The 115,343-nt window shown below is 71.4% G+C and carries 97 protein-coding genes, 4 tRNA genes and 1 pseudogene (2 of these 102 cut by a window edge); 29 read left to right on the top strand and 73 right to left on the bottom strand.

What is annotated here, in order from left to right; translation table 11 throughout:
* The 6 genes from dnaG to cutA all read right to left on the bottom strand — a co-directional run.
* Positions 1-157 carry the beginning of a DNA primase gene (gene dnaG / locus BGP73_RS01825; RefSeq protein WP_069811541.1) on the bottom strand. The gene continues 1,751 nt to the left of window position 1, outside the view, so the window shows 157 of its 1,908 coding nt (coding positions 1-157); its start codon is at positions 155-157; its stop codon lies beyond the left edge, outside the window.
* A 46-nt stretch (positions 158-203) separates the two neighbouring features.
* The gene (locus BGP73_RS01820) at positions 204-1,475 is read right to left on the bottom strand and encodes an NAD(P)/FAD-dependent oxidoreductase (protein ID WP_069812056.1); all 1,272 of its coding nucleotides are present in this window, start codon (positions 1,473-1,475) and stop codon (positions 204-206) included.
* A gap of 232 nt (positions 1,476-1,707) precedes the next feature.
* Positions 1,708-3,168 (bottom strand): deoxyguanosinetriphosphate triphosphohydrolase, encoded by a 1,461-nt coding sequence (locus BGP73_RS01815; protein ID WP_069811539.1) that lies wholly within the window; start codon positions 3,166-3,168, stop codon positions 1,708-1,710.
* A gap of 123 nt (positions 3,169-3,291) precedes the next feature.
* Positions 3,292-4,290: an adenosine deaminase gene (locus BGP73_RS01810; RefSeq protein ID WP_069811537.1), complete on the bottom strand. Its 999-nt coding sequence runs from the start codon at positions 4,288-4,290 to the stop codon at positions 3,292-3,294.
* 126 nt (positions 4,291-4,416) lie between these two features.
* A complete protein-coding gene (locus tag BGP73_RS01805) occupies positions 4,417-4,866 on the bottom strand; it encodes a gamma-glutamylcyclotransferase family protein (RefSeq protein ID WP_069811535.1) in 450 nt (149 codons plus the stop codon).
* A complete protein-coding gene (gene cutA / locus BGP73_RS01800) occupies positions 4,863-5,165 on the bottom strand; it encodes a divalent-cation tolerance protein CutA (protein ID WP_069812055.1) in 303 nt (100 codons plus the stop codon). Before cutA ends, BGP73_RS01805 begins: the two co-directional genes overlap by 4 nt.
* 244 nt (positions 5,166-5,409) lie before the next feature.
* Between cutA and paaI the strand changes: the two genes are divergently transcribed.
* The 3 genes from paaI to BGP73_RS01785 all read left to right on the top strand — a co-directional run bounded on the left by paaI (position 5,410) and on the right by BGP73_RS01785 (position 7,599).
* Positions 5,410-5,847: a hydroxyphenylacetyl-CoA thioesterase PaaI gene (gene paaI, locus BGP73_RS01795; RefSeq protein WP_069811533.1), complete on the top strand. Its 438-nt coding sequence runs from the start codon at positions 5,410-5,412 to the stop codon at positions 5,845-5,847.
* 2 nt (positions 5,848-5,849) lie between these two features.
* On the top strand, positions 5,850-7,226 hold the full coding sequence (gene paaK, locus BGP73_RS01790) for a phenylacetate--CoA ligase PaaK (RefSeq protein ID WP_079127182.1): 1,377 nt from the start codon (positions 5,850-5,852) through the stop codon (positions 7,224-7,226).
* 157 nt (positions 7,227-7,383) lie between these two features.
* Positions 7,384-7,599, top strand: a complete 216-nt coding sequence (locus BGP73_RS01785; RefSeq protein ID WP_244501049.1) for a hypothetical protein — start codon at positions 7,384-7,386, stop codon at positions 7,597-7,599.
* Between the two features lie 115 nt (positions 7,600-7,714).
* On the opposite strand, the gene BGP73_RS01780 is transcribed toward BGP73_RS01785, so the two are convergent.
* Positions 7,715-8,182: an ATP-binding protein gene (locus BGP73_RS01780; RefSeq protein WP_069811530.1), complete on the bottom strand. Its 468-nt coding sequence runs from the start codon at positions 8,180-8,182 to the stop codon at positions 7,715-7,717.
* A 223-nt stretch (positions 8,183-8,405) separates the two neighbouring features.
* On the opposite strand from BGP73_RS01780, the gene BGP73_RS01775 reads away from it, so the two are divergent.
* Positions 8,406-9,287 carry a helix-turn-helix domain-containing protein gene (locus BGP73_RS01775; protein WP_069811528.1) on the top strand — a complete coding sequence of 294 codons (882 nt, stop codon included), beginning with the start codon at positions 8,406-8,408 and terminating at the stop codon, positions 9,285-9,287.
* A gap of 6 nt (positions 9,288-9,293) precedes the next feature.
* The gene (locus BGP73_RS01770; RefSeq protein ID WP_069811526.1) at positions 9,294-9,494 is read left to right on the top strand and encodes a DUF397 domain-containing protein; all 201 of its coding nucleotides are present in this window, start codon (positions 9,294-9,296) and stop codon (positions 9,492-9,494) included.
* 28 nt (positions 9,495-9,522) lie between these two features.
* Here BGP73_RS01770 and BGP73_RS01765 read toward each other — a convergent pair whose 3' ends face one another.
* Positions 9,523-10,302, bottom strand: a complete 780-nt coding sequence (locus tag BGP73_RS01765; RefSeq protein ID WP_069811525.1) for a sulfite exporter TauE/SafE family protein — start codon at positions 10,300-10,302, stop codon at positions 9,523-9,525.
* 233 nt (positions 10,303-10,535) lie between these two features.
* On the opposite strand from BGP73_RS01765, the gene BGP73_RS01760 reads away from it, so the two are divergent.
* The 3 genes from BGP73_RS01760 (at position 10,536) to BGP73_RS01750 (ending at position 12,608) form a co-directional block, all read left to right on the top strand.
* Positions 10,536-11,471: an oxidoreductase gene (locus tag BGP73_RS01760; RefSeq protein WP_069811523.1), complete on the top strand. Its 936-nt coding sequence runs from the start codon at positions 10,536-10,538 to the stop codon at positions 11,469-11,471.
* A 135-nt stretch (positions 11,472-11,606) separates the two neighbouring features.
* Entirely contained in the window at positions 11,607-12,014 is a 408-nt protein-coding gene (locus tag BGP73_RS01755) for a hypothetical protein (protein ID WP_069811521.1), read from the top strand.
* Between the two features lie 210 nt (positions 12,015-12,224).
* Positions 12,225-12,608: a tRNA-binding protein gene (locus BGP73_RS01750; protein ID WP_244501048.1), complete on the top strand. Its 384-nt coding sequence runs from the start codon at positions 12,225-12,227 to the stop codon at positions 12,606-12,608.
* 599 nt (positions 12,609-13,207) lie between these two features.
* Here BGP73_RS01750 and ppdK read toward each other — a convergent pair.
* The gene (gene ppdK, locus BGP73_RS01745) at positions 13,208-15,955 is read right to left on the bottom strand and encodes a pyruvate, phosphate dikinase (RefSeq protein WP_069811517.1); all 2,748 of its coding nucleotides are present in this window, start codon (positions 15,953-15,955) and stop codon (positions 13,208-13,210) included.
* Positions 15,956-16,466: 511 nt separating this feature from the next.
* A complete protein-coding gene (dusB, locus tag BGP73_RS01740) occupies positions 16,467-17,594 on the bottom strand; it encodes a tRNA dihydrouridine synthase DusB (protein WP_069811515.1) in 1,128 nt (375 codons plus the stop codon).
* Positions 17,595-17,694: 100 nt separating this feature from the next.
* Between dusB and BGP73_RS01735 the strand changes: the two genes are divergently transcribed.
* On the top strand, positions 17,695-19,200 hold the full coding sequence (locus tag BGP73_RS01735; RefSeq protein WP_079127119.1) for an MFS transporter: 1,506 nt from the start codon (positions 17,695-17,697) through the stop codon (positions 19,198-19,200).
* Positions 19,201-19,345: 145 nt separating this feature from the next.
* On the opposite strand, the gene BGP73_RS01730 is transcribed toward BGP73_RS01735, so the two are convergent.
* Positions 19,346-20,728 carry a glycine--tRNA ligase gene (locus BGP73_RS01730; protein ID WP_069811513.1) on the bottom strand — a complete coding sequence of 461 codons (1,383 nt, stop codon included), beginning with the start codon at positions 20,726-20,728 and terminating at the stop codon, positions 19,346-19,348.
* A gap of 137 nt (positions 20,729-20,865) precedes the next feature.
* Between BGP73_RS01730 and BGP73_RS01725 the strand changes: the two genes are divergently transcribed.
* From BGP73_RS01725 to BGP73_RS01710, 4 genes are all read left to right on the top strand, one after another.
* Positions 20,866-21,777 (top strand): metal ABC transporter substrate-binding protein, encoded by a 912-nt coding sequence (locus tag BGP73_RS01725; protein WP_069811511.1) that lies wholly within the window; start codon positions 20,866-20,868, stop codon positions 21,775-21,777.
* 119 nt (positions 21,778-21,896) lie between these two features.
* Positions 21,897-22,670 carry a metal ABC transporter ATP-binding protein gene (locus tag BGP73_RS01720; RefSeq protein WP_107473945.1) on the top strand — a complete coding sequence of 258 codons (774 nt, stop codon included), beginning with the start codon at positions 21,897-21,899 and terminating at the stop codon, positions 22,668-22,670.
* Positions 22,670-23,587, top strand: coding sequence for a metal ABC transporter permease (locus tag BGP73_RS01715; RefSeq protein WP_069811510.1), 918 nt, complete (start codon positions 22,670-22,672; stop codon positions 23,585-23,587). Before BGP73_RS01720 ends, BGP73_RS01715 begins: the two co-directional genes overlap by 1 nt.
* A gap of 31 nt (positions 23,588-23,618) precedes the next feature.
* Positions 23,619-24,047 carry a Fur family transcriptional regulator gene (locus tag BGP73_RS01710; protein WP_069811508.1) on the top strand — a complete coding sequence of 143 codons (429 nt, stop codon included), beginning with the start codon at positions 23,619-23,621 and terminating at the stop codon, positions 24,045-24,047.
* 107 nt (positions 24,048-24,154) lie between these two features.
* On the opposite strand, the gene BGP73_RS01705 is transcribed toward BGP73_RS01710, so the two are convergent.
* The 12 genes from BGP73_RS01705 to BGP73_RS01650 all read right to left on the bottom strand — a co-directional run bounded on the left by BGP73_RS01705 (position 24,155) and on the right by BGP73_RS01650 (position 36,232).
* Positions 24,155-24,964 carry an isoprenyl transferase gene (locus tag BGP73_RS01705; RefSeq protein WP_069812053.1) on the bottom strand — a complete coding sequence of 270 codons (810 nt, stop codon included), beginning with the start codon at positions 24,962-24,964 and terminating at the stop codon, positions 24,155-24,157.
* A 94-nt stretch (positions 24,965-25,058) separates the two neighbouring features.
* Positions 25,059-25,805: a DNA repair protein RecO gene (gene recO, locus BGP73_RS01700; protein ID WP_069811507.1), complete on the bottom strand. Its 747-nt coding sequence runs from the start codon at positions 25,803-25,805 to the stop codon at positions 25,059-25,061.
* A gap of 57 nt (positions 25,806-25,862) precedes the next feature.
* A complete protein-coding gene (locus BGP73_RS01695; protein WP_079127117.1) occupies positions 25,863-26,540 on the bottom strand; it encodes a TerB family tellurite resistance protein in 678 nt (225 codons plus the stop codon).
* Between the two features lie 227 nt (positions 26,541-26,767).
* On the bottom strand, positions 26,768-28,537 hold the full coding sequence (gene leuA, locus BGP73_RS01690; RefSeq protein WP_069811503.1) for a 2-isopropylmalate synthase: 1,770 nt from the start codon (positions 28,535-28,537) through the stop codon (positions 26,768-26,770).
* 344 nt (positions 28,538-28,881) lie between these two features.
* Positions 28,882-29,838 carry a GTPase Era gene (era, locus tag BGP73_RS01685; RefSeq protein ID WP_069812052.1) on the bottom strand — a complete coding sequence of 319 codons (957 nt, stop codon included), beginning with the start codon at positions 29,836-29,838 and terminating at the stop codon, positions 28,882-28,884.
* Positions 29,839-29,938: 100 nt separating this feature from the next.
* The gene (locus BGP73_RS01680; protein ID WP_069812051.1) at positions 29,939-30,319 is read right to left on the bottom strand and encodes a cytidine deaminase; all 381 of its coding nucleotides are present in this window, start codon (positions 30,317-30,319) and stop codon (positions 29,939-29,941) included.
* A gap of 72 nt (positions 30,320-30,391) precedes the next feature.
* Positions 30,392-31,705, bottom strand: coding sequence for a hemolysin family protein (locus tag BGP73_RS01675; RefSeq protein ID WP_069811501.1), 1,314 nt, complete (start codon positions 31,703-31,705; stop codon positions 30,392-30,394).
* Positions 31,702-32,199, bottom strand: a complete 498-nt coding sequence (gene ybeY, locus BGP73_RS01670) for an rRNA maturation RNase YbeY (protein WP_069811500.1) — start codon at positions 32,197-32,199, stop codon at positions 31,702-31,704. The genes BGP73_RS01675 and ybeY overlap by 4 nt, the downstream gene beginning before the upstream one ends.
* Positions 32,200-32,223: 24 nt before the next feature.
* Positions 32,224-33,249, bottom strand: a complete 1,026-nt coding sequence (locus BGP73_RS01665) for a PhoH family protein (RefSeq protein WP_069811498.1) — start codon at positions 33,247-33,249, stop codon at positions 32,224-32,226.
* 265 nt (positions 33,250-33,514) lie between these two features.
* Entirely contained in the window at positions 33,515-34,849 is a 1,335-nt protein-coding gene (locus BGP73_RS01660; protein WP_244501047.1) for a glucarate dehydratase family protein, read from the bottom strand.
* A 137-nt stretch (positions 34,850-34,986) separates the two neighbouring features.
* Positions 34,987-35,550 (bottom strand): GNAT family N-acetyltransferase, encoded by a 564-nt coding sequence (locus BGP73_RS01655; RefSeq protein ID WP_244501046.1) that lies wholly within the window; start codon positions 35,548-35,550, stop codon positions 34,987-34,989.
* 67 nt (positions 35,551-35,617) lie between these two features.
* Positions 35,618-36,232 carry a helix-turn-helix domain-containing protein gene (locus BGP73_RS01650; RefSeq protein WP_244501045.1) on the bottom strand — a complete coding sequence of 205 codons (615 nt, stop codon included), beginning with the start codon at positions 36,230-36,232 and terminating at the stop codon, positions 35,618-35,620.
* A gap of 110 nt (positions 36,233-36,342) precedes the next feature.
* Here BGP73_RS01650 and speB point away from each other — a divergent pair, with 110 nt between their 5' ends.
* From speB to BGP73_RS01635, 3 genes are read left to right on the top strand one after another with little or no spacing between them, the layout of a single operon-like run.
* Complete coding sequence (speB, locus tag BGP73_RS01645; RefSeq protein WP_069811491.1) at positions 36,343-37,308, top strand: agmatinase; 966 nt, start codon at positions 36,343-36,345, stop codon at positions 37,306-37,308.
* 27 nt (positions 37,309-37,335) lie between these two features.
* Positions 37,336-38,781: a purine-cytosine permease family protein gene (locus BGP73_RS01640; protein ID WP_069811490.1), complete on the top strand. Its 1,446-nt coding sequence runs from the start codon at positions 37,336-37,338 to the stop codon at positions 38,779-38,781.
* Positions 38,778-39,650, top strand: coding sequence for a nitrilase family protein (locus BGP73_RS01635; RefSeq protein WP_069811488.1), 873 nt, complete (start codon positions 38,778-38,780; stop codon positions 39,648-39,650). The genes BGP73_RS01640 and BGP73_RS01635 overlap by 4 nt, the downstream gene beginning before the upstream one ends.
* Positions 39,651-39,704: 54 nt before the next feature.
* On the opposite strand, the gene BGP73_RS01630 is transcribed toward BGP73_RS01635, so the two are convergent.
* The 7 genes from BGP73_RS01630 to hrcA all read right to left on the bottom strand — a co-directional run bounded on the left by BGP73_RS01630 (position 39,705) and on the right by hrcA (position 48,650).
* Positions 39,705-40,625 (bottom strand): ribonuclease Z, encoded by a 921-nt coding sequence (locus tag BGP73_RS01630; protein WP_069811486.1) that lies wholly within the window; start codon positions 40,623-40,625, stop codon positions 39,705-39,707.
* Between the two features lie 54 nt (positions 40,626-40,679).
* Positions 40,680-41,039 carry a histidine triad nucleotide-binding protein gene (locus tag BGP73_RS01625; RefSeq protein ID WP_069811484.1) on the bottom strand — a complete coding sequence of 120 codons (360 nt, stop codon included), beginning with the start codon at positions 41,037-41,039 and terminating at the stop codon, positions 40,680-40,682.
* Between the two features lie 195 nt (positions 41,040-41,234).
* Positions 41,235-44,438 carry a S41 family peptidase gene (locus tag BGP73_RS01620; protein WP_244501044.1) on the bottom strand — a complete coding sequence of 1,068 codons (3,204 nt, stop codon included), beginning with the start codon at positions 44,436-44,438 and terminating at the stop codon, positions 41,235-41,237.
* Positions 44,439-44,557: 119 nt separating this feature from the next.
* Positions 44,558-45,295: a 16S rRNA (uracil(1498)-N(3))-methyltransferase gene (locus BGP73_RS01615; RefSeq protein WP_069811480.1), complete on the bottom strand. Its 738-nt coding sequence runs from the start codon at positions 45,293-45,295 to the stop codon at positions 44,558-44,560.
* On the bottom strand, positions 45,292-46,395 hold the full coding sequence (locus BGP73_RS01610; RefSeq protein WP_069812050.1) for a nitronate monooxygenase: 1,104 nt from the start codon (positions 46,393-46,395) through the stop codon (positions 45,292-45,294). The genes BGP73_RS01615 and BGP73_RS01610 overlap by 4 nt, the downstream gene beginning before the upstream one ends.
* A 95-nt stretch (positions 46,396-46,490) precedes the next feature.
* Positions 46,491-47,633 (bottom strand): molecular chaperone DnaJ, encoded by a 1,143-nt coding sequence (dnaJ, locus tag BGP73_RS01605; protein WP_069811478.1) that lies wholly within the window; start codon positions 47,631-47,633, stop codon positions 46,491-46,493.
* Positions 47,634-48,650 carry a heat-inducible transcriptional repressor HrcA gene (hrcA, locus tag BGP73_RS01600; protein ID WP_069811476.1) on the bottom strand — a complete coding sequence of 339 codons (1,017 nt, stop codon included), beginning with the start codon at positions 48,648-48,650 and terminating at the stop codon, positions 47,634-47,636. It abuts the gene before it with no gap.
* Positions 48,651-48,923: 273 nt separating this feature from the next.
* On the opposite strand from hrcA, the gene BGP73_RS01595 reads away from it, so the two are divergent.
* The gene (locus BGP73_RS01595) at positions 48,924-49,652 is read left to right on the top strand and encodes an MBL fold metallo-hydrolase (RefSeq protein ID WP_069811474.1); all 729 of its coding nucleotides are present in this window, start codon (positions 48,924-48,926) and stop codon (positions 49,650-49,652) included.
* Between the two features lie 42 nt (positions 49,653-49,694).
* Complete coding sequence (locus BGP73_RS01590; protein ID WP_069811472.1) at positions 49,695-50,519, top strand: DUF3097 domain-containing protein; 825 nt, start codon at positions 49,695-49,697, stop codon at positions 50,517-50,519.
* A gap of 38 nt (positions 50,520-50,557) precedes the next feature.
* Here BGP73_RS01590 and hemW read toward each other — a convergent pair whose 3' ends face one another.
* The 3 genes from hemW to lepA form a co-directional block, all read right to left on the bottom strand.
* Complete coding sequence (gene hemW, locus BGP73_RS01585; RefSeq protein ID WP_069811470.1) at positions 50,558-51,784, bottom strand: radical SAM family heme chaperone HemW; 1,227 nt, start codon at positions 51,782-51,784, stop codon at positions 50,558-50,560.
* A gap of 81 nt (positions 51,785-51,865) precedes the next feature.
* Complete coding sequence (locus BGP73_RS01580) at positions 51,866-53,755, bottom strand: AMP-dependent synthetase/ligase (RefSeq protein WP_069811469.1); 1,890 nt, start codon at positions 53,753-53,755, stop codon at positions 51,866-51,868.
* 234 nt (positions 53,756-53,989) lie between these two features.
* Positions 53,990-55,858, bottom strand: a complete 1,869-nt coding sequence (lepA, locus tag BGP73_RS01575; protein ID WP_280138117.1) for a translation elongation factor 4 — start codon at positions 55,856-55,858, stop codon at positions 53,990-53,992.
* A gap of 300 nt (positions 55,859-56,158) precedes the next feature.
* On the opposite strand from lepA, the gene rpsT reads away from it, so the two are divergent.
* A complete protein-coding gene (gene rpsT / locus BGP73_RS01570; RefSeq protein WP_069811465.1) occupies positions 56,159-56,425 on the top strand; it encodes a 30S ribosomal protein S20 in 267 nt (88 codons plus the stop codon).
* A gap of 390 nt (positions 56,426-56,815) precedes the next feature.
* Here rpsT and holA read toward each other — a convergent pair whose 3' ends face one another.
* Positions 56,816-57,808, bottom strand: coding sequence for a DNA polymerase III subunit delta (gene holA / locus BGP73_RS01565; protein WP_069811463.1), 993 nt, complete (start codon positions 57,806-57,808; stop codon positions 56,816-56,818).
* A gap of 214 nt (positions 57,809-58,022) precedes the next feature.
* Here holA and BGP73_RS23815 point away from each other — a divergent pair, with 214 nt between their 5' ends.
* Positions 58,023-58,250 (top strand): hypothetical protein, encoded by a 228-nt coding sequence (locus BGP73_RS23815; protein WP_079127181.1) that lies wholly within the window; start codon positions 58,023-58,025, stop codon positions 58,248-58,250.
* Positions 58,251-58,341: 91 nt separating this feature from the next.
* Here BGP73_RS23815 and BGP73_RS01560 read toward each other — a convergent pair.
* From BGP73_RS01560 to BGP73_RS22940, 13 genes and pseudogenes are all read right to left on the bottom strand, one after another.
* Positions 58,342-60,945, bottom strand: a pseudogene (locus BGP73_RS01560) (ComEC/Rec2 family competence protein); the annotation flags it as partial.
* Positions 60,932-62,059, bottom strand: coding sequence for a ComEA family DNA-binding protein (locus BGP73_RS21705; RefSeq protein ID WP_244501043.1), 1,128 nt, complete (start codon positions 62,057-62,059; stop codon positions 60,932-60,934). The pseudogene BGP73_RS01560 and the gene BGP73_RS21705, both read right to left, overlap by 14 nt.
* Before the next feature lie 363 nt (positions 62,060-62,422).
* Entirely contained in the window at positions 62,423-63,271 is an 849-nt protein-coding gene (locus BGP73_RS01550; protein ID WP_069811459.1) for a DegV family protein, read from the bottom strand.
* Positions 63,272-63,347: 76 nt separating this feature from the next.
* Complete coding sequence (locus BGP73_RS01545) at positions 63,348-64,079, bottom strand: hypothetical protein (protein ID WP_069811458.1); 732 nt, start codon at positions 64,077-64,079, stop codon at positions 63,348-63,350.
* Positions 64,080-64,287: 208 nt separating this feature from the next.
* Positions 64,288-67,188: a leucine--tRNA ligase gene (gene leuS / locus BGP73_RS01540; protein WP_069811456.1), complete on the bottom strand. Its 2,901-nt coding sequence runs from the start codon at positions 67,186-67,188 to the stop codon at positions 64,288-64,290.
* Positions 67,189-67,552: 364 nt separating this feature from the next.
* Positions 67,553-67,625, bottom strand: a tRNA-Ala gene (locus BGP73_RS01535).
* A 176-nt stretch (positions 67,626-67,801) separates the two neighbouring features.
* A complete protein-coding gene (locus BGP73_RS01530; RefSeq protein ID WP_069811455.1) occupies positions 67,802-68,035 on the bottom strand; it encodes a hypothetical protein in 234 nt (77 codons plus the stop codon).
* A 657-nt stretch (positions 68,036-68,692) separates the two neighbouring features.
* Positions 68,693-68,765 (bottom strand) — tRNA-Ala (locus tag BGP73_RS01520).
* A gap of 140 nt (positions 68,766-68,905) precedes the next feature.
* On the bottom strand, positions 68,906-69,559 hold the full coding sequence (locus BGP73_RS01515; RefSeq protein ID WP_069811451.1) for a histidine phosphatase family protein: 654 nt from the start codon (positions 69,557-69,559) through the stop codon (positions 68,906-68,908).
* Positions 69,556-70,005: a ribosome silencing factor gene (rsfS, locus tag BGP73_RS01510; RefSeq protein WP_069811449.1), complete on the bottom strand. Its 450-nt coding sequence runs from the start codon at positions 70,003-70,005 to the stop codon at positions 69,556-69,558. Before rsfS ends, BGP73_RS01515 begins: the two co-directional genes overlap by 4 nt.
* A gap of 101 nt (positions 70,006-70,106) precedes the next feature.
* The gene (locus BGP73_RS01505) at positions 70,107-71,906 is read right to left on the bottom strand and encodes an LCP family protein (RefSeq protein ID WP_069811448.1); all 1,800 of its coding nucleotides are present in this window, start codon (positions 71,904-71,906) and stop codon (positions 70,107-70,109) included.
* Positions 71,907-71,939: 33 nt separating this feature from the next.
* The gene (gene nadD / locus BGP73_RS01500) at positions 71,940-72,563 is read right to left on the bottom strand and encodes a nicotinate-nucleotide adenylyltransferase (protein ID WP_079127114.1); all 624 of its coding nucleotides are present in this window, start codon (positions 72,561-72,563) and stop codon (positions 71,940-71,942) included.
* Positions 72,564-72,606: 43 nt separating this feature from the next.
* A complete protein-coding gene (locus BGP73_RS22940) occupies positions 72,607-72,771 on the bottom strand; it encodes a hypothetical protein (RefSeq protein ID WP_170837726.1) in 165 nt (54 codons plus the stop codon).
* A 241-nt stretch (positions 72,772-73,012) separates the two neighbouring features.
* On the opposite strand from BGP73_RS22940, the gene BGP73_RS01495 reads away from it, so the two are divergent.
* Positions 73,013-74,104 (top strand): M48 family metallopeptidase, encoded by a 1,092-nt coding sequence (locus BGP73_RS01495; RefSeq protein WP_069811444.1) that lies wholly within the window; start codon positions 73,013-73,015, stop codon positions 74,102-74,104.
* Positions 74,105-74,109: 5 nt separating this feature from the next.
* On the opposite strand, the gene BGP73_RS01490 is transcribed toward BGP73_RS01495, so the two are convergent.
* The 5 genes from BGP73_RS01490 to proB form a co-directional block, all read right to left on the bottom strand.
* Positions 74,110-75,189 (bottom strand): SCO2583 family membrane protein, encoded by a 1,080-nt coding sequence (locus BGP73_RS01490; protein ID WP_069811442.1) that lies wholly within the window; start codon positions 75,187-75,189, stop codon positions 74,110-74,112.
* Positions 75,190-75,336: 147 nt separating this feature from the next.
* The gene (locus BGP73_RS01485) at positions 75,337-75,951 is read right to left on the bottom strand and encodes an SCO2584 family spore wall biosynthesis protein (protein WP_069811441.1); all 615 of its coding nucleotides are present in this window, start codon (positions 75,949-75,951) and stop codon (positions 75,337-75,339) included.
* A gap of 65 nt (positions 75,952-76,016) precedes the next feature.
* Positions 76,017-77,324 (bottom strand): glutamate-5-semialdehyde dehydrogenase, encoded by a 1,308-nt coding sequence (locus BGP73_RS01480; protein ID WP_069811439.1) that lies wholly within the window; start codon positions 77,322-77,324, stop codon positions 76,017-76,019.
* A gap of 169 nt (positions 77,325-77,493) precedes the next feature.
* A complete protein-coding gene (locus tag BGP73_RS01475; RefSeq protein WP_079127113.1) occupies positions 77,494-77,967 on the bottom strand; it encodes a hypothetical protein in 474 nt (157 codons plus the stop codon).
* Positions 77,968-78,374: 407 nt separating this feature from the next.
* Positions 78,375-79,478 carry a glutamate 5-kinase gene (gene proB, locus BGP73_RS01470; protein ID WP_069812047.1) on the bottom strand — a complete coding sequence of 368 codons (1,104 nt, stop codon included), beginning with the start codon at positions 79,476-79,478 and terminating at the stop codon, positions 78,375-78,377.
* A gap of 410 nt (positions 79,479-79,888) precedes the next feature.
* On the opposite strand from proB, the gene BGP73_RS01465 reads away from it, so the two are divergent.
* On the top strand, positions 79,889-82,021 hold the full coding sequence (locus BGP73_RS01465; protein WP_069811437.1) for a hypothetical protein: 2,133 nt from the start codon (positions 79,889-79,891) through the stop codon (positions 82,019-82,021).
* A 178-nt stretch (positions 82,022-82,199) separates the two neighbouring features.
* Here the strand turns inward: BGP73_RS01465 and obgE are convergent, their stop codons facing one another.
* The 15 genes from obgE to BGP73_RS01390 all read right to left on the bottom strand — a co-directional run bounded on the left by obgE (position 82,200) and on the right by BGP73_RS01390 (position 103,808).
* A complete protein-coding gene (obgE, locus tag BGP73_RS01460; protein WP_069811435.1) occupies positions 82,200-83,615 on the bottom strand; it encodes a GTPase ObgE in 1,416 nt (471 codons plus the stop codon).
* A gap of 247 nt (positions 83,616-83,862) precedes the next feature.
* Positions 83,863-84,120, bottom strand: a complete 258-nt coding sequence (gene rpmA / locus BGP73_RS01455) for a 50S ribosomal protein L27 (protein WP_069811433.1) — start codon at positions 84,118-84,120, stop codon at positions 83,863-83,865.
* Between the two features lie 14 nt (positions 84,121-84,134).
* Positions 84,135-84,455 (bottom strand): 50S ribosomal protein L21, encoded by a 321-nt coding sequence (rplU, locus tag BGP73_RS01450; RefSeq protein WP_069812046.1) that lies wholly within the window; start codon positions 84,453-84,455, stop codon positions 84,135-84,137.
* Positions 84,456-84,668: 213 nt separating this feature from the next.
* Positions 84,669-88,670 carry an Rne/Rng family ribonuclease gene (locus BGP73_RS01445; protein ID WP_069811431.1) on the bottom strand — a complete coding sequence of 1,334 codons (4,002 nt, stop codon included), beginning with the start codon at positions 88,668-88,670 and terminating at the stop codon, positions 84,669-84,671.
* A 258-nt stretch (positions 88,671-88,928) separates the two neighbouring features.
* Complete coding sequence (locus BGP73_RS01440; protein WP_069812045.1) at positions 88,929-89,669, bottom strand: TIGR03936 family radical SAM-associated protein; 741 nt, start codon at positions 89,667-89,669, stop codon at positions 88,929-88,931.
* Between the two features lie 322 nt (positions 89,670-89,991).
* Positions 89,992-91,917 (bottom strand): TIGR03960 family B12-binding radical SAM protein, encoded by a 1,926-nt coding sequence (locus tag BGP73_RS01435; protein WP_069811430.1) that lies wholly within the window; start codon positions 91,915-91,917, stop codon positions 89,992-89,994.
* 115 nt (positions 91,918-92,032) lie between these two features.
* The gene (gene rodA / locus BGP73_RS01430) at positions 92,033-93,235 is read right to left on the bottom strand and encodes a rod shape-determining protein RodA (protein WP_069811428.1); all 1,203 of its coding nucleotides are present in this window, start codon (positions 93,233-93,235) and stop codon (positions 92,033-92,035) included.
* Positions 93,232-95,349: a penicillin-binding protein 2 gene (gene mrdA / locus BGP73_RS01425; protein ID WP_069812044.1), complete on the bottom strand. Its 2,118-nt coding sequence runs from the start codon at positions 95,347-95,349 to the stop codon at positions 93,232-93,234. Before mrdA ends, rodA begins: the two co-directional genes overlap by 4 nt.
* A 34-nt stretch (positions 95,350-95,383) precedes the next feature.
* Positions 95,384-96,079: a rod shape-determining protein MreD gene (gene mreD, locus BGP73_RS01420; protein ID WP_069811427.1), complete on the bottom strand. Its 696-nt coding sequence runs from the start codon at positions 96,077-96,079 to the stop codon at positions 95,384-95,386.
* A gap of 2 nt (positions 96,080-96,081) precedes the next feature.
* Positions 96,082-97,137 carry a rod shape-determining protein MreC gene (mreC, locus tag BGP73_RS01415; RefSeq protein WP_069811425.1) on the bottom strand — a complete coding sequence of 352 codons (1,056 nt, stop codon included), beginning with the start codon at positions 97,135-97,137 and terminating at the stop codon, positions 96,082-96,084.
* Between the two features lie 308 nt (positions 97,138-97,445).
* Positions 97,446-98,465 (bottom strand): rod shape-determining protein, encoded by a 1,020-nt coding sequence (locus BGP73_RS01410; RefSeq protein WP_069812043.1) that lies wholly within the window; start codon positions 98,463-98,465, stop codon positions 97,446-97,448.
* Between the two features lie 279 nt (positions 98,466-98,744).
* Positions 98,745-99,158 carry a nucleoside-diphosphate kinase gene (gene ndk, locus BGP73_RS01405; RefSeq protein ID WP_069811423.1) on the bottom strand — a complete coding sequence of 138 codons (414 nt, stop codon included), beginning with the start codon at positions 99,156-99,158 and terminating at the stop codon, positions 98,745-98,747.
* A gap of 83 nt (positions 99,159-99,241) precedes the next feature.
* Entirely contained in the window at positions 99,242-99,595 is a 354-nt protein-coding gene (locus BGP73_RS01400) for a DUF4233 domain-containing protein (protein WP_069811421.1), read from the bottom strand.
* Between the two features lie 5 nt (positions 99,596-99,600).
* Positions 99,601-101,124, bottom strand: a complete 1,524-nt coding sequence (folC, locus tag BGP73_RS01395; protein ID WP_069811419.1) for a bifunctional tetrahydrofolate synthase/dihydrofolate synthase — start codon at positions 101,122-101,124, stop codon at positions 99,601-99,603.
* 47 nt (positions 101,125-101,171) lie between these two features.
* On the bottom strand, positions 101,172-103,808 hold the full coding sequence (locus BGP73_RS01390; RefSeq protein ID WP_069811418.1) for a valine--tRNA ligase: 2,637 nt from the start codon (positions 103,806-103,808) through the stop codon (positions 101,172-101,174).
* Between the two features lie 116 nt (positions 103,809-103,924).
* Here BGP73_RS01390 and BGP73_RS01385 point away from each other — a divergent pair, with 116 nt between their 5' ends.
* Positions 103,925-104,860: a hypothetical protein gene (locus BGP73_RS01385; protein ID WP_069811416.1), complete on the top strand. Its 936-nt coding sequence runs from the start codon at positions 103,925-103,927 to the stop codon at positions 104,858-104,860.
* A gap of 27 nt (positions 104,861-104,887) precedes the next feature.
* A complete protein-coding gene (locus BGP73_RS01380; protein WP_069811414.1) occupies positions 104,888-105,871 on the top strand; it encodes a hypothetical protein in 984 nt (327 codons plus the stop codon).
* Positions 105,872-106,072: 201 nt separating this feature from the next.
* Here the strand turns inward: BGP73_RS01380 and clpX are convergent, their stop codons facing one another.
* The 5 genes from clpX to BGP73_RS01355 all read right to left on the bottom strand — a co-directional run bounded on the left by clpX (position 106,073) and on the right by BGP73_RS01355 (position 110,885).
* Positions 106,073-107,362, bottom strand: a complete 1,290-nt coding sequence (gene clpX, locus BGP73_RS01375; RefSeq protein ID WP_069811413.1) for an ATP-dependent Clp protease ATP-binding subunit ClpX — start codon at positions 107,360-107,362, stop codon at positions 106,073-106,075.
* A gap of 141 nt (positions 107,363-107,503) precedes the next feature.
* Entirely contained in the window at positions 107,504-108,157 is a 654-nt protein-coding gene (locus BGP73_RS01370; RefSeq protein ID WP_069811411.1) for an ATP-dependent Clp protease proteolytic subunit, read from the bottom strand.
* 70 nt (positions 108,158-108,227) lie between these two features.
* Complete coding sequence (locus tag BGP73_RS01365; protein ID WP_069811409.1) at positions 108,228-108,851, bottom strand: ATP-dependent Clp protease proteolytic subunit; 624 nt, start codon at positions 108,849-108,851, stop codon at positions 108,228-108,230.
* A 300-nt stretch (positions 108,852-109,151) separates the two neighbouring features.
* Entirely contained in the window at positions 109,152-110,552 is a 1,401-nt protein-coding gene (tig, locus tag BGP73_RS01360) for a trigger factor (RefSeq protein ID WP_069811407.1), read from the bottom strand.
* Between the two features lie 256 nt (positions 110,553-110,808).
* Positions 110,809-110,885, bottom strand: a tRNA-Pro gene (locus BGP73_RS01355).
* Between the two features lie 151 nt (positions 110,886-111,036).
* Between BGP73_RS01355 and BGP73_RS01350 the strand changes: the two genes are divergently transcribed.
* Both BGP73_RS01350 and BGP73_RS01345 read left to right on the top strand, forming a co-directional pair.
* A tRNA-Gly gene (locus tag BGP73_RS01350) sits at positions 111,037-111,110 on the top strand.
* Positions 111,111-111,238: 128 nt separating this feature from the next.
* A complete protein-coding gene (locus BGP73_RS01345; protein ID WP_069811406.1) occupies positions 111,239-111,604 on the top strand; it encodes an ArsC/Spx/MgsR family protein in 366 nt (121 codons plus the stop codon).
* Positions 111,605-111,982: 378 nt separating this feature from the next.
* Here BGP73_RS01345 and BGP73_RS01340 read toward each other — a convergent pair whose 3' ends face one another.
* Positions 111,983-112,177, bottom strand: a complete 195-nt coding sequence (locus BGP73_RS01340) for a hypothetical protein (RefSeq protein ID WP_069811404.1) — start codon at positions 112,175-112,177, stop codon at positions 111,983-111,985.
* A gap of 102 nt (positions 112,178-112,279) precedes the next feature.
* Here BGP73_RS01340 and BGP73_RS22935 point away from each other — a divergent pair, with 102 nt between their 5' ends.
* The 3 genes from BGP73_RS22935 to BGP73_RS01330 form a co-directional block, all read left to right on the top strand.
* Entirely contained in the window at positions 112,280-112,447 is a 168-nt protein-coding gene (locus BGP73_RS22935) for a hypothetical protein (protein WP_170837725.1), read from the top strand.
* A gap of 265 nt (positions 112,448-112,712) precedes the next feature.
* A complete protein-coding gene (locus BGP73_RS01335) occupies positions 112,713-113,912 on the top strand; it encodes an acyltransferase family protein (protein ID WP_069811402.1) in 1,200 nt (399 codons plus the stop codon).
* A 521-nt stretch (positions 113,913-114,433) separates the two neighbouring features.
* Positions 114,434-115,343, top strand: partial view of a cation:proton antiporter gene (locus BGP73_RS01330; RefSeq protein WP_069812042.1) — the 5' portion only. It continues 323 nt past the right edge of the window; the window shows 910 of its 1,233 coding nt (coding positions 1-910); its start codon is at positions 114,434-114,436; its stop codon lies beyond the right edge, outside the window.

Genomic DNA, 115,343 nt, shown 5'->3' with positions numbered 1-115,343 from the left:
CCTGGAAGGACGGCGACTTCTCGTCGTGGAAGGGGCACAGCCCCTTGAGGTTGCCACCGCCGGCGTTGCGCAGCTGGAGGTACTCGGACACGACGGCGTCGATCGGGACCGCGTCCCGGACCGCCTTCACGTCGTCATCGTTGATCCTGCCCGCCACGCCTGGATTCTACGGCGGACCTCGGACACCCGGTCCGGCGCTCCCCTCACCCCTGCTCGGAGGCGAGCAGCGACTCCAGCGGCACGGCCGGGTCGGCGAGCGCCTCCGGGTCGAGCCGCCGCTTGCTGCGGATCAACCGCTGGATGGGGTCGGTGACGTCCCAGACGTTGACGTTCATACCGGCCAGCAGCCTTCGGTCGGCGAGCCAGAAGGCCACGAACTCCCGTTTGCCGGTGTCGCCGCGGATGAGCACCTGGTCGTAGGAGCCGGGTGGCGCGTAGCCGGAGTACTCCAGGCCCAGGTCGTACTGGTCGGAGAAGAAGTAGGGCACACGGTCGTAGACCATCTCCTGGCCGAGCATGGCCCGGGCGGCGGCAGGGCCTCCGTTGAGCGCGTTCGCCCAGTGCTCGACCCGGACCCTGACGTCCAGCAGCGGATGCTCGTGGGCGGCCACGTCCCCGGCGGCGAAGATGTCCGGGTCGCTGGTGCGGAGTGCGGCGTCGACGGCGATCCCGCCGGGGGGCCGCCGGGCGAGGGTCAGGCCGGCGGCTTCGGCGAGCGCGATCCGCGGGGCGGCGCCGATCGCCGCGAGGACGCTGTGCGCCGGGTGCTCCTCGCCGTCGTCGGTCCGGGCGGCCAGCACCATGCCGTCCTGACCGATGATCTCGGTGAGCCGGGCGCCGAAACGGAAGCGGACGCCGTGCTCCTGGTGCAGGTCGGTGAAGAGCTGCCCCAGTTCCGGGCCGAGGACCGAGTGCAGCGGGGTGGCCCCCGGCTCCACGATGGTCACCTCGGCGCCGTGGGAGCGGGCCGCGGCGGCCACCTCCAGTCCGATCCAGCCGGCTCCGGCGATGACCAGATGGCCGTTCTCGCGGCCGAGGGAGGCGAGCACCCCCCGCAGCCGCTCGGCGTGTGCCAGGCGGCGCAGGTGGTGGACGCCGGCGAGGTCGGTGCCGGGGATGTCGAGGCGGCGAGGCTCCGCACCGGTGGCGAGCAGCAGTTTGTCGTAGTTGATCCGTGCCCCGTCGCCGAGGACGACGGCCTTGGCCGCGCGGTCGAGCTGGACCGCGGGCTGGCCGAGGTGGAGTTCGATCTCGGCCCGGGCGTACCAGGCACGGTCGTGGACGAAGACGCTGTCCCGCTCCTCGTTGCCGAGGAGGTAGCCCTTGGAGAGCGGCGGGCGCTCGTAGGGGTGGTCGCGCTCGTCGCAGATGAGGATGACCCTCCCGGTGAACCCCTCCGAACGGAAGGTCTCAGCGGCTTTCGCGCCCGCCAGCCCTCCCCCGACAATGACGAACGTCCGATCGGCGTCGACCACGTGTGCCTCCTCGCTGTCCGGCTCCGCGCCGGCCTTCCGGTGGCGGGTCCCTCCCGTGCCCGCCACACTCCCCGGCACAGTGAGCGTCCCGCACCGAGCCGGGCGCGGGAAGAGGGAGTGAGCCGCATGGGCCATGCGGCACCACCCGCACGGAGGCCGCCCGGGGGCGCCCGGTCGGGCTCCCCGACGGGTGGCCGGGGCGGTGCCGAGCCGGCCGTCCGGCTCGGGCGGCTCAGGCCCGCGTCACGAGCCTGGCGTGCAGGCCCCGCGCCGAGACGTCGGTGAGCGCCGCGATCTGGTCGACGACCACCCGCTTCCGCGCCCGGTCGTCCGCGGCTCGCGCGTACAGCGCGCGGAACTGCGGGTCGAGGCCGCCCGGTGCGCGTGCGTCGAGCGCCTCGGCCAGTTCACCGAGGACGACCCGCTGCTCGGCCCGGAGCCGCTCCTGCTCCGGGTGCTGCATCACATAGCGGTCGGCGACGGCCTTCAGCACCGCGCACTCCTGACGCACCGGGCGCGGTACGACGAGTTCGGCGGCGTAGCGGGTGAGCCGTCCCGAGCCGTAGGCCATCCGGGTGGCGCCCTCGGCGGCGAGGCAGAAGCGACCGATGAGCTGGCTGGTCGCGTCCTTCAGCCTGGCCTGCGCCACCGCTGAGCCGTCGTAGCCGTGTGGCCACCACTCCTCCGCGAGGAGCCGGTCGAGCGCTTCGGCGAGTTCGTCCGGTTCGGTGCCGGCCGGGGCGTACCGCTCCGCCGCGACGGCGAAGATCTCGCGGCGCTCGGGCTCGGCGAGCAGCAGGTTGGGGTCGAGGTGGCCGGCGTGCAGGCCGTCCTCGAGGTCGTGGACCGAATAGGCGACATCGTCGGACCAGTCCATGACCTGCGCCTCGAAGCACTGGCGGCCGGCTGGTGCGCCTCGCCGCAGCCATTCGAAGACGGGCAGGTCGTCCTCGTAGACGCCGAACTTCGCCGGATCGGCGCCCGCGGGCTGCCCGCCGCGCGGCCAGGGGTACTTGGTGGCGGCGTCGAGTGCGGCTCTGGTGAGGTTGAGCCCCACGCTGACCTGTTCCTCGGCCCCGGCCGGGGGGCTCGGCTCGCCTTCCGGGCTCGGCCCGGAAGGAGTGACGAACCGTTTCGGCTCCAGACGGGCGAGCAGCCGCAGGGACTGCGCGTTGCCCTCGAAGCCGCCGCAGTCCTGGGCGAAGTCGTTGAGCACCCGCTCCCCGTTGTGGCCGAAGGGCGGATGCCCAAGATCATGCGCCAGGCAGGCGGTCTCGACGAGGTCCGGGTCGCACCCGAGGGCCGCCCCGAGTTCCCGGCCGACCTGCGCGCACTCCAGCGAGTGGGTCAGCCGAGTGCGCGGGCTGGCGTCCCACGCCGGATAGGGGATCCCGGTTCCGGGTCCCCCCGGAGCGATCCCCGGGGTCACCACCTGCGTCTTCCCGGCCAGCCGGCGGAGCGCGGCGGAGTGCAGCACCCGGGCCCGGTCCCGCTGGAAGGCGGTGCGGCCGGGGCGCTTGTCCGGTTCGGGGACCCAGCGCTCGGTAGCGGCCCGGTCGTAGCCGAGGCCCGCGGTGCCGGTCTCGGAGGATCCCGCGGCGTCCGAACCCCCCGGTGCGCCGCCGCCCCGCGCGCCGCTCCCTGGTCGGGCGGTGCCGTGCGCCGGCCAGGGGCCTGATGTGCTGCCGTCCATGCCACGACCGTAACGGCAGGTCGGGGGCCACGGCCCACCGGAGCCGGGCCGGCGGCCGCGGGGGCCGGCTCCCCGGCGGGTGGCGCTGGGGAGCGGCCGGGCGGCAGGAGGGTGGGCGACCGGTCAGACGCCGCCGGGGAAGACGTACTCCTCGACGGCCCGGAGGTGGGCCTTCTTCTCCTCCTCTTCGAGGAACGAGGCGGTGAAGGAGTTCCCCGCCAGCCTGCGTACCGTCTCCTCGTCGAGCCCGAGCGCCTCCGTGACCGCGGTGAGGTTGTCGTGTACGTAACCGCCGAAGTAGGCGGGGTCGTCGGAGTTGACCGTCACCAGCAGTCCGGCGTCGAGCATCCGGCGCAGCGGGTGGTCCTGGAGGGTGTCGAAGACCCGCAGCCGGATGTTGGAGAGCGGACAGACCGTCAGCGGCATCCGCTCGGCGGCGAGCCGGGCGACGAGGGCCTCGTCCTCCATGCAGCGCACCCCGTGGTCGACGCGGTCGACCTTCAGCACGTCGAGCGCCTCGGTGATGTAGGCGGGCGGGCCCTCCTCCCCCGCGTGCGCCACGCACTTCAGGCCGGCCGCGCGGGCCTGGGCGTACACCTCGCGGAACTTGGACGGCGGGTTGCCCGCCTCGGCGGAGTCCAGCCCGACGGCGGCGATGCGGTCCAGGTGGGGACGGGCGGCCTCGAAGGTCTCCAGGGCGGACTCGGCGCTCTGGTCCCGCAGGAAGCACATGATCAGCCGGGTGGTGATGCCGTACGCGGCGGGCGCCTCGTCAAGCGCCCGGGAGAGGCCGCCTATCACGGTGCCGATGGCGACCCCGCGGGCGGTGTGGGCCTGCGGGTCGAAGAAGATCTCGGCGTGCCGGACCCCCTGCCGGCGGGCGCGTGCCAGGTAGGCGTGTGCGAGTTCGGCGAAGTCGTCCTCGGTGCGCAGGACCGCCATCAGGGAGTAGTAGAGGTCGAGGAAGTCCTGCAGCCCGTCGAAGTGGTAGGCCTGCCGCAGTTCGTCCTCGGACGCGTAGGGCAGTACCACCCCGTTGCGCTCGGCGAGCGCGAAGGCGAGGTCGGGCTCCAGCGAGCCCTCGATGTGGAGGTGCAGCTCTGCTTTGGGTATCGGGGACACTCGAAATCACACCTGTTCTGGCCGGGAATCGCTCAGCTGACGACTCGGTGCACGATAGCGATCGGCGTCATGCGACTCCGCCTCTGCCTTGGACTCGGAGCCGCGTGGCACCGGGGGGCCCGCTCGTCATCGAGCGCCGAGAACGTCAGCCGACGGCGGCCACTGATCGCCGGGGACCCGGCTGCCGGTGGCCCGCAGTCGGCGGGCCACCGGTTCGGAGGCGAGATAGACCCAGGTCTCGACGGCGCTGCCGTCGGCGCGCGACGCCACCCGTGGGACCCTCTCGTAGTGGTTGTCCGACGCGCCCGGCGTGTACCCCTCCAGTTCGTCCAGGGCGGTGAGCAGCGCGGCGTGTTCGGCGGCCCGCGGCCAGAGCAGGTCGCCGCGTATCCCGCCGCCGTCCGCTCCGGGCTCCACCGGCACGGCGTAGGGGAAGCCCGGCCCTCGGTACAGCACCGCGCCCCGCAGCAGGGCTGGTTCCTCCGCGGCGGTCCGGCCGCGGACCAGGCGGGTGTGGTTGCCGCGGCCCGGCCGCAGCGTCCCGTAGACGAAGATCGGCCGTTGGCCGCAGGTCACTCGCCGGCCGTCTCGGAGGCCACCCAGGCGAGGTACTCGACGCCGCCGTGGGTGATCGGGGTGGCGATGATCTCCGGGGTGTCGTAGTCGTGGGCGCTGCGGATGTACCCCTCCAGCTCGGCGTAGCCGGTGGCGACGGTCTTGAAGAGGACCTGCCACTCCTGGGCGGTCTCGATGGCGTTCTCCCAGCGGTAGACGGAGGTCACCGGCGCACTGACTTGCGCGCATGCCGCCACCCGTGCCTCCACCGCTCCACGCGCCAGGTCTTCGGCCTTCTCGACACTGTCGGTGGTGGTCATGACGGTCAGGAAATCGGCCGGCACCTGATCACTCCCTCTCGGATACGGGCCGCGGGCCGGTCCCGCGCAGCTAACAGGCTGCCAGGAGGAACCCCCGATGGCGATGCGGCTCCCCCAGCACGTCACACCCTCTTGACACACCATCCCGAGGCTGGGTTAACTCGCGGCCACATGACCGAATGTTCGTTCGGTGCACGGTGGTGTGGCGGAAAGCCCGGTGGGTGTTCGGAGACCGTGGAGAGTGATGGCGGAGACGGCTGACACAGGACCCGGACCGGCGCAGGCGATGTTCGCCGCCGACGCGGCCTCCAAGGGCCTCGGCATCGAGCTGCTGGCGGTCGGCGACGGATCGGCGAGGCTGCGGATGACGGTCACCGCGGCCATGGTCAACGGGCACGGGATCGCGCACGGCGGCTTCGTCTTCCTCTTCGCCGACACCGCCTTCGCCTGCGCCTGCAACAGTCGGGGCCCGAAGACCGTGGCGTCCGGCGCCGACATCACCTTCGTCACCCCGGCCCACGAGGGGGACGAGCTGCTCGCGGTGGCCGAGGAGCGCACCCGGTTCGGCCGCAGTGGCCTCTACGACGTGACGGTATTGCGCGGGGAGACGGTGGTGGCGGAGTTCCGCGGGCGCAGCCGCAGCATCCGGGACGGAGCCAGCAACGCAGGAGGCGGGGAGTGAACTTGAGCGACGACCTCACGACGACAGCGCCGGACGCGCCCACCACGCCCCCTCCGGCCGCCGGCCGCCGGCTGGGGAGCGCGCCACCCGCCCGGCTGCTGGACAGCGGTGAGCGGTTGGGCCTCGGCGAACTGCGGGCGGAGCAGCTGCGGCGGCTGCGGGAGACGCTGCACCACGCCTACACCAACATCCCGCTGTACCGGCGGAAGTTCGACGAGGCCGGGGTCCGCCCCGAGGACTGCCGCTCCCTGGCCGACCTGTCGCGATTCCCGTTCACCACCAAGGCCGACCTCCGGGAGACCTACCCGTTCGGCATGTTCGCCGTCCCGATGGACCGGGTGCGCCGGGTGCACGCCTCCAGTGGCACGAGCGGCCGGCCCACCGTGGTGGGCTACTCCGAACGGGACCTGGACATGTGGGCGGACGTGGTCGCCCGCTGCATTCGGGCCGCCGGCGGTCGGCCGGGCCACAAGGTGCACGTCGCCTACGGCTACGGCCTCTTCACCGGCGGTCTCGGCGCCCACTACGGGGCCGAGCGGGCCGGCTGCACGGTCATCCCGGCCTCCGGCGGGATGACCGCCCGGCAGGTCCAGATCATCCAGGACTTCCGTCCGGAGATCATCATGGTGACCCCGTCCTACATGCTCACCCTGCTGGACGAGTTCGAGCGGCAGGGCATCGACCCGCGCACCACCTCGCTCCGGATCGGCATCTTCGGGGCCGAGCCGTGGACGGAGCGGATGCGCCAGGAGATCGAGGAGCGGCTGGACCTCCACGCCGTCGACATCTACGGCCTCTCGGAGGTCATCGGCCCCGGTGTGGCGCAGGAGTGCGTGGAGAGCAAGGACGGGCTGCACATCTGGGAGGACCACTTCTATCCGGAGGTCGTGGACCCTCTATCGGACGAGGTGGTCACCGACGGCGCCACCGGTGAGGCGGTCTTCACCTCGCTGGACAAGGAGGCCATGCCGGTCATCCGCTACCGCACCCGGGACCTGACCCGCCTGCTGCCGGGCACCGCCCGCCCCGCCTTCCGCCGGATGGAGAGGGTCACCGGCCGCTGCGACGACATGATCATCGTGCGCGGGGTGAACCTCTTCCCCAGCCAGATCGAGGAGATCGTGCTCGGCACACCGGGCGTCGCCCCGCACTTCCAACTCCACCTGACCCGGGAGGGCCGACTGGACCGGCTGACCGTGCGGGCCGAGGCCCGTCCCGACGCCACACCGGAGCGGCGGGCCGCCGCGGCCTCGGCGATAACGCAGGCCGTAAAGGACGGCGTCGGGCTCACCGTCGACACCGAGATAGTCGACCCCGAGACGCTGGAGCGCTCGGTGGGCAAGATCCGCCGCATCGTCGACGAGCGCGACCGCGGGTGAGGGTGCGGGCGCGGGTGCGGTGCGGGCGCGGGTGCGGTGCGGGCCGGGGCGGACCTAAGGGCCGTACGGGGTGACCATCGGTTCATAGGGCATGCCCCGGAAAACACCGGTACCGCCAATCCGATGGCGGGCTAGGTGGGTCTATATCCCCGCGGCAGTGTGCCTGGTCGTCGGTCTGCACTTCCTGCCGCTCGCGCGGTCCTTCGCGCAGCCGCAGTACTGGTGGACCGGCGGCTCGCTGATGACCCTGGCGCTGGTCGGCGCCCTGGCGCTAGCCGACGGCAGCGACCCCGCGAACGTTCGGACGCTGGTCGGCTTCGGAGCTGCCGCCGTCCTGTGGTCCACCGCGTTGCACGTCGCGCGACGAGGTTGAGTGACTGTCCGAAAGGGCGGTTGAACACCGGGCTCGTGGGCATCCGCGTGCCTGCTGGCGCAGGCGAGCGATCATGCCGCAGCCAGCCGCGCCACGAGTGAAGCCATCGTCGTGTTCAACCGCGTGGCACGCCGGGGCGGTTCACACCCGTCGAGCTCGGCCCCCGCTCCGGCAGCTCCAGTTCGCACCACACGGTCTTCCGGTCGGCCTGTTTCCCGACGTCCCAGCGCGCGGCGAGCATCCGCACGATGAGCAGACCACGCCCTGAGGTGTCCTCGGGCCCGACCGGACGCTGAACCGGGAGCGATGCACTTCGGGCATCGGAGACGGCCACGCGTACCACCGTCGCGGTGAGGGCGAGTTCCACCCGGAAGAGTCGGCCGGACACCCCGCCGTGCTGGACGGCATTGGCCGCCAACTCCGAAACCACCAGCGCCAGATCGCCCGAGAGACCCGGATACCCCCACTCGGCCACCAGTCTGGCGGCCCGTCTGCGCGCCAGGGTGACGCTCTTGGGACACGGCGTGTAGTCCAACACATCCTCCCGCAGGACCACTTCGCCGGAGGGTACGGGCTCGGCCATCGTCGGAGCACCTCCTGATCGAGGGGCGCGGCAGGAGCCCGACAGGCTCCGGTGATGCGCTTCCGCCCCCAAGTGACGCCGCTGCGGAAGCGGTTCGATACAGACTGTAACTCACATCTCGATGCCATAAAGCTCTCTCTGCATAAATATTTCTCCTAACTCGGTTGTGAGGCCGCCCGAGATCGATACAGACTGGGCGGCGGTTTCGGGGAGGCGAGGGACAATGACAGCCAATCGGACGGACCGCGGCACGTCGGTGTCAACGGTCTTGGGGCGCAGACTCGGCGGCGAGTTGCTGAAGCTCCGCGAAGAACGGGGCCTGAAACAACCTCATGCGGCCGAAGCGCTGACCTCTTCGGTGGCGAAGGTCGCGAAGATGGAGCGCGGCTGGGTGCCCGTGCGGGACCCCGACATCCGGGCCCTGTGCCATCTGTACGACGTGCAGGAGCCCGGGATCATCGATCGTCTGCTCAAGCTGGCCAAGGCAGACAGGGAGCGACGCAAGGCCCGAGGTTGGTGGAACCAGTACCCCGAGCTACCGGACATGGTCGAGTACGTCGCTCTTGAGGACATCGCCACCAGCGTTCGCACCTGGCAGTTTTCCCTCGTGCCCGGTCTCTTCCAGACGGCCGAGTACGCGCGAGCCCTCGCCGTCGGCAACGGTGTCTGGGAGGACCCGGGCCAGATCGAGCCTTTCGTGGAGTCACGCATGGCTCGTCAGGCCCGGCTGACCGGCGAGCGGCCACTGCATGTCTGGGCGGTCCTTCATGAGGCGGCCCTGCACCAACTCGTCGGCGGACGCGATGTCATGCGGGAGCAACTCGAACGCCTTCTGGAGACCACGCAGCTCCCCAACGTGCGACTGCAGGTCGTGCCGTACTCGGCAGGAGCACATCCCGGTATGAGCAGCGCCTTCACCATCGTCTCCTTCGCCGACCCCGGGGCGTTGGACGTGGTTTACATGGACACGGCCTCCAGTACGCTCTGGCTGGAGAGCGAGTCCGACGCAACGCACCACAGCGGTATCTTCGACCGCATCGCACGGCTGAGCCTGGCGCAGCGTGACGCGACCAACCTGATCGAACGGGTACGCAGGGAGATGTAGCAGGCAGTGGACGACTACATATTCGTGAAGTCCAGCTACAGCGGCGGCAACGCCGGCCAGGAATGCGTCGAGGTGGCCGTCAACCGGCCGGGGACCGTGGCGGTACGGGACTCCAAGCACCCCGAGGGACCGATACTCCGCTTCCCGGCCAGCGCCTGGACCGCCTTCCGTACCAGCCTGGCCGGCGGGCCGTCGTTCGATCGTTGACGGCCCGCCCCGCAGGCCTCCGAGAACCTCAACCGCTCCACTGGTCGTAGCCGAGCTTGCAGACCAGAGCAACGACCACCACGAGCAGCACACCCCGTACGAACCGGTTGCCGTTCTTGAGCGCCATCCTTGCCCCCAGGGTGCCGCCGGCGAGGTTGAACACGGCCATCAGCGCGGCCAGTCGCCACAGCACCGTGCCCTGGATCCCGAACGTCACCAGCGCGCCGAAGTTGGTGCAGACATTGACGACCTTGGTCATCGCCGAGGCCGCCACCAGGTTCATGTGCACGATGCCGACCAGGGCGATCACCAGGAAGGTGCCGGTCCCCGGCCCGATCAGACCGTCGTAGAAGCCGATGCCCAGCCCGGCGACCAATACGGCCGCCCAGATCCGCCGGCGGGTCACCGGGCCGGGGGCGGGCACGGAGCCGAAGGCGGGCTTGAAGAGCACGAAGGCCAGGACGGCCAGCAGGATCACCATGATGAGCGGGCGGAGCACCGCGCTGTCGATACCGGCCGCGAAGGATGCCCCCAACAGGGAGCCGCCCAGTGCGGCCAGGCCCAGCCGGACCGCCGTCGACACGTCCATCGGCGTCTTGCGGGCGTAGGTGACGGCGGCGGCAGAGGTCCCGACGATCGAGACCGCCTTGTTGGTGCCCAGCAGATAGGCGGGGGCCAGCTGGGGAAAGCCGACCAGCAGGGCCGGCAGTTGCAGCAGCCCGCCGCCGCCCACCACCGCGTCGATCCAACCCGCGGCGCCCGCGGCCAGGCAGAGCAGGACCAGCGTGGTCAGGGATATGTCGTACATCACCGTTGCTTCAATTCGATCGCTCAGGGGGTGCCGCTCCCCCTGCCACGCCACCGCAGCTGATCGTACGGGCAACTCGCATGCACGTTCCCATCAGCCCCTCGCCGCCCGTTGCCGCGAGCGGGCGGACCCGCTCGCGGCCACCAGGCCACCGCCCTAAGCTGTCCCAGGGGCGGAGGGCCGCTCACCCAGCCAGGCCGCGCGGTGCCTTCGCGAAGACCAGGGAGCCGCCGATGAAGCGCTGGACCACGAAGGACATCCCCGACCAGTCCGGTCGAACGGCCGTGGTGACCGGCGCCAACAGCGGTATCGGCTACATCACCGCCCGGGAACTCGCGCGTCGTGGGGCCAGGGTGGTGCTCGCCTGCCGCGACGAGACCCGTGGCCGGGAGGCGGAGGCGCGCCTGCGGCGCGCGGTGCCGGGCGGGCAGGCCCGCTTCGCCCGGCTCGACCTGGCGGACCTCGCCTCCGTCCGCGACTTCGCCCGCCGGTACGAGGAGACGGCCGAGGAGCGCGGTGACGGCGGCCGGCTCGATCTGCTCGTGAACAACGCGGGCGTCATGGCGCTGCCGCACCGGCTGACGGTGGACGGCTTCGAGATGCAGTTCGGGGTGAACCACCTCGGGCACTTCGCCCTCACCGGCCTGCTCATGCCCCGCCTCCTGGCCACTGCGGGGGCCAGGGTGATCAGCGTCTCCAGCGGTATGCACGCCATGGCCAACGTCGACCTCCACGACCCGAACAGTGAGCGGCGGTACCGTCGCTGGCTCGCCTACGCACGTTCCAAGAGCGCCAACCTGCTGTTCGTACACGAACTCGCCCGGAAGCTGGCCCAGCAGGGCGCCGACGTGGTGGCCGCGGCCGCCCACCCTGGCTACGCCGCGACCAACCTGCAGACCACCGGCTCGCGGATGGAGGGCCGGCGCGCAGCCGAGCGCGCCATGCTGCTGAGCAACCGCCTGCTGGCCCAGTCGGCCGAGGCGGGTGCGATGCCGACGCTGTACGCCGCCACCGCACCCGGCGTCGCCCCCGACTCCTTCACCGGGCCGCGCCTGCTGGGATGGCGGGGAAGCCCCGCGCCGTCCCGGTCAGCGCCCTGGACCAAGGACGACCGCGCGGGGATGCGACTGTGGGAGCTCTCCGAGCAGCTCACCGGGGTGCGGTACTAGGACGGCACCGATGCCCGGACAGGCGCAGACGGTCCCCGCCGCCCACGGAAAAATAGATGGCATTGCCATGCACCATGGCACCATATCCACTTATGGGTGTATGTGATGAACCACCTCATACGAGAGGGAGCGCCCATGTCTTCGTCCTTCCACCTCCGTGCGGTCGTCGCGGGAGCCATGGCCGTAGGCCTGCTGGGCGGGGGGGCCGGCGCCGCCGTCGCCGCCCCGTCCGCCGCCCCGCACTCGGCCGTCCAGGCCACGAACCAGACCACCAAGACGAACACCATCAAGGTCAATCACCGCAGTGTGAAACCCGGCGACGAGGTCACGGTCCACGGCAAGGTGACGGGCATCAAGGCCGGGACCTCCGTCAGCCTTGAGGAGAAGCAGCACGGCAAGTGGAAGACCCTGACCGAGACCTCGGCGGTCATGACCGACCACACGTACACGCTCAAGGCCGCCTGGGACAAGAAGGGCAAGAAGCAGATACGCACGGTGGTCGACGGCAAGCGCTCCGAGCCCGTGACCGTCAAGGTGCGCTGAGAGCGAAGCGAGAACGCGGGCGCTCCGAGTCTCCTCGGCACGGCCCGGGAAGCGTTGTTTCTGTCGCGGGTGTCCTGCCGCCCGCGACAGAACCGCTCCGACCTGGTGGAGCGCTTGCCGACCGGGAGGGGCAGGCGTCGGTGACGGCCGGTCCGCCGCACAGGGTCACGGAGCAGCGACGGTTGTCCGCGGGCCCGGCGAGGTTGGAGGATGGCGGCCACACGGCCACTGCGGAAGGACGGCGCCTCAATGCTCCCGGAGCCCACCACGATCGAGGACTTTCTGGGTGTCGACATCAGGGTGGGGCGAGTGGTCAACGCCGAGGAGTTCCCGCGGGCCCGCAAGCCCGCCTACAGGCTGTGGATCGACTTCGGCGAGTTGGGCGTACGCAAGTCCAGTGCGCAGATCACCGATCTCTACCGAGTCGAGGACCTGAAGGACCGCCTGGTGTTGGCGGTCGTCAACCTGCCCCCGCGCCAGGTGGCCGACTTCCTCTCCGAGGTCCTCGTGCTCGGAGTGCCGGCCGAGGACGCCGCCGGTGTCGTGCTGGTCGGTCCGGACAAAGAGGTCTCCCCCGGGCTTCGACTGCTGTGAACCGCGGTGGCCCTGGGCCCGTCCCACCACCGCGCACCAGCCGGAATCGCCACAGCAGGCGGCGCCCCCGGTCGGTGAGCGCGGCGGTGCCCCCGGGTAGGGGTGTCCGGGCGTCCCGGTCGCCGTCGGAGCGCATCACAGCGAACGGCCACCCCGATGCCGGCCGCCAGCACCGCCACCGCCACTCCGGACACCAGCAGCCGACGCGCCTTCGACCGGGCTATCCAGCCACCCTGCTCGGTGGAGCCATCCGCCGGATCGCGTCGAGCCCCTCCGTAGTCGGGTCCTCGCCGACACGCTCCTCTCCCCCATTTTTCATACGGGCAGCCTCACGACTGGGAACGGCCTTGATCATCTCCAGGCGACGACCCGTCAGTTCGCACCCTTGAAGAAGGGTGTGCCGCCTCGGCCTGGCGCTGCCCGGCATGGGTTCGGGGGCGGCACCCGCCGCACCGGGTGCCGCCCCCGAGGGTTCCGGAGCGGCTGCCGGGCGGTGAGGGTTGGTGCCCGGCGGCCACTTCCGGTGGTCGGGGCTCTCTCCGCCGAGGGATGGCGGAGAGAGCCCGGTCATCGGCCGGGGCCGGTGGCCCCGGTTCGGGTCAGCGGCTGTCGCTGCCCTTGCTCTGCACCGCGGCGCGGCCGGCCTCCAGCCGGGCGACCGGGATGCGGAACGGCGAGCAGGAGACGTAGTCGAGCCCCACCTCGTGGAAGAAGTGGACCGATTCGGGATCGCCGCCGTGCTCCCCGCAGATCCCCAGCTTGAGGTCGGGGCGGGTGGCGCGCCCGGCCTCGACCGCGTGGCGGACGAGGGAGCCGACGCCGTCCCGGTCGATGGTCTCGAAGGGGCTGACGCCGAAGATGCCCTTCTCCAGGTAGGCGGTGAAGAAGCTCGCCTCCACATCGTCCCGGGAGAAGCCCCACACCGTCTGGGTGAGGTCGTTGGTGCCGAAGGAGAAGAACTCGGCCGCCTCGGCGATCTGCCCGGCCGTCAGCGCGGCCCGGGGCAGCTCGATCATGGTGCCGAGGCTCAACCCGAGCTCGGTGCCGGTCGCCGCCTCGACCTCGGCGATCACCTGCTCCGCCTCGTCACGGATGATCTCCAGCTCCTGGACGGTGCCGACCAGCGGGATCATGATCTCCGCACGCGGGTCGCCCTTCGCCTCCACCCGGTGGGCGGCGGCTTCGGCGATCGCCCGTACCTGCATGGCGAAGAGTCCGGGGATCACCAGGCCGAGGCGCACCCCGCGCAGTCCGAGCATCGGGTTCTGCTCGTGGAGCTTGTGCACCGCCTGGAGGAGCCGGAGATCGTTCTCGTTGGCGTCCTTGCGGGACTCGGCGAGCGCCACCCGGACCGACAGTTCGGTGATGTCCGGCAGGAACTCGTGCAGCGGCGGGTCCAGCAGCCGTACGGTGACCGGCAGTCCGTCCATGGCCTCGAACAGCTCGACGAAGTCGGCCCGCTGGAGCGGGAGCAGCCCGCCGAGCGCATCCTCCCGCTCGCTGTCCGTGTCGGCGAGGATCAGCCGCTCGACCATCTCCCGGCGCTCGCCGAGGAACATGTGCTCGGTCCGGCAGAGGCCGATGCCCTGTGCGCCGAAGCGGCGGGCGCGGGCGGCGTCCTCGGCGGTGTCCGCGTTGGTCCGCACGCTCAGTCGCCGCATCCGGTCGGCGTAGGCCATGATCCGGTGCACGGCCTGGACCAGCCCGTCCGCGTCGTCGGCACCGGCGTGCATCCGGCCCTCGAAGTACTCGACGACCGGGGAGGGCACCACGGGCACCTCGCCCACGTAGATCCGGCCGGTGGAGCCGTCGATGGAGATGAGGTCGCCTTCCTCGATGACCGTCGTCTTCTTGCCGGCGCCCTCCACGGTCAGCCGGCGCCGCTTGGTGTCGACCTCCAGCTCCTCCGCGCCGCAGACACAGGTCTTGCCCATGCCCCGGGCGACCACGGCGGCGTGTGAGGTCTTCCCGCCGCGCGAGGTGAGGATGCCGTTGGCGGCGATCATGCCGTTGAGGTCGTCGGGGTTGGTCTCCCGGCGGATGAGGATGACCTTCTCCCCGGAGCGCGACCACTTGACGGCCGTGTAGGAGTCGAAGACCGCCTTGCCGACCGCCGCGCCGGGCGAGGCGGCGATGCCGCGGCCCAGTAGCTCACGCTCGGCGGTGTCGTCGAAGCGGGGGAACATCAGCTGGGCCAGCTGGACTCCGTTGACCCGCTGGAGCGCCTCCGCCTCGTCGATCAGGCCCTGGTCGACGAGTTGGGTGGCGATCCGGAAGGCGGCGCCGGCGGTCCGCTTGCCGACCCGGGTCTGGAGCATCCACAACTTGCCGCGCTCGATGGTGAACTCGATATCGCACAGGTCCTTGTAGTGCAGCTCGAGGGTTTCCATGATCTGCATCAGCTGGTCGTAGGAGGGCTTGTCGAGCCGCTCCAGTTCGGCCAGCGGCACGGTGTTGCGGATACCGGCGACGACGTCCTCGCCCTGCGCGTTCTGCAGGTAGTCGCCGTAGACGCCCTGGTGGCCGCTGGCCGGGTCGCGGGTGAAGGCCACCCCGGTGCCGGAGTCCGGTCCGAGGTTGCCGAAGACCATCGAGCAGATGTTGACCGCGGTGCCCAGGTCGCCGGGGATGCGCTCCTGGCGGCGGTAGAGCTTGGCGCGGTCGGTGTTCCAGCTGTCGAAGACGGCCCGGACGGCGAGGTCCATCTGTTCGCGCGGGTCCTGCGGGAAGCCCCCGCCGGTCTCCTGCGAGACGATCCCCTTGAACCGCTCGACCAGCTCCTTCAGGTCCGCGGCGTCGAGCTCGATGTCGACGGCGACCCCCTTGGCGCGCTTGGCCTCCTCGATCGCCTCCTCGAAGAGCTCGCCGTCGACGCCGAGCACCGTCTTGCCGAACATCTGGATCAGCCGGCGGTAGGAGTCCCAGGCGAAGCGCTCGTCACCGGCCTTCTCGGCGAGCCCGGCGACCGAGGCGTCGGAGAGGCCGATGTTCAGGACGGTGTCCATCATCCCGGGCATGGAGAACTTCGCCCCGGAGCGCACGGAGACCAGCAGCGGGTCGTCGGCCTGCCCGAGGCTCCGCCCCATGCGCTGCTCGAGGGCGGCGAGGTGCGCACTCACCTCGTCGCGGAGCGCCGGGGGCTCACTGCCGCTCTCGAGGTAGACCCGGCAGGCCTCGGTGGTGATGGTGAAGCCCGGAGGGACGGGGAGACCGAGGTTGGTCATCTCGGCGAGGTTGGCCCCCTTACCGCCGAGCAGGTCCTTCAGATCCCGGTTGCCCTCGGTGAAGTCGTAGACGAACTTCGAAGACGCGGGCTGCGGTTCGGCTGCCTGAGAGTTTTCCTGCACGGGGTCTCCGCTCCTAGCTGGGTGTCCCCCGGACGGAGTGGGGGGAGGGTGCCCTGACGGCGGGGAGCGTACCCAGAATCCGGGGGGCCTCGGTACGTCCTTCCGGCGCGCCTTCGCGTTGACCACCCGGCCGCTGACCACCCAGGCGGCCGAGTTCGGCGCGGCCGAGCACCTGCCGGCTAGGCAGCCATGGACCGCACTGTCTTCACTTTTCTAACGGAGCTTTCCCCCGAAGGACGGAGCGTCTGCGACCCAGGGTGATGACACACCGGGCCGGCCAGGGAGCTTCGGAGCACGGCGTTGACTTCTTGGAAGAAGAACGGGTGACACTCCGTGCCATTCATTTGAGAGATGTGGGCATCAAAGGAGCGCAGAAGCCACCATTTAGCAACGCTCATATGAGCGAAACATTGATCAAGCGTGGCGAGAATCACGCTCTTCTGAGCGGCCTCATCCCACGATTCGGACCGGCGTGCGCCCGCCCTCCGGCCGCCCGCCCAGGAGGCGACGCTCACCCCCCGGAGGTGTCCAACTCCGCCTCAGGACTGATATCGCTACAGGTGTAGGGGTCGTCGAGCCAGCCCTCCGGGAGGACCACCCGATCCCGTCCGGCGGTCCGGCCGCGCGGCCCGTCGGCTCCAGCCGGCCATGACTGCGCCAGATCAAGCCCGCTCATCAGAGCGTCCAGTTCGTCCAGAGATGAGACGGTTGCCAGCTGCCTACGCATCTCAGAGCCGACCGAGAAGCCCTTGGTGTACCAGGCCACATGCTTGCGGAAGTCGATGACACCACGTGCCTCGTCCGAGAACCACTCGCCGAGCAGTCGCGCATGGCGGCTCATCACCACGGCGACCTCGCCCAGGGCCGGCCGGGCCGGTTCTCCCCCGCCCTCGAAGGCGGCCACCAGATCCCCGAAGAGCCAGGGCCTGCCGAGGCAGCCACGACCGACCACCACCCCGTCGCACCCGGTCTCCTCCACCATGCGCACCGCGTCCGCGGCCGACCAGATGTCCCCGTTGCCCAGCACCGGGATCTCCGGTACCGCCTCCTTCAACCGGGCGATGGCCTCCCAGTCGGCCGTACCGCCGTAGTGCTGGGCCGCCGTCCGGCCGTGCAGGGCGATCGCCGTCACACCCTCCTCGACGGCGATCCGGCCGGCGTCCAGATAGGTCAGGTGCGTGTCGTCGATGCCCTTCCGCATCTTCATGGTGACCGGCAGTTCGCCGGCCGCCGAGACCGCCTCCCGGAGGATCGCGCGGAGCAGGTTCCGCTTGTACGGCAGGGCGGAGCCGCCGCCCTTGCGGGTCACCTTGGGCACCGGGCAGCCGAAGTTCAGGTCGATGTGGTCGGCCAGCCCCTCGTCGACGATCATGCGGACGGCCTTGCCGACGGTCGCCGGGTCGACCCCGTACAGCTGCACCGAGCGCGGCCGTTCGGTGCCGTCGAAGTGGATCAGCCGCATCGTCTTGGCGTCCCGCTCGACCAGCGCCCGGGTGGTGATCATCTCGCTGACGAAGAGGCCCTTGCCCCCGCTGAACTCGCGGCAGAGCGTCCGGAACGGGGCGTTGGTGATCCCGGCCATCGGCGCGAGCACCACGGGTGGCCATACGGTGTGCGGGCCGATCTGCAGCTGGTTCATCGCGGTGCTTCCTCGGGTGCGAACGGAACGGGACCTCTCATTGTCCCGCACCCCCGGAGCCTCGGGCAGCGAGCCGGGACAGTGGATATAACGTTCAACCATGCCCCAGCTCAGCCGCCGACGGCGCCAACTCGTGCTGGCGATCTGCTGCACCAGCCTGCTGATCGTCAGCCTGGACAACACCGTCCTCAACATCGCCCTGCCCGCCATGCGGGAGGAGTTGCGCGCCTCGGTCGCCGGAATGCAGTGGACGATCGACGCCTACACGCTCGTCCTCGCCGCCCTGCTGATGCTCGCCGGCTCCATGGCCGACCGCATCGGCCGCCGCCGGGTCTTCCAGACGGGCCTGGTGGTCTTCTCCATCGGCTCGCTGCTGTGCAGCCTGGCCCCCACGCTGGAGTGGCTGATCGTCTTCCGGATGATGCAGGCCGTCGGCGGGTCGATGCTCAACCCGGTGGCGATGTCGATCATCACCAACACCTTCACCGATCCCAGGGAACGGGCCCGGGCGATCGGCGCCTGGGGCGCCGTACAGGGGATCAGCATGGCCGCCGGCCCGCTGGTGGGCGGTGTGCTCGTCGACACCATCGGCTGGCGGTCGATCTTCTGGCTCAACCTGCCGGTCGGCCTGGCGGCGCTGCTGCTGACGGCCCTGTACATCCCCGAGTCCAGGGCCCCCAAGCCCAGGCGGCTCGACCCCGTCGGTCAGTCGCTGGTGATGGCGCTGCTGGGCACGGTGACCTACACCATCATCGAGGCGCCCTCGATCGGCTGGGCCTCCCCGCTGACCCTCACGCTGGCCGGTACCGCCGTCCTCCTCCTGCTGGGGCTCGTCGGCTACGAACGGCGACGGGACGAGCCGCTGATCGACCCGCGGTTCTTCGGCAGCGCCCCGTTCACCGGAGCCACCGTCGTCGCGGTCGCCTCGTTCGCCGCGCTCGCCGGCTTCCTCTTCCTCAACACCCTCCAGCTCCAGGAGGAGCGCGGGCTGTCCGCACTCCACGCCGGACTGTGGATGCTGCCGATGGCGGTGATGACGCTGGTGCTCTCGCCGCTCTCCGGTCGGCTGATCGGCACCGGTGGGCCCCGGTTGCCGCTGGTCGTAGCCGGTGTCGCGATAACCGGCTCGGCGGTGCTCTTCGCCGGCTTCCACGCGGCCGGCTCCGATCCGCTGCTGGTCTGCGGGTTCGTGCTGTTCGGCGTCGGCTTCGGCCTGGTGAACCCCCCGATCACCAACACCGCCGTCTCCGGGATGCCAAGGAGTCAGGCCGGTGTCGCCTCGGCCATCGCCTCCACCAGCAGGCAGGTGGGCACCACGCTGGGGGTCGCGGTGATCGGCGCGGTACTGGCCGCGGGGGTGCACGGCGCCGTCCCGGCCGGAGTCACGGCGGCGAGCCGCCCCGCCTGGTGGATCGTCGCCGGCTGCGGGGTGCTGGTGACGGTGCTGGGCCTGGTGACCACCGGCCGCTGGGCCCAGCGGACGGTCCGCCGTACCGCGGAGCGCCTGGAGAAGGAGAGCCCCCGGGTACCCGGCCCCGCCCGTACGTCCCCGCGGGAGACCTCCCCGGCGGCGGAGCAGCCAGCTCCGCCGGGCGGCGCGGCCTGAGGCCGGCACGGGCCGTGCGGGCGGCCCGCCGGGGCCGTGAGCGGCCGAGCCGTCCCGAGAAAGGTGTGAGAGGAACGGAGCGGCGGGCCCGCCCCCTCGTCTAACCGAGGGGGCGGGCCCGCCGTTCAGACCGGCTGATGCCGCGTCAGCAACCGATGAGCCGCCCGGCCAGGTAGGACTGCACCTGGTCCAGCGCGACGCGCTCCTGCTTCATCGTGTCGCGTTCCCGGACGGTCACCGCGTCGTCCTCGAGGGTGTCGAAGTCGACGGTGACGCAGAACGGCGTACCGATCTCGTCCTGGCGGCGGTAGCGGCGGCCGATGGCACCGGCGTCGTCGAACTCGATGTTCCAGGCCTTGCGCAGGTCCGCGGCGAGCCCCTTGGCCTTCGGCGAGAGCTGGGGGTTGCGGGAGAGCGGCAGCACGGCCACCTTGACCGGGGCCAGGCGCGGGTCGAGCCGCATGACGGTGCGCTTCTCCAGCACGCCCTTGGCGTTGGGTGCCTCGTCCTCGTTGTAGGCGTCGAGCATGAAGGCGAGCATGGCCCGGTTGAGGCCGGCCGCCGGCTCGATCACGTACGGGATCCAGCGCTCACCGGCCTCCTGGTCGAAGTACGACAGGTCCTGCCCGGAGGCCTTCGAGTGCGCCGTGAGGTCGAAGTCGGTGCGGTTGGCCACGCCCTCGAGCTCGGAGAACTCCGAACCGCCGAAGTTGAAGCGGTACTCGATGTCCGCGGTGCGCTTGGAGTAGTGCGAGAGCTTCTCCGCCGGGTGGTCGTACCAGCGCATGTTCTCCTCCTGGATACCGAGGTCGCGGTACCAGGCCCAGCGCTGCTCCATCCAGTACTCGTGCCACTGCTCGTCCTCGCCCGGCTTGACGAAGAACTCCATCTCCATCTGCTCGAACTCGCGGGTGCGGAAGATGAAGTTGCCCGGGGTGATCTCGTTCCGGAAGGACTTGCCGATCTGCGCGATGCCGAACGGCGGCTTCTTGCGCGAGGTCTGCTGCACCGAGGCGAAGTTGGTGAAGATGCCCTGGGCGGTCTCCGGGCGCAGGAAGGTGACCGAGCCGGAGTCCTGCGTCGGCCCCAGCTGGGTGGAGAGCAGCCCGGAGAACTGCTTGGGCTCGGTGAAGCCGCCCTTGTTCCCGCAGTGCGGGCAGTTGACGTCGGCGAGGCCGGCCGCGGGCATCCGGCCGTGCTTGGCCTCGTACGCCTCCTCCAGGTGGTCCGCGCGGAACCGCTTGTGGCAGGAGGTGCACTCGGTGAGGGGGTCGGTGAAGGTGGCGACGTGGCCGGAGGCCTCCCAGACCTCGCGGGCCAGGATCACCGAGGAGTCGATACCGACCACGTCGTCGCGCGAGGTGACCATGGAGCGCCACCACTGGCGCTTGATGTTCTCTTTGAGTTCGACGCCGAGGGGTCCGTAGTCCCAGGCGGCCCGTTGGCCTCCGTAGATCTCACTGCACGGGTAGACGAAGCCACGGCGCTTGCTCAGGCTGACGATGGTGTCGATCTTGTCGGCGGCCACGGTGCTCTCTTCATGACGATGGCGGGCGGCGAAGCCACCAGGTTACCGGCTGCCCGGTGGGGACCAAATCAGTCCGGCGCCGAGCGCGGAAACGGGCGGTGTTGACAATCATTTCCATCTTGTTGAAAATGACTGTCATGAACGTACGGCCCCGAATATCCACCACCGCCGTCGCCGCGGTCACCCTCCTCGGCCTCACGGCGCTGTCCGCCTGCTCGACATCCGACGCCGCGGACGCCGGTAAGGGCGGCCGGGTGGCCGTCGTCGCCTCCTTCTACCCGCTGGAGTTCCTCGCCGAGCAGATAGGCGGCGAGTTCGTCGACGTCACGACGTTGACCGCACCGGGCGTGGAGCCCCATGACCTCGAACTCACCCCCCGGCAGACCGGCAGCCTCCAGGAGGCGGACCTGATCGTCTACCTGGGCAAGCTGCAACCGGCCGTCGACAAGGCCGTCGAGCAGTCCGACGCCGCACACACCGTGGACGCCGGGACGCTCACCGAGCGGTCGAAGAACGGCACCGGAGCCGACAAGGACCCGCACATCTGGCTCGACCCGCGGCAGTACGCCGAGATGGCCGCCGGGGTGGGCGAGGCGCTCGGAGAGGCTGACCCGGAGCACGCGGGCAGCTACGAGAAGAACGCGGACGCCCTCGTGAGCAAGCTCCGGAAGCTGGACCAGGACTTCGAGAGCGGCCTGAAGAACCGTTCCGGCGACACCATCATCACCGCCCACGCCGCCTTCGGCCACCTCGCCGAGCGCTACGGGCTCCGGCAGGAGGCGGTCAACGGCATCGACCCCGAGTCCGAGCCGAGCCCGGCCCGGGTGAAGGAACTCCACAAGATCGCCGCGAAGGAGAAGTCCACCACCGTCTTCTTCGAGACCATCGCCAGCCAGAAGACCGCCCGGACACTGGCTGCCGACACCGGTCTGCGCACCGATGTGCTGGACCCGGTGGAGGGCGTCACCGACGCCTCCCGCGGCCAGGACTACCTTGAGATCATGCGCGCCAACCTGAGCGCCCTCCAGAAGGCGCTCGACGCCGGGTGACCCTCGCTCTGGCGCGGGCGACCCGCCGGTCCCCCACTCCCCGCACCCATCTCCCCGGAAGGCTCCCCGTGACCGGTGAACGACAGCGGCAGACCGGCCCCGCCGCGACCGGCGGGGAACTGCTCGCCCTCCGCGCGGCCACGGCGGCGCTGGGCTCGCGACCGGTGCTGCGCGGAGTCGACCTGACCGTGCGCCGCGGCGAGGTCGTCGCCCTGCTCGGCCCCAACGGCTCCGGCAAGTCCACCGCCGTCCGGGCCGCCGTCGGCCAAGTACCGCTGACGGGCGGCTCGCTGGAGCTGTTCGGCACCCCGCGGGACCGTTTCCGGGAGTGGTTCCGGATCGGCTACGTGCCCCAGCGCACCACCGCCTCCTCCGGCGTGCCGGCCACCGTGCGCGAGGTGGTCTCCTCCGGGAGGCTGGCACGATCCGGCCGGCGGCGCCGGGCGGACCGGAGCGCCGTCGACCGGGCGCTCAGCCTGGTCGGTCTGGAGGACCGGGCTCGCGACTCCGTGGACGCGCTCTCCGGCGGGCAGCACCAGCGGGTGCTGATCGCCCGGGCGCTGGCCGTCGAACCCGAACTGCTCATCATGGACGAGCCGCTGGCCGGGGTCGACCTGACCAGCCAGGACGTGCTCGCCGCCACCCTGCGCAACCAGTTGGCGGCCGGGGTCAGCGCCTTGCTCGTGCTCCACGAACTGGGCCCGCTGGCGCCGCTGATCCATCGGGTCGTGGTGCTCCGCGACGGCCGGGTGGTCCACGACGGGCCACCACCCTCGGCGAACGTCCGGACACCCGCCGAGGACGGAGCGGCGCCCGGCACCGAGGGGACGGCCAACCAGGGCTGCCATCCGGCGCCCTGCGACCCATCGCCGTGGACGGGGCAGCTGAACTGATGGAGATCCTCACCTATCCCTTCATGCAGCGGGCGCTGCTGGCCGCCCTGCTGGTCGGGATCACCGCCCCCGCCATCGGCATCTACCTCGTCCAGCGCCGGCAGGCGATCATGGGCGACGGCATCGGCCATGTGGCGATGACCGGTGTGGCGCTCGGCTTCCTGCTCAACCAGAGCCCGGTGTGGACGGCCACCGCGGTCGCCGTGATCGGCTCGGTGGGTATGGAGCTGATCCGCTCCCGCGGCCGGACCAGCGGAGACGTCGCGCTCGCCCTGCTCCTCTACGGCGGCATGGCCGGCGGAGTGCTGCTGGTCAACCTGGCGCCGAACGGCTCCACCGCCAGCCTCATCGGCTCGCTCTTCGGCTCCATCACCACCGTCGCGCCGGCGGACGTGACAGCCATCTGCCTGCTCACGGCGTTCGTGCTGGCAATCACCCTCGGACTCCGCAGGCGGCTCTTCGCCGTCTGCCAGGACGAGGAGTACGCGCGCGTGCTCGGACTGCCCGTCCGGCTGCTCAACCTGCTGCTGGCGGTCACCACGGCGGTCACCGTCACGGTCGCCATGCGCATCGTGGGGCTGCTGCTGGTCAGCGCCATGATGGTGCTCCCGGTGGCCGCCGCCCAGCGGGTCACCCGCGGCTTCGCCACCACCCTGGCCCTCGCCATGGCCATCGGCGTCGCCGTCTCGTTGACCGGCACCGCCACGACGTTCTACCTGGACGCGCCCTCGGGGGCCGCCATCGTGCTGCTGTCCATCGCCGTCTTCCTGCTGTTCGCCGCCGTCTCCGCCCCGCTCGCCCGTGCCCGAGCCGGGGGCGCGGCGGCCGCCGCGGACTGCCCCGCCGGGGTGCCGGACGACGACCCGGCGGAGGGCCAGGCCGACGCCCAGGGGCGAACTGGCACAATGGCAAGTTGAACGTCCGGACGGGGCGAGCGTAGGAGGTACGGTGACTACCGCGGGACCCCCAGTGCGCGGCCGATCCACCCGGCAGCGTGCCGCAGTGGCTGCGGCTCTCAGCGAGGTCGACGAGTTCCGTAGCGCGCAGGAACTCCACGACATGCTCAAGCATCGAGGTGACTCGGTCGGCTTGACCACCGTCTACCGCACCTTGCAGTCGCTCGCCGACGCCGGCGAGGTCGATGTACTCCGCACCAGTGAGGGCGAGGCCGTCTACCGGCGCTGCAGCACCGACGACCACCACCACCATCTGGTCTGCCGCCGTTGCGGCAAGGCCGTCGAGGTCGAGGGCCCGGCCGTGGAGCGCTGGGCCGACCAGGTGGCCGAGGAGCACGGTTTCCTGGACGTCAACCACACGGTGGAGATCTTCGGCATCTGCGGCGAGTGCGCCGCCAAGGACGAGAAGCCGAAGGGCTGACCCTCCGGCCGCGACGGCCGCCACCACGGCGCACCACCGGGACCGGTGGTGCGCCGTGGTCGTACCCGTGGACGAGTGGGCCGGTTCTCCCTTCCGGCCCGCAGCGGCTATCCCGCCGTGTTCGGCGCCGCGCCGCCGAACCGGCGGTCCCGGGAGGCGTACTCCAGGCAGGCACGCCACAGGTCCCGGCGGTCGAAGTCGGGCCAGAGCACGTCCTGGAAGACCATCTCCGCGTACGCGCTCTGCCATATCAGGTAGTTCGAGGTGCGCTGCTCCCCGGAGGGCCGCAGGAAGAGGTCCACATCCGGCATGTCCGGGTGGTACATGTACTTCGAGAGCGTCTTCTCGTTGACCTTCGAGGGCTCCAGTCGGCCCGCCTTGACGTCGGCGGCGAGCGCGGCGGCCGCGTCCGCGATCTCCGCCCGGCCACCGTAGTTGACGCAGAAGTACAGCGTCATGGCGTCGTTGCCGCGGGTCTGCTCCTCGGCGACCTGGAGCTCCTGGACGACCGACTTCCACAGCTTCGGCATCCGCCCGGTCCAGCGGATCCGGATGCCCAGCTCGTCCATCTCGTCGCGCCGGCGCCGGATGACGTCCCGGTTGAAGTTCATCAGGAAGCGCACCTCGTCGGGCGAGCGCCGCCAGTTCTCGGTGGAGAAGGCGTAGAGGGAGAGGTTCTTGACGCCCAGCTCCAGGCAGCCCTTGAGGACGTCCAGCACGACCCCCTCACCCACCTTGTGGCCCTCCGTGCGCGGCAGGCCCCGGTCCTTGGCCCAGCGGCCGTTGCCGTCCATCACGATGGCGACGTGGTTCGGCACCAGCTCGGACTGGATCTCCGGCGGACGTGCCCCCGACGGATGCGGATCCGGTACCCGGTACTCCCGTCGGGAACGGCTGAGAATGCCGCGTCGTGCCATACGGTCCACGTCTCCCATTCTGCTTCGCTCGGTGGCCGGTGCCGCCGCTCCGGCCCGCTGCCGGGCCCGCACCGTCCGGGCGGGCGCCGCACCCCTACTTTTCCACGTACCGGAGCGAGCGCAGCCCGCGCTCCAGGTGCCAGTGAAGATACGCCGACACCAGCCCGCTGCCCTCTCGGGCGTGCCGCCGGTCGCAGGCGTCCGCCGTCTCCCAGTCGCCGGTCAGCAGCGCCCCGAGCAGCTCCAGCGCCTCCGCGGAGGGCACCACGCTGCCCGGCACCCGGCAGTCGGCGCAGACCGCGCCCCCGGCGGCGACCGAGAAGAACCGGTTCGGGCCGGGCAGGCCACACTTCGCGCAGGCGTGGAAGCTGGGCGCGTAGCCGTTGATGGCGAGCGAGCGGAGCAGGAAGGCGTCGAGCACGAGGTGCGGCTGGTGCGCCCCGCCGGCCAGCGCCCGCAACCCGCCGACCAGCAGCAGGTACTGCTGCACCGAGGGCTCCCCCTCGTGGTCGGTGAACCGTTCGGCGGTCTCCAGCATCGCGGTCCCGGCGGTGTAACGGGCGTAGTCGCTGACGATCCCGCCGCCGTACGCGGTGATGGTCTCGCTCTGGGTGCAGAGCGGCAGCCCACGGCCGACGAGCTCCCCGCCTCGGGAGAAGAACTGCACGTCGACGTGGGAGAAGGGTTCGAGCCGGGCTCCGAACTTCGACTTGGTCCGGCGGACTCCGCGCGCCACCGCCCGCACCCGGCCGTGCCCGCGGGTGAGCAGGGTGATGATCCGGTCCGCCTCACCCAGCTTCTGAGTGCGCAGCACGATGCCGTCGTCGCGGAACAGGGTCATGCGGACCATTCTCCCGTACGGCGGGGCGGGTCCCGACGAGGGGGCGGCGGCCGGTCTTCAGGACGGTGTGCGGGCCGCGTCGGCCAGCAGGCGCTCGGTGTCCTCCCGGGGGATCCGCAGCGCCTCGCCGACCGTCTGCAACGTCTCCCGCTCAGCGGGCGCGTAGGGGCCGTCCGCGAGGGCGATCCGGGCGCCGCGGAGCAGGATCGCCTCCCGGCCCGCGGGCTCGAGGTGCGGGGCCAGGGGTTCGAGCGCCTCCCGGAGCTCTATGGCCAGCGCCGCGCCGCCCGGTTCGTCCTGCGGGGTCTCGGTCCAGCCCGGCAGCCGCCCGGCGTCCGCGGCGAGCGCCTGGACCAGGGTGAGCAGCTGCTCCTCGGTGCAGTCGGCGAGCCCGGCGCTGCGGACCGCGGCCACCGCCGCCTCCCTGGGCCCCTTGGCGGCGCCGCCCGCGGCCAGCACGGCGAGGGCGGTGGTGTGGACGCCGTCCCGGAGCATCGCGGAGAACCGGGTGCTCGTCGGCCGGTCGAGGGCCTCCATGTCGAAGCGGCCGGAGCAGGTGGAGCACTCGACCACCGGCCCGGTGCTACCCCGGGAGAGGACGGGCACGCCCAGCACGGTCAGCCGCCGTCGGCCGGTGCGGCGGCGGAAGTTCCGGTCGCCTCCGCAGTCCGGGCAGTAGAACTCACCGTCGCCCACGGTGCGCCAGCTGGTGCGCACTCCCCAAACGCGCAACATCGCGCACCTCCGGCGGTTCGGCCCTTCGCTTCCGGCACGGCCCGCCGCCGTGTGGCGTCGGTGCGGCGGCGGTGCCGTGTGGCGTGATGTTAGCCACATCAGCGACGCCGCGTCAGCACCCGGTACCGGCGAGAGCCGGCCCGGCCCCTGTTTCGAGGGGCCGGGCCGGCTCTTCGTTCACCGCTGGAACAGCTGTTGACCTGCGGGGACTTGCGGCAGCGGGTCGGTCAGCCGCGGCTGGCGCGGTTCACCGCGGAGACCACGGCCTTCAGTGAGGCACGGACGGTGTTGGCGTCGATGCCCACGCCCCAGAGCACCTGTCCGTCGACCGCGCACTCGACGTAGGCGGCGGCCTGCGCCGTCGCGCCCTCGCTCTGCGCGTGCTCGGCGTAGTCCAGCACCCGCACATCGGCCCCGATCGAGGCCAGCGCGTCGATGAAGGCCGCGATGGGCCCGTTGCCGGTGCCGGTCAGGACGGTGTCCTCGCCGTCCAGCACGGCTTCGACCGTCAGCGCGTCGCCGCCCTCGTCGGTGGTGGAGGTCTGCGCGGAGCGGAGCGAGATACGGCCCCAGGGGTTGGCCTCGGTGGGCAGGTACTCGTCCTGGAAGACGCTCCAGATCTCGGCCGGGGTGACCTCGCCGCCATCGGTGTCGGTCCGGGTCTGGATGATCCTGGAGAACTCGATCTGCATCCGGCGTGGCAGGTCCAGGGCGTGGTCGTTCTTCAGTACGTAGGCGATACCGCCCTTGCCGGACTGCGAGTTGACCCGGATGACGGCCTCGTAGGAGCGGCCGACGTCCTTGGGGTCGATGGGCAGGTACGGTACCGCCCACTCGATCTCGTCCACGCTCTTGCCGGCGGCCTCCGCGGCCCCCTCCATGGCCTCGAAGCCCTTCTTGATGGCGTCCTGGTGGGAGCCGGAGAAGGCGGTGTAGACGAGGTCGCCCGCGTAGGGGTGGCGGGGGTGGATCTGCATCTGGTTGCAGTACTCGGCGGTGCGGCGGACCTCGTCGATCTGCGAGAAGTCGATCATCGGGTCGACGCCCTGGGAGAAGAGGTTCATCCCCAGCGTGACCAGGTCGACGTTGCCGGTGCGCTCGCCCTGGCCGAACAGGCAGCCCTCCACCCGGTCGGCGCCGGCCATGACTGCCAGTTCGGCGGCGGCGACGGCGGTGCCCCGGTCGTTGTGCGGGTGGGCGGACAGGCAGACGTACTCGCGGCGGGAGAGGTTCCGCGACATCCACTCGAAACGGTCCGCGTGGGTGCTGGGTGTGGAGCGCTCGACGGTCGCGGGCAGGTTGAGGATGATCTCCCGGCCCTCCTCGGGCTGCCAGACGTCCATGACGCCCTCGCAGACCTCCAGGGCGAAGTCCAGCTCGGTGTCGGTGAAGATCTCCGGGGAGTACTGGTAGCCGAAGACCGTCTCGTCCCCGAGGATCTTCTCGGCGTACTCCACGACCAGCCGGGTGCCGTCCACCGCGATCTGCTTGACGTCCTCCCGGCTGCCGCGGAAGACGACCCGCCGGAAGACCGGGGCCGTGGCGTTGTAGAGGTGCACGGTGGCCCGATGGGCGCCGCGCAGCGACTCCACGGTGCGCTCGATCAGCTCCTCGCGCGCCTGGGTGAGGACGGAGATCGTGACGTCCTCGGGGATCGCGCCCTCCTCGATGATGGAGCGCACGAAGGCGTAGTCGGTGGCTCCCGAGGAGGGGAAGCCGACCTCGATCTCCTTGTAGCCCATGCTCACCAGCAGGTCGAACATGGCCCGCTTGCGTGCGGGGGACATCGGGTCGATCAGCGCCTGGTTCCCGTCCCGCAGGTCGGTGGAGAGCCAGCGGGGGGCGGTGGTGATGCGGGCGTCCGGCCAGGTGCGGTCGGGGATGTCCACCGTCTGGAAGGGCGCGTACTTGTGGATCGGCATCCGGGAGGGCTGCTGCGGGAGGCTGGCCGCGGTGATGGGCGTGGGGCGGCCTACGGAGTTCCTGGCGTTCGACATGGTGGCTGACTTCCTCGGGTCCGGCGGTGTGGCCGACGGGACGCGGATACCGCATCGCCGAAACTCCGCGGTGAGGGGGTCGGCCTATGGATTACAGGCCCTCGCCGCGGCAGCTAAGGAGAAGCAGCCCGAAACGCATGATTCCGAAGACTACTGGAGGTGTGCGGTGAACGGCGGTCCTGTATCAGTATGCGGGACAGCACATCACCATTGGGTAAAGAGAGGCGGGCCGCCGTTGTGCTCCGCGTCACCGCGGAAGCCGGGCCGGGGCAGCGACCGGGCCACCGGGGAAGCCCTCCGCCGGGCGGCGCCCCGAGCCGCCGCCCACACCGGTCGGGGCCCGCTCAGAAGCCGAGCCTGCGCAGTTGCTTCGGGTCCCGCTGCCAGTCCTTGGCGACCTTGACGTGGAGGTCGAGGTAGACGGGTGTGCCGAGCAGTGCCTCGATGTGCTTGCGGGACTTCGTCCCGACCGCCTTGAGCCGGGCGCCCTTGGGCCCGATCACGATGCCCTTCTGGCTCGGACGCTCGATGAAGACGTTGGCGTGCACATCCAGCAGCGGCCGGTCGGCCGGCCGCCCCTGCCGCGGAACCATCTCCTCCACCACCACCGCGATGGAGTGCGGCAGTTCGTCGCGGACTCCCTCCAGCGCGGCTTCCCGGATCAGCTCGGCCACCATGACCTGTTCCGGTTCGTCGGTGAGCTCCCCTTCGGGATAGAGGCGGGGGCCTTCCGGGAGCATGGGGACGAGCAGGTCCGCGAGGAGCTCGACCTGCCGCCCGGCGGTCGCCGAGACCGGCACGATCTCGGCCCATTCGATGCCCAGCTCCGCACCGAGCCGGTCGATGGCGACCAGTTGCTGGGCGAGCCGGTCGCCGTCCACCAGGTCGCTCTTGGTGATCACCGCGATCTTGGGGGTCTTCTTCACCTCCGCCAACTCGCCGGCGATGAAGCGGTCGCCCGGCCCCGGTTTCTGGTCGGCGGGCACGCAGAAGCCGATGACGTCCACCTCGGCCCAGGTGGTGCGGACCACGTCGTTGAGGCGCTCGCCGAGCAGGGTGCGCGGCTTGTGCAGACCTGGGGTATCCACCAGTACCAGCTGGGCGTCCGGACGGTGGACGATGCCCCGGACGGTGTGCCGGGTGGTCTGCGGCCGGTTGGAGGTGATCGCCACCTTCGTCCCCACCAGCGCGTTGGTCAGGGTCGACTTGCCCGCGTTGGGACGGCCGACGAAGCAGGCGAAGCCCGCGCGGTGGTGCGCGGGCGCCTGCGGCTCGGGCTGGGCTGGGGAGAGGTCGCTCATGGTCTCATTCTCCCCGATGCCGGGGAGCGCTCCGACCATCGCCGAGCCGCTCCCGCTCCGCCCCGCGGCGGGGTCCGCGGGGCGGAGCCGGGGCCTTCGGTCAGCCCGCGGTCACCGTCGAGCGCAGGGTTCCGTCGGGGCCGGCGAGCAGGACCGGCGTCCCGGGGCCGCCGAGATCGCGGACCGCCGCCCGGTCGCCGTCCGCAACCGACTCGCCCCCCGAGACCACGGCGGCGGCCTCCAGCGACCAGGCGCCGCTGGCCACCGCCATCGCCACGGCCGTCTGCAGGGCGCTGAGCCGCAGCGACTCCAGTGCCACGGTGCCGGCGACGTACGTCCGGCCCGTCTCGTCCCGCACCGCGGCCCCCTCGGCTGCTCCGTTCCGCGCACGGGTGGCGCGGGCGAGGGTGATGAGCTTGCGGTCCTCCGGGTCGAGGCCGGGGGTGTCGAGGCCGGGGGTGCTGTCCGTGCTGTCCGTCATGGTCGAGAGCATAACGACGTGGTGCGGACCGGGAGGGCGGGGCGGAGCCGCCGGGGGCCCGCCGCCCGCCGATCACGTCTCCGGCGGTTCGGGCGGGGGCTCGCGGACGGGCTCGACCAGCACGGTGACGATCCGGTTCCGCCGGCCGGCCGGGGACTCCGCGCTCAGCCGCAGCGCCCGCAGCGAGGGGTCGGAGGCGTCCTCGGACAGGTCGACCTCGGTGGTCGCCCCGGCGATCGGCACCCGGCCCAGGCACTTGGCGAGCAGGCCGCCGACCGTCTCGACGTCCTCGTCGTCCAGGTCGATGCCGTAGAGCTCGCCGAGGTCGCCGAGGTCGAGCCGGGCGATGACGCGGTAGCGGCCGTCGCCCAGCTCCTCCACCGGCGGCAGCTCCCGGTCGTACTCGTCGGTGATCTCACCGACGATCTCCTCCAGGATGTCCTCGATGGTGACGATGCCCGCCGTGCCGCCGTACTCGTCGACCGCCACCGCGACGTGGTTGCGCCGCTGCTGCATCTCGCGCAGCAGATCGCCGGCGTTCTTGGTGTCCGGCACGAAGACCGCGGGCCGCATCGCCGTGGACACCAGCTCGTTCTCGGCCTCGCGGTTGATGTGCGTCCTGCGGACCAGGTCCTTGAGGTAGACGATGCCGACGACGTCGTCCTCGCTCTCGCCGGTCACCGGGATCCGGGAGAAACCGGAGCGCAGCGCCAGTGTGAGCGCCTGCCGGATGGTCTTGGCCCGCTCGATGACGACCAGGTCGGTCCGCGGCACCATCACCTCGCGCACCAGGGTGTCCCCGAGGTCGAAGACGGAGTGCACCATCCGGCGCTCCTCGTCCTCGATCAGCGACTCCTGCTCGGCCAGGTCGACGAAGGCCCGCAGTTCGGCCTCGGAGGCGAAGGGGCCCTTGCGGAAGCCCCCGCCGGGGGTGAAGGCGTTGCCCAGCAGGATCAGCAGCTGCGGGATGGGGCCGAGCACCCGGGCGAGCGGCAGCAGCACGTAGGCGGCGGCGGTGGCGGTGTTCAGCGGGTGCTGGCGGCCGATGGTGCGGGGGGAGACGCCCACGGCGACGTAGGAGACCAGCACCATCACCGGGATGGCGATGACGAAGACCTCCCAGCTCCGGTGGAAGGCCGCCACACATGCGTAGGTGACCAGCACACCGGCCGCCATCTCACAGGCCACCCGTACCAGCAGCGCCAGATTGAGGTAGCGGGTCGGGTCCTCGGCCACGGCGAGCAGCCGGCCGGCGCCGCGGCGCCCGGCGCGGACCGCCTCCTCGGCCCGAAAGCGGGTGGTGCGGGCCAGCCCGGTCTCCGCGCAGGCGGCCAGCCAGGCCACCACGACCAGCAGGACCGCCGCGAGGATCAGTTGGCCGCTCACCGGGTGGTGGGGGCCGGTGACGGGCCGCCGATCCCCTGCTCGGCGCGCCAGCCGTCGATGATCGCCTGCTGGAGGCCGAACATCTCGGTCTTCTCGGCCGGCTCCTCGTGGTCGTAGCCCAGCAGGTGGAGGACTCCGTGGACGGTGAGGAGTTGGAGCTCCTCGTCCATCGAGTGCGCCGTCGGGGCCTCGGCCCCCTGCTTGGCGGCCACCTCGGGACAGAGCACGATGTCGCCGAGGAGGCCCTGCGCCGGCTCCTCGTCGTCCCTGGCCGGCGGACGGAGCTCGTCCATCGGGAAGGACATCACATCGGTCGGCCCGGGCAGGTCCATCCACTGGAGGTGGAGCTGCTCCATGGCGTCGGCGTCCACGACGATCACGGACAGCTCGGAGAGCGGGTGGATCCGCATCCGGTTGAGCGCGTAGCGCGCGACGCTGAGGACGGCCTGCTCGTCGATGTCCGTGCCGGACTCGTTGTTGACGTCGATGGACATGTTGCTTCCGGGGGCCCTCTCGGGTCAGGTGTCAGTCCGCGCGGTGCGGCTGTCGTACTCCTCGTACGCGTCGACGATACGGCCGACCAGCTTGTGCCGTACCACGTCGGTGCTCGTGAGGCGGGAGAAGTGGACGTCCTCCACGCCCTCCAGGATGTCCTGCACCTGGCGCAGCCCGCTCTTCGTACCGCCCGGAAGGTCGATCTGGGTGATGTCGCCGGTGATCACGACCTTGGAGTCGAAGCCGAGCCGGGTGAGGAACATCTTCATCTGCTCGGCGTTGGTGTTCTGCGCCTCGTCCAGGATGATGAACGCGTCGTTGAGCGTCCGGCCGCGCATGTAGGCCAGCGGGGCGACCTCGATGGTGCCGGCCGCCATCAGCCGCGGGATCGAGTCCGGGTCAAGCATGTCGTGCAGGGCGTCGTAGAGCGGGCGCAGGTAGGGGTCGATCTTCTCGTAGAGCGTGCCGGGGAGGAATCCCAGCCGCTCCCCCGCCTCGACCGCGGGCCGGGTCAGGATGATCCGGTTGACCTGCTTCGACTGGAGGGCCTGTACCGCCTTGGCCATGGCGAGGTAGGTCTTCCCGGTGCCCGCCGGGCCGATCCCGAAGACCACGGTGTACTTGTCGATCGCGTCGACGTACCGCTTCTGGTTGAGGGTCTTGGGGCGGATGGTGCGGCCGCGGTTGGAGAGGATGTTCTGGGTGAGCACCTGGGCCGGGGTCTCGGCGCCGCCCGCCTCGCCGTTCGCGTCGCGCAGCATGGCGATCGAGCGTTCCACCGCGTCCTCGGTCATCGGCTGACCGGTGCGGAGTACCAACATCATCTCGTCGAAGAGGCGCTGCACCAGGGCGACTTCCCCCGGGTCGCCGACGGCGCTCACCTCGTTGCCGCGGACGTGGATGTCGGTCGCCGGGAAAGCCTTCTCGATCACGCGCAGCAGTGAGTCGCCCGAGCCGAGGACGGTGACCATCGGGTGCTTGGCCGGGACGGTGAAACGGGCGTGAGCCTGCTCGCGCTCGGAGCTGTGAGCTGTGGGTGTCTGTGCCATGGGCCGGCCTTCTGGCCTGCTGATCCCGCCTTCTGTATGGACCTGGTCCGCATGTCCTCCGGCCGCCCAGCCGGGGGGCGACCGGTTCCTGCGAACGCCTCTCGCCATCCAGCCTACGACGGCGGGTCGACAACATCACCACCGTTTTCGCTCCTGTGTCCACCCCCGACGCACCGCCCGGGGTCCGTCACACACCGCGACCGGGCGCCGGGGCCCGGGGGGCGACCCTCCCGCCCGCTCGGCCGCCGCCCGGCTCACGGCGCGGTCACCAACGCGGGACGGTGGGGGCGGTCCACCCGGGGTCGGCTTCGCGCATGGCCGCCGCGTCGTCCCGGTCCCGCAGGGTGCCGTCGTCCTCGACCCAGCGCCGGTGCAGCGCGGCCAGCCGGTCCCGGTCGAGTTCCACGCCCAGCCCGGGCCGGTCCGAGACCTCGAGCCCACCGCCGTGGAAGGTGAACCGCCGGGTGATCACGTCCTCGCTCTGCCAGGGGTAGTGGCTGTCGCAGGCGTAGTCGAGGTTGGGCACCGCGGCGGCGACCTGGGTCATCGCGGCCAGGCTGATCCCCAGGTGGGTGTTGGAGTGCATGGAGAGCCCCACCCCGAAGGTGCGGCAGAGCGCCGCGAGTTCCCTGGTGTTGTGCAGACCGCCCCAGTAGTGGTGGTCGGAGAGCACCACCTGGACCGCCCCCGTGGTGAAGGCCTCAGGTATCTCCTCGAAGGTGGTCACGCACATGTTGGTGGCGAGCGGTACCGGGGTCCCGGCCGCGACCTCGGCCATCGCGGGGGTGCCGCCGGCCGGGTCCTCCAGGTACTCCAGTACGTCCTTCAGCTCCTCGGCGACGCGCAGCGAGGTCCCCACCGACCAGGCACCGTTCGGGTCCAGCCGCAGCGGATGCCCGGGAAAGGCCTCCGCGACCGCCCGGACGGCGGCCATCTCCGCGTCCGGCTCGAAGACACCGCCCTTGAGTTTGAACGAGCCGAAGCCGTAGTCGCGGGCGAACCGCCGGGCCTGCGCCACGATCCCGGCCGGATCGAGAGCCGCTCCCCAGTCGTCGCCCTCCCCCTGCCCGTGCGGGTGCTCCGCCCAGCGGTAGAAGAGGTAGGCGCTGTACTCCACCCGGTCGCGCACCTTGCCGCCGAGCAGGGCGTGCACCGGCAGGCCGAGCGTTCTCCCCAACGCGTCGAGCAGCGCCACCTCGAAGCCGGAGACGACCGAGAGCCGCAGTTTGTCGGCGGTCTGCACGCCCCGGAGCCCCCCGACGTCGACAGCGGCGCGGCCGTCCGCCGGTTCGCCGGGGGCGCCGCAGGCGCTGGCGGCGAGCGCCGGGAGCCTGTTGGAGGCGGCGACGCTCGTGCCCGGCAGCGCCTCAGCCAGCGGCCGGGCCACTTCCAGGTACTTGGTGTCGCCGTAGGTCTCCCCCAGGCCGACGACCCCGCCGGAGGTCACCACCTCGATGATCAGCCGGGGGGTGTAGGGCTGGTGCACTCCCTGGGTGTTGAGCAGCGGTGGATCGGCGATGAGGACGGGCGTGAGCCGGACCTCGCTGATCGTGAGGTCTTTCGTGCCGGCAGCGAACACCACCATCTGATCTGTCTCCATATGTAGACAGCGTTTATGTATGGGATCGGAGACTAGAGAGCGGGCGGGGCCCGGTCAATACCGGGGACGGCCCCGCGGGCGGCCGCTCACGACAGCCCCGGGGTGTCGTGAGCGGTTGGCTGGCGGCCCCGCTCCGCTCAAGCGGTCCGCACGGCTCGGGACGGCGCCGCGTAGCAGCGGACGCTGACCGTCCGCGCCGGGCTCCACCGCTGCTCCACGACAGCCAGGAACTCCCAGCCCAGCCGCTCGTACAGCGCCGCAGCCGCGGCGTCGGAGGCGAGGACGTCGAGCACCGGGTGCAGGCCCCGTTCCCGCGCCTCCTCGACGGCCCGCGCCAGCAGTGACGCGCCGAGCCCGCGCCCGCGCGCCTCGGGAGCGACGAACAACCTGTTCACCACGGCGGCCGCCCCGGGGCCGCTCCCCGCGCGGGCGCCCCACAGGCCGGGCGCCAGATCGCCCGCGCCGCTCCGGGCCAGGCCGATGTGGCCGGCCACCCGGCCGTCCAGCTCCGCGACCCAGGCCGAGAGCAGCGACGGCGGGGTCAGCCAGTCTCCGGGGCGGTCCGGCCAGTCGAGCGGGTAGCCGTCACGTTCGTGGACCACGGCGAGCGCCGCCACGCATCCGTCGAGGTCGGGCCCGCTGCGGCGCCGGACGTACCGGACGGGGTCTTCATCGGACGCACTCGCCCTGCGACTGTCCACCGCCGGATGGAAGCACAGCCCGGAGCCCGCTGGCCAGCGGCCCGACAGGCCGCCCGGGGGCGGCCGGTCAGCGGGAACCGCTCCAGGGGGCCGGCACGAAGGTCCAGAGCACTTCGGCGGCCCGGTCGCCGCTGTTCCGCCAGGTGTGCGGCTCCCGGCCGGAGAAGGTGAGGGTGTCGCCGGACGCCAGGGTCTGGGTGCGGTCGGTGAAGCGCACGGCGACCTCTCCCTCGATGACGTGGATCACCTCCACCTCGCAGTTGATCGTGTAGAGGTCCGCACCGCCGTTCGCCCCCACGTCGAGGCGGGAGCGGAGCAGCTGGACCTTCGTCTGGCCACGCGGGGTGACCATGCGGTCGAGTACGCCGCTGCCGCCCATGTTGATGTGGGGCGCCTCCGCCAGGGCTATGACCTCGGTTTCGGCGTCCTCGAAGAGCGAGCCCACCGGGAGCGAGAGCACCTGACAGAGCGTCACCAGCGTTGCGACGCTCGGCGAGGTCTCGTCCCGCTCCACCCGGCTGACGAACCCCCTCGTCAGATTGGTCGCGTCCGCCACCTGGCCGATGGTGAGCCCCTGGGCCTGCCGGCAGGCCCGCAGGCGCGCGCCGAGCCGGACCGGGTGTGCGGACGGCTCCGGGTGCAACGCCTTCATGAGTCCCCATCGATCTGTCGACTTGTCCACCCTTGACAGGGTGATGGCCCGGGATCAGACTACCGGCACGGTAAAGTTGCCTAATAGGCACCGTCTGTTTCGTATAGGTGACTTACTTGAGCAAGAAATCCGAGGCTCCGATGAACGCCGTCGAACCCCCTCTGGGTCCGCCCGACGCCAGCGTCACCCCCCGCTACGCGGGAATCGCGACCTTCGCACGCCTGCCCCGGTTGGAGGAGGTGCGCCGGGCCGACATCGCCGTGGTCGGCGTCCCCTTCGACAGCGGGGTCAGCTACCGGCCCGGCGCCCGCTTCGGCCCGTCGCACATCCGCGAAGCGTCCCGGCTGCTGCGCCCGTACAACCCCGAGCAGGACGTAGAACCCTTCGCCGCCCAGCAGATCGTCGACGCGGGCGACATCTCGGCCAACCCCTTCGACCTGGCCGAGGCGGTCGAGCAGATCGGGGCCGCGGCCGCCGAACTCTCGGCCGACGGCAAGCGCCTCCTCACCCTCGGCGGCGACCACACCATCGCCCTCCCCCTGCTCCGCTCGGTCGCCCGCAGGCACGGCCCGGTGGCCGTGCTCCACTTCGACGCCCACCTCGACACCTGGGACACCTACTTCGGCGCCCCCGTCACCCACGGCACACCGTTCCGCCGCGCCTCCGAGGAAGGGCTCATCGACCTCTCCGCGAGCACCCATGTCGGCATCCGGGGGCCGCTCTACTCCCGCCAGGACCTGCGGGACGACGAGCGCCTCGGCTTCGCCGTCATATCGAGCCCGGAGATCGAGTCCGAGGGGCTGCCGCGCGCCATCGAGCGGATGCTCGCCCGGCTCGGCGACCGCCCGGTCTACCTGTCCGTGGACATCGACGTGCTCGACCCGGCGCACGCGCCGGGCACCGGCACCCCCGAGGCCGGCGGCATGACGAGCCGGGAGCTGCTCGCCATGATCCGGACCCTGCGTTCGGTCAACCTGGTCGGCGCCGACATCGTCGAGGTGGCGCCCGCCTACGACCACGCCCAGGTGACGGCCGTCGCGGCCGCACACACCGCATACGAGATCCTCTCGGCCATGCGTCCCCACCCACCGGCGACCCCCCGATAGCCGCCGGCCCGCCCTGAGAGGACCGCCATGTCTTCCATCGAGACCGCCAGTCACGAAGGCGTGATCGAGCAGCACTCGATCGACTACGTGCCCGATGCCAAACGCCACGGCAAGGTGTGGCACCAGGGGCCCTTCTGGTTCACGGGCAACTTCGTACTGCCGACCATGGTCACCGGCTTCGTCGGTCCGGCCATGGGTCTGAGCCTCGGCTTCAGCGTGCTCGCCGTGGTGCTCGGAGTCGGCTTCGGCACCTTCTTCATGGCCTTCCACGCCAACCAGGGACCGCGGATGGGCCTGCCGCAGATGATCCAGTCGCGTGCGCAGTTCGGCAGCCGGGGCGCGGTCGTGCCCTTCGCCGCGACCGTCTTCGTCTACGTCGGCTTCCTCGTCTTCGACACGATCCTGGCGACCGAGGGCATCGGGCTGGTGCTGCCGGACGCCAAGCTGTTCTGGTACCCGGTGATCATCGCCGCCTCGATCGCCATCGCGGTGGTCGGGCACGACCTGCTGCACCTGGTGCAGCGGTGGCTGACGTACCTGCTCATCCTGGTGTTCGCGGTCATCACCGTGGTGGCCGTCGTCCACTTCTCAGGGACCCCGCTGCCCGCCGAGGCGCCCGGGCTGACCGCCGGCTGGGACACCCCGGCGTTCCTGGTGCAGATATCGCTCGCGGCCGGGTACAACATCAGCTACTCGGTGTACGTCTCGGACTACACCCGCTACCTTCCGGCGAACGCGCCCGCGAAGAAGCTGATCTCCTACGTGTACGCCGGTGCCACGTTCTCCGCCGTGTGGCTGATGTCTCTCGGCGCGCTCCTCGCCAGCAACCTCCCGGACCCGGACCCGATCCAGTCGGTGCGCCAGATCGGCGACCTGGTCTTCCCCGGTTTCGGCACCGCGGCCGTCATCGTCTCGGTGCTCGCGCTGATCTCCATCATGGGGGTCAACGCCTACGGGGCCATGCTGACCGGGACGAGCGCCCTCGACGGCTTCAGGAAGGTCCGCCCCACGGTCCGGCTGCGCGTGATCGGACTCACCGTGGTCGGCCTCGGCTCGCTGGTCATCGGACTGCTGATCCCCGACAACTACATCGGGAGCTTCAACAACTTCGTGCTGCTGATGCTCTACTTCCTGGTGCCGTGGACCGCGGTCAACCTCGTCGACTTCTACTTCGTGCGCCGCGGCCAGTACGCCATCGCGGAGATCCTGAAGCCGGGCGGCCTCTACGGACGCTGGGCCTGGCGGGGCGTACTCGCCTACCTCCTGGGTTTCCTCTCGATGATCCCGTTCTTCTCGACCAGCTTCTACGTCGGACCCGTCGCCGAGCTGCTCGGCGAGGCGGACTTCTCGTTCGTGGTGGGCCTGCTCGTCTCCGGCCTGCTCTACCTGGTCTTCTCCCGTAACCTCGACCGCGGCGCGGAAGCGAGGGCCCGGGAGGAGAGCGGGGCCGTACTGGAGGGAAGCGCGCGATGACCCGATCACCGTCGGCCGCCGCCGTCACCGTCGCCTGCTGCCAACTCGCCCCGCAGGTCGGGCAGGCGGCGGCGAACCGGCGGCGGATCCGGGAGGCGGTCGCCTCCGCGGCGGACCGGGGTGCGAACGTCGTGGTACTGCCGGAGCTGGCCAACTCCGGGTACGTCTTCGGCAGCGCCGGGGAACTGCGGGCGGTCGCCGAGCCGATCGACGGGGAGACCGTCGCGGAGTGGGTGGCCCTGGCCGCCCGGCACCGGCTGGTGATCGTGGGGGGCTTCCCGGAACTGGGGGCCGACGGCCGGGTCTACAACGCCGGTGCCATCGTCGACGAGACGGGCCTGCGCGCCGGGTACCGCAAGGCGCACCTGTGGAACGCGGAGAAGACCTGGGGCTTCACTCCGGGTGAGGCGCCGCCGCCGGTGGTGGACACCGCGTACGGCCGGATCGGCATGATGATCTGCTACGACCTGGAGTTCCCCGAGTGGGTACGGCTGCCCGCGCTCGACGGGGCCGAGCTGCTGTGCGCACCGGTGAACTGGCCGCTGTACCCGCGACCGGAGGGCGAGCGCCCTGGGGAGGTCGTCCGGGTGCAGGCCGACGCCTCGGTCAACCGGATGTTCATCGCCGCTGCCGACCGCACGGGCGTCGAACGCGGTCAGGAGTGGCTCGGCGGCAGTGTGATCGTCGACGCCGACGGGTTCCCGCTGACGGCACCGCGCCTAGGCGAGCAGGCCGTCGTCACCGCGACGGTCGACCCGGCGGCGGCCCGCGACAAGTCCATCAGCGAACGGAACGACGTGCACGCGGACCGGCGCCCCGACCTGTACGCGCGGGTCCGGGACGAGCGGGTCCGGGACGAACGGGACTGACGCCGCCCCGCGCTCCGCCGCCTCCCTCAGCCGGGGGAGGCGGCCGGGCCGGGGTCAGCGGCGCTTGGGGACGGGCACCGTCATCAGGTCCCGGGCCACCGTCAACTCGCCCTCGAACCCGGCCTGCCGGGCCTGCTCCTCGAAGAGGTGCGGGTCCCCGTACCGCTGGGAGAAGTGGGTGAGCACCAGGTGGCGGACGCCCGCCTCGGCCGCGGCCCGGCCGGCCTGCCCGGCCGTGAGATGGCCGTATTCACGGGCCAGTGAGGCGTCCTCGTCGAGGAAGGTCGACTCGATGACGACCAGGTCGCAGCCCTGGGCCAGCGCGTACACGCTCTCGCAGAGCCGGGTGTCCATGATGAACGCGAAGCGCTGGCCCCGCCGCACCTCACTGACCTGCTCCAGCCGCACCGTGCCGTGTTCCGCGGTGGTCACCTCGCCCTCCCGGTAGAGCCGGCCGACCACGGGGCCGTGCAGGCCGTACTCCGCCAGTCGGCGGGGGAGCATCCGCCGCCCGTCCGGCTCCACCAGGCGGTAGCCGAAGGAGTCCACGGGGTGCGAGAGCCGGCGGGCCTCCAGCACGAAGGCGGCCGTCTCCTCCAGGACGCCGCCGGCCACCACCGGCCGCTCCCGCAGCGGCACGGTCTCGTGGTAGTCGGTGGCGTACCGCAGCCGTTCGAAGAAGCGCTGACCGCTGGCCGGATAGTGGGCGGTCACCGGGTGCGGCACCCGGTCGAGGTTGATGCGCTGGATCAGCCCGGCGAGGCCCAGCGAGTGGTCACCGTGGAAATGGGTGACGCAGATCCGGTTGAGGTCGTGGGCCGTCACGCCCGCCAGCACCATCTGCCGCTGGGTGCCCTCGCCCGGGTCGAAGAGGAAGCCCTCGCCGTCCCAGCGCAGCAGGTAGCCGTTGTGGTTCCGGTGCCGGGTGGGCACCTGACTCGCGGTGCCCAGGACGACGAGTTCTCGTACGGACAAGGCTCAGACTCCTGCCGGGGTCACCGTGCTGATCACTGCCCACACCGCCGGTGGTTATCCGGGCGGCCACTCCATACCGCGACCGCCGAGCACATGGGCGTGGGTGTGCCAGACGGTCTGCCCCGCGCCGCTGCCGGTGTTGAAGACGACGCGGTAGCCCGTCTCGTCGACCTTCTCGTCCACGGCCACGGCCGCGGCCTCGCAGAGCAGGTCCGCCATGATGTGCGGCTCGGCCGCCGCGAGGGAGGCCGCGTCCCGGTAGTGCGCCCTGGGGACGACGAGGACATGGGTGGGCGCCTGCGGGTTTATGTCGCGGAACGCGACGGTGGTCGCCGACTCGCGCACGATGTCCGCCGGCACATCACCGGCGACGATCTTGCAGAACAGGCAGTCGGCCTGCGGTTCCCCGGCCATCGCCAGAGCCTCCTTCGCGCCTCTGATCGGTACGCTCGCATGGTATATCGCCACCCGGCGGTCACCCCGCCCGCGGCCGGGTGCCACGGCGCGTCAGTTCTCGGGCGGACACGGCGGATCGCCACCGGGGTGGCACGGAACGGGCGCGCCCCGGTGGGCCGGTCGGCGCGGACCGGCCCACCGGGGCAGCCGGACTCAGTCCTGCGGCAGCGGCGGCGGGGTCTTCGCCGGGGTCTCCGCCAGCGACTCGACCGCGATCCGGATCGCCTCGTCCAACTGCGGGTCCCGGTCGTGCGTCCAGTCCTGGGGGGCGTGGACGACCTCGACCTCCGGGTCGACGCCGTGGTTCTCCACCCCCCAGCCGTAGCCCTCCAGCCAGAAGGCGTATTTGGGCTGGGTGATGCTGGTGCCGTCGACGAGCGAGTACCGCGAGTCGATGCCGATGACCCCGCCCCAGGTGCGGGTGCCGACCACCGGGCCGATCCGGAGCGCCTTGATCGCGGCGTTCACGATGTCGCCGTCCGAGCCGGAGAACTCGTTGGCCACGGCGACGACCGGCCCGCGCGGGGCGTCCAGCGGATAGCTCTCCGCCACCATGTCGCGCGGCAGGTCCCAGCCGATGATCCGGCGCGCCAGCTTCTCCACCACCAGCTGCGAGGTGTGTCCGCCGCGGTTCTCCCGGACGTCCACCACCAGCCCCTCGCGGGCCACCTCGATCCGCAGATCGCGGTGGAGCTGCGCCCAGCCCGAGCCGATCATGTCCGGGACGTGCACATAGCCGAGTCGCCCGCCCGAGCGCTCGTGGACGTAGGCCCGCCGGTCGGCGACCCAGGCGTGGTACCGCAACGGCTCCTCGTCGGCGAGCGGCACCACCACCGCGTGGCGCGGGTCCCCGCCGTCCGCCGGGCCGATGGTCAGCTCCACCGGCTTGTGCGCGGATCCGACCAGCAGCGGCCCGGGGCCGGTACGCGGATCGACCGGGCGCCCGTCCACGGCGAGGATGGCGTCCCCGGGGCGGACCGCGACGCCGGGGGCGGCGAGCGGGGAGCGGGCCTGCGGGTCGGAGGTCTCGGAGGGCAGGATGCGGTCGACGCGCCAGGTGTCGCCTGAGGGCGAGAGGTCCGCGCCGAGCAGGCCCTGGCGGTGTTCGCTGTCGCCCGGACCCCCCGGCGGGGTCACGTAGGCGTGCGAGGTGCCCAGCTCGCCGTGGACCTCCCAGAGCAGGTCGACCAGGTCGTCGTGGGTGGCGCAGCGGTCCAGCACCGGGCGGTAGCGGTCGAGGACGCCGTCCCAGTCGACACCGCTCATGTCCGGCCGCCAGAAGTTGTCACGCATCAGCCGGCCGGTCTCGTCGAACATCTGCCGCCACTCGGCGGCCGGGTCGACGGTGACCCGGACCCGGGAGAGGTCGACGCCGATGTTGTCGTCGCCGTCCTCGTCGGAGGGCTTGCTGTCGGCCGGGACGAGCCGGAGTTTGCTGTTGGCGGTGACCAGGATGCGCTTGCCGTCGCCGGTGACGGCGAAGTCGTCGACGTCCTCCCGGAGTTCCTCCAGCTTCAGCCGGGCGAGGTCGTAGCGCTCCAGCCTGGTGGGCGGGGCGGCGGCCTCCGGCGGCATGGCGGTGCCGAGCACCCCGCGCAGCGGGTGGCGCAGCCACAGCACCCCGTCCTCGGCGGCCTGGAGCGAGGAGTAGCGGGCGGCCTCGACCGGGAACGGGATGATCCGGTCGGCGAGCCCGTCCAGGTCCACCCGGGTGACCGGGATGGCGGTGCGGTCGCCACCGCCTTCCGGGGCGGGCTTCTCCACCGGCCGGCCGTGCCGCTGCGGACCGAACGGCGACGGGGTGGCGGCGGCGAGGGTGATCAGGTGCGGGCGGCAGGCGTTCGGGAACGACAGGTCGAAGACGTGCGCGTCGTAGATCGGGTCGAAGGCGCGCTCGGAGAGGAAGGCGAGGTGCCTGCCGTCGGTGGTGAAGGCCGGCGCGTAGTCCTTGAAGCGGAGCGGGGTCGCCTCGGCGACCGCGAGGTCGGCCATGTTCGCGATCTTCAGGTGGCGCAGCGGCCCCGGGCCGGCCTGCGACCAGGCGAGCCAGCCGGAGTCCGGCGAGAAGACCAGGCCCTGGGCGTCGCCGTGCTCGCTGCGGTCCAGCTCCCGCACCTCGCCCGACTCCGGGTCGACGAGGAGCACCCGGCCGTCGTGGGAGGCGACCGCGGTACGGCTGCCGTCGGGCGCCACCGCCAGTTCGAGGACCCGTCCCAGCTGACCGGCGGCGAGCCGGCGGCGGGAGTCCGGGGTCGGGAGGGAGCCACCGGTGGCCGGGGCGAACTCAAGGGCGTCCTCGCCCTCGGCGTCGGTGACCCAGACCACCTGCTCGGCCCCCGCGGCGCGGAAGACCCTCGGGAGTCGGGCGCGTACGCCGGGCTCCGCCGCCAGCGCGCGGGCCGGACCCTCCCGGTGGGTGACCCAGTGGATGGTGCCGCGGACCTCCACGGCGCTGCCCCGGCCGGTGTGGTCCGGACGCGCCTCACCGAGGTGCGGCGCGGTGCGGATCGGATGCGGCTGGAGGTCGGCGCGCTGTCCGCCGAGCCGGATCTCCAGGCGGCGCGGCTCGCCGCCCTCCAGGTCGTCCAGGAGGTGGAGTTCACCCGCCGAGCTGTAGATGACGCGGCTGCCGTCGGTGGCGGCATGGCGGGCGTAGAAACCGTCGAGCGGGGTGTGGCGGCGGAGATCGCTGCCGTCCGGCAGGGCGGAGTACACCGCTCCGGTGTTTTCGTGGTCGGAGAGGAAGGCGATGCGCTCGCCGAGCCAGAGCGGGTACTCGATGTTGCCGTCGAGGTCGGCGTGGATCCGCTCGAACTCGCCGTCGCCCTCACGGTCGATCCACAGCTTGCCCACGGTCCCGCCGCGGTACCGCTTCCAGTAGGCGGCCTCCCGGCCCATGGTCGCCGACAGCAACAGCAGGGCGCCGTCCGGGCCGTGGGCGAGGCCGGCCGTCGGTCCGTACGGGAGCCGGCGGGGCGGGCCGCCGTCCAGCGGCACGGCCCAGGCCCAGGTGCGGCGGAGCGAGTGCTGGCCGCAGGTGCTGATCGCCAGGATCTCGTCGCTGTCCGGGAGCCAGCCGCGCACCGAGGTCTTCGCACTGCCCCAGTGGGTCAGCCGCCTGGAGGGTCCGCCCTCGACGGGCGCCACATGGACCTCGGGGGCACCGTCCCGGGTCGAGGTCCAGGCGATGTGCCGCCCGTCGGGCGAGATCCGGGGGTGTGAGACGGGCATGTTGTCCGCACTCACCCGCCAGGCACGGCCACCGTCGATCGGTGCCGCCCAGACGTCGTCCTCGGCGGTGAACGTGACCAGGTCACGGTGGACATGGGGGAAGCGGAGATAGGAAGGCTGCGTCACGCGCGCCACCCTATTCATCCGCCACCGCTCCCACCAGTGCCTTTTAGGTACTGCTCAGGCAGCCTTCGGGGACGGGGCGCCCGGGAGCCCAACTGAGTGCTCGGAAACCGATCAGGTGGTCAGGACCAGCGGCCGGTGCGGCCCAGCAGCAGCGCCGCCGCGGCGGTGCCCGCGGTGGAGGTTCGCAGCACGGTGGGCCCCAGCCGGTAGGGGTGCGCCCCGGCTTCGGCGAAGGCCGCCAACTCCTCCGGGGTCACGCCGCCTTCGGGGCCGACCACCAGCACGATCCGGCCGTCGTCGGGTAGCTCCGCGGTGGCCAGAGGGCTGCTCCCGGCCTCGTGCAGCACGGCCGCGAAGGACGCCTCGGCCAGCAGGCGGACCACCTGGGCGGTGGTCGCCGCCTCGGTGACCTCCGGGAAGCGGAGCCGGCGGGACTGCTTGCCCGCCTCCCGGGCGGTGTTCCGCCACTTCGTCAGCGACTTCAGGCCGCGCTCCCCCTGCCAGCGGGTGACGCACCGGGCCGCCGCCCAGGGGACGACGGCGTCCACGCCGGTCTCGGTCATGGTCTCCACCGCCAGCTCGCCCCGGTCGCCCTTGGGCAGCGCCTGCACCACGGTGATGGTCGGACGCGGCTCCGGCTCGGTGCGGACCTCGGAGACCTCGACCCGCAGCCGGTCCTTGCCCTCCACCGCCACGACGGTGCCATAACCGCCGCTGCCCGAACCGTCGGTCAGAACGACCGGCTCGCCGATCCGCAGCCTCCGCACCGACACGGCGTGTCGCCCCTCCGGGCCGTCCAGCGTGACGGGGCCGGGGGCCCGCGGCCCGGTCGGCACCAGGAAGACGGGGGCGGTCAACTCAGCGCTCCGCTGCCGGAACGGACGGCCTGTCGGGCCGCCTCTACCTCGCTGACCAGCAGCTCGACCAGGTGGTGGGCGGGGAGTTCCCGCGCCAGCCGGTGCCCCTGCCCGGCCCAGAGGGCCATGCCCTGCGGATCGCCGCTCCGGGCGGCGGCCTTGCGCAGACCGGCGGTGAGGTGGTGCACCTGCGGGTAGGCGGCCGGGGCGTACGGACCGTGCTCCCTGAGGAAGCGGTTGACCAGCCCCCGGGCGGGGCGGCCGGAGAACGCCCTGGTCAGTTCGGTGCGGGGGAACATCGGATCGGTCATGGCCTGCTTGTGCAGCGGGTCGGCGCCCGACTCCGGGCACACCAGGAAGGCGGTGCCGAGTTGCGCGGCGGAGGCGCCCGCGGCCAGCACCGCGGCGATCTGCGAGCCGCGCATCAGCCCGCCCGCGGCGATGATCGGGAGCCGGACGGTCTCCCGCACCTCGGTCAGCAGGCTCAGCAGTCCGAGGCCGGCGGAGGTTCCGTCCGCATGCGGATCGTCCCGGTGCGTGCCCTGGTGACCGCCCGCTTCGATGCCCTGCACGCACACCGCGTCAGCGCCCGCACGCTCGGCGGCCAGCGCCTCGGCCGGCGAGGTGACGGTGACGATGGTGCGCGTCCCCACCTTGGCGAAGGCCTCGCAGACCGTCCGGGTGGGGCAGCCGAAGGTGAAGGAGACGACCGGCACCGGGTCGTTGGCGAGTATCGCGAGCTTGCCGTCGTAGGCGTCGTCGCTGGAGGCGTCGGTGTCGCCGAGGGGGGTGTCGTACCAGGCGGCCTCCCCCGCGAGTTGCTCCCGGTAGGCCTCCAGGGCGGCCGGGTCGACCCCTTGGCCCTGCGGCATGAAGACGTTGACCCCGAAGGGGCGGTCGGTCAGCCCCCGCAGCCGCTGGATCTCCCGGTACATCGCCTCCGGCGTCTTGTAGCCGGCCGCCAGGAAGCCGAGTCCACCGGCGCGCGAGACGGCGGCCGCCAGTTCCGGGCAGGACGCACCGCCCGCCATGGGCGCCTGCACCACCGGGTGCGGGCAGAGGTCGGCCAGTGCGAAGACCCCCCGGGATTCAAAAGCCATGACCACATGGTGTCACGCGCCGGCCACCCGGCAGAACCGTCGGTCGGTCGGCCGCCCTCCAGGGCCGGGGCCGGCCCTGGAGCACCGCGCACCGCTCACCGCCCGTTGAAGGCGTCCTTCAGCCGGGAGAAGAGCCCCTGCTGGCCGGGCTGGAAGTGGCCGGCCGGCCGCTCCTCGCCCCGCATCTTGGCCAACTGGCGGAGCAGCTCCTCCTGTTGCGGATCGAGCTTGCTCGGGGTCTGCACCTCGACGTGCACGATCAGGTCGCCCCGGCCGCCACCGCGGAGATGGGTCACCCCCCGCTGGTGCAGCGGGATCGACTGGCCGGACTGGGTGCCCGGCCGGATGTCGACCTGCTGGAGGCCGTCGAGCGTCTCCAGCGGACACTGGGTGCCGAGCGCGGCGGCCGTCATCGGGATGGTCACCGTGCAGTGCAGATCGTCCCCGCGCCGCTGGAAGACCGAGTGCGGCAGTTCGTTGATCTCGACGTAGAGGTCGCCGGCCGGTCCACCGCCGGGGCCGACCTCGCCCTCTCCGGCGAGCTGGATCCGGGTTCCGTTGTCCACCCCGGCCGGGATCTTGACCGTCAGCGTCCGGCGGGAGCGGACCCGGCCGTCCCCGGCGCACTCCGGGCAGGGGGTCGGGACCACCGTGCCGAAGCCCTGGCACTGCGGGCACGGCCGGGAGGTCATGACCTGCCCCAGGAAGGAGCGGGTCACCTGGGAGACCTCGCCCCGACCGCGGCACATGTCACAGGTCTGCGCCGACGTCCCCGGCGCCGCGCCCTCACCGCTGCAGGTCGTGCAGACGATAGCGGTGTCGACCTGGATGTCCTTCGTGGTGCCGAAGGCGGCCTCGTCCAGTTCGATGTCGAGCCGGATCATCGCGTCCTGCCCGCGCCGGGTGCGCGACCTCGGCCCACGCTGCGAGGCGTTGCCGAAGAAGGCGTCCATGATGTCCGAGAAGTTGCCGAAGCCCGCCCCGAAGCCTCCGGCCCCGGCACCGCCACCGCCTCCCGAGCCGGAGAGCGGGTCCCCGCCGAGGTCGTAGACCTGCTTCTTCTGCGGGTCCGACAGCACCTCGTAGGCGGCGTTGATCTCCTTGAACCGCTCCTGGGTCTTCGGGTCCGGGTTGACGTCCGGGTGCAGCTCACGGGCGAGTCGGCGGAATGCCTTCTTGATCTCGTCCTGTCCAGCGTCTCGGCGCACGCCGAGTACGGCGTAGTAGTCCGTGGCCACCTACGACTCCGCGAGGATCTGTCCGACGTAACGTGCCACTGCGCGTACCGCTCCCATCGTTCCGGGGTAGTCCATGCGGGTCGGTCCGACCACGCCGAGTTTTGCGACCGCCTCGTCGCCCGAACCGTAGCCGACCGCGACGACCGAGGTGGACGCCAGTCCCTCGTGGGCGTTCTCGTGCCCGATCCGGACGGTCATGCCGGAGTCCTTGGCCTCACCGAGCAGTCTCAGCAGCACCACCTGCTCCTCCAGCGCCTCCAGCACCGGCCGGATCAACAGCGGGAAGTCCTGGCCGAAACGGGTGAGATTCGAGGTGCCACCGATTATCAGCCGTTCCTCGGTCTCCTCCACCAGGGTCTCCAGCAGCGTGGCCAGGACCGTCGAGACGGTGCTCCGGTCCTCGGCCTCGAAGGCCTCGGGGAGGTCCTGCACCAGCCGGGGCACGTCGGCGAACCGGCGTCCGACGATCCGGCTGTTCAGCCGGGCCCGCAGGTCGGCCAGCATGGCCTCGCCGACCGGCGAGGGGCAGTCGACGACCCGCTGTTCGACCCGTCCGGTGTCGGTGATCAGCACCAGCATCAGGCGGGCCGGGGAGAGCGAGAGCAGCTCCGCGTGGCGCACCGTCGAGCGGGTGAGCGACGGGTACTGCACCACCGCCACCTGCCGCGTCAGCTGCGCCAGCAGCCGCACCGTCCGCCCCACCACGTCGTCCAGGTCGACCGCGCCCTCCAGGAAGTTCTGGATGGCCCGGCGCTCCGGGGCCGACAGCGGCTTGATGTCGGCCAGCTTGTCGACGAAGAGCCGGTAGCCCTTGTCGGTCGGGATCCGCCCGGCGCTGGTGTGGGGCTGGGCGATGAACCCCTCCTCCTCCAGGACGGCCATGTCGTTGCGGACCGTGGCCGGTGAGACGCCGAGGCTGTGCCGTTCGGTGAGCGCCTTGGAGCCGACCGGTTCCTCGGTGCCCACGTAGTCCTGGACGATGGCGCGCAGCACTTGGAGCCTACGTTCGCTCAGCACCGCACCACCTCCGGCTGTCCTCGTATCCCCCTGGCACTCATCATGACCGAGTGCCAGATGTTCCCGGCCAAGTGTACGGCTGAGAACCGTGTCATGGGAAAGGGTGGTCGGTCAGTGCCGCGCCGCCGACGCGGCCTGCGGTGACCGGCCGCCGGGATCTCGGACGACCCCGTGCCCCAACCGACCCCGGCGTCCTTCCTACTCCCGGCCGGATCACCTGGCCACCCCGGGACCGTCCCGCGACGCCGGCGGGACAGCCCCTAGTCTCGCCCCATGGACCTCCGTGCGGAAGAGAGCGGCTGGGAGCGGTTGGCTCCGGGAGTGGCACGTCGTCGGCTGCCGCGCTGGGACGCCACCGCGGGGCTGGTCCACGGCCCCTCGGCCGCCCTCCTGGTGGACGCCGGGGCCACCCTCGCCGAGGGCCGCTCGCTGCGCGCCGGGGCCCAGGAACTGCTCGACGGACTCCCCGCCCCGAGTTCGGTCACCCACCTCGCACTCACCCATCCGCACTTCGACCACGTGCTGGGTGCCGCCGCGTTCCCGGAGGCGGAGAGCTACGGCGCGGTCGGCTTCACCGTGGACGGCCGCCGGGAGCTGGTGGCCGACGCGGTGCGGCACGGCCTCGCCCCCGAGGCGGCCGAGGAGGCGGCGCGGCTGCTGCGCCCGCCACGGCACCCGGTCTCCGGCGCGGTCACCCTCGACCTGGGCGGCGGCCGGGAGGCCGTGCTCGCCAACATCGGCCCCGGTCACACCGCTCATGACCTGGTGGTATTGGTGCCCGGCACGCCCCCGGTCGTCTTCTGCGGCGACCTGGTCGAGGAGTCCGGCGAGCCGCAGGCCGGGCCGGACGCCGTGCCGAGCCGCTGGCCGGCCGCGCTCGACCGGCTGCTCGCCCTGGCGGGCGAGGAGGCGCTGTACGTGCCGGGGCACGGAGCGGTGGTCGACGCCGGTTTCGTCCGCTCCCAACGGGCCCGGCTCGCCCGCCGGTTCGGCGCGTCCTGACCACCGCCGGCGAACGGACGCCGGCTCGTTATCCTCTTCGGGATGCGCAGCAGAGAGTACGGACCCGACCTCACACCGCCGTGGAAGAAGCGCCGGCCCGTCCCCGAGGTGCCCGCCGACGCCGAGCTGGTCGTAGAGGAGGCCGGCACCGGTTTCTGCGGGGCGGTGGTCCGCTGTGAGAAGACCGCCCAGGGCCCGACGGTCACCCTGGAGGACCGCTTCGGACGGCACCGGGTCTTCCCGCTGGAGCCCGGCGGTTTCCTGCTGGAAGGCAGAGTGGTGACCCTGGTGCCGCCACGCCCGACCGCGCCCGGGGCGGCGCCCCCGGCGCGCACCGCCTCGGGGTCGATCGCGGTGCCCGGCACCCGGGCACGGGTGGCCCGGGCGGGCCGGATCTACGTCGAGGGCCGCCACGACGCGGAGCTGGTGGAGCGGGTGTGGGGTGACGACCTGCGCATCGAGGGCGTGGTGGTGGAGGCTCTGGACGGGGCGGACGAGCTCCCGCGGATCGTGGCGGAGTTCGGCCCGGACCGGGACGCCCCGCTGGGCATCCTGCTCGACCACCTGGTGCCCGGCTCCAAGGAGTCCAGGATCGCCGCCGCCGTCAGCGATGAGCACGTACTGGTCGTCGGCCACCCCTACGTGGACGTCTGGCAGGCGGTGAAACCCGCGTCGGTCGGCATCCCCGGCTGGCCGTCGGTGCCCCGCGGCCAGGACTGGAAGGCGGGGGTCTGCCGGGCGCTCGGCTGGCCGGAGAACACCGGGGCCGCCTGGCAGCGGATCCTCGCCTCCGTGCACTCCTACCGGGACCTCGAACCGGAGCTGCTGGGCCGGGTCGAGCAGCTCATCGACCATGTGACCGCCTGAGGGCGGGTCCCCGCTCCGGCCTGCCCGGCTCGCCCGGCTCAGTCCACGAGGTCGCGCACCACCGCGTCGGCCAGCAGTCGGCCTCGGAGGGTGAGCACCGCCCGGCCCGCCCGGTACGGCTCGGCCTGGAGGAGGCCGTCGGCCAACGCCCGGGCGGCGGCCCGCGCGCCCGCGGGCTCCAGCAAGCCGAGCGGGCAGCCCTCGGCCAGCCGCAGTTCGAGCAGGATCCGTTCCACCCGGCGGTCCTCCACGCCGAGCACCTCGCGTCCGGCCCCGGGTGAGCGCCCCTCGGCGAGCGCCTGCGCGTAGGCCGCCGGATGCTTCACGTTCCACCACCGCACCCCGCCGACGTGGCTGTGTGCGCCCGGCCCAGCGCCCCACCAGTCGGCGCCGCGCCAGTACAGCTCGTTGTGGCGGCAGCGGCCGGCCTCGCTGCTCGCCCAGTTGGACACCTCGTACCAGTGGAAACCGGCGGCCGTCAGCCGCTCCTCGGCGATCAGGTAGCGGTCGGCGTGCACATCGTCGTCGGTCATCGGTATCTCGCCGCGCCGGATGCGCCGCGCCAGGCCGGTGCCCTCCTCCACGATGAGCGCGTAGGCCGACACGTGGTCCGGGCCCGCGCCGATCGCCGCGTCCAGCGAGGCGTGCCAGTCCTCGTCGCTCTCCCCCGGCGTCCCGTAGATGAGATCGAGGTTGACCTGTTCGAAGCCGGCGGCGCGCGCCTCGCTCACACAGGCCTCCGGCCGCCCGGGGGTGTGGCTGCGCTCCAGCACCCGCAGCACGTGGCGGCGGGCGCTCTGCATGCCGAAGGAGATCCGGTTGATGCCGCCTTCCCGCAGCCGGGCCAGATACCCGGGGTCGACCGACTCCGGGTTCGCCTCGGTGGTGATCTCAGCGCCGTCGGCCAGGCCGAACTCCGCCCGAACGCCGTCGAGCACCCGCACCAGGTCGTCGGCGGGCAGCAGGGTGGGCGTCCCGCCGCCGAAGAAGACCGTCTCGACGGGGCGCGGGTCGTCCCCCAGCACCTTCCGCGCCAGCCGCACCTCCTCCAGCAGCGTCTCCGCGTAGTTCTCCCGGGAGGCGAGCACCCCACCGGAGCCGCGCAGCTCGCTCGCGGTGTAGGTGTTGAAGTCGCAGTAGCCGCACCGCGACGCGCAGTAGGGCACGTGCAGATAGAAGCCGAGCGGCCGGTCGCCGCCCAGCGCCTGGCCGGGCAGCGCTCCGTCCGCGGGCACGGGTTCCCCGTCGGGGAGGGCTGAGGGCATACCCCCATTGTCAGGCATCGGCCGAGCGCTCCGGACCGGCCGCCCTCCGTTTCGGTGCGGGGACGGCCGGCTGCGGCGGTCTCAGGCCTCCCGCGCCCCGCTGTACATCTCCTCGATGAGGTCGGCGTACTGGCGCTCGACGACCGGCCGCTTGAGCTTGAGGCTCGGGGTCAGCTCGCCGTGTTCGATGTCCAGGTCCCGGGGGAGGATGCGGAACTTCTTGATCGTCTGCCAGCGCTGCAGGCCCTCGTTCAACCGCTGTACGTAGCCGTCGACGAGCTGCTCGACCTCCTTGCTGGCAACGACCTCGGCGTAGCTGTCGCCGGGGACGCCCTTCTCCGCCGCCCAGCCCATGATGGTGGGCTCGTCGAGGGAGATCAGCGCGGTGCAGAAGTTGCGGTCGGCGCCGTGCACCAGGATGTTGGAGGCGAACGGGCAGATGGCCTTGAACTGGCTCTCGGCCTCGGCGGGCGCGATGTACTTGCCGCCCGAGGTCTTGATCAGGTCCTTCTTGCGGTCGGTGATCCGCAGGTAGCCGTCCGAGGACAGCTCGCCGATGTCGCCGGTGTGGAACCAGCCGTCGGCCTCGAGTACCTCGGCGGTCTTCTCCGGCAGGCCGTGGTAGCCCTCCATGATGCCGGGGCCGCGCAGCAGGATCTCGCCGTCGTCGGCGATCCGCACCTCGGTGCCGGGCAGCGGCTTGCCGACGGTGCCGGTGCGGTACGCCTCACCCGGGTTGACGAAGCTGGCCGCGCTGGACTCGGTGAGGCCGTAGCCCTCCAGGATGTGGATGCCGGCGCCGGAGAAGAAGAAGCCGATGTCCGGGGCGAGCGCCGCGGAGCCGGAGACGGCGGCCCGGAGCCGGCCGCCGAAGGCTTCCCGGAGCTTGGCGTAGACCAGCTTGTCGGCGACGGCGTGCTTCGCCGTGAGGCCGAAGGAGGCGCGCCACCGGCCGGTGCGGCGAAAGTTCTCCTGCGCCTGCCTGGCGTACTCGCGAGCCACGCCGGCGGCCCACTGGAAGATCCGGTACTTCGCCGCGCCGCCCTCCCGGGCCTTGCCGGCGACGCCGTTGTAGACCTTCTCGAAGATCCGGGGCACCGCGGCCATGTAGGTCGGCCGGACCACCGGCAGGTTCTGGATGATCCGGTCGATCCGGCCGTCGACGGCGGTGATGTGCCCGGCCCCGACCTGTCCGGCGGTGAGCACCTTCCCGAAGACGTGCGCCAGTGGGAGCCAGAGGTACTGCACGTCCTCGGCGGTGACCAGACCGGTGGCCGGGATGGCGCGGGCCATGTAGGACCAGCAGTCGTGGGGGAGCCGCACCCCCTTGGGCCTGCCCGTGGTGCCCGAGGTGTAGATCAGCGTGGCCAGCTGGTCCGCGGTGATCGCGGCGACCCGCTCGCGGACCAGCTCCGGCTCCTCCGCCAGCCGGGCCCGGCCCCGCCGCTCCAGCTCCGCCAGGGAGAGCACCCAGCCCTCGGGGTCGCCCTCGGCCGGCACCGCGTCGCCCTCCTCGACCAGCACCACGTGGGCCAGGTCCGGGAGTTCGGACCGGCGCTCGCGCACCTTGGCCAACTGCTCCGCGTCCTCCGCGAAGAGCACCCGGCTCTGCGAGTCGGCGAGGATGTAGGCGGTCTCCTCGGTGTTGGTGCTGGGGTAGACGGTGGTGGTCGCGGCACCGGCACAGAGGATGCCGAAGTCGGCGAGGATCCACTCCAGCCGGGTGCTGGAGGCGATGGCCACCCGCTGCTCCGGCTCGACCCCGAGCCGGATGAGGCCCGCGGCGAGCGCGTAGACGCGCTCCGCGGCCTGGGACCAGGTCAGCGAGCGCCAGTCGTCGGGCCCCTCACCGGAGGCCGGAGGCACCGGGTAGCGGTACGCCTCCCGGTCGGGGGTGGCGTCCACCCGCTCCACGAAGAGCGTCGCCACGGAGGGCGGCCTGTTCTCGATCAACGTCTGCGTGTCGCTCACGTCATCCTCCGTGGCCCGCGACAGTGCTGTGACGGGACAGTGCTGTGACGGGAACTTTCTAAACTAGCGAGTAACCTTCGAGCACGCACAGGGTAGATGGCGTTCGGCCGGTTTGTAAGGGGTTCAGGTCATCTGATCGACTGCCGAAGAGACCGCGCCCCGTCCCCGACGTGCTCACCGCCGTCCGGCGGCCGGGGCGGCCGGTGAAGCCGGCCGCCGCCCCGGCCCCGAGGGCTACTTCTTTCCCTTGGCCTCCGCGGAGTCGGTGGAGAGCACGGCGATGAAGGCCTCCTGCGGTACCTCCACGTTGCCCACCATCTTCATCCGCTTCTTGCCTTCCTTCTGCCGCTCCAGCAGCTTCCGCTTCCGGGAGATGTCGCCGCCGTAGCACTTCGCCAGGACGTCCTTGCGGATCGCCCGCACCGTCTCCCGGGCGATGACCCGGGAACCGATGGCCGCCTGGATCGGCACCTCGAAGTTCTGCCGCGGAATGAGCTCCCGCAGCTTCGAGACCAGCCGCACCCCGTAGGCGTACGCCTTCTCCTTGTGCGTGATGGCGGAGAAGGCGTCCACCTTGTCTCCGTGCAGCAGGATGTCGACCTTGACCAGATCGGCCTCCTGCTCACCGGTGGGCTCGTAGTCGAGCGAGGCGTAGCCGCGGGTCTTGGACTTCAGCTGGTCGAAGAAGTCGAAGACGATCTCGGCGAGCGGCAGCGTGTAGCGCAGTTCCACCCGGTCCTCGGAGAGGTAGTCCATCCCGAGCAGGCTGCCGCGGCGGTTCTGGCAGAGTTCCATGATCGCGCCGATGAACTCGCTGGGCGCCAGCACCGTCGCCCGGACCACCGGTTCGTGGACGGTCGCGATCTTGCCGGTGGGGAACTCGCTGGGGTTGGTGACGATGTGCTCGGTGCCGTCCTCCATGTCCACCCGGTAGACGACGTTGGGCGCGGTGGCGATCAGGTCGAGGCCGGACTCCCGTTCCAGACGCTCCCGGATCACCTCCAGGTGCAGCAGACCGAGGAAGCCGACCCGGAAGCCGAAGCCGAGGGCCGCGGAGGTCTCCGGCTCGTAGACCAGGGCGGCGTCGTTCAACTGCAGCTTGTCGAGGGCCTCCCGCAGCTCGGAGTAGTCCGAGCCGTCCATCGGGTAGAGGCCGGAGAACACCATCGGCTTGGGGTCCTTGTAGCCACCCAGCGGCTCCTCGGCGCCCTTGTTGAGGAGGGTCACCGTGTCGCCGACCTTGGACTGGCGGACGTCCTTCACACCGGTGATCAGATATCCCACCTCCCCGGCGGCCAGCCCGTCGGAGGGGGTCATCTCGGGTGAGGAGACACCGATCTCCAGGAGTTCGTGGGTGGCCCCGGTGGACATCATCCGGATGCGTTCGCGCTTGCCGAGCGCACCGTCGACGACCTTCACGTACGTCACCACACCGCGGTAGGCGTCGTAGACCGAGTCGAAGATCATCGCTCGGGCGGGGCCGTTCGCCTCCCCGACCGGCGCGGGCACCTCCGCGACGACCTTGTTCAGCAGTTCCTCGACGCCCTCCCCGGTCTTCGCCGAGACCTTGAGCACGTCTCCGGGGTCGCACCCGATGAGGTGCGCCAGCTCGGCGGCGAACTTCTCCGGCTGGGCGGCCGGCAGGTCGATCTTGTTGAGCACCGGGATGATCGTGAGGTCGTGCTCCATCGCCAGGTAGAGGTTGGCGAGGGTCTGCGCCTCGATCCCCTGGGCGGCGTCCACCAGCAGGATGCAGCCCTCGCAGGCGGCCAGGGAGCGGGAGACCTCGTAGGTGAAGTCCACGTGCCCCGGGGTGTCGATCATGTTGAGGACATGGGTCTTCCCCTCGCCCTCGCCCACCGTGGGTGCCCAGGGCAGCCGGACGGCCTGGGACTTGATGGTGATGCCGCGCTCGCGCTCGATGTCCATCCGGTCGAGGTACTGAGCGCGCATCTGTCGCTGCTCGACCACGCCGGTGATCTGGAGCATCCGGTCAGCGAGCGTCGACTTGCCGTGGTCGATGTGCGCGATGATGCAGAAGTTACGGAGCAGCGCCGGATCGGTACGGCTCGGTTCCGGCACATTGGTAGGGGTCGCGGGCACGCAGGGTCCATTCGGTGATGACGCGGCTCGGTCGGGGCGGGTCTTGGGCGGGAACCGTTGGCAGTCCCCACCCCATATCGTCCCATGACCGGGGCCTCGGGTCTGGTTTGGGAGGCCGTCGAGCCTGCTGATAGCGTGGAGCACTGTGCCTCGTGCGCTTTTCGCCACGCGGGCACAGCCAGGGTCCCGACCGATCCAACACGGATCCGACCGAGGATCCAAACCAGGGCCCGAGCGGGCCCCGACCGGGGTCTCACCACAGATCCGACGAAGATCCGACGAACTCGCAAAGGCTTTTTCGTGGCGAACATCAAGTCCCAGATCAAGCGGAACAAGACGAACGAGAAGGCGCGCCAGCGCAACAAGGCCGTCAAGTCCTCGATCCGCACCTCGATCCGCAAGACCCGTGAGGCCGTGGCCAGCGGTGACCTCGACAAGGCCACCGAAGCCGCCCGCGAGGCGACCAAGAAGCTCGACAAGGCCGCCAGCAAGGGCGTGATCCACAAGAACTCCGCCGCCAACAAGAAGGCGGCGCTGGCCAAGCGGGTCTCCACCCTCCAGGGCTGATCCAGCTCTCGGAGGCGGGCTGACGCAGCCCGTGGGGCTCCGGCCCCGATCCCGCCGGTCCGGACCCAGCGGCCCCCTCTCAGCCGCCCCGACCGGCACCGGTAGCACTCGCTACCCTCAGCGCCGCACGCGGCCTGCGTTCGCCACGCGGGTGCGGCGCACCCCACTCGTACGGCCCACGGGCCCGGTGGCGGTCTTTGCCGAGACCGCCACCGGGCCCTTGGCGTTTTCCCCGGCTTTGGACTCCTGACGGAGACCGCGGCTCCGTGGGCCCCGCGACTTCTGGGGACGGCCGTGGGCCATCGCCCCGGCTCCCCGCGGCTGGCGGGGAGTCCCGGCCTGCCCGAGGAACTGGCGGGGAGTCCCGGCCTGCCCGAGGAAGGAGGCGGGCTACCGGCGCTGGCTGGGCCGGGCCGCGCGGGCCACCGCGACGACCGCCTTCTCCAGGGCATAGCCCGGGTCGTCGCCGCCGCCCTTGACCGCGCCGTCCGCCTCCGCGACGGCACGCAGCGCGACCGCCACACCGTCCGCCGACCAGCCGCGCATCTGCTGGCGGACCCGGTCGACCTTCCAGGGCGGCATCCCCAGCTCGCGGGCGAGATCCCCGGCGCGCAGGCCCGGCGGGGCGGAGGCCAGCTTGCCGATGGCCCGCACCCCCTGGGCGAGAGCGCTGGTGACCAGAACCGGCGGCACCCCGGTGGACAGCGCCCAGCGCAGCGCCTCCAACGCGTCGGCCGCCCTGCCCTCCACCGCCCGGTCGGCCACGGTGAAGCTGGAGGCCTCGGCCCGGCCCGTGTAGTAACGGGCCACCACCACCTCGTCGATGGTGCCGTCGACATCGGCGGTGAGTTGGGAACAGGCGCCGGCCAGCTCCCGCAGGTCGCTTCCGACGGCGTCGACCAGCGCCTGGCAGGCCTCCGGGGTCGCGGAGCGGCCGGCCGCGCGGAACTCGGACCGCACGAAGGAGAGCCGGTCCGCGGGTTTGGTCATCTTGGGGCAGGCGACCTCCCGGGCCCCGGCCTTGCGCGCGGCGTCGAGCAGGCCTTTCCCCCTGGCCTGCCCGGCGTGCAGCAGCACGAGGGTGATCTCTTCAGCAGGCTCGGCGAGGTAGGCCTTGACGTCCTTGACGGTCTCCGCGGCAAGGTCCTGGGAGTTCCGGACGACGACGACCTTGCGCTCGGCGAAGAGCGAGGGGCTGGTCAGCTCCGCGAGGGTGCCGGGGTGCAGCGCGTCGGGGGTGAGGTCCCGTACGTCCGTGTCGGGGTCGGCGGCCCGGGCCGCCTCGATCACCTGCCGGACCGCGCGGTCGAGCAGCAACTCCTCCTGGCCCACGGCGAGCGTCACCGGGGCGAGAGGGTCATCGGTCGTCGTCTTCCTGGCCATCGCGGTCAAGCATCCCACGCTGCTCCGACAGCCGGCCCGCGGAGCCGCTCCGCGACCCGACCACCGGCCGCCGCACAATGGGCACATGAGCGCGACGCATCCCCGGCCGCCCCGGACCGCCGACCCGACCACCGACGCCTCCGTCCCCCTCTCTGAGGCCCGGCCCCGCCCCGGCAGAGCCGACCGGGGCGTCGACGCGGCACCGGCGCGGCACCTGCTGGTCTTCCCCGACCGCGAGGCGGCCGAGGCCGCGGCCGAAGAGGCCGTGCAGCGCTTCGCCCTCCCGGAGGAACCCGAGCTCGTCCGGGAGACGCTGGCCGGTGAGGACGACGCCGAGGACGCACAGTGGCTCCTGGTCCTCGACGACCCTGCCGGGCAGTGGACCCCGGAGCGGCTGGACGGTTTCGCCGCCGAGTACGAGGGCTGGTGGGAGGCCGGCTGATCGGGTGGGAGGCCAGCGCCGGGCGTCCGGCCTTCGCGTCCGGGGTCGTGACGGCCCGACTGGCGTCCGCTCCGACACCGTGCCCTCCGCCGTCCTCCACCACGGCCGCGAGTTCACCGTCCCGGGCGGTCACCGCGATGCCCCCGTCGGTGTCCGTCCGCAGCACCACGGCGCCGGCGGCCCGCAGCGCGCCGAGCGTCCGGGGTGCCGGGTGGCCGTATGGGTTCTCCCCGCAGGAGATCAGGGCCAGCCGCGGCCGGGTGCGGCGTAGCAGCGCCGGGTCCTGGAACCGAGAACCGTGGTGGGCGACCTTGAGCACGTCCACCTCGGGCAACTCCGGATGGGCCGTCAAGAGCGCACGCTGGGAGGGCGGTTCGAGGTCACCGAGGAGCAACAGGGTGATTCCGGCGGTGCGGACCAGCAGGGTGACGCTGGCGTTGTTGGCACCGTCGCCGGCGGGTCCCCGGTCGGACCCGGCCGGTGGCCACAGCACCTGCCAGCGGAGCGGGCCGAGGCTCCGTTCACCGGGTGCGGTGCGCAGGACGGGGACCCGCGCCCGGTTCGCGATCCGCCGGACGTAAGCGGCCTGCGCCGGTGGATCGTCGAGGGTCGTCGTCTCGATCGCGCCGACGGCCCTTCCCCGAAGGACCCCGGACAGCCCGCCCACGTGGTCCGCGTGGAAGTGGGTCAGCACGACCAGCGGGATCCGGGCCACGCCCAACCTCCGGAGGCAGCGGTCGACCAGTCTGCCGGACGGGCCGGCGTCCACGACCACGGCCTGGCCGTTACCGGCGGAGAGCACCAGGGCGTCACCCTGCCCCACCTGGCACACGGCCATCCGCCATCCGGGCGGCGGCCATCCGGTGACGAACCCGGGAAGCGGGGTGGGGCGTAGGACCACCGACACCAGCAGCAGCGCGGTCGCCGCACAGAGCCAGGGACGGCGGGCGATCCCGGCTCCTAGGAGCACGAGGGCGACTGTCACCGCGGCCAGTAGCAGCCCGCCGGCCAACCCACCGGGCCAGTCCACCACCGCACCGGGCAGCCCTGCTCCGGTACGGGCGATGGCCGCGATCCACTCGGTCGGCCAGCCGGCCAACCACGCCAGTCCCCGGGCCGGGGAGGCTGCGAGCGGGGCCACCGCCAGGGTGGCGAAGCCCAGCACCGTGGCCGGCGCCACGGCTAGCTCCGCGAGCAGGTTGCAGGGCACCGCGACCAGGCTGACCTGCCCCGCCAGCACCGCGATCACCGGGCCGCAGACGGCTTGGGCCGCGGCGGCGGCCGCCAGGACCTCGGCCATCCGCTCCGGTACGCCCCGGCGGGCGAGTGCTCGGCTCCATCCCGGAGCGATCGTCAGCAACGCCCCGGTGGCCAGCACCGAGAGCAGGAAGCCGTAGGAGCGGGCCAGCCCGGGGTCGTAGAGCACCAGCAGCAGCACCGCGGCGGCGAGCGCCGGGAGCAGCGATCTACGCCGGCCGGTGGCGATGGCGAGCAGGGCCAGCGCCCCGCAGGCCGCGGCGCGCAGCACGCTCGGTTCCGGACGGCAGACCACGACGAAGGCGAGGGTGAGGGCGCCGGCGAGCACCGCGGTGGAGCGCAGCGGGATGCCGAGACGGGGGGCGATGCCGCGCCGCTCGGCCCGGCCGGCGAGATGGGGCGGACCGACCAGCAGCACGATCACGATGGTGAGGTTGGCTCCGGAGACCGAGAGCAGATGGGTGAGGTCGGTGGCCCGGAACACTTCCTCGAGTTCGGCGGAGACCTGCGAGGTGTCTCCGACCACCAGACCGGGCAGCAGCGCCCGGGCGTCCGGAGAGAGCCCGGTGGAGGCCTCCCGGAGGCCGGCCCGGAGCCTCCCTGCGGCGCGCTGCACGGCACTCGGCCCGCGGACCACCTCCGGTGGTGCTGCCCCGGACACCCGGAGCACCGCCGCGATCTCCGCGCCGCGGTGCTCCGGCGGCGCCAGCCGTCCGGTCAGCCGTAGCCGGGTGGAGGGCAGGAGCCCCAGCCAGGGATCGCGTGGTGCGCCCGCACGGGCGGGCTCCCCGGCCCGGCCGGGAGAGGCCGGAGAGGTCCTGGCGCTGTCCTCGACGATGACCAGCAGTGGTGTGCGGAGTTCGCTGGCCGGCCCGTCGGTGGGTGCGATCCGTACCGCCTCGGCCTCGATGAGGACCGCCGGCGGCCGCTCGTGGGCTCCGCTCACCCGTGGGCGGCTGAGCCGGGGATCACCGGTCACGGCCGCCTCCACCGTGGTCCGCGCGTACCGCTCGGCAAGCTCCGGCAACGGGCCCCGGCGCAGTTCGGCGGTGTGCAGGGCCGCCACCCCGCCGGCCATGGCGGCGCAGAGCGCGCTCGCCGCGATCGTCACCGGAAGGCCGAACCGTGCGGCGGACCGGCCCGGACGCTGCGCTGGAGCACTCTCGACACTCGGGGCGGCGGACCTCCGGAGCAGTGCCGGGCGCAGGGCGAACAGAAGGAGCGTCGAGGCGGCCAGGCCGCAGAGGCCCACCCCGAGCAGCGCCCAACGCGCCGGCGCGCCCAGCGCGAGGGCCGCGGCGGCCCAGGCGGCGAGGGCCGGGGCGACCAACCGCAGGTCCGTCCGCCCCGACTCCTCACGGTCGACCGGCGGCTCCGCCGTCCGGACCGGTCCCGTCCGCGCGACCGGTCCGGTGCGGACACCCTCAGGGCTGGACAAGGGGCCGGAGGTCGGCGAAGCGCTTGTCACCGATGCCGTTCACCTCGCGCAGTTCCTCGACGGAGCTGAAACCGCCGTGCTGCTCGCGGTGGTCGATGATGTGCTGCCCGAGTACCGGGCCGACCCCGGGAAGGGTGACGAGCTGTTCCAGCGTGGCGCTGTTGAGGCTGATGGGACCGGCGGGTGCCGCCGCACCCGGCCCGCTCCCGGCCCCCGCCTCCGTACCGGGAGCGGGGGCCGCCGTCGAGTCGCCGACCAGGAGCTGCTCTCCGTCCGCCAGCAGACGTGCCCGGTTCAACGCGTCGGTCTCCGTGCCGGGCCGGACGCCGCCGGCTGCCTTGAGGGCGTCCGCCACCCGGGCGCCGGCCGGCAGCCGGTGGATTCCTGGGTGCCGGACCTCGCCCGCCACGTCCACCACGATGGTGGCTCCGCTCCCGCCGGACGGTTCCGCTCCTGCTGGGAGACCGCCGGCCGCCGAGGCGTGCGGGGTGGGCTGCCCCGCCCGGGCGAGCGCGGCAGCGGCGGGCTCGGCGGCCGGTGCGCGGACGGTCTCGGGTCTGCCGGACCAGAAGTGGTAGGCGGCGAAGCCTCCGGCAGCGAACAACACGATCGTCAGCGCGGCGAGTTTCCTGAGTTCCAGTCCGCAACGCGACTGCACCCAGAGCGGCATCCGCTCGCCGACCGCCAGCCGGACGCGAGTGCGCCAGGGCAGCCCGGTGGCCTGGCCGTCCGCCACGCCGGCGTCCGGGTCGCCGCCGCCCTCCTCGTCGATCCGGGGTTGACCGGTGTCCTCGTCCCGGCCGCGGCCCTCACCGTCGGCTCTGTCCTCGCTGTGCCGCACACGGCCGCTGTCCGCAGCACCCAGGGCCGCCACCGGCTCGACGACCACCGGGCCGCCCGGGCCGGGTCGTGCCGCGCGCCTCCCCCTTCGGTCGCCGACCGGTGCGGCGGCTGCGGCCGAGCCGGGCGGGTTCGGCGCCCATACCGGGTCCCCCGCTCCCCCGGAGTGGAAGACGGGGGCCGAAGCGGTCACGAAGAGCGCCTCCAGGCGTGGGCGCAGTGGGTCGGTCGGAGCCGCTGACAACGCCCCGGCCCCTGCGGCTCGTTCGGGCATCGCCAGCCGAACCCTGCCGACGCCCGGCCCCGGCCTCCGGCTCCACCGGCCGCGCCGGTGCCGGGAACGCCCATCGGTCCCGGGCGCTCGCCCCGGACCACTGGCCGCCACAACTACAGTGCGTGATCTCCTGCCCATGGAGAGCGACCGTAGCTCTCTCCTGGCTTGGCCGTCGGGGAGCCGTGATTCCGGTGGAATACCCCGGAGTTGTGGATAACTCGCTCACTCGAAGGGAAGCCTCCGGCACCGCCGGGGAACGGAACGGCTGCCCCGAGGGGAGCGTCGGCGGCCATGACAGGCCCGCCGCGGCCCCCACCCCGCAGTGACACCCTCCCCGCTACGGAACGCACCCGACCGCGGCGCTCACTCCCGCGGAGACAGCGCCACCCCGAGGAGCCCCGGCCCGGTGTGCGCGCCGATCACCGCGCCCACCTCGCTGACATGGAGGTCCACCAGCCCCGGCAACCGCTCCCGCAACCGTTCGGCGAGTCGCTCCGCACGCTCCTCCGCGGCCAGATGGTGTACCGCGACATCCACCGGCCGGGTGCCCGCCCGGGCCACCGCCAGGTCCTCCAGCCGCGCGATGGCCTTCGAAGCGGTTCGGACCTTCTCCAGCAACTCGATCCGGCCGTCGGCCAGGTGGAGCAGGGGCTTCACCGCCAGCGCCGAGCCGAGCAGGGCCTGGGTGGTCCCGATGCGGCCGCCGCGCCGCAGGTAGTCGAGGGTGTCGACGTAGAAGTACGCCGCGGCCGAGGCCGCTCGCCGCTCCGCCACGGCCACCGTCTCATCCAGGCCGGCTCCCGCCTCCGCCGTCTCCGCCGCGGCCAGCGCGCTGAAGCCCAGCGCCATCGCGATCATGCCGGTATCCACCACCCGCACCGGAACCGGGGCCTCCCGGGCCGCGAGGACCGCCGCGTCACAGGTGCCGGACATCTCGGCGGACAGGTGCAGCGACACGACCCCGGCCGCGCCGGCGTCCGCCGCCGCCCGGTAGGCCGCCGCGAACGTCTCCGGGCTCGGCCGGGAGGTCGTCACCGGGCTACGGCTCCGCAGCGCTTCGGCGACCGAACGCGCCGACACCTCGGTGCCCTCCTCCAGCGCCCGGCCGCCCAGCACCACGGTCAACGGCACCACGGTGATGCGGTGTCGCTCCACCTCCCGCCGGGGCAGGTGGGCGGTGGAATCCGTGATGATCGCGACATTGCGGGCCATGGCAGGGAGATTATCCGGAAGGGGTTGAGTTCGAACAGTTCAGGCCAAGGAGCAGCCCCGCGCCCGGGGCTGCGGTTCAGGAGGTGTTCTCCGGCCGATGGTCTGGGCGTCGGGACTTGCTGGGACGGTTCCAGGGCGGGCGGAAGGGGATCTCGGAGCGCGGCGGATCGGTCTTCTTCCGCTTCTCCGACTCGGCCCGCCGGGCCTCGGACTCCGAACGCCCCTCCGGCCCAGGGGAAGCACTCTCCGGTTTCGGGCCGTCCGTCGGTGTCCAGTGCCGCAACGCGTCGACCTCCAGGTCGATCTGGCTGCCCAGGGTCGACAGGTCGTCCTCGGCGAACCGGCGGGCCCGGTCCTGGATGGCCCAGCGAAGTGAGTCCGCGGAGTGGGTCACCCGCTGGGTGCGCTTTCTGAGGCCGGGCAGTCGTTCGCCGAGACCACTCCGGTCCGGCTCGTTCTCCAGCCGCTTCAGCTCCTCGTCGAGCTCATGGCCGTGGTGGCTCAACCGCCGGTAGAGGTCGAGCGCCTCGCTGAGCGACGGATCCGTCGGGGCCGCCGCGTCCAGCGCCTCCCGGGTGGCCCGCATGGAGGTGCGCAGTTCGACGCGGAGCTGGGCGACCTCCCCGGCGGGTCCGGGCCGGGAGTACTGGCGGGCCTTGAGGGTGGCATCCTCGACGGCGCGCCTGGTCTGGGAGACCGTCCGGTCGATCTGCCGACCGGCGGCCCGGGCCAGTCTGGCCGCCAGGTAGCCCCCGATCCCGAGGAACAGCACGAAGACCAACACTATGGTCAAGATCACACCGGCCATCGGACGCTCCCTCGCGCTAGTCCAGCCGTCCCTCCACGGTAACGGCGGGGGCCTCTCCGCCGTTCCTCCCGCAGCCCCCAATATCCCGTAGGGGAAGCCCCTTAGCCGTCCTCCGAGTCAGTCGCCGAGGGACACCGTGTGTCCCAGCCGCGTGCCGGCCGTGGCCCCGGGACCCACGGCTCGGGCCCCGAGGTCACGGCCTCCCGCCTCAGGCTGGAACGATGTTCACCAGTTTCGGCTCCCGCACGATCACCTTGCGGATCTCCGCGCCGTTCAGCGCCTCCCGCACCGCGGGCTCCGAGAGCGCCAGCTCCTCCAGTTCCGCGGCCGGGATGGAGGGCGCCACCTCCAACCGCGCCTTGATCTTGCCCTTGATCTGCACCACGCAGGTCACGGCCTCCTCCCGCGCGTACTCCGGGTCGGCCACCGGGAACGGTGCGTGTACCACGGTCGAATCATGGCCCAGCCTGCGCCACAGCTCCTCGGCGATGTGCGGGGCCAGCGGGGCGACCATCAGCACCAGCGGCTCGGCGACCGAGCGCGGTACCGGCCTCCCGGCCTTCGTCAGGTGGTTGTTGAACTCGGTCACCTTGGCGATGGCGGTGTTGAAGCGGAGTTCGGCCATGTCCTGCCGGACGCCGTCGATGGCGCGGTGCAGGGCGCGGAGCGTCGGCTCGTCCGGCTCGGTGTCGACCACCGTGACCTCGCCGGTCCGCTCGTCGACGACGTTGCGCCACAGGCGCTGCAGCAGTCGGTGCTGACCGACGACCGCCCGGGTGTCCCAGGGCCGGGAGACGTCCAGCGGGCCCATCGCCATCTCGTACAGCCGGAGCGTGTCCGCGCCGTACTCGGCACAGATCTCGTCCGGGGTGACGGTGTTCTTCAACGACTTACCCATCTTGCCGAGCACTCGGCTGACGGGTTCGCCGTCGTGGAGGTACTTGCCGTCCCGCTCCTCCACCTCGGCCGCCGGGACGGCCATACCGCGCTCGTCCCGGTAGACGTAGGCCTGGATCATGCCCTGGTTGTACAGCTTGTGGAAGGGCTCGTAGGACGAGATGTGGCCCAGGTCGTGGAGGACCTTGTGCCAGAAGCGGGCGTACAGCAGGTGCAGTACGGCGTGTTCCGCACCGCCCACGTACAGGTCGACCCCGCCGGCCGGCTGTCCCTCGCGCGGCCCCATCCAGTAGCGCTCGACCTCCGGGTCGACCAGCCGCTCGGAGTTCTCCGGGTCCAGGTAGCGCAGTTCGTACCAGCAGGAGCCGGCCCAGTTCGGCATGGTGTTGGTCTCGCGGCGGAAGCTGCGGCGGCCACGGCCGTCCCCGAGGTCCAGCTCGACCCGGACCCACTCCTCGTTGCGGGCCAGCGGAGGCTCCGGCGAGGTGTCCGCGTCGTCCGGCGGGAAGGTGCGCGGCGAGTAGTCGTCCACCTCGGGCAGCTCCACCGGCAGCATCGACTCGGGGAGCGCGTGGGCGATGCCGTCCTCGTCGTAGACGATCGGGAAGGGCTCGCCCCAGTAGCGCTGCCGGCTGAACAGCCAGTCCCGCAGCCGGTAGTTGACGGTGCCCGCGCCGATTCCCCGCTCGGTCAGCCAGCCGGTGATCCGCTCCTTGGCCCCGGCCACGTCCAGGCCGTCGAGGGACACCTCGTCCGCCGCGGAGTTCACCAGCCGCCCGTCCTGCGCCGCGAAGGCGTCATCCCAGGTGCCGGGGTCCGTGCCGCGCCCGTCGGTGGGCTCCACCACACAGCGCATCGGCAGCTCGAAGGCGCGGGCGAAGGCGAAGTCCCGGCTGTCGTGCGCCGGTACCGCCATGATCGCCCCGGTGCCGTAACCCATCAGCACGTAGTCGGCGATGAAGACCGGGACCCGGGCGCCGCTGACCGGGTTCGTGGCGTAGGCGCCGGTGAAGACGCCGGTCTTCTCCTTGGCCTCGGCCTGCCGCTCGACGTCGGACTTGGCCGCCGCCTGCTTGCGGTACGCGTCCACGGCCTCGGACGGGGTGGCGTGGCCCCCGGTCCACACCTCGTGCGTCCCCGCGGGCCAGGCGGCCGGGACGATCGACTCGATCAGCTCGTGCTCGGGGGCGAGCACCATGTACGTCGCGCCGAACAGGGTGTCCTGGCGGGTGGTGAACACCGTGACGGAGCGTTCGGCGCCGTCGGCGGTGCGCACCGGGAACTCCACCCGTGCGCCCTCGCTACGGCCGATCCAGTTGCGCTGCTGGAGCTTGATGGCCTCCGGCCAGTCCAGCTCGTCCAGATCCCGGAGCAGCCGTTCCGCGTAGGCGGTGATCCGCATGTTCCACTGGCGCAGCTTGGCCTTGAATACCGGGAAGTTGCCTCGCTCGGAGCGGCCGTCCGCGGTGACCTCCTCGTTGGCCAGCACCGTACCCAGACCCGGGCACCAGTTGACCGGCGCGTCGGAGGCGTACGCCAGCCGGTACTCCCCCAGCAGGTCGGCCCGCTCGACGGCGGTCAGCTCCGCCCAGGCGCGCCCGTCGGGCAGCGGGCGGACGCCGGAGGCGAACTGCTCGGCCAACTCGGCGATGGGCCTGGCCCGGCCGGCCTCCTCGTCGTACCAGGAGTTGAAGATCTGCAGGAAGATCCACTGGGTCCAGTGGTAGTAGTCAGGGTCGATGGTGGCGAAGGAGCGGCTGGTGTCGTGGCCCAGGCCCAACCGGCGCAGTTGCGCCCGCATGTTGGCGATGTTGGCCTCGGTACTCACCCTGGGGTGGGTGCCGGTCTGCACCGCGTACTGCTCGGCGGGCAGGCCGAAGGCGTCGAAGCCGAGGGTGTGCAGGACGTTGTGGCCGGTCATCCGGTTGAACCGGGCGTAGACGTCGGTGGCGATGTACCCCAGGGGGTGGCCGACGTGCAGGCCCGCCCCGGACGGATAGGGGAACATGTCCATGACGTACTTCTTCGGGCGGTCCGCGCCCTTCGCCCGGACGGCCGGGTCTCGCACCGGGTCCGGCACCCGGTAGGTGCCCTCCACGTCCCAGAAGTCCTGCCAGCGTGCCTCGATGTCAGCGGCCAGTGCGGCGGTGTACTTGAACGGCGCGGTGCGCTGTCCTTCGGCCGCCTCCGCGGCGGAATTGCTCTCGCTCATCGTCTCAAAGCTCCATCGATCGTCTCTGCCGTCACGCCAGCAGGCCCCTGGTGTCGCGATTCTCGCCCCGGAAAAAGAAAGGTCCCCTCGGACAGGAGGGGACGCCGCGCTGAATCCGACCTGGAGTCGTCTCCGTCGGGACTGGTCAGCGCGGCCTGCTAAGCAGAAGGCGTACGGCACGCATACGGTCAGAGTACCGCAGCGCCGCGGAGCGTCGCATCGAGCTTCCCTCGGTGGGACGGTCCCGTGGCGGGGTACGGACGCCGACCCCCGCTGCGGCGCCGGACACACGAAAGGGGCAGGCCGGGAACGCCTGAGCGGACCGCCCGCCAGGACGGCCCGCTCATGTGGATCGACTGATCTGTGGAGCTAAGGAGAATTGAACTCCTGACCTCCTGCATGCCATGCAGGCGCTCTACCAACTGAGCTATAGCCCCGGATCCCGCCCCGGTCTCCCGCGGCGACTGCGCCAACCTTACACGCCCTTCCCCTGGTTGCGCCAAATCGCGGAACGGCTTCCCCGACTCCCCCTTCCTGGGTCGGGGGCGACCGACGACCAGGAGTCGCCGGGCCGCCGAAACCGGCCTCACGTGAGGGGAAAGCAGCATGGCGGTCAGATCGTCACGAAGGAGTAGAAGCGTTTGAGCGTGCAGTGCTCGTCGAGCAGCCGTCCGTAGATCGGCTCGCCGTCGAGCTCCCGGTACGTCTCGATCGGGTCACCCTTGATGACCAGAGCCCGGGCGCACTCCTCGCACCAGTACTGGTAGTCGCTGTTGAGCGGCTCCATGTCGCGGACTACCGGTGTGCCGCTACCGCACCAGTCGCACTTCCGGCTGTGGGCACCCATCGTTCAGCTCCAACTGTGGCCGCAGGCCGTGCACACGTAAGAGATCCCGCCGTTGTCACCGAGCACCAGGGCGACGTGCGCCGAGCCGCAGGACGGACACTGCAGAAGGCACCTCCGCCCTCGCACGACCTCCACGGACGCAGGACGGGCGAAGCGGAGAGCACCTCCGGAGGGCCGGCCAACCTCGCTGACCCCGCCGACGCCGAGCAGTTCCTCGGCCTCCTCGAGAACGCTCGGCGGCATCGCGCTCCCCTTCTCTTCCGGCAAGGGATTCTGCCACGAGATCGACGGGGAAACACCTGGGCAGGGCCGCCTTCCGGACAAGGCGGCGGCCGGACCACCGGACGCGCCGGGCTGCCGAAGCCTCCGGGCCCGGGACTTCCGCCCCGTCGGCGCCCGGAGCCGCCGGGCTCCGGCCCACTGCCCGCAAGGGATCCGGCCGCACTCGAGGGGCTGCCGGACCGGGGTCCGGCGGGTAGATCGTTCCGACGGTCTCGGCTTCCGGGGACTGCACGGCTCCCCCGCCACGTGGAGCGTCATGGCCGGATGACGCCCCGGCGTCGAGCACCGCCCCCACCCGCGGCCGCACCAGTCACGGGCCGCACAACGCGAAATCCCGCCCTCCGTACCGAGGGCGGGATTTTCCCAGATCACGTGTGGAGCTAAGGAGAATTGAACTCCTGACCTCCTGCATGCCATGCAGGCGCTCTACCAACTGAGCTATAGCCCCATCGTTCACACCTGACCGGATTATCGAAATCCGACCTTCTAGACCGGACCCGATCCCGATCCATCAGGGACCGGAGATCACCCGCTGTGCTGTGAACGATCAGAAGTCTAGCCTGTGACGTGGCCGGACGCGAAATCGGTTCAGTCGTCGTCGCCGAGCACCGGTTCCGGGAGCGTGCCGGCGTTGTGCTCCATCAGGCGCCAGCCCCGCGCTCCCTCCCCGAGCACCGACCAGCAGCAGTTGGAGAGGCCGCCGAGCGACTCCCAGCTCCGCGGCTCCAGCCCGAGCAGCCGGCCGATAGTGGTGCGGATGGTGCCGCCGTGGCTCACCACCACCAGGATTCCGCCCTCCGGCAGCTTGTCGGCGTGGGCCGCGACCACCGGAGCCGCCCGGTCGGCGACCTCGGTCTCGAGTTCTCCACCACCCCGCCGCACCGGCTCACCGCGTTTCCAGGCCGCGTACTGCTCGCCGTGGGCGGCGACGATCTCCTCGTGCGTCAGGCCCTGCCAGCTCCCGGCGTAGGTCTCCCGGAGTTCGGCGTGCCGGGTGAACTCCAGGCCGCAGAGCGTGGCGAGCTCGGCGGCGGTGTCCACCGCCCGCCGCAGGTCGGAGGCGATGATCGTGTGCGGCTGGAGCGCCGCCAGCAGCCGGGCCGCGCGCCGGGCCTGCGCCACGCCCTCGTCGGTCAGCTCGATGTCCGTCGTGCCCTGGAAGCGGCGCTCCAGGTTCCACAGCGTCTGGCCGTGCCGCCACAGGACGATCCGACGGTCCCGGCCGGGCTTCGCGCCGTTCAGCGGAGCTCACCGTCCAGGTCCTCGGCGGCGGCCTCCGCCCTCGCCTGCTCCTCGTGGGCCTCGGCCCTCCCCCGGCTGGCGGCGGCGTCGGCCGGCAGCTCCAGCTCCGGGCAGTCCTTCCAGAGCCGCTCGAGGGCGTAGAACACACGCTCCTCGCTGTGCTGGACGTGGACGACGATGTCCACGTAGTCCAATAGCACCCAGCGGGCCTCCCGGTCGCCTTCGCGGCGCACCGGCTTGCTGTCCAGTTCCGTGCTCAGCCGTTCCTCGATCTCGTCGACGATCGACTTGACCATGCGGTCGTTGGGGGCGGAGGCCAGCAGGAAGGCGTCGGTGATGGAGAGCACGTCGCTGACGTCATAGGCGACGATGTCGTGCGCGAGCTTGTCGGCCGCCGCCTGGGCGGCGGCGTTGATCAGCTCGATGGAGCGGTCCGTGGCGGTCACAGGCAGGCTTTCGGGGTCGGGGACAACGGGCCGCAGCGAGGTACGGCTCGGTCCAGGATCTCACGGCCCACCGACCCCGCCCGACCGCCGACCCACCCGCGTCACCGCGCCCGGTAGTCCCCGCCCAGCACGACGGTCATATCGGCGTTGTGGTCGCTCTTGCCCTTGCGCACCACGCTCTTCGGAAGCCCCAGCGTCTTGGCGACCTCCGCGGCCTCCTCCGCCCGCGCGGCGTCCGAGTACAGCACCTGGGACACCAACCGGGCCGCCTCGGCCGGCCCGCCGTCCACATAGCTGTAACCGCCGTTGAGCAGCGCGACCTGCGCGTCCGTGGAGGCATCCTCCCTGCCGGTGGCGTTGTGGACGCTGACCCGCGGGGTGGCCCCCTCCTCGGGGCTCTTGACCGTGCCGCCCAGGACGGCCTGGACCACTCCGTCGGTGGCCTCCTCGCTGAGGGTCCCGTCGGCCTGCACCGGCAGCGTCGTGGTCTCGTACTGCCCCTCCTTCGCCCGGTCCGCCAGTTGCGCCAGCGTCGAGCCGAGTTGCGACTCGGAGAGCGAGGGGTCGGGGACCTGCCCCAGGGTGCGGACGACCGTGGTGGCGGCGGCCGGATCGCTGGACATCTGCCGCAGCACGGCCCGCATGACCTCGCCGAACCGCCGCAACTGGTCGCTCTGGAGCTCACCGGGGCGCAGCAGGGTGGCGTAGCCGACCGCGGCCTGGCCGTCGAGGCTCTGGTCCTTGCCCTTGCCGACCAGCGGCCCCTCCCCCTTCTTGGGACTCGGGACGCTCGCGTCGGTGTCGAGGCTGATGCCGCCGACGAGGTTGACCAGGTTCTCCAGGAAGGGGGTGTCGAGCCGCCAACTCCCCTTGATGTCCGCGCCCAGCAGCGTGCTCAGCGCCTGCCGCGTCGGGGCGTTGCCGTCCGTCACCACCGACTTGCCGAGGGTGGTGGTCTCCCCGGTCTCGGTGGACAGGGCGAGCGAGTTCGGCAGGAGGACGAGGGTGGCCTTGCCCGTGGTCTCGTTGTCGACGAGCAGCGCGGTGGAGCTCGACCCGCCCTTGGTCGTCCGGAGGTGCACCACGATCACATCGCGCTTCTGGGGGCCGTCGGCCACCGTCTGCGCCCCCGGCAGGCTCGGCAGCGCGTCGGTGTACCAGAGGTAGCCGACCCCGCCCGCGAGGGCTGTGACCAGCGCCACGACCAGAGCGGTGATCCGGTTCCGCCTCTTCCGCTTGCGCTCGTCCCGGCGTTCCGAGCGGGTCTCGGCGAACTTCAGCCAGTCGATGACGTCTTCCGCGTCCTCGTCCGGGTCCTCGACGAAGGCGAACTCCTCCGTGTGGTACTCCGGGCCGTCACCCCCCGGTCCGCCGCCGGACGGCTGCCCGGATTCCGGGGCGGGGGCGGGCTCCGGTCCGGAGGGCTGCTCCGACTCCGGCGGTCGCTGGTGGGGCAGGGGCTGTCCGGTCTGCCGCGGCGGCTCCGGACGGGCCTGCCGGTAGGGGTCCCACCCGGCGGGCTGCGGCGGCTGCTGCGGAGCGTAGGGATCGTACCCGGGCCCAGGCTGCTCGGGCTGGTACCCGGTTTCGGGCTGGTACCCAGGGTGCGGTTGGTAACCGGGGGCCGGCTGGTAGCCGGGGTGCGGTTGGTAGGACGGGTCAGGCTGCTGCCCGGGGTGCGGCTGACCGTAGGGGTCGTAGGCGTTGCCGTACTGGTCGTACCCGGAGGGCGCGTCCGGCTGCTGCCCGTAGGGGTCGTATCCGTACTCCCCCTGGGGCGGCTGCGGTTGGGGCTGTTGTGGGGGGTAGGGCTCCTGGTACCGGTGGGCGTACCCCTCCCTCGCATAGGCGTCCTGGCCGTCCTCGGGCCTCCCGTAGCGCCCGGAGTGTGCGTCGTTCACCAGTGCCCCTTCCCCACGGGTGTTCCGGCAGGACTAGCGGTTGTGCCGGTACAGCCCTCGCTTGTCGATGTAGCGCACCACCCCGTCCGGCACCAGGTACCAGACCGGTTCCCCCGCCCCGACCCGTGCCCGGCAGTCCGTCGAGGAGATGGCGAGAGCGGGCACCTCGACCAGGGAGACCCCGCCATCGGGCAGTCCGGCGTCGGAGAGGACGTGGCCCGGTCGGGTCACTCCGATGAAGTGGGCCAGCGAGAACAGTTCGCCCGCGTCACGCCAACCCAGGATCTGCGAGAGGGCGTCGGCACCGGTGATGAAGAAGAGGTCGGTGTCGTCGTTCTCCGCGTGCAGGTCCCGGAGGGTGTCGATGGTGTACGTCCGGCCGCCCCGGTCGATGTCGGTGCGGCTCACCGAGAACTGCGGGTTGGAGGCGGTCGCGATGACCGTCATCAGATACCGGTCCTCGGCCGGCGAGACCTGTTTGTGGCTCTTCTGCCACGGCTGCCCGGTCGGCACGAACACCACCTCGTCGAGGTGGAACTGCGCCGCGACCTCGCTCGCGGCCACGAGGTGGCCGTGGTGGATGGGGTCGAACGTCCCGCCCATCACACCCAGCCGACGCTTCGTTGGCCCGCTCGAGGCCCCTTCCTGCGTTCCCATGCGTTCAGAGCCTACTGGCCCGGCCCGGAGGCCCGCCCCCGGCTCATCGGTCCCGGTTGAAGCGAGTGATGATCCAGAGCAGCAACAGGAGCACGAACAGCACGCCGCCCCCGGTCAGGAGGGGGTTGAGGCTCGGGTCGTGATCACTGTGCTCGCCGCCCTCGGCGGCGAGCACGACCAGGGAATGGACGGAGCTGGGGAGAGTCATCGTCGGCAGACCTATCCAGGTTGTCGTTGTCGTCGGGAAAGGACGCTGGGCGCCATCATCGTAAGCGGGGCCGCTTCGCAACCTCACGCGGGACTCTGGACGTCCTATGTCTTGCCCCACCACCCCACCGTCCTCGCTGTTCACCAGGGGCATCACACGGGCCTTTGTCGGAGGCACCGCATAGGGTGGGAGCCGCCACGCGGTTGGGGCCACAACCGGGCCGACTAGGGGGTCGCAGAACATGACCGAGAACAGCCGGGAGAACGTCCCGAGCCGGAACCGCGAGCGTTTCCCGGGGATCTCCTCCCGGGCCTACGAGCATCCGGCGGACCGTTCGGCACTGGTGGCACTCCGCAAGTTGAGCGGTTTCGACACCGCCTTCAAGGCGCTGAGCGGGCTGCTGCCGGAGCGGAGTCTGCGGTTGCTGTTCCTCTCCGACTCGGTACGGGTGGGGGACCAGCAGTTCGCGTACCTCAACACCATGCTGCTGGACGCCTGTTACATCCTGGACCTGAAGAAGGTCCCGCAGATGTACGTCAAGCAGGACCCGCAGCCCAACGCCATGTGCATCGGCCTGGACGAGCCGATCATCGTCCTCAGCACCGGTCTGATCGAGTTGCTGGACGAGGAGGAGATGCGGGCGGTGATCGGCCACGAGGTGGGCCACGCCCTCTCCGGCCACGCGGTCTACCGGACGATACTGCTCTTCTTCACCGGGCTCGCGGTCCGCGTCGCCTGGATCCCGCTCGGGAGTGTCGCGATCATGGCGCTCACCACCGCGTTGCGCGAGTGGTTCCGCAAGTCGGAGCTCTCCGCGGACCGCGCGGGGCTGCTGGTCGGGCAGGACCTCCAGGCCTCCATGCGGGGGCTGATGAAACTCGCCGGCGGCAACCACCTGCACGAGATGAACGTCGACGCCTTCCTCGCCCAGGCTGAGGAGTACGAGGCCAGCGGTGACCTGCGCGACTCGGTGCTGAAGATCCTGAACGTACTGCCCCGCTCCCACCCTTTCGCGACGGTCCGCGCCGCGGAGCTGAAGAAGTGGGCCGACGGCGGGGACTACCAGCGGATCCTGGACGGCGACTACCCGCGCCGCGACGAGGACGGGTCCACCTCGGTCAGCGACTCCTTCAAGGAGTCGGCCAGCCACTACGCCGAGACCGTGCGCAACAGCAAGGACCCGCTGATGGGGCTGGTCCGGGACATCGCCGGAGGGGCGGGCGACCTCGGCAGCAAGCTCCGGGACAAGTTCACCGGGCCGACGGGCCCGGCCACCGGCCGGGACGGCGGGGACGAGCCGGGGCCGACGCCTTCCGGCGGCAGCGGCGCCTGAGTGGTTCAACGGGGCGGGCTGGGCTGCGCCCGGCCCGCCAGCACCCCGCAGAGCGAGGTGGTCGGGGCGTTCGAGGTGTAGGGGTCGGTACCGGCGGGCCCGGTCGTCCCGGCCCGTTCACCGGCCAGCAGCGGGCGGAGGTACTCGGCCATCTTGGCGGAGCAGTCCATCGGACCGGCCTCCAGATGGCTCTGCCGGAGCTCGACATGGTGGTCGCGCAGGTCGCCGCGGTCCAGTCGGAACCGCAGCTCCCGGCGGACGGTGAAGAGCGAGGCCCGGTCGGCCGGCTCGGTCTTGCCCACTCGGCGCAGCGCGTAGACGAACGTGTGGTCGCTGACGACCTCCAACTGGTCCGGCGCCACCTCGGACACGGAGAGCGTGCCCTCCACCCGGACCTGCGGGTCGGCCAGCACGACCTTCGCCGGGTCGAAACGGACCAGCCAGCCGGTCGCCGGGTGGCGCCCGTCGTCCACCGGCCTCTCCATGCTGCGGTCGTACTGGTCCACCTGGGCCGGGTCGAGCAGCAGCCGCACCGGCCGTACGGCCTTCCCGGTGAGCACGGCCGGGTCCAGGGCCGAGCGGACGATGTACTCCTTGGCCGTGTCGAGCGCCGAGAGCACCTGGCTGTCGGAGAAGTGCTCGGTGGAACCCGCGGAGGGCAGGGTGACCCCTTCCGCCCCGACCCGGAACTGCGCGGCCGGGCTGTGCTCGAAGAGCGTCTGGGGCTTCCCTCCGGGCACCGCGCCACGCGGGGCGAGCGGTATCACGGTGGCCCGCAGGGGTTCCGGAACCACCGCCACCGGCCGCTGGACGGGGCCGCGCACACCCAGGTAGACGGCGGTGGCGAAGGCCAGGGTGATCAGCACCGCCAGCACCATGACCTGCCGTGAGCCGCCTCGCCGGGCCCAGGACCGGCGGCTGCGGACGGCCGGTGTGCGGTCCTCCACCCGTTCCTGCGCGGAGAACTCCTGGAGCCGGGCAGCCCGGATGAACGATTCGTCGAAGACGACGGATCGGTACTCCTCGTCGCCGCCCCCGGGAGCGCCCTCGGGCGCCCCTTCGGGAGGGTCGCCAGACCCCGTCATACCCAGAGAGTAGGCCGCGGACGGCTCCGCTAAACGCGCCCATTCGCGACAAGTTTCAAACCACGGCCCGGTTTTGCCCCGACTCGTGCTCCATCAGAGGGAACGCCGGAGGGGAGTGCCATGGCGCTCTACCGACCCCACGGACCGTCAGTGCCCGACCGCGGCCGGTACGGAAGGCACCGCCTCCGGCCCGCCCGCGACGTCCGCCGGCCCGCTGCCCGGCCGTCGTGGCGTTCCCGCCGAGCGGTCGGCGCTCCGACCGTCGACATCGCTGCTGGCCGGCGGCGGATCCGGGTTCCGCCGGCTGTCGGTGTCGTCGCGGTAGATGGCGGCGAAGGCCAGCGCGATCATCCCGATGCCCATCACCAGCGCCAGCACCCAGGCGACCGGCCGGTGCCAGCGGACCTGGCCCCGATAGGGCCGGAAGGCGCCGCCGTAGGGGCCGTAGGGGCCGTCCTCCTCTGAGCCCGACTCCCCGTACGCCATCCCCGGCTCGGCGCCGAACGGCCCGTACACGTCCTCCGGGAAGTCGTCCTCGGACGGGCCCGCGGCGCCGCCGCCCCGGGCCGTGGCCTCCGCCTCGGCCCGGGCCTCGGCGGCCGCCAGCATCCGTTCCACGGCCGTCGGTTCGTGGATCCGGGCGGACCGTACGAACGCCTCGTCGAACACCACGGAGGCGAACTCCTCGTCCGCTGCTCCGTGGCCATGCTCCCGGGGATCCTCACCGTCCTTGAACGGCTTGTCCCCCACGTCGTCCGGCACCCGTCCAGGGTACGGCGGTAACGCCCTTTTGGGCAGGGAGAGACCGAAATCGGCCGGCGGTCGGCTCAGCGGACGTGGCCGTCCCCGGTCACGACGTACTTGGTCGAGGTCAGCTCCGGCAGGCCCATCGGTCCCCGTGCGTGCAGCTTCTGGGTGGAGATGCCGATCTCGGCTCCGAAGCCGAACTGGCCGCCGTCGGTGAACCGGGTCGAGGCGTTCACCGCGACCGTGGTCGCATCCACCAGTCGGGTGAAACGCCGGGCGGCCGCCTGTGAGGAGGTGACGATCGCCTCGGTGTGGCCGGAGGACCAGAGCCGGATGTGCGCGACCGCCGCCTCAAGGGAGTCGACGATGGCCACGGCGATGTCGTATGAGAGGTACTCGGTCTCCCAGTCCTCGACGGTGGCCGGCACCACGGTCGCCCCGCCGCCGGCCTCCCCGGCCAGTTCCACCACCCGCTCGTCGCCGTGCACGGTGACTCCGGCCTCGGCCAGGGCGGCCAGAGCGCGGGGCAGGAACCGCTCGGCGATGTCCTGGTGGATCAGGAGCGACTCGGCCGCGTTGCACACACTGGGCCGCTGGGTCTTGGAGTTGACCAGGATCTCCACGGCCATGTCGAGATCGGCGTCGGCGTCCACGTAGACGTGGCAGTTCCCGGTACCGGTCTCGATCACCGGGACCGTGGACTCCTCTACGACGGTGTTGATCAGCGAAGCGCCCCCGCGCGGGATCAGCACGTCCACCATGCCCCGGGCGCGCATCAGCTCCCGGACCGACTCCCGGCTCTCCCCGGGCACGAGCTGCACCGCGTCGGCGGGCAGCCCCGCGCCGCCGACGGCGTCGCGGACCACGGTGACCAGGGCCTCGTTGGAGGTGTACGCCGAGGAGGAACCGCGCAGCAGCACCGCGTTCCCGGACTTCAGGCAGAGCGCCGCCGCGTCCACGGTGACGTTGGGCCGCGCCTCGTAGATGATGCCGATCACCCCCAGCGGCACCCGCACCTGGCGGAGGTCCATGCCGTTCGGCAGGGTGGCACCGCGGACCACCTCGCCCACCGGGTCGGGCAGCGCCGCCACGTCGCGCACATCGGAGGCGATGGCGCGGACCCGCTCGGGGGTGAGGGTGAGCCGGTCGATGATCGCCTCCGAGGTGCCGGCTTCCCTGGCCCGCCGGGCGTCCTCCGCGTTGGCTTCGACGATCTCCTTGGTCCGCACCTCGAGGGCGTCCGCGATCGCCCGCAGGGCGTCGTCCTTGACCGCCCGCGGCAGCGGGGCGAGGTCGGCGGCGGCCGCCCGAGCCCGGTAGGCGGCCCGGATGACCGGCGACTGCGGTGTGGGATCGGCCAGGGGCGAGGGGAAAACGCTGCTGCTCATACCTGCCAGCCTACTGAGCGCAGGGGGTGGAACGGCCGCACATCCGCACTGCGAGACGGCCGCCCGGCCGGTCGCGGCCCCGTGCTCCCTCCCGGGGCACCGACAGGCGGTGGAGCGCCTGGTCACCGGACGACGGAACGCCTCGGTCGGCCGGCCGTGGAACGCCTGGTCAAAGAGGGTGCACCCCGATCGGGGCGGCCGGCGGGGCCGGACGGCCGTCGGCGAAGCGCCGGCGATAGGTCTCCCGGTCGATGACCTCCAGGCCGACGATCTCCCAGGGCGGCAGCCCGGCGGTGCCCCGGTGCTCTCCCCAGAGCCGCAGCGCCACCGCCGCGGCGTCGTGCAGGGTGCGGGCTTCCTCCCAGTAGCGGATCTCGGCGTGGTCCGCGGCGTACCGGCTGGTCAGCAGGAAGGGGTGGTCGTGCGCGAGCTGTTCGAGGCCGCCTCGGACCTCGTCCAACGGCCTCGACTCCCCCTCGACACTGAGTGTGACGTGCCAGAGCCGGGGAGTGGCGAGGTCTCCGCGGTGGGGGCGCGGCTCGGCTTCGGTCCGTTCCGGACCGGGTTCCCCCGCCCGCGGGCTCGCCAGTCTCAGCGCACCCGCTCCCGGGCGCGGTGGTGTGCCCGAACTCCCTCGTCTCACCGGCGACCTCCTGCCTGGACGTACCTGCTGACCCCGCCGGCCGGCGGCCGGATCCGGGCCCGCCCGGAGGCACCCCGAGGGTGCCGTCCCCAGGAGGCCCCGGACCCCCGGAACGGGCGACGGTCGCGCCCGGGGGCGTGCGTGGCTCGGCGTCGCTCTGACCTCCGTGGACCAGGGAGCGGGACCGGGTGCGCGCGGTGTCGCTGGGCGCCGGAAAGCCCTCGCAGCGGAGCTACCAGGGCTGTTCGGCAACGCGGCGAGCGGGCGTGCCAGGTCCCGTGACGGAGCGGAGGTCAGAGCGACGCGCCCTAAGAGTTGACCAGCCCGGGGCGCCGTCGGGGGCGGTTTCGCCGAAGGTCTCGGTGGAAAGGCTGGACTTTGGCCGAAGTCCTCCCGATTGTCGACCGTCAGTGTGCCAGGAGCACCAGATCGTCGCGGTGGACCACCTCGCGCTCGTAGGCCGGGCCGAGTTCCCTGGCGAGGTCCCTGGTGGACCGGCCGAGCAACTTGGGGAGTTCCCGGGCGTCGAAGTTGACCAGGCCGCGCGCCACCGCCCGACCGCTCGGGTCACGCAGTTCCACCGGGTCACCGGCGGTGAACTCGCCCTCGACCGCCGAGATACCTGCCGGCAGCAGCGAGCTGTGCCGCTCGGCCACGGCCCGCACCGCCCCCTCGTCCAGCACCAGGGCGCCCCGCGGGGTCGAGGCGTGCGCCAGCCACAGCAGTCGGTTGGCGGAGCGGCGCCCGGTGGGGTGGAAGTACGTGCCGGTCGGCCGGCCGGCGAGGGCGTCCACGGCCCGGGTGGCGGAGGTGAGGACCACGGGGATGGCCGCCCCGGCGGCGATCCGGGCGGCCTCGACCTTGGTGACCATGCCGCCGGTGCCGACCCCGGCCCGGCCGGCGCTGCCGATGGAGACCCCGGCGAGGTCGGCCGGGCCGCTGACCTCGGGGATCCGGGAGGCGCCGGGGGTCGCGGGGTCCCCGTCGTAGAGGCCGTCCACGTCGGAGAGGAGGACCAGCAGGTCGGCCCGGACCAGGTGGGCCACGAGGGCGGCGAGCCGGTCGTTGTCGCCGAACCGGATCTCGTCCGTGGCGACGGTGTCGTTCTCGTTGACCACCGGCAGCGCTCCCATGCTGAGCAGCTGGTCGAGCGTCCGGTAGGCGTTGCGGTAGTGGGCGCGCCGGCTCATGTCGTCGGACGTGAGCAGCACCTGGCCGACCCGTACCCCGTAGCGGGCGAAGGAGGCGGTGTACCGGGCGACGAGCAGCCCCTGTCCGACGCTCGCCGCCGCCTGCTGCCGGGCCAGGTCTCGGGGGCGGCGGGGCAGGCCCAGGGGAGCGAGTCCGGCGGCGATGGCGCCCGAGGAGACCAGGACGATCTCCTTGGGTCCGCCGCCGGTGCCCGGACCGCCGGCCCGCACCTTGGCCAGGCCGTCGACGAGGGCGTCGACCCGGTCCGCGTCGAGGCCGCCGGCGGCGGTGGTCAGCGAGGAGGAGCCGATCTTGACCACGATTCTGCGGGCCGCCACGACCTCGTCCCGATCTGCTGCTGCCCCAGACACCTGTGCCCTCGCTCGGTCGTACGGTATTCCGGTGCGCAATCTACGGCAGCGGGCCGTGGCCGCGTGGAGGTGTCCCGTCCTCCGGACGACCCGGGAACGGCGCCCCGGAGAGGGCGCGGCGCGCCTCCACCACCGGATGGTCCAGCGGCGCGACACCTTCGGGGCATCACCCCATCGCGTTTGGGTGCTTTGCGACGGATTGCCATCAGGCAAGATTGTCTTTAAGGCGGCGCGCATCATACGGTCAGTGGTCGTCCTGAGTCGACGCCGTATTCGGACTGCGGCGACCGTCGCAGAACCCGGCCGCCCCCTTAACCTTGGCCGCCCCCCATCCGATCGCCCTCGCAGGAGCCCAGCCCGTGCCCTCAGCCGGACTCTCCCCCCAACGCCTCGTGCAGCTCACTGCCCTGCTCGCGATGTTCGCGGCCTTCACGGCCCAGCTCGCGGGCGCGCTCTTCTCCCTGGTGCCGCTCTTCGTCATCGGCGCCACGGCAGGGCTGGCACTGGACCTCTACCTCCAGCTGAAGCAGCCCGGTCTGCTCGCGCTGCTGAGCAAGGTCCGCTTCGACGTCACCGTCCGGCAGCTGCTCCGGGACATGCTCATCGTCGCCGGACTGCTGCGGGTGGAGGGGATCCACCCGCTGGCCGAGCACTCCCCGCTCACCATCGGGCTGCTCGCCTGCTACCTGGTGCACTTCGTGTGCCAGGCGGTGGCCGTGGTGGTCCGCCGCTCGCGCACGCTCCCGGTGCTGACCAGGAACATCGACGCGTCCGCACTGCGGCTCTCGGCCGCCCCGCCGCGGCTGCTGGCCCGACGGCCCGGGCACCGGCTGCTGACCTTCTCCATCCCGGCCACAGCGGGCCTGATGGGCACGTTGATCACCCGGGACGCGCTCTGGGGAGAGATCGGGATCGGCATCGCCCTGCTGCTGGGCGTCGGCGGAGTCGCCCACCTGGCGCGCTGGCTGCTGCCGAGTCGGCGCCCCGCGACCGAGAAGCAGGCGCTGGCCTGGTTGGGCGCCTGGCTCGCCGAGTACCAGCCGACGGTCGGGCTCTACTTCTCCGGCGGGACGACCTCCGCCTACCAGGCGAACATGTGGCTCTCCACCCTCCCCGAGCTGGAGGGCAAGCCGCTGATCGTGCTCCGGGAACGCTTCATGGTCCAGAAGATCGAGGCCACGGACGTACCGATCGTGTGCATCCCGAAGGTCGCGCACCTGATGCACCTGGAGCACTCGACGCTGAAGATGATGCTGCACCCGGCGAACTCGGGTAAGACCTCCCAGGTGCTGCGCATCCCGTCGATCAAGCACGCGTTCATCAACCACGGGGAGAGCGACAAGCTCTCCAGCTGCAACCCGTACGCCAAGGCCTACGACGAGGTCTGGGTGGCCGGACCGGCGGCGCGCGAGCGCTACCAGCAGGCCGACATCGGCGTCGAGGACAAGGACGTGGTGGAGGTCGGCCGCCCGCAGCTGTCGCCGATCCGGGCGTACGCCGGACCCCCCGGACCCGGCTCCCTCACCACCGTGCTCTACGCGCCGACCTGGGAGGGGTGGACCAACGACCCGGGCAACACCTCGGTGATCCTCGCCGGGGAGAACATCGTCCGCGAGCTGCTCGCGGACCCAGGGGTGCGGCTGCTGTACAAACCGCACCCGATGACCGGTTCCGTCGACCCCCGCGCGGGCCAGGCCAACGAGCGCATCAAGGCGATGATCACCGAGGCCAACATCCGCCGTGCGGACCAGCGCCCCGACCCGGAGGCCGTGGCCGAGCTGCAGCGGCGCACCGCCTCCCTGGAGCGGCTGACCACCACGCATTTCCGGGCCAGCGCCGACGAGAACGAGCGGATGATGCTGCAGGGGCGGCCGGCGGGCGACCGCGCGGCGGCGGTCGCCGCGGCGACCGCCGACTGGGAGCGGGCCTACTGGGCCTCTGTCCCCGCGAGCTGGCACCAGATCATCACCGACTCCCGGCCCTCGATCTTCAGCTGCTTCAACCAGGCGGACCTGCTGATCAGCGACGTGTCCAGCGTCGTCTCGGACTACCTGAGCAGCGAGAAGCCCTACGCGGTGGCGAACACCAGCGGACTGTCCGAGGACGAGTTCCGGGAGGACTTCCCGACGGTGCGGGCCGCGACCATCCTCACCCCGAAGGCCAGTGGTGTGGCGGCCCTGCTGGAGTCGGTGCGCAAGCCCGAGCTGGACACCCTGGCCAGGGCCCGGGCGGAGCTGAAGCTGCACCTGCTCGGCCCGTCCGACCCGCCGTCGCTGGTCCGTTTCAACGAAGCGGTCCTGGCCCTCTGCGAGCGGGCTGACCAGCGGAACGCCCGGATGGCGGAGCGGACCGGCGCCAAGCCGGCGGCTCCGGGCCGGATCGTTCCCGAGGCGGATCCGGTCCCGGCGCTCGAGGACACGGCCGCCGGGGAGCCGGTGCTGGACGGAGTGGGGGCCGAGGAGCCCGCCACGGACGACACGGCCACGGTCTGACCCAGCCCCTGCGGGCGTCAGGCGGACCCACCGGTCAGCAAGGAAGAAGCCGGGGCCTGGAGGACGGCGATTCGCCGTCCTCCAGGCCCCGGCTTCTTGGTCGCTACGGGCTGGTGCCCGGCACCCAGCCGGGCCGACTCCGCCGCCTGCCTCCGCGCCGAGGGCAGTCCGTGGGCCCTCAGCCCTGCTGCTCCTCGGCGCGCTCGGCCTCGCGCTCCCGGCGACGCTGCGCCGCCGGCCGGGGCTCGGCGAACCGGTGGTCCTCGCCTCGGCGGCCGAGCATCTCCGCCCCAGCCGTCAGCGACGGCTCCCAGTCGAAGACGACGGCGTTGTCCTCGGCACCGATCGCCACCCCGTCTCCCGGCCGCGCACCGGCCTTCACGAGAGCGTCCTCGACCCCCAGCCGGTTCAGCCGGTCGGCGAGGTAGCCCACGGCCTCGTCGTTCTGGAAGTCGGTCTGCCGCACCCAGCGCTCCGGCTTCTCCCCGCGGACCCGGTAGAGCCCCTCGCCCTCGGCGCGGACCGTGAACCCGGTGTCGTCCACCGCCTTCGGCCGGATGACGACCCGGGTGGCCGCCGCCTTGGGCTTGGCGGACCGGGCCTCGGCGACCCGGGAGGCCAGGGCGTAGGACAGCTCCTTCAGCCCCTCGCGGGAGACGGCGGACACCTCGTGGATCTCGAAGCCCCGGGCCTCCAGTTCGGGCCGGACCATCTCGGCGAGGTCCCGGCCGTCCGGAATATCGATCTTGTTGAGGACGACCACCCGCGGCCGGCCGTCCAGGCCGCCGTACTCGCTCAGCTCCGACTCGATCACATCGAGGTCGCTGAGCGGGTCCCGGTCGGACTCCAGCGTCGCGGTGTCCAGGACGTGCACCAGCACCGAGCAGCGCTCGACGTGGCGCAGGAACTCCAGACCGAGCCCCTTGCCCTGGCTGGCCCCAGGGATCAGCCCGGGTACGTCGGCGACGGTGTAGACGGTCTCCCCCGCCGTCACCACACCGAGGTTGGGCACCAGGGTGGTGAAGGGGTAGTCGGCGATCTTCGGTCGGGCCGCCGAGAGTACGGAGATCAGCGAGGACTTCCCCGCGCTCGGGTAGCCGACGAGGGCGACGTCGGCCACGGTCTTGAGTTCCAGGACGACGTCCCCGGACCAGCCCGGCTCGCCGAGCAGGGCGAAGCCGGGGGCCTTGCGGCGGGTGGAGGCCAGCGCGGCGTTGCCCAGGCCGCCGCGGCCGCCCTGCGCCGCGACATAGCTGGTGCCCTCGCCGACCAAGTCGGCCAGCACGTCGCCGGCGCGGTCCAGCACCACGGTGCCGTCCGGCACCCGGAGCACGAGGTCCGAGCCGTCCTTGCCGGAGCGGTTGCCGCCCTCACCGGGCCGGCCGTTGGTGGCCCGGCGGTGCGGTGAGTGGTGGTACTCGAGCAGCGTGGTCACGGACTGGTCGACGACCAGGACGACGTTGCCGCCCCGTCCGCCGTTGCCGCCGTCCGGACCACCGAGCGGCTTGAACTTCTCCCGGTGTACGGAGGCGCAGCCGTGGCCCCCGCTACCCGCGGCGACATGGAGTTCGACGCGGTCCACGAAGGTGGTCATACGGAGTGCCTCCTGCACTGTGCTGGTCGCCGGGCGATCGCCTCGTCCGGCCGGTCTCTCTCCGGGAGTGGTGCCGCTGTGGGGCCGAGCGTGCAGCGCGGCCCGTCATCCGGCCGGAGGCGTCCGGACGCCTCCGCTCCCCCGCTGTCGAGTGGAACACGCCGAGGGCGGACCGGCTTCCCGGCGCTGCGAGCGCTGTGTGGGAAAGACGGTCCGCCCTCGGAGAATGCTGAGTCGCGCCGGTTGCTTACTCGGCGACCGGAACGATGTTCACGACCCTGCGACCCCGGCTGGTGCCGAACTCGACGGCACCGGCAGCAAGGGCGAACAGCGTGTCGTCGCCGCCGCGACCGACACCCTTACCGGGGTGGAAGTGGGTACCGCGCTGGCGGACCAGGATCTCGCCGGCGCTGACGGTCTGACCGCCGAAGCGCTTCACACCGAGCCGCTGGGCGTTGGAGTCGCGACCGTTCCGAGTGGACGATGCGCCCTTCTTGTGTGCCATGTCTTGTCAGTCCCTTACTTCGCGGCCGAGGGGATACCGGTGATCTTCAGCGAGGTGTAGTGCTGGCGGTGGCCCTGCCGCCGGCGGTAGCCGGTCTTGTTCTTGTACCGGAGGATGTCGATCTTGGCACCCTTGTGGTGGTCCACGAGCTCGGCCTGGACCTTGACGCCGGCCAGCACCCACGGGTCGCTGGTGACGGTCTCCCCGTCGACCAGGAGCAGGGTCGAGAGCTCGACCGTGTCGCCCACCTTGCCGGTGGGAATCCTGTCAACCTCAACGATGTCGCCGACAGCCACCTTGTGCTGGCGACCACCGCTGCGCACGATTGCGTACACGCAGATCTCACTCTCTTGCTCGGAACGGGACCCTTGATGCCAGCCGCCCACACGGGGGATCTGCCAGATCCGTCCGCGATATCCCATCGGACGGGCGGCCTCTTCCGGACGGACCGGAAGGGAGTTGCTCAGGGGGTTGGCGCACAGACGCCGACGGTCAAGGTTACGGGGGCCCGTGTTCAACGGTCAAACCGGGCCCCCGTAGAGGGAGTCCTACTCCTCACCGCCCGGCTCCGACGAGGGCTGGGCGGCCTCCGGTGACGCGGCTGAGGCCGCGTCCTTCCTGGCCGCGGTCTTCTTCGCCGCCGTGCTCTTGGCCGGTGCGGTCTTCTTCGTGGCCGTGGTCTTGGCCGCGGTGCTCTTCTTGGCAGCCGTCTTCCTGGCGGCCTTCTTCACCGGGGCCTTCTCCTCGACCACACCCTCGGTGACGGGCTTCTCGGCGGCCGGCTCCTCGGCCTCGCCTGCAGCCGCCTTCTCCGCCGAGGTCTTCTTGGCGGCCGTCTTCCTGGTGGAGGCGGTCTTCTTGGCAGCGGTCTTCTTCGCCGCCGCCTTCTTGGCGGTGGTCTTCTTCGCCGCCGCCTTCTTGGGCGCCGGGGCCGCCGCCGCGCCTTCCGCCTCCGGAGCGGCCGGCTCAGCCGCCGGACCGGGCTCCTGCGGTGCGGGCTCCTGAGCGGCGGCCTCCTGCGGTGCCGCTTCCGGAGCGGTGGCGGCCGGAACCACCACCACGGCCGCGGCCTCCTCGGCGGCCTTCGGCGAACCCGCGGGAGCCGACACCTTGCGGGTCGCCCGACGCCGGGTACGCGGCTGGGGAGCCGCCTCTACCGGAGCCGCCTCGGCCGCTTCGGCCGGGGCCGGCTGCTCCGGGGCCGGTTCGGGCTTCGCCTCCCGGACCGCCGGCTCGACCACCACGGCCGCGGCCTCCTCGGCGGCCTTCGGCGAACCGGCCGGAGCCGACACCTTGCGGGTCGCCCGACGCCGCGACCGGCCCGCCCGCGAGGCCGCAGCCTCCGCTTCGGCCGCGCTGCTGAACAGCTCCTCGTCCGGGGCGATCAGGGGCTCGGCAAGCGCCTTGGGACGTGCGGTCTCGGCCTCGACCTCGGCGGCCGTCTCCACCGGGTGCGGTGCCGCCTCGTCCTCGGCGTGCCGGTGCTCCGGCTCCGGCTGCGGGCGGACCGCCTCGGCGGTCTCCGCCGGAGCGCCCTTGCCCTTCTTCCGGCGCTTTCCGCCGTTGCCGCCGCCACCGATGGCGGTCGGCTGCTCCATGTGGACGATGACGCCCCGGCCGTTGCAGTGCACACAGCTCTCGGAGAAGGACTCCAGCAGGCCCTGGCCGACCCGCTTGCGGGTCATCTGAACCAGTCCGAGCGAGGTCACCTCCGCCACCTGGTGCTTGGTGCGGTCCCGGCCGAGGCACTCCAGCAGTCTCCGGAGGACGAGGTCCCGGTTGGACTCGAGCACCATGTCGATGAAGTCGATCACGATGATCCCGCCGAGGTCGCGCAGTCGCAGCTGGCGCACGATCTCCTCGGCCGCCTCCAGGTTGTTCCTGGTGACCGTCTCCTCGAGGTTCCCGCCCTGCCCGGTGAACTTCCCGGTGTTGACGTCGACCACGACCATGGCCTCGGTCCGGTCGATGACCAGCGAACCGCCGCTGGGCAGCCAGACCTTGCGGTCCAGCGCCTTCATCAGCTGTTCGTCGATCCGGTAGGTGGCGAAGACGTCCACCTCGGAGGTCCACTTCTCCAGCCGGCCGGTGAGGTCCGGGGCGACCTTCTCGACGTACCCGTGGATCGTCCTCCAGGCGTCCTCGCCGCTGACGATGACCTTGCTGAAGTCCTCGTTGAAGATGTCGCGGACGACCCGGACCGTCATGTCCGGCTCGCCGTGGAGCAGCGTCGGCGCGTTACCGCTCTTCGCCTTCTTCTGGATCTCCTCCCACTGCGACTGGAGCCGGGTGACGTCCCTGGCCAGCTCCTCCTCGCTCGCGCCCTCCGCGGCGGTGCGCACGATCACACCGGCGTTCTCGGGGACGATCTTCTTCAGGATCTGCTTCAGCCGGGCCCGCTCCGTGTCCGGCAGCTTGCGGCTGATACCGGTCATCGACCCCTCGGGCACGTAGACCAGGTAGCGGCCGGGCAGTGAGACCTGACTGGTCAGACGGGCGCCCTTGTGACCGATCGGGTCCTTGGTCACCTGCACGAGGACGGACTGCCCGGACTTGAGCGCGGTCTCGATCCGACGCGGACCGTGCGCCATCCCCAGCGCCTCGAAGTTGACCTCACCGGCGTAGAGGACCGCGTTGCGGCCCTTCCCGATGTCGACGAAGGCTGCCTCCATCGAGGGCAGTACGTTCTGCACCTTGCCCAGGTAGACGTTGCCGACGTAGCTGCTGGACTGCTCCTTGTTCACGAAGTGCTCGACGAGGATGTCGTCCTCGAGCACCCCGATCTGAGTGCGCTCACCGCTCTGGCGGACCACCATCACCCGCTCGACGGCCTCCCGCCGGGCCAGGAACTCGGCCTCGGTGATGATCGGCACCCGGCGCCGGCCCTGTTCGCGCCCCTCCCGGCGGCGCTGCTTCTTCGCCTCCAGCCGGGTGGAGCCCTTGATGGACTGCACCTCGTCGGAGGCGGCCTCGGCCTCGCGCACCCGGCGCTCCCGCGGTTCGCGGATCTTGACGACCGTGCGCTCCGGATCGTCCTGGGCCGCCTCTCCGGCGGCTTCACCCAGGTCGCTGCTGCGGCGCCGGCGACGGCGGCGCCGGCGGCTGGTGGCGGAGGTGCCGTTCTCCTCCTCGCCGGAGGGCTCCTCCTCGGCGTGCTGCTCGGCCTCGGCCGCGCCGCCGTCCGCCGTGCTGCTCTCCTCTTCGGCTTCCTCGCCCGACTCCTCGGCGGCCGACTCGTCCGCCCCGTCGGCGGAATCTCCTCGTCGGCGACGACGGCCGCCGCGGCGCCGGCGGCGTGCCGGGCGGTCACCGTACTCCTCCTCGTCGGCGCCCTCGGCGCCTGCCGCGGGCTCCTCCTCCGGCTGGGTGCCGCCCGCTTCCTCGGTGGCGACGCTCTCCGCGGCCGACCCGCTCCTACGGCGCCGGCGGCGGGAGCCTGCCCCGGGGCCCGAGGGCTCCTCGGGCGCGCTCTCCTCCGCCCTGCGGGCGGCGGTCTCGGCCGCCGCGGCGGCGGCCACGGAATCGGGGGTCTGGAACACCGGCTCGGTGAAGACCGGCGCCTGGAACACGGCGGTGGGCGGGCGGACCGCGCGGCGGCGCTGCGGAGCCGACTCCTCGGCCCGCTCCTCACCGGCGGGCTGGGCCTTCCGAGCGGCCAGGGGCTGCTTTGGCGACCGGGTCGGCTTCCTGGCGGGCGGAGCCTCCTCCGCCGGCTGCTGGGCTTCCTTGCCGGCCTGCTCGGCCTCCCCCCGGGGGGCCGCGGGTTCCCCGGCCCCGGGAGCCTCGGCGGTCTCCTCCGCGGGGACAGCGGCCTTGGCCGCGGAACGGCGGCGGCTGCGCCGCGGAGCGGCTGCCTGCTCCTCCTCGGCGGGCTCGGCCGAGGCGCCGGGGCCGGTCGCGGACTCGTCGCTCGGCTGCGGCGAGCCGGCCGGGGCGGTCGCCTTCCGAACCGCCCGCCGGCGGCGCGGCGGCGCGGGCTCGCCGTCGGGCGTTCCGGCGGCAGATGACTCGGTGGCCGGCGCCTGGGCGGCGGGCGCCTCGGCGGAAGGTGTCTGGGCGGAAGGTGTCTGGGCGGTCGTCCCGGTAGCGGCCGGCTCCGCCGGTGCCGCGCCCTGCCGCCGCTCCTCGTGACTCGCGGGGGAAGCGGGCTCCGGGGGACCGGCCGGGGCGGTGGCCTTGCGCACCACTCGCCGACGACGCGGGGGCACGGGCTCGGCGCTCTCCGCGGGCGTGTCCGGCTCCTCCTCGGCGTCTTCGGCCGTCCCCTGGGTTCCCTCGGCCTTCCCGGGGGTTCCGGCGAGGTCGCCGACCTCCGCCGAGGCCACCGTGGGCACCACGGTGGTGGCGGTCTCCTCCGGCTCCGCCGGATCGGCCGCGGCCGATCGCCGGTTCTCCTCGTTCGGGTCCAGCGCGGCCGGCGGTCCCGCCGGCCTGGAGGCCACTCGGCGCCTGCGGCGCGGCGGCAGGGTGTCGCTGGGGCTGCTGTGCTGTGAGCTGTCCCGGGCGGCGCTGTGCTGCGCCGTCTCCATGGGCTCCATCGGCTCGGGCATGCGGGCGTTTCTCCCGTCACGCTCCCGGGCGCCACGCCGGTGTCCGGTCCGCTACCCGCTCGTGGCGAGGCGGTCTGCCGGGGGCGCTGGCGCCGCTCGGGAGCTGTCGTATCGCTCGCCGGTCCCGCTCGTCGGCACCGGCGAAAGTCTTCTGGTCAGTGCGCCTGCCGGCCCCGGGGTGGCTCCCTGGTGCCTCGGCGGCGCGGCGGCGGCAGTCCGGTGCGAACCTTTCCGGCGCCGCCGCCGGAAACCTCCTGGCTAGGAGGTGGTCAGTCCGGCGGCCGCGGTTGCGGCGGCCGTGACTGCCTCGCGGTCGGGCGCGAGCGGGTCGGTCACGGTTCCGGTCTCCTGATCGATCAGCCCCTGCGCCAGCCTGGTCACCCCTGCGGGGACCGGCGGCGCGAGGTCGGCCGTGGCTCGGAGACCGGACAGGACGTCGTCGGGTCGCACGGCAGGTGTCACATGCCGAACAACCAGCCGCAGTATCGCACAGGCGGCGTCGTCGGACCTATCGGCCGACTCCTCCAGTGCCTCCAGGCGCATCACCGCGGCGCGTGCGTCGAAGGTTCGCAACCCGTTTTTGGTGCGGCGCTGCACCTCCACGCTCTCCGCCGCGAGGAAACGCCCGGCGGCCTCCTCGGCCTCCGCCGAGCCCACCCCGGTCAGCCGCAACCGCCATACGGAGGCCTGCAACCGGTCGGCCAGTGCGCCCGTCCCGGCCTCCACGGCGTCGACGATGTCGAGCCCGCTGGGCATCGACTCGTCGAGCAGGAGGCGCAGGGCCGTCGGGTCCCGCTCTTCGGTGAGTGCGATCTCCAGGTACTCGGCCTCGCTGCTGGTGCCGGTGGGTGCGGCATTCGCGTACGAGACCCTGGGGTGCGGGGTGAAGCCCGCCGAGTAGGCCATGGGCACCTCGGCACGGCGCAGGGCCCGCTCGAAGGCGCGCTGGAAGTCGCGGTGACTGGTGAACCGGAGGCGGCCGCGTTTGGCGTAGTGCATCCTGATGCGCTGCGCCACCGGTGCCGGCGGCGGACCTTCGGGCTGTCGCTTACCCAGGTGTATCAGTCCTTCGTGAGTGCGGTCCTGCTCTGTCCAGAGTACGTCCCGGAGCGGTGGCGGCTGCGCCGCGGGGCCTTCCCACGGGCGTCACCACGGCACCGGACGACCGGGGCCCGACCGGTCGTCGGCACGGTCCGCATCGGCTGCCGGCCGCCGCGTCCCGGGCCGGAGGCGGCGCACCGCCCACTCCGGTACTGCCCGCACAGCGGGCGGTCACACCGCTCCGCGCCGCGGAGACGCGGCGCACCCGGCGGTGCGCGGCCTACTTGACGACCGTCAGCGGCAGCAGTTTCCGCCCCGTCGGGCCGATCTGGATGTCGAGGTCGAGCTGCGGGCAGACACCGCAGTCGAAGCAGGGTGTCCAGCGGCAGTCCTCGACCTCGGTCTCGTCCAGGGCGTCCTGCCAGTCCTCCCAGAGCCAGTCCTTGTCCAGGCCGGAGTCCAGGTGGTCCCAGGGCAGGACCTCTTCGTAGGAGCGTTCCCGGGTGGTGTACCAGTCGACGTCCACCCCCGTCGCCGGCAGCGTCTCGGCCGCGCAGGCCATCCACCGGTCGTAGCTGAAGAACTCGCGCCAGCCGTCGAACCGGCCGCCGTCCTCGTAGACCTTCCGGATGACCGCGCCGATCCGGCGGTCGCCGCGGGAGAGCAGGCCCTCGACGATGCCGGGCCGCCCGTCGTGGTAGCGGAAGCCGATCGAGCGACCGTACGTCTTGTCACCGCGGATCCGGTCACGCAGCTTCGCCAGCCGCTCGTCGGTCTCGTCCGCCGAGAGTTGCGGAGCCCACTGGAAGGGGGTGTGCGGCTTGGGAACGAACCCGCCGATCGAGACGGTGCAGCGGATGTCCTTCCGACCGGAGACCTCGCGCCCCTTGGCGATGACGTTGACCGCCATGTCGGCGATCTGCAGCACGTCCTCGTCGGTCTCGGTCGGCAGCCCGCACATGAAGTACAGCTTCACCTGCCGCCAGCCGTTGCCGTAGGCGGTGGCGACGGTCCGGATCAGGTCCTCCTCCGAGACCATCTTGTTGATGACCTTGCGGATCCGCTCCGATCCGCCCTCGGGGGCGAACGTCAGACCGGAGCGCCGGCCGTTCCGGGTCAGTTCGTTGGCCAGGTCGATGTTGAAGGCGTCCACCCTGGTGGACGGCAGCGACAGGCCGACCTTGTCCTCCTCGTAGCGGTCCGCGAGCCCCTTGGCGATGTCGCCGATCTCGCTGTGGTCGGCTGAGGAGAGGGAGAGCAGGCCCACCTCCTCGAAACCGGTGGCGCGCAGCCCCCGGTCGACGATCTCGCCGATACCGGTGATGCTCCGTTCCCGCACCGGGCGGGTGATCATGCCGGCCTGGCAGAAACGGCAGCCCCGGGTGCAGCCGCGGAAGATCTCCACCGACATCCGTTCGTGGACCGTCTCGGCGAGCGGGACGAGCGGCTTCTTCGGATAGGGCCACTCGTCGAGATCCATGACGGTGTGCTTGGAGACCCGCCAGGGAACGCCGGAACGGTTCGGCACCACCCGGGCGATCCGGCCGTCCGGGAGGTACTCGACGTCGTAGAAGCGGGGCACGTAGACGCCGCCGGTGCGGGCCAGCCGCAGCAGCACCTCGTCCCGGCCGCCCGGCCGCCCCTCCGCCTTCCACTCCCGGACGATCTCCGTGATCTCCAGCACGGCCTGCTCACCGTCGCCGACCACCGCGCAGTCGATGAAGTCCGCGATCGGCTCCGGGTTGAAGGCGGCGTGTCCGCCGGCGAGGACGATCGGGTCCTCCAGGCCGCGGTCCGCGGACTCCAGGGGGATGCCGGCGAGGTCCAGCGCGGTGAGCATGTTGGTGTAGCACAGCTCGGTGGAGAAACTGAGTCCGAACAGGTCGAAGGCGCGGACCGGGCGGTGCGAGTCCACGGTGAACTGCGGTACCCCGTGCTCGCGCATCAGCTGCTCGAGGTCGGGCCAGACGCTGTACGCCCGCTCGGCGAGGACGCCCGGCCGCTCGTTGAGCACCTCGTAGAGGATCATGACGCCCTGGTTGGGCAGCCCGATCTCGTAGGCGTCCGGATACATGAGCGCCCAGCGCACATCGCAGGCGTCCCAGTCCTTGGAGGTGGAGTTGAGCTCTCCACCGACGTACTGGATGGGCTTCTGTACGTGCGGGAGAAGCGCTTCCAGCTGTGGGAAGACCGACTCGACAGGCATCGCGGTGTGTCTCTCGTGAGCAGGCGGGGGCGGTTCAGGGGCTCAGCCTACCTCCCGCCGGACGCCCGACGGCCTGCCGGCGGGGGCGGCCGGCAGGCTGTCCGGATGCGTCGGCTCAGGCCGACAGCGGTCTCTGCACCTTGATCGACTGAAGCAGTCCGACGGCGATCCAGACCGCGAACATGGACGTGCCCCCGTAGGAGACGAAGGGCAGTGGCAGTCCCGCCACCGGCATGATCCCCAGGGTCATACCGATGTTCTCGAAGGCCTGGAAGGCGAACCAGGCGATGATCCCGGCGGCCACCACCGTGCCGTAGAGCTCGGTGGTGTTGTGGGCGATCCGGCAGGCCCGCCAGAGCACCACCCCCAGCAACAGGATGATCAGCAGACCGCCGGCGAAGCCCAACTCCTCCCCCGCCACCGAGAAGACGAAGTCGGTCTGCTGCTCGGGCACGAACTGTCCGGTGGTCTGGGTGCCGTTGAACAGACCGGTGCCCCACAGCCCGCCGGAGCCGATCGCGATCCGCGCCTGGTTGGTGTTGTAGCCGACGCCGGACGGGTCCAACTGCGGGTTGGCGAAGGCGGCGAAGCGGTTGATCTGGTATTCGTCCAGCAGCTTCAGCTGCCACACCAGGAGCGCCCCGCTCGTCCCCGCCCCCACCAGTCCGATCAGCCAGCGGTTGGAGGCCCCGGAGGCCATCAGCACCCCCAGCGCGATGACCACCATGACCATCACCGAGCCAAGGTCCGGCATCAGCATGATGACGGCCATCGGCAGCGCCGCGACGCCCAGCGCCTGGAGGACTGTGCGGTGGTCGGGGTGCGGGCGGTCGCCGGCGTCCACCTGGGCGGCCAGCAGCATCGACATGCCCAGGATCATGGTGATCTTGGTGAACTCGGACGGCTGGAGCGTGAACCCGGCGCCGATCTGGATCCAGGCGTGCGCGCCGTTGATCGTGGTGCCGAGCGGGGTCAGCACCAGCGCCGTGAGCAGGATGGACAGCCCGTAGAGCATCGGGACCGCGCCGCGCAGCGTCCGGTGGCCCAGCCAGATGGTGCCGACCATCAGCGCGAGGCCGATCCCGGTGTTCAGCAGGTGGCGGATGAGGAAGTAGTAGGGATCGCCCTCGTTGAGTTCACTGCGGTTCCGGGTCGCCGACCAGACCAGCAGCGCTCCGATCGCGGAGAGCGTCAGGGAGGCCCCGAGCAGCGGCCAGTCGAGCCGGCGGAGCAGCGAGTCCCGCGCGGTGAGCCGGCCCCAGGCCCCGCGCTCCGGGGAGTAGCGGCGAACGGCGAAGCCGCTGGAGGTCGTCGTCACTCGTCGCTGTCCTTCCGGCGGCGCTCGGCCTTCGACTCGATCGGTTCGATGGTGCCGTCCTTGGCGATCTTCGGCAGCTTGGTCTGCGGCTTGGGCAGCAGCCCCTCACCGCCGTCCAGTCCGTAGAGGGCGTCGTAGATGTTGCGCACCGCCGGTCCGGAGGCGCCGGATCCGGTGCCACCCTGGGAGATCGTCATGACGATCGTGTAGTCGTCGGTGTAGGTGGCGAACCAGGAGGTGGTCTGCTTCCCGTAGACCTCCGCGGTGCCGGTCTTGGCGTGCATCGGGATCTTCTCCTGGGGCCAGCCCTCGAACCGCCAGGCGGCGGTGCCGCGGGTGGCGACGCCCTCCAGCGCCTTGTCGATCTGCGAGAGCGTCTTCTTGCTCGTGGGGAGCTTCCCGTGCGACTTCGGCTCGATCTCCTCGACCTTCCGGCCGTCGGGGCTGACCAGGGCCTTGCCGACGCTCGGGTCGTACAGCGTGCCGCCGTTGCTGAGCGCCGCGTAGATGGTGGCCATCTGGATCGGGGTCACCAGGGTGTCGCCCTGACCGATGGAGTAGTTGACCGAGTCGTAGGCGTGCAGCTTCATGCCCCCGAGGCAGTTCTCGTGGGCGAGCCTGGTCAGGTAGTCCTTCTTCTTCGGCCACTCCTTGGCCGTCTCGCACCAGCCGTCCTTGTTGACCTTCCAGAAGTCCTTCTTCCACTTCCGGTCCGGTACCCGGCCGGAGACCTCGTTGGGCAGGTCGACACCGGTCTCCTCGCCGAGGCCGAACTGGTGGGCGGTCTCATAGAACCAGTCGTGGGCGTCCTTCTTCGGCTTCGTGCCGCCGTCCTTCTTCCACTCCTGGTGGGCCAGGCCGTAGAAGACGGTGTCGCAGGAGACCTCCAGGGCCCGGCCCAGGGTGATCGGCCCGTGGTCCTCGGACTCGAAGTTCTTGAAGACCTGGTTGCCGATGCTGTACGAGCTGGTGCACGGGTAGGTGTCGTTGAAGTCGTAGCCGGCCTGGACCGAGGCGGCCGTGGAGACCACCTTGAAGATGGAGCCGGGCGCCGCCTGCCCCTGGATGGCCCGGTTGAGCAGCGGGTAGTTGGACTTCTTGCTGGTCAGCTTGGTGTAGTCGGCTCCGGAGATGCCACCGACCCAGGCATTGGGGTCGTAGTCCGGGTTGGAGGCCATGGCGACCACCCGACCGGTCTTCGACTCCATGACGACCACGGCTCCGGCGTCCGCCTCGTAGGGGCGGTTGGTGTTGCGGTCGATCTCCTGCCGGGCCGCCTTCATCGCCTGGTCCAGCTCCTTCTCGGCCAGGGCCTGCACCCGGGCGTCGATGCTGGTGATGAGGGACCAGCCGGCCTCCGCCGGCTCGTTCTCGGCCTCACCCATGACCCGGCCGACCTTGTCCACCTCGTACCGCGTCACCCCGGCCTTGCCGCGCAGCTTCTCGTCGTAGGAGCGCTCCAGGCCGGAGCGGCCGACCTGGTCCGAGCGGAGGAACGGCGAGGGACCGTCCTCCGCCTCCTTGATCTCCTCGTCGGTGACCGGCGAGAGGTACCCCAGTACCTGGGCCGTCCGGGCCTTGTAGGGCGTCGGATAGCGGCGGACCGCGGTGGGCTCGGCGGTGATGCCGGGGAAGTCCTCCGAGCGCTCCCGGATCAGCAGCGTCTGGTGGGTGGTCGCCTCGTCTGTGATGGGGATCGGCTGGTAGGGCGAACCGTTCCAACAGGGCTGCTTCGTCTCCGCGTCGCAGAGCCGGATCTTCGCCTCCACCTCAGCCGGATCCATGTCGAGGATCTTGGCGAGGCGGTTGAGGACCGCCTTGCCGCCGTCCTTCATCTTCAGCAGCTCGGTGCGGTTCGCGGAGACCACGAGCCGGGTCTCGTTGTCCGCGATCGGCACCCCGCGGGCGTCCAGGATGGAGCCGCGCACGGCGGGCTGGACGACCTGCTGCACATGGTTGCCCATGGCCTTGGCCGCGTACTCGTCGCCGTTGCGGATCTGGATGAACCAGAGTCGCCCGGCCAGCGTCGCGAGAAGCGAGAAGACCAGTATCTGGATGGCGACGAGGCGGATCGTGACGCGCGCCGTACGCCCGGTCTCCGGGATGTTGCTCATGCCGCCCACTGCCCCTCGGAGAATCGCCCCACGTTCACAGCCGCTTGACCCCCTTGATCCGCCCGGCACCGGACTTGGACGGCCGGCTGAGCACACTGCCGCGCCGGCCTCCGAGGCCCTGCCGGATCCGACCGCCGCGCCTGGTCCGCACCCCGGTGCCGGCCGACAGCCAACTGGACTGGGGACCGTCCGGGCCGCCCGTTCCGGCGGAGGACTCGGTGAGCGGATCCCGCTCGAACCGCCGCGCCACCGCCATCACCGCCGGCACCACGAACGGGGCCAGCAGCAGGTCGTAGAGGGCCGCGGTGAACAGCAGACTGCCCAAGCCCGCCTGGTGGGCGGCGGAGTCCCCGACGACCGCTCCGACCCCCGCGTACAGCAGCGTGGTGCCGATCGCCGCACCGACCACCGCCAGCAGCGGGCCGGCGGCCGAGCGGATGCGGCCGCTCTCCGGTCGAGCGAGCCCGGCGAGGTAGCCGACCACGCAGAGCACCAGGGCGTAGCGGCCCGCCGCGTGGTCGGAGGGGGGTGCCAGGTCGGTGAGGAGACCCGCGCCGAAGCCGACCAGCGCGCCGCCGACGTGGCCGTAGACGAGCGCGAGCCCCAGCAGGACGAGCAGCACCAGGTCTGGGACGGCGCCGGGCAGCCGCAGCCGGGCGAGCACCGACACCTGGATCACGAGCGCCACCACGACCATGGTGGTGGAGAGCAGAATCCGGTTGACTCGCATGATCAGTCCCTGTCGCGGGTGGCGGGCGGAGAGGCGGAGGGGCCGCCGCCGGGTTCGTCGTCGGGCGCCTCGCCGTAGTCGTCGCCGGTCTCACCGGCGCTCTCGTCGGTGTCCTCGGAGCCGCTCTCGTCCCCCTCGTCGCCGGACTCCGCCCCCGGGGTGGCGGTGACGGTCACGGTGGGGGCGGGCTTGGGCCGCTTGGGCTTCTCCGGGAGCACGGTGTCCCGCGGGTCCTTCCTCGGCGGCTTCACCACGACGCCGACGATGTCGAGCTTGGTGAAGGAGACGTAGGGCCGCACCTCGACGGTCCGGGTCAGGTCGCCGGTCGCCGGGTCAACCTTGCTGACCTCGCCGACCGGTACGCCCGGGACGAACGGCCGGTCCTCACTGGAGCCGAAGGTGACCAGCCGGTCCCCCTTCTTCACCCGCGCCTTGCCGTTGAGCAGTTGCACACTCAGCGACCGGTCGCCGCGTCCGGTGGCGAAACCCAGCTCGTTGGACGCCTCCATCCGGGTGCCGACGGTGAAGTCCGGGTCCGTGGCGAGCAGGACGGTGGAGGTCGAGGAGGCGACGGTGGTGATCCGGCCGACCAGCCCGTCGCCGTTGATGACCGTCATGTCACGGCGCAGTCCGTCGTCGCTGCCGGCGTCGATGGTGACCGTCCAGGAGAATCCCTGGGCGGCTCCTATGGCGATGACCTGGGCGCCCTTTATTCCGTACTGGCCGGCGCCGGCGGTCTTCAGCAGCTTCTCGAGTTCGGCGAGCCGGCTGCGGTTCCGGTCGTCGCTGCCCAGCTTGGCCTTCAGCTCGGCGTTCTCACGCTCGAGCGCACTGAGCCGGCCGTGCCGACCGGTGGATTCGCGGACCGCTCCGATGGCGTTCCCGACGGGGTCGATGACCGTGGCGACCGCGTTCTCCACCGGTCCGAACGCCGCCGCGGCGGCCTGCCTGGCGCCGTCGAGCGGGGACTCCTGGCTGCGCATGTCCACCGTGATCAGCGCGAACGCGGTGGCGATCAGCAGCACCAGGAGCAGCCGACTCTCTCGTGTGTCCCTCACCTGCGGCGGCGTGCCTTCCTCGTCGGACCGGTCGGCGCTGGCCGGGTCCGGTCATCAGGAGCTTGAGCCTGTTTCGTGTTGGCGGTGCGGCACACGGTGCTCCCGTTGTCGACAGGATCTGCCGTGGCCGGACGGTCGTCCAGCTGAGGGCTCGTCACCCGTCTGGACGCCGGTACAGCGGTACGACTACAGGCCGGTCCGGCCGTACGGCCGCCACCGCTGTATCCGCTGCTTGTCAGTTATAGCTGTATATCAACCGAGCCCACCGCACCGGTGGAGGGGCACCCGTGCGGCGGATCGGGCGGGCGTCATCTCCGCGGCTGCGAGTCCAGCACCTGCTGGAGCGCCTCGAACTCCTCGACGCACTTGCCGGATCCGAGCGCCACGGAATCGAGCGGGTCCTCGGCGATGTGGATCGGCATGCCGGTCTCCTCGCGCAGCCGGTCGTCCAGGCCGCGGAGCAGAGCGCCGCCACCGGTGAGGACGATGCCCCGGTCCATCACGTCGCCGGAGAGTTCCGGCGGGCACTTGTCGAGCGTCGTCTTGACCGCGTCCACGATGGAGCTGACCGGCTCCTCCATCGCCTTGCGGACCTCCGCCGAGGAGATGACCACGGTCTTCGGCAGCCCGCTGACCAGGTCCCGGCCGCGGATCTCGGTGTGCTCGTCGTCGCCGGAGTCGAACGCCGAGCCCAGGGTCAGCTTGATGCTCTCCGCGCTCCGCTCGCCGAGCAGCAGGCTGTACTCCTTCTTGATGTGCTGGATGATCGCGTTGTCCAGCTCGTCGCCGGCGACCCGGATCGACTGGGCGGTGACGATGCCGCCGAGGGAGATAACCGCGACCTCGGTGGTGCCGCCGCCGATGTCCACGACCATGTTGCCGGTGGCCTCGTGGACCGGCAGGCCGGAGCCGATGGCGGCCGCCATCGGCTCCTCGATGATGTGCACCTGCCGAGCGCCGGCCTGGGTGGAGGCCTCGATCACCGCCCGGCGCTCGACACCGGTGATCCCCGAGGGCACGCAGACCACGACGCGCGGGCGCGCCAGGTAACGGCGTTTGTGGATCTTGAGAATGAAGTAGCGGAGCATCCGCTCGGTGATCTCGAAGTCGGCGATCACGCCGTCCTTGAGCGGCCGCACCGCCACGATGTTGCCGGGGGTACGGCCGATCATCTTCTTCGCTTCGGCGCCAACGGCCAGAATGCCACCGGTATTCGTGTTGATGGCCACCACTGATGGCTCATTCAGAACGATCCCGCGACCTCTGACGTACACCAGCGTGTTGGCGGTGCCGAGGTCGACAGCCATGTCACGGCCGATGAACGACATGTTGTTCCCCATGAGGATACGTCTGGCCTTCCCAGCTGGAACGGTATGACTTGTACGTCTGCGGGGTCAGCGCTGCGAGAGTGTGGAAGGTCCCCATCGTAGTCCCGCTCACGACTGCGCGGTGCTAGGGCCCTCCGCCATTGTCGGCGGAAGCGGTGCCACCTCCCGCCATGGTGACGCCGTGTCGGAGCAATGCGTTCCCCCGATCGGCTCAAATATGCTGGGCGGCGGCCGAATTCCTGTGGTCCAGGCACCAGCCGGGTAAGGACCGACGGGGCCTCAGGCGAAATCGGGGAAGAAGAGTTTGATCTCCCGCTCCGCGGACTCCTCGGAGTCCGAGGCGTGGATGAGGTTCTCCCGCACCACGGTGCCGAAGTCGCCCCGGATGCTGCCCGGCGCGGCGGCGATCGGGTCGGTGGGGCCGGCCAGGGTCCGCAGTCCCTCGATGACCCGCTCCCCTTCGACGACCATCGCCACGGACGGCCCGGAGGCCATGAACTCCATCAGCGGCTCGTAGAAGGGCTTGCCCTGGTGCTCGCCGTAGTGCTGCTCGAGGGTGTCCTGCGCCAGCCGGCGGAGTTCCAACGCGGTGATCGACCAGTCGGCCTTGCGCTCGATCCGGCCGAGGATCTCGCCGACCAAGCCCCGCCGGACCGCGTCGGGCTTGAGAAGAACGAGGCTGCGCTGGGTCATGGTGTACGGCTCCAGGATCTCTGAGCGGTCGGGGAGGTGACGCGCAGAATACCTGGTCGCCCCGGTGCCTCCGGCACCCGGGATCAGGAGGGGGAGCCGGTGTCCGCCGCCAGCCGGGCGCGGCGGGCCTTCGCCTCGTCGATCTTGCGGCCGAAATGGACCGAGGCCCACCACAGTCCGGCGAAGCACAGCCCGAGGGCGAACATCGCCGGGATCACGAAGCCGCTGGCCACCAGCGCCGCCTGGAGCACCCAGCCGATCTGCACGGCCCCGGGGCGGGACAACATGCCGCAGAGCAGCAGGCACAGCACCATCGCCACACCGCTGACCGTCCACACGGTGCCGGTCGACACGTCGGACAGCTGCATCGCGACCAACGCGGCGAGACCGATCACGAAGAACTCGCCCACCAGCGTCGAGGCACACAGAGTTCGCAAGGTATTCAGCCCTTCCTCAACAGCAGCCGGGCCTCGCCGACAGTGATCACCGAGCCGGTCACCAGCACTCCGGCACCGGCGAACTCGCCCTCCTCCTCGGCGAGTGTGATCGCCGACTCCAGCGCGTCGTCGAGCCGGGGCTCCACCCGCACCCGGTCCGGGCCGAAGACCTCGACCGCGACGGCCGCCAGCTCGTCCACGTCCATCGCACGGTAGCTGGAGTTGCCGCAGACCACGACTTCGGCGAAGACCGGCTCGAAGGCCTCCAGCACGCCCCGCACGTCCTTGCCCTCGCTCGCGCCGACCACGCCGATCAGGCGGCTGAAGCCGAACGCCTCGGTCACCGCGTCCGCCACCGCCCGCGCGCCGCCCGGGTTGTGCGCGGCGTCCAGCACGACGGTCGGACTGCTGCGCACGACCTCCAGGCGGCCCGGGGAGAGCGCGGAGGCGAAGGCCGAACGGACGGCGTCCAGGTCGAGGGTGCGGGCCTGCTGGGCGCCGATGCCGAAGAAGGCCTCCACGGCGGCGAGCGCTACCGCGGCGTTGTGCGCCATGTGGGCGCCGTGCAGCGGCAGGAAGACATCCGGGTACTCGCCGCCCAGCCCGCGCAGCGTCAGCAGCTGGCCGCCGACCGCCACCTCGCGGCTCAGCACGCCGAACTCCATGCCCTCCCGGGCCACGGTGGCGTCCACCTCCACGGCCTTCTTCAGCAGCACCTGGGCCGCGTCGACCGGTTGCTGGGCGAGGACCACGGTCGCGCCCCGCTTGATGATCCCGGCCTTCTCCACGGCGATCTCCCCGGGCGTGGCGCCGAGCCGGTCGGTGTGGTCCAGGTCGATCGGCGTCACCACGGCCACACCGGCGTCGATCACGTTGGTCGCGTCCCAGCTGCCGCCCATGCCGACCTCGACGACGGCCACGTCCACCGGGGCGTCGGCGAAGGCCGCGTAGGCCATGCCGGTGAGCGCCTCGAAGAAGGAGAGGCGGTGTTCCTGGGCCGCGTCGACCATCGCCAGGTAGGGCTCGATGTCGCGGTAGGTCGCCAGGAACCGCTCGGCGTCCAGCGGCGCCCCGTCCACGCTGATCCGCTCGGTGACGGACTGCACATGCGGGCTGGTGTAGCGGCCGGTGCGCAGGTCGAGCGAGGTCAGCAGCGCCTCGATCAGGCGGGCGGTGGTGGTCTTGCCGTTCGTCCCGGTGATGTGGATCGACGGATAGGCGCGCTGCGGATCGCCCATCACGTCCATCAGCGCCTCGATCCGGGTGAGGGAGGGGTCGAGCCGGGTCTCCGGCCACCGGCCGGCCAGCTCCGCCTCCACCTCCCGCAGCGCCCGGTCGACCTCCGGGTCCTCGGGGCGGGCCGGTACGCCGTCACCGGGCGGCGGGCCCGCCTGGGTGCGCAGGGTACGACTGCCGGCTTCGATCACCGCGAGGTCGGGGTCGCGGCCGGTCTCGGCCCCGACGATCTCGTCGAAGGCGTCGGGGCCGGTCTGGGGCTCGGGGTCCTCATGGGGGGCGCGGTCGCTCACAGCGGACAGTCTACGGACCGCGCCGCCCCGAGGAGACGACCGGCCGGTCAGGCGCCGGGGAGCGCCGCCAGTTGGGCGGAGATCCGTTCGATATCGGCCTCCGCCGTCTGCCGCCGGCCGCGGATCTTGTCCACCACCTGCTCCGGCGCCTTGGCCAGGAAGGACTCGTTGCCGAGCTTCGCCGTGGTCTGCGCCAGCTCCTTCTCCGCCGCCGCGAGGTCCTTGGTCAGCCGCTTGCGCTCCGCCTCGACGTCGATCGCACCGGAGAGGTCGAGGGCGACCCTGGCCCCCGCCACCGGCAGGGTGGCGGTGGCGTTGAAGCCCTCGGTCTCCGGCTGCAGCCGGAGCAGCTGGCGAATGGCGTCCTCGTGCGCCCCCAACGCGGTGCCGGCGAGCTCCAGCCGGGCCGGAACCTTCTGCCCCGGCTGGAGCCCCTGGTCTGCCCGGAACCGCCGCACCTCGGTGACGAGTTGCCGCACGGTCTCGATCTCGCTCTCGGCCGCCTGGTCCCGGAAACCGCTGTCCGTGGGCCAGTCCGCGGTGACCACCGTCTCCCGACCGGTGAGCGTGGTCCACAGCTCCTCGGTGACGAACGGGACCACCGGGTGGAGCAGCCGGAGGGTGACCTCCAGGACCTCCCCGAGCACCCGGCGCGAGGCCTCGGCGGCCGCGCCGCCCTGTTGGAAGGTGGTCTTGGTCAGCTCGACGTACCAGTCGAAGACCTCGTCCCAGGCGAAGTGGAAGAGCGTCTCGCTGAGCTTGGAGAACTGGTAGTCCTCGTAGTAGGCGTCCACCTCGGCGACCACGCTGTTCAGCCTGGAGAGGATCCAGCGGTCGGCCGCGGACAGCTCAGCCGCGGGCGGCAGCCCGCCCTCGACCGTGGCGCCGTTCATCATCGCGAAGCGGGTGGCGTTCCAGATCTTGTTCGCGAAGTTCCGGGAGGCCTGCACCCAGTCCTCACCGATCGGCACGTCCGTACCCGGGTTGGCGCCGCGGGCCAGGGTGAAGCGGACGGCGTCGGAGCCGTACTCGTCCATCCAGTCCAGCGGGTCCACGGCGTTGCCAAAGGACTTCGACATCTTCTTGCCGAACTGGTCCCGGACCATGCCGTGCAGCGCGATGGTGTGGAACGGCGGGGTGCCGTCCATGGCGTAGAGGCCGAACATCATCATCCGGGCGACCCAGAAGAACAGGATGTCGTAGCCGGTGACCAGGACGGAGTTCGGGTAGAACTTCGCCAGGCTCTCGGTCCGCTCCGGCCAGCCGAGGGTGGAGAACGGCCACAGCGCCGAGGAGAACCAGGTGTCGAGGACGTCCGTCTCCTGGTGCCAGCCCTCACCGCCGGGCGGCTCCTCGTCGGGACCGACGCAGACCATCTCGCCGTCCGGCCCGTACCAGACCGGGATCCGGTGGCCCCACCACAGCTGGCGGGAGATGCACCAGTCGTGGAGGTTGTCGATCCAGCCGAAGTACCGGGACTCCATCTCCTTGGGGTGGACGGCGACCCGCCCGTCGCGCACCGCGTCACCGGCCGCCTTGGCGAGCGGGCCGGTCCTGACCCACCACTGCATGGACAGCCGGGGTTCGATCGTCGTCTTGCAGCGTGAGCAGTGCCCCACCGAGTGGGTGTACGGCCGCTTCTCCGCGGTGATCCGGCCCTCGCTGCGCAGCGCGCCGACGATCGCCGACCTGGCCTCGAACCGGTCCAGCCCCTGGAACGGACCGTGCGCGGTGATGATGCCGCGCTCGTCGAGCACTTCGAGGTTGGGCAGGCCGTGGCGGCGGCCGATCTCGAAGTCGTTGGGGTCGTGGGCGGGGGTCACCTTCACCGCACCGGTGCCGAACTCCGGGTCGACGTGCTCGTCGGCGACGACCGGGATCCGCCGCCCGGTGAGCGGGAGTTCCACCTCGGTGCCGACCAGGTGGGCGTAGCGTTCGTCCTCGGGGTGGACCGCCACCGCGGTGTCACCGAGCATCGTCTCGGCGCGGGTGGTCGCGACGACCAGCGCCGAATCCCCCTCGCCGTAGCGGATGGAGACGAGCTCGCCCTCGTCGTCCTGGTACTCCACCTCGATGTCGGAGATGGCGGTCAGGCAGCGGGGGCACCAGTTGATGATGCGTTCCGCGCGGTAGATCAGCTCGTCCTCGTAGAGCCGCTTGAAGATGGTCTGGACGGCGCGGGAGAGGCCCTCGTCCATCGTGAAGCGCTCCCGCGACCAGGCCACTCCGTCGCCCAACCGCCGCATCTGACCGGAGATCTGCCCGCCGGACTCGCTCTTCCACTTCCAGACCCGCTGGACGAACTCCTCACGGCCCAGGTCGTGCCGGGACTTGCCCTCCTTGGCCAGCTCCCGCTCCACGACGTTCTGGGTGGCGATGCCGGCGTGGTCCATGCCCGGCTGCCAGAGCGTCTCGTAGCCCTGCATCCGCTTCCGGCGGGTCAGCGCGTCGATCAGGGTGTGCTCGAAGGCGTGGCCGAGATGGAGGGAACCGGTGACGTTCGGCGGCGGGATGACGATCGTGTACGGCTCCTTGCCGCTCCCCGCGTCCGCCTCGAAGTACCCGCGAGCTACCCAGCGCTCGTAGAGCCGCCCTTCTACGTCGGCCGGCGCGTACTGGGTCGGCAGATCGATCGGGGCGCTGGGGTGGGCCCCGTCCTGGGGGCGCTGGGTGTTCTCGGTCACGGCGTCAGTGTAAGGGCGGTCGGGAGGCTGTTACGAACCCGTTGCTGCCCCGAGGTAAAGCCCACGTAAGGCGTCAGGAAGGATGGTCTCAACTGTCTCCAGAACGAGGTAATCGCATGAGCTACAACCAGCCGCCCCCGCCACCGGGCCCGTACGGAGGCGACCAGCCCACTCCCAACCCGTACGGCCAGGGCGGCGCCGCGGGCCAGCCCGGGTACGGGTACCCGCAGCAGCCGGGTCAGCCGGGCGGCTACGCCTATCCGCAGCAGCCAGGAGGTTACGGGCAGCCCCAGCAGCCCGCCGGCTACGGGCAGCCGCAGCAGGCGGGCCCCTACGGCGGGCAGCCCCCGTACGGCGCGGTGCCGCCGCCTCCCACCTCGGGCGGCGGCAACGGGAAGACGATCGGGATCATCGTCGGGGCGCTGGTGCTGGTGGCCGCGATCATCGGCGGCACGGCGTACGTGCTCAGCGGGGACGACGACGAGGGCGTCTTCTCTGACGGAAAGAAGTACAAGCTCACCACGCCGAAGACAGTTGCCTCGGAGTACGAGTTGCAGGACACCGGCTCGGACGATCCGGGCTCCAACGACCTCGACGGGGTCCCGGGCGTCTCGGACCCTGAGCCGGTGCAGGGCGAGTACTCCTCCTCCTCCAAGAAGCAGTTGATGCTGATGGGGGTCTGGGGCGGCGTGGAGAACCCCGGCCAGGTCGTGGACGCGATGTTCGTCGTGATGGAGAAGGCCGTCGGCGATGAGAACGACGGCGAGATGACGGTAGAGGCCGTGGGCAGCCCCCAGAAGATGGAGCCGGAGGGGTTGAAGGGCGCGGTCATGAAGTGCCAGAAGTACAAGCTGACGCCCGACGACCCCGGTGACGCACCCATCGACTCGATCGAGTTCCCCGCCTGCATATGGGGCGACTCCAGCACGGTGGGCGCTGTGGTGTCGGTGGATCCCGTGGCGGCCATCGCCGGTGGTGAGGTGGACCTCTCGGCAGCCGCCGAGTTGGCAGCCAAGGTGCGCAACGACGCGCGCGTCGAGATCTCCGAGTAGTCACAGCCGGCACGAGAGGAGCGCCGCATGAGCGACAACCAGTCTGGTCCCTTCGGAGGCCAGCAGCAGGGTGGCGGTCAGCCGCCGCAGGGGCCCGGGTACGGCTACCCGCAGCAGCCCCCGGCCCCGCAGGGACAGCCGGGGTACGGCTACCCTCAGCAGCCCCCGGGCCAGGCCGGGTACGGCTACCCGCCACCGGGGCAGCCGGAGGGCCACGGCCAGCAGCCCGGGGCCTTCGGGCAGCCCCAGGCCGGCCCCTACGGGCAGCCGCCCAACCCCTACGGGCCTCCCGGCGCACAGCCTCCCGGGGGCGGCAACAAGAACAAGATCATCGCGATAGTCGCCGGCTGCGCGGTGCTCGTCGCCGCGATCGTCACCGGTGGCGTACTGCTGCTGGGCTCGGACGACAAGAGCGACGACGAGGCGGACAAGCCGAAGCCGAGCACCAGCAGTTCGGCCGAGCCCTCCCCCGGCGACGAAAAGGAGGACGCCGAGGACGCTGACGACACCGACAGCGGGGCGATGAAGCTGACGACGCCCAAGACCCTGGCGGACGGCGCCTACGTGCTGGAGAAGGACACCGAGCAGCTCAAGAAGGAGGGCACGTCCGTCCAGGACCAGATGCCCCCCGGCACCATCTCGGTGCTCGGCCAGTACCGGGGCTCCGGCGACAAGAACCAGGGGCTCTCCTTCTCCGGCGCCTACGGTTACATCGGCGACCCGAAGCAGGTCCAGGACGAGATGATCGAGGGCTTCACCAGCAGTGGCAGCACGGTGGAGAAGGAGCCCGAGGAGTACCGGCCGAACGGCTCGGACGGCCCGGTGTTCCGCTGCCTGGTCGCCAAGGTGCAAGGCAGCCTCTACGCCCCGGCCTGCACCTGGGCCGAGCAGTCCAACGCCGCGATGGTGCTGGGCATCGACATCGACTACACCTCGCTCAACAGCGTCGACGTCGACGCCTTCGCCAAGGTGGCCGCGACCATCTACGAGGAGAGCCGCGTCCCGCTCTGATCGAACCGGCGGGGTGCCGTTCCCACCGCGGGAGGGCAGCCGGCGGCCGCAGGGCGTGAGAGGGGCGCCCGGTAATGGACCGGGCGCCCCTCTCCTCGTTCTCTCCAACCCGCGGTGTCCCTCTCCGGTCCAGGCTCTCGCCTCCGCGCTTCAGCGCCCTCCCGGACGGAGCACCCGCCTGTGCCGTGGGAAGCCGCCGCCTCAGGCGCTCTTCTCGTGCCGCTCACCCGACTCGCCGCCACGGCTGCGGGGCACCAGCGTCGGGTTGACGTTGGAGTGCACGACCTCCTCGGTGATGACCACCCGGGCCACGTCCTTACGGGAGGGCACCTCGTACATCACCGACATCAGCACCTCCTCCATGATGGCGCGCAGTCCGCGCGCGCCGGTGCCGCGCAGGATCGCCTGGTCGGCGATGGCCTCGAGCGCCGGGCGGTCGAACTCCAGCTCCACCCCGTCGAGTTCGAACAGCCGCTGATACTGCCGAACCAGGGCGTTGCGCGGCTCGACGAGGATCTTCAGCAGCGCTTCCCGGTCGAGGTTGTGCACCGAGGTGATGACCGGCAGCCGCCCGATGAACTCCGGGATCATCCCGAACTTCACCAGGTCCTCCGGCATGACCTCCTGGAACTGGTCGCTGCTGTCGATCTCCCGCTTGGAGCGGATCGTCGCCCCGAAGCCGATCCCCTTGGCCCCGGCGCGGGACTCGATGATCTTCTCCAGCCCCGCGAAGGCGCCCCCCACGATGAAGAGCACGTTGGTGGTGTCGATCTGGATGAACTCCTGGTGCGGGTGCTTCCGTCCGCCCTGCGGCGGCACGGAGGCGCTGGTGCCCTCCAGGATCTTCAACAGCGCCTGCTGGACGCCCTCGCCGGAGACATCGCGTGTGATCGATGGGTTCTCGCTCTTCCGGGCGACCTTGTCGATCTCGTCGATGTAGATGATCCCCGTCTCGGCCTTCTTGACGTCGTAGTCGGCGGCCTGGATCAGCTTGAGCAGGATGTTCTCGACGTCCTCGCCGACGTAGCCGGCCTCCGTCAGGGCCGTGGCGTCGGCGATGGCGAACGGTACGTTGAGCATCCTGGCGAGGGTCTGGGCGAGCAGCGTCTTCCCCGAGCCGGTCGGGCCCAGCAGAAGGATGTTGGACTTGGCGAGCTCGATGCCGTCCTCACGGCCGTCCCGGCCGCCGTTCTTCCCCGCCTGCACCCGCTTGTAGTGGTTGTAGACCGCGACCGAGAGCGCCTTCTTCGCGGCCTCCTGCCCGACGACGTACCCCTCGAGGAACTCGGAGATCTCCCGCGGCTTGGGCAGTTCCTCCCAGCGGGCCTCGGAGGACTCGGCCAGCTCCTCCTCGATGATCTCGTTGCAGAGGTCGATGCACTCGTCGCAGATGTAGACGCCGGGCCCCGCGATGAGTTTCTTCACCTGCTTCTGGCTCTTGCCGCAGAACGAGCACTTGAGCAGGTCGCCACCGTCACCGATGCGTGCCACGAGGTGCTTCCCCTTCGCCTGGGATCTGCAACGCTTGCGCAGACCCGGGTGCTTGCCTATCGACGGTACCTTGCCGGACCCCCTGTCCGGGCCCCCCTTGGACCGACTCGGTCCAAGGGGGGATCCTTCGGCACTGCTCGATCAGAAAGAAACAGAAGACTTCCGAGTCGAAACGATCTGGTCGATCAGACCGTACTCGAGCGACTCCTCCGCGGTAAGGATCTTGTCGCGCTCGATGTCGTCCCGGATCTTCTCGATCGGAGTCGTCGAGTGCTTGGCCAGCATGTCCTCCAGCTGGGTACGCATCCGGAGGATCTCGTTGGCGGCGATCTCCAGGTCGGACACCTGACCGCGACCGGTCTCGCTGTACGGCTGGTGGATCAGGATGCGGGCGTTCGGCAGGGCCATCCGCTTGCCGGGGGTGCCGGCCGCGAGCAGCACGGCCGCGGCCGAGGCCGCCTGTCCCATGCAGACCGTCTGGATGTCCGGCTTCACGAACTGCATCGTGTCGTAGATGGCGGTGAGCGCGGTGAACGAGCCGCCGGGCGAGTTGATGTAGATCGAGATGTCACGGTCCGGGTCGATCGACTCCAGGCACAGCAGCTGCGCCATGACGTCGTTCGCCGAGGCGTCGTCGATCTGCACGCCGAGGAAGATCACGCGCTCCTCGAAGAGCTTGGCGTACGGGTCGTACTCGCGCACCCCCTGCGAGGTGCGCTCGACGAAACGCGGAACGATATAGCGGGACTCGGCGACGGGGCCCTGGAAGAGGCCGCTGCCGGGGTTGTTGCTCATATAGGTGTTCACCGTCCTGGAGGCGGATCAGATCAGTGGCTGGCTCGTCGGCTGTGCGGCGGCTGGAGGCTCAGCTGGAGGCTCCGGTGCCGCCACCGCCCGGCACGTCGGAGGCGGAGGCCATGACCTCGTCCACCAGCCCGTACTCCCTGGCCTCCTCGGCGGAGAACCAACGGTCCCGGTCGGAGTCACGGATGACCTGCTCGACGGTCTGGCCGGTGTGCAGGGCGGTGAGCTCCGCCATCTTCTTCTTGGTGCGCAGCAACTGCTCCGCGTGGATCTTGATGTCGGAGGCCGAGCCGGCCAGGCCCGCCGAGGGCTGGTGGATCAGGATCTCCGCGTTCGGCAGGGCGAAGCGCTTCCCCGGGGTACCGGCGCTCAGCAGGAACTGCCCCATGGAGGCGGCCAGGCCCATGGCGATGGTGACCACGTCGTTCTTGATGTACTGCATGGTGTCGTAGATCGCCATGCCGGCCGTGATCGAGCCGCCCGGGGAGTTGATGTAGAGGTAGATGTCCTTGTCCGGTTCGGCGGCAAGGAGCAGCAGCTGCGCCGTGATCCTGTTGGCGATCTCGTCGTCGACCTGCTGGCCGAGGAAGATGATCCGCTCCCCGAGCAGCCGGTTGTAGACCTGGTCGCCGAGGCCACCGAAGGTCGGCTCGCCGGCGGCGGCGGAAGGCTTCAGATTCGTCACGTATCCACCTGCTCGTAGTTTGACGGCCGCGCGCCGTCTCAGCGTCTTCTTCGGGTGCGGGGCCGATGCTCCGGTACCCTCCGGCACCGTGGCGAAGGCTCTCCCACCCTTCTGTCTACGGACCTTAACGCGCAGGTGGGACTACGCCATCCCGCACAGAGAGCTGTTCGCTGTCAGCGCATGCCCGCACCGGGCGCCGGCGGCCCGTGCAGGGGCCCGACGCACTCGGGCCCGTCCGTCGTCGACCCGCTCGTGGGTGGGGTCGACGGCGTACGGGCCCGGGCACGGTTCCGATGGGGCTCAGGCGTCCTTCTGCTCCTCGGCCTTCGCCGCCTCGGAGCCGGAGTCCGCGGACTCGGGGGCGCTCTCGGCGGCCTCCTCGTCCTCTTCCTCGTCCTCCAGGTGGACCGGCTCGCCGTTGCTGTCGACCACCTTGGCGGCCTCGACCACGGTGGCGAGCGCCTTGCCGCGGGCCACCTCGCCGACGAGCATCTGCACCTGGCCGCCCTCGACGACCGCCTGGGCGAACTGGTCGGGGCTCATACCGGAGGACTGGGCACGGCGCACCAGGTGCTCGGTGAGTTCCTCCTGCCCGACCGACAACTGCTCCTTCTTCACCAGCTCGTCCAAGACGAACTGGGTGCGGATGCCCTTCTCCGCCTGCTCCTTGAGCTCGGCCTCGAACTCCTCGGCGGTCTTCTCCTGGATCTTGAGGTAGGCGTCGAGGTCCAGGCCCATCTGGGCGAGTTGGTGGTTCTCCAGGTTGTGCTTGCGCGTGCCGATCTCGTCCTCGAGGAGCTTCTCCGGGACGGGCACCTCGACCAGGCCGAGCAGGGCCTCGAGCACCTTCTCCTGGGCCTCGGTGGCCTGCTCGTAGCGCCGGGCCTCCTCAAGCCGCTTGCGGCTGTCGGCCCGGAGCTCCTCCAGGGTGTCGAACTCGCTCGCCAGCTGGGCGAAGTCGTCGTCGAGCTCCGGGAGTTCACGCTCAGCCACCGCGCTGACATCGACCTTGACCTCGGCCTCCTTGCCCTGGGCGGAGCCGCCCTTGAGCTCGGAGGTGAAGGTGGCGCTACCACCGGCCTCCAGGCCGGTGACGGCCTCGTCGATGCCGTCGAGCAGCTCACCGGAGCCGATGGTGTAGCTGACGCCCTTGGCGACGCCGTCCGGCAGGACCTCACCGTCGACCTTGGCCTCGAGGTCGACGGTGACGACGTCGCCCTCGGCCGCGGCACGCTCCACCGGGGTGGTGGAGGCGAAGCGCTCACGCAGCTGCTGGACGGAGTTCTCCACGTCCTCGTCGGACACCTCGACCGCGTCGACGGTGACCTCGATGCCGGAGTAGTCCGGGATCTCGATGGTCGGCCGGACGTCGACCTCGGCGGTGAAGGAGAGCAGCTCGCCGTCCTTCAGCTCGGTGATGTCCACCTCGGGCTGGCCCAGGGGGTCGATCTCCCCCTCGCTGACCGCCTCGGTGTAGAGCTTCGGGAGCGCGTCGTTGACCGCCTCCTCGAGCACCGCACCGCGACCGAACCGCTGGTCGATGATGCGGGCCGGGACCTTGCCCTTGCGGAAGCCCGCCACCGTGACCTGCTGGTTGATCTTCTTGTACGCCGCGTCGAGGCTGGGCTTGAGCTCCTCGAAGGGCACCTCGACAGTGAGCCGAACCCGAGTCGGGTTCAGGGTCTCCACGGCGCTCTTCACGGTTCGGTCTCCTTGGGGCTGATTTCTTGGGTTCTGCTGAGATTCAGCTGAGACGTCCCGCATTCGATACTCGGTCGAGCCGGGACACGGGGACGCGGTCTGCATAGTAACCGCAAGGGCGATCGTGCCCATAAATCGGATCCGGATAAGAACCCGCGCGGGCGGGAAGCCCGGGCTGACGGCGCCCCCGGGCCGGGACGAACCGCTGCTCTCCGCGGCGCGGTGGAGATCGGCGCCGCGGTCCTTCTTCGCGTTGTGGTCGGGGTGGCCGGATTCGAACCGACGACCTTCCGCTCCCAAAGCGGACGCGCTACCAAGCTGCGCCACACCCCGTCGGTGCGAGACGTAGGGTACATGGCCCGTGGCGCTTCGGCTGCCATCCCCCGGCTCCCCGGCCAGCGGGTGTGCGCAGGAGCCCTGCGACCCGCTACGATGCATTCCGTGCCGCGACGGCGGTCGGCTCCGCCGATCGGCCGCGGCGCTCGCGGGCGTAGCTCAATGGTAGAGCCCCAGTCTTCCAAACTGGCTACGCGGGTTCGATTCCCGTCGCCCGCTCCATGACCTCCCGGCCCGGCTCGGCTTCGCCGCCGAGTTGGGCCGAGGTCGTTCCAGGGGGCCGGGTCGGGCGGAAGCCCTCGGCGGGGAAACGGGGCGGCGGTCACCGCGGGCTTTGTAGGGTTCCCCTCATGGAGATCTGGGTGAACCCCGCCTGCTCGAAGTGCCGCTCGGCCGTTCGCCTGCTCGACGAGGCCGGGGCGGAGTACACGGTGCGACGCTATCTGGACGATCCGCCGAGCCCGGCCGAGCTGCGCCGGGTGCTGGACCGGCTGGGCCTCGAACCATGGGACATCACGCGCCTCAGGGAACCGCAGGCCGTCGAGTTGCAGATGAAGAGCTGGCCTCGGGAGGCCGCCGAGCGCGAGCGGTGGATCGAGGCGCTGTCCGCACATCCGAAGCTGATCCAGCGGCCGATCATCACCGCGGACGACGGCACGGCCTCGGTCGCCCGCAGCGATGAGGCGGTACGGGAGGCGCTCGGTCGCGGCGACTAGTGCTGCGTCAGGCAACGTTCGCCCACTGAGGAACGGCGTTCGGTGTGTGTGATCGCAAGGCGGCCGGAAGTTCTCGTGGCGGCTCCACCCGGGCTTTCGTGCAACGCTGCGAGCTGGGGGTCCCCTGCTGGAAGAGCTCGGGGGAAGGTGCCGGGCGGCGCGACGGAGCGAACGCTGCCTGTATGCGGCACGTGTCCGAGCACCGGCGGCGGCCGTCCCCGTTTCCGGTGCTCAGGTGCGGTGCCCTCGGGCATGTGCCGCGCCGTGGGCGCTCCGCAGTCAGGGCCCGCCGGCCCCGGTGTCGCCCGCTCCGCCCGCCGGGCGCGAGCGACCCGTCCCCCGCGCCCGAAGGGCGGACGGGACGGGCGGAGCCACGGCTCAGAAGTTGATCTGGTTGATTGTTTCCGCTATCGAGTCGAGGAATCTCTTGATCGACGGCGCCATGCCCGTCGAGGCGAGGAAGAAGCCGAAGAGCACGGCCACCGCCGCCGGCCCCGGTTTGAGCGCCTTGCTCCGCATCAGGACGACCAGAATGACCGCCAATACGAGCACGGCTGATAGCGAAATGACCACAACTGATCACACCCTCGGTCGGAACGACTTGCCGGCCCGGGAGTGCACCCCCGCACGCCCCGCCAGGAACCATCGTGCCACCAACCCGGTTGGAGTATGTCCGTGCTGACGAATCGTCGGCTGTCGTCCCGCCGCTCCGCCGGGACCGTCCGCACCGGCCGGGCGGCACCCGGGGACTCGCGCTGGGAGATCGACCACTCCTGCCCCGCTTTGGCCACCGTCTGGAGCGGTGAAGCCCGACCGCTGCCTCCGGTTGTGAAGATCGAGTGACCACGAGGAGGGGAGGAGGAGGGGAAAGCGAATAAACAACCCGCCGGATCACCACATCGCACACCAACGGCCGAATGCCGGTAATGGCTCAGGGGGAACGGGGTAACTGTTCGATTAACAGAGAGGAGCGAGCGAAGGTTTTACGGACTCCGCCTTCCAACGTTATGGTGCCTGAGATGTTCCACGTCGCCCCTATCCCCCCGTACCCACCCACTTACCTGGTGCAGTCCAGGATCATCTCCCCCAGCTCCTGGTGGGAGGGTCTGTGACCAACACGCTGCACCCCCACGGCGGCCCCGACTCCCCACCGCAGGCACAGGAGGCAGCGGCCGAGGCCCCGGAGCCGGACGAAAGCGCCAGACCGGAGCGCAAGGAGCCGCCCGCCAAGGGCGGCCAGGGCAGACCGAAGCAACGGGACGCGTTCTTCGACAACGCGAAGTATCTGGCGATCGTCCTGGTCGCCATGGGCCACGCCTGGGAGCCGCTGACGCACAGTAGTCGGGCGGCCGCCGCGCTTTACATGGTGGTCTACACCTTCCATATGCCGGCGTTCATCCTCGTCTCCGGCTACTTCTCCCGCAGCTTCGACATGCGGCCGGACCGGCTGCGCCGCCTGATCACCGGTGTGGCCGTGCCCTATGTGGTGTTCGAGGTCGCGTACAGCCTGTTCAAGCGCTGGGCCGACGACGACCCCACCCACCCGATCAGCCTGCTCGACCCCTGGTACCTGACCTGGTTCCTGGTCGCCCTCTTCATCTGGCGGCTCACCACCCCGCTGTGGAAGGTGGTCAAGTGGCCGGTGCCGCTCGCCCTGGCGATGGCGGTGCTCGCCTCCGTCTCGCCGGACATCGGCAACGACCTGGACCTCCAACGAGTGCTGCAGTTCATGCCGTTCTTCGTGATCGGCCTGTCCATGAAGCCCGAACACTTCCAGCTGATGCGCCGGCGTGAGATCAGGATCCTCTCCGTGCCGGTCGCCGTGGTGGCCTGTGCCTTCGCCTACTGGGCGGCCCCGCGGATGAACACGGCCTGGTTCTACCACCGGGACAGCGCCCAGGAGCTCGGCGCCCCGTGGTGGAGCGGCGTGGTCATGACCTTCGCGCTCTTCGGCTGCTCGATGCTCCTGGCCGCCTGCTTCTTCTCCTGGGTCCCCCGCCGGAAGACCTGGTACACGGTGCTCGGCGCGGGGACGCTCTACGGCTACCTCCTGCACGGCTTCCTGGCCAAGGGCTCCCGGTTCTGGGACTGGTACGAGGTCCCGTGGGTGCGGACGCCGGGCGGCGCCGTCGTGGTGACGCTCATCGCGGGCGTCATCATCACCCTGCTGTGCACCCCACCGGTGCGACGGGCGCTCCGGTTCACCATGGAGCCCCGGATGGAATGGGCGTTCAAGACCGACGCCACGCAGCTGGCGCGGGAGCGCGGAACCACGCCACGGAAGGCCGAGGAGAAGGTCACGGCCTGAGCCGAGCTCCCCCGGTCCGCCGGACCGGGCACCGCACGACCCCTGGCCTACTCGGCCAGGGGAACGACTCCGAACGGGTCGGCCCCGGAGGTACACACCTCCGGGGCCGACCCGTTTCCATACCCCGCCCGCACGGAACCGGAGGCGGCCGGCCCCACCCCTCCCCCTGCCGCGGGCGCCCTCTTCCCCGATCCGCCGGGCGGTCGTCGCCCCAGGGCCGGAAGGCCGCGCCGAGGAGCGGCCCACCGGAGCCGCCGGGGCCTCACCCGGGCAGTCCGAGCCACACCTCGGACTGCTGGCGCGGAGCTCCAAAGTCGTTTGTTAATCTAAGCATTAACGCTTTCTTGATGCCCTCTTGACGACTTCTTGACTGCGGTCGTCGCGCGCCCCCGAGGAGGAACCATCCGCGCACTGACAGCCACGAGCACCGCAGCCGTCCGCTCACCCCGCGTCCTGCCCCGCACCCGCAACCCCACCGCTGGCAGGCGATGAGCATGGGTCATCCGGACACCCTGCTCGCCATGGGCGGCGCCTTCCTCGCCGCCGCGTTCCTCGCCCGCGTCGGCCGACGTATCGGGCTGCCGACCATCCCGTTGTTCATCCTCGCCGGCATCCTCCTCGGCCCGCACACACCAGGTTTCGTGCTCCTCCACGACCCCAACGACCTGGAGATGCTCTCCGCTCTCGGCCTGGTGCTCCTGCTCTTCTACCTGGGCCTCGAGTTCCACATGGACGACCTGAAGAGCGGCGGCCGCAAGATGGCCGTGGCCGGCACCTCCTACGTCCTGCTGAACTTCGGCGCCGGTCTCGGCTTCGGCTTCCTGCTGGGATGGGGCACCTCGGAGGCGCTGCTGCTCGCCGGTGTCCTGAGCTTCTCGTCCTCGGCGATCGTCACCAAGGTGCTGGTCGACCTCGGACGGATCGGCCGGCCGGAGACCAAACCCATCCTCGGCATCACGGTGATCGAGGACATCTACCTCGCCGTCTACCTGGCCGTACTCCAGCCGGTCATCTCCGGCGCCGACAGCGCCGCCTCGGCGATGATCCAGATGGGCAAGGCCTTCGGCTTCCTGCTGCTCCTGGCCATCGCGGCCCGCTGGTGCCTCGGCTTCATCGGCCGGCTCATCGGCACCAAGGACAACGAGCTGCTGGTGATCTCCTTCGTGGGTGCCGCGGTGCTGGTCGCCGGCGTCTCCGAGAAGTTCGGAGTGGTCGACGCCATCGGCGCGTTCATGGTCGGCCTGATGCTCGGCAACACCACCTCGGGTGACCGGATCCGCGAACTCGTGCTACCGCTTCGGGACGCCTTCGGCGCGATCTTCTTCTTCGCCTTCGGGCTCTCCATCGCGCCAAGTGACATGCCCACCGTGATGTGGCCGGTGATCATCGCCGTGCTGGTGACCATCGTCGTGAACATCATCTCCGGACTGG

This window comes from Streptomyces sp. TP-A0874, from assembly GCF_001748085.1.
Lineage (GTDB): Bacteria > Actinomycetota > Actinomycetes > Streptomycetales > Streptomycetaceae > Streptomyces.
Note: the sequence above shows the minus strand (reverse complement) of the source record. Positions and strands in the feature narration are given on the sequence as shown.

Bases quoted from the DNA above. Each gene is read 5' to 3' on its own strand.
- BGP73_RS01815 (WP_069811539.1), bottom strand. From the start codon at position 3,168: ATGGACGGCAGCACATCAGGCCCCTGGCCGGCGCACGGCACCGCCCGA.
- cutA (WP_069812055.1), bottom strand. From the start codon at position 5,165: ATGACCACCACCGACAGTGTCGAGAAGGCCGAAGACCTGGCGCGTGGA.
- paaI (WP_069811533.1), top strand. From the start codon at position 5,410: ATGGCGGAGACGGCTGACACAGGACCCGGACCGGCGCAGGCGATGTTC.
- BGP73_RS01780 (WP_069811530.1), bottom strand. From the start codon at position 8,182: ATGGCCGAGCCCGTACCCTCCGGCGAAGTGGTCCTGCGGGAGGATGTG.
- BGP73_RS01775 (WP_069811528.1), top strand. From the start codon at position 8,406: ATGACAGCCAATCGGACGGACCGCGGCACGTCGGTGTCAACGGTCTTG.
- BGP73_RS01765 (WP_069811525.1), bottom strand. From the start codon at position 10,302: ATGTACGACATATCCCTGACCACGCTGGTCCTGCTCTGCCTGGCCGCG.
- BGP73_RS01760 (WP_069811523.1), top strand. From the start codon at position 10,536: ATGAAGCGCTGGACCACGAAGGACATCCCCGACCAGTCCGGTCGAACG.
- BGP73_RS01755 (WP_069811521.1), top strand. From the start codon at position 11,607: ATGTCTTCGTCCTTCCACCTCCGTGCGGTCGTCGCGGGAGCCATGGCC.
- BGP73_RS01750 (WP_244501048.1), top strand. From the start codon at position 12,225: ATGGCGGCCACACGGCCACTGCGGAAGGACGGCGCCTCAATGCTCCCG.
- dusB (WP_069811515.1), bottom strand. From the start codon at position 17,594: ATGAACCAGCTGCAGATCGGCCCGCACACCGTATGGCCACCCGTGGTG.
- BGP73_RS01735 (WP_079127119.1), top strand. From the start codon at position 17,695: ATGCCCCAGCTCAGCCGCCGACGGCGCCAACTCGTGCTGGCGATCTGC.
- BGP73_RS01725 (WP_069811511.1), top strand. From the start codon at position 20,866: ATGAACGTACGGCCCCGAATATCCACCACCGCCGTCGCCGCGGTCACC.
- BGP73_RS01715 (WP_069811510.1), top strand. From the start codon at position 22,670: ATGGAGATCCTCACCTATCCCTTCATGCAGCGGGCGCTGCTGGCCGCC.
- BGP73_RS01705 (WP_069812053.1), bottom strand. From the start codon at position 24,964: ATGGCACGACGCGGCATTCTCAGCCGTTCCCGACGGGAGTACCGGGTA.
- recO (WP_069811507.1), bottom strand. From the start codon at position 25,805: ATGACCCTGTTCCGCGACGACGGCATCGTGCTGCGCACTCAGAAGCTG.
- BGP73_RS01695 (WP_079127117.1), bottom strand. From the start codon at position 26,540: ATGTTGCGCGTTTGGGGAGTGCGCACCAGCTGGCGCACCGTGGGCGAC.
- leuA (WP_069811503.1), bottom strand. From the start codon at position 28,537: ATGTCGAACGCCAGGAACTCCGTAGGCCGCCCCACGCCCATCACCGCG.
- era (WP_069812052.1), bottom strand. From the start codon at position 29,838: ATGAGCGACCTCTCCCCAGCCCAGCCCGAGCCGCAGGCGCCCGCGCAC.
- BGP73_RS01680 (WP_069812051.1), bottom strand. From the start codon at position 30,319: ATGACGGACAGCACGGACAGCACCCCCGGCCTCGACACCCCCGGCCTC.
- ybeY (WP_069811500.1), bottom strand. From the start codon at position 32,199: ATGTCCATCGACGTCAACAACGAGTCCGGCACGGACATCGACGAGCAG.
- BGP73_RS01665 (WP_069811498.1), bottom strand. From the start codon at position 33,249: ATGGCACAGACACCCACAGCTCACAGCTCCGAGCGCGAGCAGGCTCAC.
- BGP73_RS01660 (WP_244501047.1), bottom strand. From the start codon at position 34,849: ATGGAGACAGATCAGATGGTGGTGTTCGCTGCCGGCACGAAAGACCTC.
- speB (WP_069811491.1), top strand. From the start codon at position 36,343: ATGAACGCCGTCGAACCCCCTCTGGGTCCGCCCGACGCCAGCGTCACC.
- BGP73_RS01640 (WP_069811490.1), top strand. From the start codon at position 37,336: ATGTCTTCCATCGAGACCGCCAGTCACGAAGGCGTGATCGAGCAGCAC.
- BGP73_RS01635 (WP_069811488.1), top strand. From the start codon at position 38,778: ATGACCCGATCACCGTCGGCCGCCGCCGTCACCGTCGCCTGCTGCCAA.
- BGP73_RS01625 (WP_069811484.1), bottom strand. From the start codon at position 41,039: ATGGCCGGGGAACCGCAGGCCGACTGCCTGTTCTGCAAGATCGTCGCC.
- BGP73_RS01610 (WP_069812050.1), bottom strand. From the start codon at position 46,395: ATGGCTTTTGAATCCCGGGGGGTCTTCGCACTGGCCGACCTCTGCCCG.
- BGP73_RS01595 (WP_069811474.1), top strand. From the start codon at position 48,924: ATGGACCTCCGTGCGGAAGAGAGCGGCTGGGAGCGGTTGGCTCCGGGA.
- BGP73_RS01590 (WP_069811472.1), top strand. From the start codon at position 49,695: ATGCGCAGCAGAGAGTACGGACCCGACCTCACACCGCCGTGGAAGAAG.
- hemW (WP_069811470.1), bottom strand. From the start codon at position 51,784: ATGCCCTCAGCCCTCCCCGACGGGGAACCCGTGCCCGCGGACGGAGCG.
- holA (WP_069811463.1), bottom strand. From the start codon at position 57,808: ATGGCCAGGAAGACGACGACCGATGACCCTCTCGCCCCGGTGACGCTC.
- BGP73_RS21705 (WP_244501043.1), bottom strand. From the start codon at position 62,059: ATGCCCGAACGAGCCGCAGGGGCCGGGGCGTTGTCAGCGGCTCCGACC.
- BGP73_RS01550 (WP_069811459.1), bottom strand. From the start codon at position 63,271: ATGGCCCGCAATGTCGCGATCATCACGGATTCCACCGCCCACCTGCCC.
- BGP73_RS01545 (WP_069811458.1), bottom strand. From the start codon at position 64,079: ATGGCCGGTGTGATCTTGACCATAGTGTTGGTCTTCGTGCTGTTCCTC.
- leuS (WP_069811456.1), bottom strand. From the start codon at position 67,188: ATGAGCGAGAGCAATTCCGCCGCGGAGGCGGCCGAAGGACAGCGCACC.
- BGP73_RS01530 (WP_069811455.1), bottom strand. From the start codon at position 68,035: ATGGGTGCCCACAGCCGGAAGTGCGACTGGTGCGGTAGCGGCACACCG.
- nadD (WP_079127114.1), bottom strand. From the start codon at position 72,563: ATGGGAACGCAGGAAGGGGCCTCGAGCGGGCCAACGAAGCGTCGGCTG.
- BGP73_RS22940 (WP_170837726.1), bottom strand. From the start codon at position 72,771: ATGACTCTCCCCAGCTCCGTCCATTCCCTGGTCGTGCTCGCCGCCGAG.
- BGP73_RS01495 (WP_069811444.1), top strand. From the start codon at position 73,013: ATGACCGAGAACAGCCGGGAGAACGTCCCGAGCCGGAACCGCGAGCGT.
- BGP73_RS01490 (WP_069811442.1), bottom strand. From the start codon at position 75,189: ATGACGGGGTCTGGCGACCCTCCCGAAGGGGCGCCCGAGGGCGCTCCC.
- BGP73_RS01480 (WP_069811439.1), bottom strand. From the start codon at position 77,324: ATGAGCAGCAGCGTTTTCCCCTCGCCCCTGGCCGATCCCACACCGCAG.
- obgE (WP_069811435.1), bottom strand. From the start codon at position 83,615: ATGACCACCTTCGTGGACCGCGTCGAACTCCATGTCGCCGCGGGTAGC.
- rpmA (WP_069811433.1), bottom strand. From the start codon at position 84,120: ATGGCACACAAGAAGGGCGCATCGTCCACTCGGAACGGTCGCGACTCC.
- BGP73_RS01445 (WP_069811431.1), bottom strand. From the start codon at position 88,670: ATGCCCGAGCCGATGGAGCCCATGGAGACGGCGCAGCACAGCGCCGCC.
- BGP73_RS01440 (WP_069812045.1), bottom strand. From the start codon at position 89,669: ATGCACTACGCCAAACGCGGCCGCCTCCGGTTCACCAGTCACCGCGAC.
- BGP73_RS01435 (WP_069811430.1), bottom strand. From the start codon at position 91,917: ATGCCTGTCGAGTCGGTCTTCCCACAGCTGGAAGCGCTTCTCCCGCAC.
- mrdA (WP_069812044.1), bottom strand. From the start codon at position 95,349: ATGAGCAACATCCCGGAGACCGGGCGTACGGCGCGCGTCACGATCCGC.
- mreD (WP_069811427.1), bottom strand. From the start codon at position 96,079: ATGCGAGTCAACCGGATTCTGCTCTCCACCACCATGGTCGTGGTGGCG.
- BGP73_RS01410 (WP_069812043.1), bottom strand. From the start codon at position 98,465: ATGTCGTTCATCGGCCGTGACATGGCTGTCGACCTCGGCACCGCCAAC.
- ndk (WP_069811423.1), bottom strand. From the start codon at position 99,158: ATGACCCAGCGCAGCCTCGTTCTTCTCAAGCCCGACGCGGTCCGGCGG.
- BGP73_RS01385 (WP_069811416.1), top strand. From the start codon at position 103,925: ATGAGCTACAACCAGCCGCCCCCGCCACCGGGCCCGTACGGAGGCGAC.
- BGP73_RS01380 (WP_069811414.1), top strand. From the start codon at position 104,888: ATGAGCGACAACCAGTCTGGTCCCTTCGGAGGCCAGCAGCAGGGTGGC.
- BGP73_RS01370 (WP_069811411.1), bottom strand. From the start codon at position 108,157: ATGAGCAACAACCCCGGCAGCGGCCTCTTCCAGGGCCCCGTCGCCGAG.
- BGP73_RS01345 (WP_069811406.1), top strand. From the start codon at position 111,239: ATGGAGATCTGGGTGAACCCCGCCTGCTCGAAGTGCCGCTCGGCCGTT.